This is a genomic window from Enterobacter sp. A103 (assembly GCF_034427535.1).
Classification (GTDB): Bacteria; Pseudomonadota; Gammaproteobacteria; order Enterobacterales; family Enterobacteriaceae; genus Enterobacter; species Enterobacter asburiae_B.
In genome coordinates this window covers 1-115343 of the sequence record NZ_JAXQPQ010000005.1, presented here as the reverse complement: position 1 = coordinate 115343, position 115343 = coordinate 1, and the positions used below count along the sequence as shown (strand labels likewise).

The 115343-nt window shown below is 55.0% G+C and carries 106 protein-coding genes, 2 tRNA genes and 1 rRNA gene (1 of these 109 running past the window's edge); 54 read left to right on the top strand and 55 right to left on the bottom strand.

Going from position 1 to position 115343, the window contains the following annotated elements:
• The 9 genes from nlpI to SPH27_RS15180 form a co-directional block, all read right to left on the bottom strand.
• Positions 1 to 309: the start of a lipoprotein NlpI gene (gene nlpI, locus SPH27_RS15220; RefSeq protein WP_023309331.1), read on the bottom strand. Its footprint begins 576 nt before the window's first position; the window shows 309 of its 885 coding nt (coding positions 1–309); the start codon lies at positions 307 to 309; its stop codon lies beyond the left edge, outside the window.
• Between the two features lie 108 nt (positions 310 to 417).
• Positions 418 to 2556 (bottom strand): polyribonucleotide nucleotidyltransferase, encoded by a 2139-nt coding sequence (gene pnp / locus SPH27_RS15215; protein WP_024906369.1) that lies wholly within the window; start codon positions 2554 to 2556, stop codon positions 418 to 420.
• A 242-nt stretch (positions 2557 to 2798) separates the two neighbouring features.
• On the bottom strand, positions 2799 to 3068 hold the full coding sequence (rpsO, locus tag SPH27_RS15210; RefSeq protein ID WP_003861789.1) for a 30S ribosomal protein S15: 270 nt from the start codon (positions 3066 to 3068) through the stop codon (positions 2799 to 2801).
• Positions 3069 to 3222: 154 nt separating this feature from the next.
• Positions 3223 to 4173: a tRNA pseudouridine(55) synthase TruB gene (gene truB, locus SPH27_RS15205; protein ID WP_094934463.1), complete on the bottom strand. Its 951-nt coding sequence runs from the start codon at positions 4171 to 4173 to the stop codon at positions 3223 to 3225.
• Complete coding sequence (rbfA, locus tag SPH27_RS15200) at positions 4173 to 4577, bottom strand: 30S ribosome-binding factor RbfA (RefSeq protein WP_003024988.1); 405 nt, start codon at positions 4575 to 4577, stop codon at positions 4173 to 4175. Before rbfA ends, truB begins: the two co-directional genes overlap by 1 nt.
• Positions 4578 to 4666: 89 nt before the next feature.
• A complete protein-coding gene (gene infB / locus SPH27_RS15195) occupies positions 4667 to 7354 on the bottom strand; it encodes a translation initiation factor IF-2 (RefSeq protein ID WP_029739629.1) in 2688 nt (895 codons plus the stop codon).
• Positions 7355 to 7378: 24 nt separating this feature from the next.
• Positions 7379 to 8881, bottom strand: a complete 1503-nt coding sequence (gene nusA / locus SPH27_RS15190) for a transcription termination factor NusA (protein ID WP_029739628.1) — start codon at positions 8879 to 8881, stop codon at positions 7379 to 7381.
• Positions 8882 to 8909: 28 nt separating this feature from the next.
• Entirely contained in the window at positions 8910 to 9362 is a 453-nt protein-coding gene (gene rimP, locus SPH27_RS15185) for a ribosome maturation factor RimP (protein WP_014833432.1), read from the bottom strand.
• A gap of 207 nt (positions 9363 to 9569) precedes the next feature.
• Positions 9570 to 9646, bottom strand: a tRNA-Met gene (locus SPH27_RS15180).
• A 287-nt stretch (positions 9647 to 9933) separates the two neighbouring features.
• Between SPH27_RS15180 and argG the strand changes: the two genes are divergently transcribed.
• Positions 9934 to 11280, top strand: coding sequence for an argininosuccinate synthase (gene argG, locus SPH27_RS15175; protein ID WP_024906366.1), 1347 nt, complete (start codon positions 9934 to 9936; stop codon positions 11278 to 11280).
• Between the two features lie 193 nt (positions 11281 to 11473).
• Here the strand turns inward: argG and SPH27_RS15170 are convergent.
• The 6 genes from SPH27_RS15170 to rlmE form a co-directional block, all read right to left on the bottom strand.
• A tRNA-Leu gene (locus SPH27_RS15170) sits at positions 11474 to 11560 on the bottom strand.
• Between the two features lie 9 nt (positions 11561 to 11569).
• A complete protein-coding gene (gene secG / locus SPH27_RS15165) occupies positions 11570 to 11902 on the bottom strand; it encodes a preprotein translocase subunit SecG (protein WP_023333590.1) in 333 nt (110 codons plus the stop codon).
• Between the two features lie 223 nt (positions 11903 to 12125).
• Positions 12126 to 13463, bottom strand: a complete 1338-nt coding sequence (glmM, locus tag SPH27_RS15160) for a phosphoglucosamine mutase (protein WP_023309339.1) — start codon at positions 13461 to 13463, stop codon at positions 12126 to 12128.
• Complete coding sequence (folP, locus tag SPH27_RS15155; protein WP_182071511.1) at positions 13456 to 14304, bottom strand: dihydropteroate synthase; 849 nt, start codon at positions 14302 to 14304, stop codon at positions 13456 to 13458. The genes glmM and folP overlap by 8 nt, the downstream gene beginning before the upstream one ends.
• A gap of 98 nt (positions 14305 to 14402) precedes the next feature.
• Positions 14403 to 16337: an ATP-dependent zinc metalloprotease FtsH gene (gene ftsH / locus SPH27_RS15150; RefSeq protein ID WP_029739626.1), complete on the bottom strand. Its 1935-nt coding sequence runs from the start codon at positions 16335 to 16337 to the stop codon at positions 14403 to 14405.
• Positions 16338 to 16439: 102 nt separating this feature from the next.
• Entirely contained in the window at positions 16440 to 17066 is a 627-nt protein-coding gene (gene rlmE, locus SPH27_RS15145; protein WP_003861812.1) for a 23S rRNA (uridine(2552)-2'-O)-methyltransferase RlmE, read from the bottom strand.
• Between the two features lie 127 nt (positions 17067 to 17193).
• On the opposite strand from rlmE, the gene yhbY reads away from it, so the two are divergent.
• The gene (gene yhbY, locus SPH27_RS15140; protein WP_003861814.1) at positions 17194 to 17487 is read left to right on the top strand and encodes a ribosome assembly RNA-binding protein YhbY; all 294 of its coding nucleotides are present in this window, start codon (positions 17194 to 17196) and stop codon (positions 17485 to 17487) included.
• Positions 17488 to 17638: 151 nt separating this feature from the next.
• Here yhbY and greA read toward each other — a convergent pair whose 3' ends face one another.
• Positions 17639 to 18115, bottom strand: a complete 477-nt coding sequence (gene greA / locus SPH27_RS15135; protein WP_014171793.1) for a transcription elongation factor GreA — start codon at positions 18113 to 18115, stop codon at positions 17639 to 17641.
• A 228-nt stretch (positions 18116 to 18343) separates the two neighbouring features.
• On the opposite strand from greA, the gene dacB reads away from it, so the two are divergent.
• Genes dacB through pmrB form a run of 3 tightly spaced genes read left to right on the top strand, consistent with a single transcriptional unit; the run spans position 18344 to position 21482 of the window.
• Entirely contained in the window at positions 18344 to 19777 is a 1434-nt protein-coding gene (dacB, locus tag SPH27_RS15130; protein WP_133550434.1) for a serine-type D-Ala-D-Ala carboxypeptidase, read from the top strand.
• A 2-nt stretch (positions 19778 to 19779) separates the two neighbouring features.
• On the top strand, positions 19780 to 20442 hold the full coding sequence (gene pmrA / locus SPH27_RS15125; RefSeq protein WP_033146744.1) for a two-component system response regulator PmrA: 663 nt from the start codon (positions 19780 to 19782) through the stop codon (positions 20440 to 20442).
• Positions 20439 to 21482, top strand: coding sequence for a two-component system sensor histidine kinase PmrB (gene pmrB, locus SPH27_RS15120; RefSeq protein ID WP_048981187.1), 1044 nt, complete (start codon positions 20439 to 20441; stop codon positions 21480 to 21482). Before pmrA ends, pmrB begins: the two co-directional genes overlap by 4 nt.
• Positions 21483 to 21516: 34 nt before the next feature.
• On the opposite strand, the gene cgtA is transcribed toward pmrB, so the two are convergent.
• From cgtA to rplU, 4 genes are all read right to left on the bottom strand, one after another.
• Complete coding sequence (gene cgtA / locus SPH27_RS15115) at positions 21517 to 22692, bottom strand: Obg family GTPase CgtA (RefSeq protein ID WP_039260419.1); 1176 nt, start codon at positions 22690 to 22692, stop codon at positions 21517 to 21519.
• A gap of 15 nt (positions 22693 to 22707) precedes the next feature.
• Positions 22708 to 23673 (bottom strand): DMT family transporter, encoded by a 966-nt coding sequence (locus tag SPH27_RS15110; RefSeq protein WP_039260417.1) that lies wholly within the window; start codon positions 23671 to 23673, stop codon positions 22708 to 22710.
• Between the two features lie 96 nt (positions 23674 to 23769).
• Complete coding sequence (gene rpmA, locus SPH27_RS15105; protein ID WP_004385076.1) at positions 23770 to 24027, bottom strand: 50S ribosomal protein L27; 258 nt, start codon at positions 24025 to 24027, stop codon at positions 23770 to 23772.
• A gap of 19 nt (positions 24028 to 24046) precedes the next feature.
• Positions 24047 to 24358: a 50S ribosomal protein L21 gene (gene rplU / locus SPH27_RS15100; protein WP_003025032.1), complete on the bottom strand. Its 312-nt coding sequence runs from the start codon at positions 24356 to 24358 to the stop codon at positions 24047 to 24049.
• A gap of 257 nt (positions 24359 to 24615) precedes the next feature.
• Here rplU and ispB point away from each other — a divergent pair, with 257 nt between their 5' ends.
• Both ispB and sfsB read left to right on the top strand, forming a co-directional pair.
• Complete coding sequence (gene ispB / locus SPH27_RS15095) at positions 24616 to 25587, top strand: octaprenyl diphosphate synthase (RefSeq protein WP_024906360.1); 972 nt, start codon at positions 24616 to 24618, stop codon at positions 25585 to 25587.
• Positions 25588 to 25816: 229 nt separating this feature from the next.
• Entirely contained in the window at positions 25817 to 26104 is a 288-nt protein-coding gene (gene sfsB, locus SPH27_RS15090) for a DNA-binding transcriptional regulator SfsB (RefSeq protein WP_087823146.1), read from the top strand.
• A gap of 60 nt (positions 26105 to 26164) precedes the next feature.
• Here sfsB and murA read toward each other — a convergent pair whose 3' ends face one another.
• The 7 genes from murA to mlaF form a co-directional block, all read right to left on the bottom strand.
• Positions 26165 to 27424 (bottom strand): UDP-N-acetylglucosamine 1-carboxyvinyltransferase, encoded by a 1260-nt coding sequence (gene murA / locus SPH27_RS15085; protein ID WP_023309349.1) that lies wholly within the window; start codon positions 27422 to 27424, stop codon positions 26165 to 26167.
• A gap of 50 nt (positions 27425 to 27474) precedes the next feature.
• Complete coding sequence (gene ibaG, locus SPH27_RS15080; RefSeq protein ID WP_008501458.1) at positions 27475 to 27729, bottom strand: BolA family iron metabolism protein IbaG; 255 nt, start codon at positions 27727 to 27729, stop codon at positions 27475 to 27477.
• A gap of 126 nt (positions 27730 to 27855) precedes the next feature.
• On the bottom strand, positions 27856 to 28149 hold the full coding sequence (gene mlaB / locus SPH27_RS15075; protein ID WP_182071510.1) for a lipid asymmetry maintenance protein MlaB: 294 nt from the start codon (positions 28147 to 28149) through the stop codon (positions 27856 to 27858).
• On the bottom strand, positions 28149 to 28784 hold the full coding sequence (gene mlaC / locus SPH27_RS15070) for a phospholipid-binding protein MlaC (RefSeq protein ID WP_033146748.1): 636 nt from the start codon (positions 28782 to 28784) through the stop codon (positions 28149 to 28151). The genes mlaB and mlaC overlap by 1 nt, the downstream gene beginning before the upstream one ends.
• Before the next feature lie 18 nt (positions 28785 to 28802).
• A complete protein-coding gene (gene mlaD, locus SPH27_RS15065; protein ID WP_033147081.1) occupies positions 28803 to 29351 on the bottom strand; it encodes an outer membrane lipid asymmetry maintenance protein MlaD in 549 nt (182 codons plus the stop codon).
• Between the two features lie 4 nt (positions 29352 to 29355).
• A complete protein-coding gene (gene mlaE, locus SPH27_RS15060) occupies positions 29356 to 30138 on the bottom strand; it encodes a lipid asymmetry maintenance ABC transporter permease subunit MlaE (RefSeq protein WP_010436044.1) in 783 nt (260 codons plus the stop codon).
• A 7-nt stretch (positions 30139 to 30145) separates the two neighbouring features.
• Positions 30146 to 30958, bottom strand: a complete 813-nt coding sequence (gene mlaF, locus SPH27_RS15055; protein WP_024906354.1) for a phospholipid ABC transporter ATP-binding protein MlaF — start codon at positions 30956 to 30958, stop codon at positions 30146 to 30148.
• Between the two features lie 227 nt (positions 30959 to 31185).
• Between mlaF and SPH27_RS15050 the strand changes: the two genes are divergently transcribed.
• The 11 genes from SPH27_RS15050 (at position 31186) to npr (ending at position 39105) form a co-directional block, all read left to right on the top strand.
• A complete protein-coding gene (locus SPH27_RS15050) occupies positions 31186 to 32163 on the top strand; it encodes a calcium/sodium antiporter (RefSeq protein ID WP_039260412.1) in 978 nt (325 codons plus the stop codon).
• A 13-nt stretch (positions 32164 to 32176) separates the two neighbouring features.
• Positions 32177 to 33163: an arabinose-5-phosphate isomerase KdsD gene (kdsD, locus tag SPH27_RS15045; protein ID WP_032659705.1), complete on the top strand. Its 987-nt coding sequence runs from the start codon at positions 32177 to 32179 to the stop codon at positions 33161 to 33163.
• Between the two features lie 14 nt (positions 33164 to 33177).
• Entirely contained in the window at positions 33178 to 33744 is a 567-nt protein-coding gene (gene kdsC / locus SPH27_RS15040; RefSeq protein WP_023309356.1) for a 3-deoxy-manno-octulosonate-8-phosphatase KdsC, read from the top strand.
• Entirely contained in the window at positions 33741 to 34316 is a 576-nt protein-coding gene (gene lptC / locus SPH27_RS15035) for an LPS export ABC transporter periplasmic protein LptC (protein WP_182071509.1), read from the top strand. The genes kdsC and lptC overlap by 4 nt, the downstream gene beginning before the upstream one ends.
• Positions 34285 to 34839 carry a lipopolysaccharide ABC transporter substrate-binding protein LptA gene (gene lptA / locus SPH27_RS15030; protein WP_033146750.1) on the top strand — a complete coding sequence of 185 codons (555 nt, stop codon included), beginning with the start codon at positions 34285 to 34287 and terminating at the stop codon, positions 34837 to 34839. The genes lptC and lptA overlap by 32 nt, the downstream gene beginning before the upstream one ends.
• Positions 34840 to 34845: 6 nt before the next feature.
• Positions 34846 to 35571, top strand: a complete 726-nt coding sequence (gene lptB / locus SPH27_RS15025; protein WP_033146751.1) for an LPS export ABC transporter ATP-binding protein — start codon at positions 34846 to 34848, stop codon at positions 35569 to 35571.
• 47 nt (positions 35572 to 35618) lie between these two features.
• Complete coding sequence (gene rpoN / locus SPH27_RS15020) at positions 35619 to 37052, top strand: RNA polymerase factor sigma-54 (protein ID WP_047060252.1); 1434 nt, start codon at positions 35619 to 35621, stop codon at positions 37050 to 37052.
• A 22-nt stretch (positions 37053 to 37074) separates the two neighbouring features.
• On the top strand, positions 37075 to 37362 hold the full coding sequence (gene hpf / locus SPH27_RS15015) for a ribosome hibernation promoting factor (RefSeq protein WP_008501444.1): 288 nt from the start codon (positions 37075 to 37077) through the stop codon (positions 37360 to 37362).
• A gap of 82 nt (positions 37363 to 37444) precedes the next feature.
• Positions 37445 to 37936: a PTS IIA-like nitrogen regulatory protein PtsN gene (ptsN, locus tag SPH27_RS15010; RefSeq protein WP_008501443.1), complete on the top strand. Its 492-nt coding sequence runs from the start codon at positions 37445 to 37447 to the stop codon at positions 37934 to 37936.
• A 45-nt stretch (positions 37937 to 37981) separates the two neighbouring features.
• The gene (rapZ, locus tag SPH27_RS15005; RefSeq protein WP_014885397.1) at positions 37982 to 38836 is read left to right on the top strand and encodes an RNase adapter RapZ; all 855 of its coding nucleotides are present in this window, start codon (positions 37982 to 37984) and stop codon (positions 38834 to 38836) included.
• A complete protein-coding gene (gene npr, locus SPH27_RS15000; RefSeq protein ID WP_003861872.1) occupies positions 38833 to 39105 on the top strand; it encodes a PTS phosphocarrier protein NPr in 273 nt (90 codons plus the stop codon). Before rapZ ends, npr begins: the two co-directional genes overlap by 4 nt.
• Positions 39106 to 39144: 39 nt before the next feature.
• On the opposite strand, the gene mtgA is transcribed toward npr, so the two are convergent.
• From mtgA to lptF, 5 genes are all read right to left on the bottom strand, one after another.
• Positions 39145 to 39870 carry a monofunctional biosynthetic peptidoglycan transglycosylase gene (gene mtgA / locus SPH27_RS14995; RefSeq protein WP_182071508.1) on the bottom strand — a complete coding sequence of 242 codons (726 nt, stop codon included), beginning with the start codon at positions 39868 to 39870 and terminating at the stop codon, positions 39145 to 39147.
• A complete protein-coding gene (gene elbB / locus SPH27_RS14990) occupies positions 39867 to 40520 on the bottom strand; it encodes an isoprenoid biosynthesis glyoxalase ElbB (protein ID WP_182071536.1) in 654 nt (217 codons plus the stop codon). Before elbB ends, mtgA begins: the two co-directional genes overlap by 4 nt.
• 232 nt (positions 40521 to 40752) lie before the next feature.
• Positions 40753 to 43086: an aerobic respiration two-component sensor histidine kinase ArcB gene (arcB, locus tag SPH27_RS14985; protein WP_087823142.1), complete on the bottom strand. Its 2334-nt coding sequence runs from the start codon at positions 43084 to 43086 to the stop codon at positions 40753 to 40755.
• A gap of 135 nt (positions 43087 to 43221) precedes the next feature.
• The gene (gene lptG / locus SPH27_RS14980; protein WP_024906346.1) at positions 43222 to 44304 is read right to left on the bottom strand and encodes an LPS export ABC transporter permease LptG; all 1083 of its coding nucleotides are present in this window, start codon (positions 44302 to 44304) and stop codon (positions 43222 to 43224) included.
• Complete coding sequence (gene lptF, locus SPH27_RS14975) at positions 44304 to 45404, bottom strand: LPS export ABC transporter permease LptF (RefSeq protein ID WP_024906345.1); 1101 nt, start codon at positions 45402 to 45404, stop codon at positions 44304 to 44306. Before lptF ends, lptG begins: the two co-directional genes overlap by 1 nt.
• Before the next feature lie 266 nt (positions 45405 to 45670).
• On the opposite strand from lptF, the gene pepA reads away from it, so the two are divergent.
• From pepA to ahr, 5 genes are all read left to right on the top strand, one after another.
• Positions 45671 to 47182 (top strand): leucyl aminopeptidase, encoded by a 1512-nt coding sequence (gene pepA, locus SPH27_RS14970; protein WP_023309366.1) that lies wholly within the window; start codon positions 45671 to 45673, stop codon positions 47180 to 47182.
• A gap of 86 nt (positions 47183 to 47268) precedes the next feature.
• The gene (gene holC, locus SPH27_RS14965; RefSeq protein WP_008502815.1) at positions 47269 to 47712 is read left to right on the top strand and encodes a DNA polymerase III subunit chi; all 444 of its coding nucleotides are present in this window, start codon (positions 47269 to 47271) and stop codon (positions 47710 to 47712) included.
• On the top strand, positions 47712 to 50567 hold the full coding sequence (locus SPH27_RS14960; protein WP_023309367.1) for a valine--tRNA ligase: 2856 nt from the start codon (positions 47712 to 47714) through the stop codon (positions 50565 to 50567). The genes holC and SPH27_RS14960 overlap by 1 nt, the downstream gene beginning before the upstream one ends.
• Before the next feature lie 123 nt (positions 50568 to 50690).
• Complete coding sequence (locus SPH27_RS14955; RefSeq protein ID WP_059445460.1) at positions 50691 to 51194, top strand: GNAT family N-acetyltransferase; 504 nt, start codon at positions 50691 to 50693, stop codon at positions 51192 to 51194.
• A gap of 83 nt (positions 51195 to 51277) precedes the next feature.
• On the top strand, positions 51278 to 52297 hold the full coding sequence (gene ahr, locus SPH27_RS14950) for an NADPH-dependent aldehyde reductase Ahr (protein WP_033146757.1): 1020 nt from the start codon (positions 51278 to 51280) through the stop codon (positions 52295 to 52297).
• 92 nt (positions 52298 to 52389) lie between these two features.
• Here ahr and SPH27_RS14945 read toward each other — a convergent pair whose 3' ends face one another.
• Positions 52390 to 54036 (bottom strand): dihydroxyacetone kinase subunit DhaK, encoded by a 1647-nt coding sequence (locus tag SPH27_RS14945; RefSeq protein WP_182071506.1) that lies wholly within the window; start codon positions 54034 to 54036, stop codon positions 52390 to 52392.
• 138 nt (positions 54037 to 54174) lie between these two features.
• Between SPH27_RS14945 and SPH27_RS14940 the strand changes: the two genes are divergently transcribed.
• On the top strand, positions 54175 to 55677 hold the full coding sequence (locus tag SPH27_RS14940; RefSeq protein ID WP_023309371.1) for a helicase HerA-like C-terminal domain-containing protein: 1503 nt from the start codon (positions 54175 to 54177) through the stop codon (positions 55675 to 55677).
• On the opposite strand, the gene SPH27_RS14935 is transcribed toward SPH27_RS14940, so the two are convergent.
• Positions 55657 to 56598: a TIGR01212 family radical SAM protein gene (locus SPH27_RS14935; protein ID WP_182071505.1), complete on the bottom strand. Its 942-nt coding sequence runs from the start codon at positions 56596 to 56598 to the stop codon at positions 55657 to 55659. The genes SPH27_RS14940 and SPH27_RS14935 overlap by 21 nt on opposite strands.
• 686 nt (positions 56599 to 57284) lie before the next feature.
• Here SPH27_RS14935 and gltB point away from each other — a divergent pair.
• Both gltB and gltD read left to right on the top strand, forming a co-directional pair.
• Positions 57285 to 61745, top strand: a complete 4461-nt coding sequence (gltB, locus tag SPH27_RS14930) for a glutamate synthase large subunit (protein ID WP_064673375.1) — start codon at positions 57285 to 57287, stop codon at positions 61743 to 61745.
• A gap of 9 nt (positions 61746 to 61754) precedes the next feature.
• The gene (gltD, locus tag SPH27_RS14925) at positions 61755 to 63173 is read left to right on the top strand and encodes a glutamate synthase subunit GltD (RefSeq protein WP_121424788.1); all 1419 of its coding nucleotides are present in this window, start codon (positions 61755 to 61757) and stop codon (positions 63171 to 63173) included.
• Positions 63174 to 63201: 28 nt separating this feature from the next.
• Here gltD and sspB read toward each other — a convergent pair whose 3' ends face one another.
• The 5 genes from sspB to zapE form a co-directional block, all read right to left on the bottom strand.
• Positions 63202 to 63699 (bottom strand): ClpXP protease specificity-enhancing factor, encoded by a 498-nt coding sequence (gene sspB / locus SPH27_RS14920; RefSeq protein ID WP_029740078.1) that lies wholly within the window; start codon positions 63697 to 63699, stop codon positions 63202 to 63204.
• 5 nt (positions 63700 to 63704) lie between these two features.
• Positions 63705 to 64343 carry a stringent starvation protein SspA gene (gene sspA, locus SPH27_RS14915; protein WP_023333624.1) on the bottom strand — a complete coding sequence of 213 codons (639 nt, stop codon included), beginning with the start codon at positions 64341 to 64343 and terminating at the stop codon, positions 63705 to 63707.
• A gap of 308 nt (positions 64344 to 64651) precedes the next feature.
• Positions 64652 to 65044, bottom strand: a complete 393-nt coding sequence (rpsI, locus tag SPH27_RS14910) for a 30S ribosomal protein S9 (RefSeq protein ID WP_003860436.1) — start codon at positions 65042 to 65044, stop codon at positions 64652 to 64654.
• 15 nt (positions 65045 to 65059) lie between these two features.
• The gene (gene rplM / locus SPH27_RS14905) at positions 65060 to 65488 is read right to left on the bottom strand and encodes a 50S ribosomal protein L13 (protein ID WP_006178824.1); all 429 of its coding nucleotides are present in this window, start codon (positions 65486 to 65488) and stop codon (positions 65060 to 65062) included.
• Positions 65489 to 65776: 288 nt separating this feature from the next.
• On the bottom strand, positions 65777 to 66901 hold the full coding sequence (zapE, locus tag SPH27_RS14900) for a cell division protein ZapE (protein ID WP_181593943.1): 1125 nt from the start codon (positions 66899 to 66901) through the stop codon (positions 65777 to 65779).
• A gap of 189 nt (positions 66902 to 67090) precedes the next feature.
• Between zapE and zapG the strand changes: the two genes are divergently transcribed.
• The 3 genes from zapG to degS all read left to right on the top strand — a co-directional run bounded on the left by zapG (position 67091) and on the right by degS (position 70186).
• On the top strand, positions 67091 to 67489 hold the full coding sequence (zapG, locus tag SPH27_RS14895; protein ID WP_008502832.1) for a Z-ring associated protein ZapG: 399 nt from the start codon (positions 67091 to 67093) through the stop codon (positions 67487 to 67489).
• A gap of 170 nt (positions 67490 to 67659) precedes the next feature.
• Entirely contained in the window at positions 67660 to 69027 is a 1368-nt protein-coding gene (gene degQ / locus SPH27_RS14890; RefSeq protein WP_182071504.1) for a serine endoprotease DegQ, read from the top strand.
• Between the two features lie 91 nt (positions 69028 to 69118).
• On the top strand, positions 69119 to 70186 hold the full coding sequence (degS, locus tag SPH27_RS14885) for an outer membrane-stress sensor serine endopeptidase DegS (RefSeq protein WP_023309386.1): 1068 nt from the start codon (positions 69119 to 69121) through the stop codon (positions 70184 to 70186).
• 57 nt (positions 70187 to 70243) lie between these two features.
• Here the strand turns inward: degS and mdh are convergent, their stop codons facing one another.
• The gene (mdh, locus tag SPH27_RS14880) at positions 70244 to 71182 is read right to left on the bottom strand and encodes a malate dehydrogenase (RefSeq protein ID WP_023309387.1); all 939 of its coding nucleotides are present in this window, start codon (positions 71180 to 71182) and stop codon (positions 70244 to 70246) included.
• 397 nt (positions 71183 to 71579) lie between these two features.
• Here mdh and argR point away from each other — a divergent pair, with 397 nt between their 5' ends.
• The 3 genes from argR (at position 71580) to yhcN (SPH27_RS14865) (ending at position 73066) form a co-directional block, all read left to right on the top strand.
• Positions 71580 to 72050, top strand: a complete 471-nt coding sequence (argR, locus tag SPH27_RS14875) for a transcriptional regulator ArgR (RefSeq protein ID WP_023309388.1) — start codon at positions 71580 to 71582, stop codon at positions 72048 to 72050.
• A 375-nt stretch (positions 72051 to 72425) separates the two neighbouring features.
• Entirely contained in the window at positions 72426 to 72689 is a 264-nt protein-coding gene (gene yhcN, locus SPH27_RS14870; RefSeq protein ID WP_023309389.1) for a peroxide/acid stress response protein YhcN, read from the top strand.
• A 110-nt stretch (positions 72690 to 72799) separates the two neighbouring features.
• Positions 72800 to 73066 (top strand): peroxide/acid stress response protein YhcN, encoded by a 267-nt coding sequence (gene yhcN / locus SPH27_RS14865; protein ID WP_182071503.1) that lies wholly within the window; start codon positions 72800 to 72802, stop codon positions 73064 to 73066.
• Between the two features lie 61 nt (positions 73067 to 73127).
• Here yhcN (SPH27_RS14865) and SPH27_RS14860 read toward each other — a convergent pair whose 3' ends face one another.
• The 5 genes from SPH27_RS14860 to aaeX form a co-directional block, all read right to left on the bottom strand.
• Entirely contained in the window at positions 73128 to 73400 is a 273-nt protein-coding gene (locus SPH27_RS14860) for a barstar family protein (protein ID WP_023309391.1), read from the bottom strand.
• A gap of 45 nt (positions 73401 to 73445) precedes the next feature.
• Complete coding sequence (locus tag SPH27_RS14855) at positions 73446 to 74900, bottom strand: NAD-dependent succinate-semialdehyde dehydrogenase (protein WP_182071502.1); 1455 nt, start codon at positions 74898 to 74900, stop codon at positions 73446 to 73448.
• 90 nt (positions 74901 to 74990) lie between these two features.
• Positions 74991 to 76958, bottom strand: a complete 1968-nt coding sequence (gene aaeB, locus SPH27_RS14850; protein ID WP_112778135.1) for a p-hydroxybenzoic acid efflux pump subunit AaeB — start codon at positions 76956 to 76958, stop codon at positions 74991 to 74993.
• Between the two features lie 5 nt (positions 76959 to 76963).
• Positions 76964 to 77896 carry a p-hydroxybenzoic acid efflux pump subunit AaeA gene (gene aaeA / locus SPH27_RS14845; protein ID WP_023309394.1) on the bottom strand — a complete coding sequence of 311 codons (933 nt, stop codon included), beginning with the start codon at positions 77894 to 77896 and terminating at the stop codon, positions 76964 to 76966.
• Between the two features lie 7 nt (positions 77897 to 77903).
• The gene (gene aaeX, locus SPH27_RS14840; protein ID WP_003860416.1) at positions 77904 to 78107 is read right to left on the bottom strand and encodes a p-hydroxybenzoic acid efflux pump operon protein AaeX; all 204 of its coding nucleotides are present in this window, start codon (positions 78105 to 78107) and stop codon (positions 77904 to 77906) included.
• 179 nt (positions 78108 to 78286) lie between these two features.
• On the opposite strand from aaeX, the gene aaeR reads away from it, so the two are divergent.
• The gene (aaeR, locus tag SPH27_RS14835; protein ID WP_182071501.1) at positions 78287 to 79213 is read left to right on the top strand and encodes an HTH-type transcriptional activator AaeR; all 927 of its coding nucleotides are present in this window, start codon (positions 78287 to 78289) and stop codon (positions 79211 to 79213) included.
• A 76-nt stretch (positions 79214 to 79289) separates the two neighbouring features.
• Here the strand turns inward: aaeR and tldD are convergent, their stop codons facing one another.
• The 8 genes from tldD to csrD all read right to left on the bottom strand — a co-directional run bounded on the left by tldD (position 79290) and on the right by csrD (position 91561).
• Complete coding sequence (gene tldD / locus SPH27_RS14830; protein ID WP_029740073.1) at positions 79290 to 80735, bottom strand: metalloprotease TldD; 1446 nt, start codon at positions 80733 to 80735, stop codon at positions 79290 to 79292.
• An 84-nt stretch (positions 80736 to 80819) separates the two neighbouring features.
• Positions 80820 to 84623 (bottom strand): AsmA2 domain-containing protein YhdP, encoded by a 3804-nt coding sequence (yhdP, locus tag SPH27_RS14825; protein WP_182071500.1) that lies wholly within the window; start codon positions 84621 to 84623, stop codon positions 80820 to 80822.
• Between the two features lie 42 nt (positions 84624 to 84665).
• Positions 84666 to 86135, bottom strand: a complete 1470-nt coding sequence (gene rng, locus SPH27_RS14820; protein ID WP_322435701.1) for a ribonuclease G — start codon at positions 86133 to 86135, stop codon at positions 84666 to 84668.
• Entirely contained in the window at positions 86125 to 86718 is a 594-nt protein-coding gene (locus SPH27_RS14815) for a Maf family protein (RefSeq protein ID WP_023309398.1), read from the bottom strand. The genes rng and SPH27_RS14815 overlap by 11 nt, the downstream gene beginning before the upstream one ends.
• A gap of 9 nt (positions 86719 to 86727) precedes the next feature.
• A complete protein-coding gene (mreD, locus tag SPH27_RS14810) occupies positions 86728 to 87216 on the bottom strand; it encodes a rod shape-determining protein MreD (RefSeq protein WP_023309399.1) in 489 nt (162 codons plus the stop codon).
• Entirely contained in the window at positions 87216 to 88232 is a 1017-nt protein-coding gene (gene mreC, locus SPH27_RS14805) for a rod shape-determining protein MreC (protein ID WP_023309400.1), read from the bottom strand. The genes mreD and mreC overlap by 1 nt, the downstream gene beginning before the upstream one ends.
• 62 nt (positions 88233 to 88294) lie before the next feature.
• Positions 88295 to 89338 carry a rod shape-determining protein MreB gene (mreB, locus tag SPH27_RS14800; RefSeq protein ID WP_000913396.1) on the bottom strand — a complete coding sequence of 348 codons (1044 nt, stop codon included), beginning with the start codon at positions 89336 to 89338 and terminating at the stop codon, positions 88295 to 88297.
• A 282-nt stretch (positions 89339 to 89620) separates the two neighbouring features.
• On the bottom strand, positions 89621 to 91561 hold the full coding sequence (csrD, locus tag SPH27_RS14795; RefSeq protein ID WP_033146768.1) for an RNase E specificity factor CsrD: 1941 nt from the start codon (positions 91559 to 91561) through the stop codon (positions 89621 to 89623).
• Between the two features lie 182 nt (positions 91562 to 91743).
• Between csrD and SPH27_RS14790 the strand changes: the two genes are divergently transcribed.
• From SPH27_RS14790 to SPH27_RS14725, 14 genes are all read left to right on the top strand, one after another.
• Positions 91744 to 92718 carry an MDR family oxidoreductase gene (locus tag SPH27_RS14790; protein WP_032659658.1) on the top strand — a complete coding sequence of 325 codons (975 nt, stop codon included), beginning with the start codon at positions 91744 to 91746 and terminating at the stop codon, positions 92716 to 92718.
• 77 nt (positions 92719 to 92795) lie between these two features.
• Positions 92796 to 93797, top strand: a complete 1002-nt coding sequence (msrP, locus tag SPH27_RS14785; protein WP_032659657.1) for a protein-methionine-sulfoxide reductase catalytic subunit MsrP — start codon at positions 92796 to 92798, stop codon at positions 93795 to 93797.
• A complete protein-coding gene (gene msrQ / locus SPH27_RS14780) occupies positions 93798 to 94397 on the top strand; it encodes a protein-methionine-sulfoxide reductase heme-binding subunit MsrQ (protein ID WP_032659655.1) in 600 nt (199 codons plus the stop codon).
• 234 nt (positions 94398 to 94631) lie between these two features.
• Positions 94632 to 95084 carry a type II 3-dehydroquinate dehydratase gene (aroQ, locus tag SPH27_RS14775; protein WP_182071499.1) on the top strand — a complete coding sequence of 151 codons (453 nt, stop codon included), beginning with the start codon at positions 94632 to 94634 and terminating at the stop codon, positions 95082 to 95084.
• 21 nt (positions 95085 to 95105) lie between these two features.
• Positions 95106 to 95567, top strand: a complete 462-nt coding sequence (gene accB / locus SPH27_RS14770) for an acetyl-CoA carboxylase biotin carboxyl carrier protein (RefSeq protein ID WP_010436174.1) — start codon at positions 95106 to 95108, stop codon at positions 95565 to 95567.
• A 10-nt stretch (positions 95568 to 95577) separates the two neighbouring features.
• Positions 95578 to 96927, top strand: coding sequence for an acetyl-CoA carboxylase biotin carboxylase subunit (accC, locus tag SPH27_RS14765; RefSeq protein ID WP_023333644.1), 1350 nt, complete (start codon positions 95578 to 95580; stop codon positions 96925 to 96927).
• A gap of 108 nt (positions 96928 to 97035) precedes the next feature.
• Positions 97036 to 97278 carry a YhdT family protein gene (locus SPH27_RS14760; RefSeq protein WP_006178860.1) on the top strand — a complete coding sequence of 81 codons (243 nt, stop codon included), beginning with the start codon at positions 97036 to 97038 and terminating at the stop codon, positions 97276 to 97278.
• Positions 97268 to 98719, top strand: coding sequence for a sodium/pantothenate symporter (gene panF, locus SPH27_RS14755; protein ID WP_033146770.1), 1452 nt, complete (start codon positions 97268 to 97270; stop codon positions 98717 to 98719). Before SPH27_RS14760 ends, panF begins: the two co-directional genes overlap by 11 nt.
• Before the next feature lie 11 nt (positions 98720 to 98730).
• Positions 98731 to 99612: a 50S ribosomal protein L11 methyltransferase gene (gene prmA, locus SPH27_RS14750; protein ID WP_039260393.1), complete on the top strand. Its 882-nt coding sequence runs from the start codon at positions 98731 to 98733 to the stop codon at positions 99610 to 99612.
• Positions 99613 to 99740: 128 nt separating this feature from the next.
• Positions 99741 to 100481 carry a carbonic anhydrase gene (locus SPH27_RS14745; RefSeq protein ID WP_033146772.1) on the top strand — a complete coding sequence of 247 codons (741 nt, stop codon included), beginning with the start codon at positions 99741 to 99743 and terminating at the stop codon, positions 100479 to 100481.
• A 330-nt stretch (positions 100482 to 100811) separates the two neighbouring features.
• Positions 100812 to 101777, top strand: coding sequence for a tRNA dihydrouridine synthase DusB (gene dusB, locus SPH27_RS14740; protein ID WP_023309409.1), 966 nt, complete (start codon positions 100812 to 100814; stop codon positions 101775 to 101777).
• Positions 101778 to 101800: 23 nt separating this feature from the next.
• Positions 101801 to 102097 carry a DNA-binding transcriptional regulator Fis gene (fis, locus tag SPH27_RS14735; protein ID WP_000462905.1) on the top strand — a complete coding sequence of 99 codons (297 nt, stop codon included), beginning with the start codon at positions 101801 to 101803 and terminating at the stop codon, positions 102095 to 102097.
• Between the two features lie 177 nt (positions 102098 to 102274).
• Complete coding sequence (locus tag SPH27_RS14730) at positions 102275 to 102439, top strand: DUF2556 family protein (RefSeq protein ID WP_023309432.1); 165 nt, start codon at positions 102275 to 102277, stop codon at positions 102437 to 102439.
• A 140-nt stretch (positions 102440 to 102579) separates the two neighbouring features.
• Positions 102580 to 104661, top strand: a complete 2082-nt coding sequence (locus SPH27_RS14725) for a putative bifunctional diguanylate cyclase/phosphodiesterase (protein ID WP_182071498.1) — start codon at positions 102580 to 102582, stop codon at positions 104659 to 104661.
• Here the strand turns inward: SPH27_RS14725 and envR are convergent.
• Complete coding sequence (gene envR / locus SPH27_RS14720; protein WP_182071497.1) at positions 104577 to 105296, bottom strand: acrEF/envCD operon transcriptional regulator; 720 nt, start codon at positions 105294 to 105296, stop codon at positions 104577 to 104579. The genes SPH27_RS14725 and envR overlap by 85 nt on opposite strands.
• A 385-nt stretch (positions 105297 to 105681) precedes the next feature.
• Here envR and SPH27_RS14715 point away from each other — a divergent pair, with 385 nt between their 5' ends.
• From SPH27_RS14715 to SPH27_RS14685, 7 genes are all read left to right on the top strand, one after another.
• Positions 105682 to 106821: an efflux RND transporter periplasmic adaptor subunit gene (locus tag SPH27_RS14715; RefSeq protein WP_045888036.1), complete on the top strand. Its 1140-nt coding sequence runs from the start codon at positions 105682 to 105684 to the stop codon at positions 106819 to 106821.
• Positions 106822 to 106832: 11 nt separating this feature from the next.
• On the top strand, positions 106833 to 109946 hold the full coding sequence (locus tag SPH27_RS14710; protein WP_182071496.1) for an efflux RND transporter permease subunit: 3114 nt from the start codon (positions 106833 to 106835) through the stop codon (positions 109944 to 109946).
• Between the two features lie 303 nt (positions 109947 to 110249).
• On the top strand, positions 110250 to 110471 hold the full coding sequence (locus SPH27_RS14705) for a lipoprotein (protein WP_008502867.1): 222 nt from the start codon (positions 110250 to 110252) through the stop codon (positions 110469 to 110471).
• A gap of 473 nt (positions 110472 to 110944) precedes the next feature.
• Positions 110945 to 111970, top strand: a complete 1026-nt coding sequence (locus tag SPH27_RS14700; protein ID WP_182071495.1) for an amino acid ABC transporter substrate-binding protein — start codon at positions 110945 to 110947, stop codon at positions 111968 to 111970.
• Positions 111971 to 112037: 67 nt separating this feature from the next.
• A complete protein-coding gene (locus SPH27_RS14695) occupies positions 112038 to 113219 on the top strand; it encodes an amino acid ABC transporter permease (protein ID WP_048975679.1) in 1182 nt (393 codons plus the stop codon).
• Positions 113220 to 113228: 9 nt separating this feature from the next.
• Positions 113229 to 114332, top strand: a complete 1104-nt coding sequence (locus SPH27_RS14690; RefSeq protein WP_182071494.1) for an amino acid ABC transporter permease — start codon at positions 113229 to 113231, stop codon at positions 114330 to 114332.
• A gap of 7 nt (positions 114333 to 114339) precedes the next feature.
• Positions 114340 to 115098, top strand: a complete 759-nt coding sequence (locus SPH27_RS14685) for an amino acid ABC transporter ATP-binding protein (RefSeq protein ID WP_023309440.1) — start codon at positions 114340 to 114342, stop codon at positions 115096 to 115098.
• A gap of 104 nt (positions 115099 to 115202) precedes the next feature.
• Here SPH27_RS14685 and rrf read toward each other — a convergent pair.
• A 5S ribosomal RNA gene (gene rrf / locus SPH27_RS14680) occupies positions 115203 to 115318 on the bottom strand.
• Between the last annotated feature and the right edge of the window lie 25 nt (positions 115319 to 115343).

Below are 115343 nucleotides of genomic sequence, written 5' to 3'. Positions count from 1 at the left end.
GCCTAAGTAATTGAATACTTCAGGCATATCAGGTCGGATAGCCAGCGCTTGTGAAAAATCATTTCGCGCCAATGCCCTCAGACCGAGACTATCATACAACACTCCGCGCTCATATAAAAGCTGTGCGCGTTCTTCATCGGTTAAAGCCCGACTGGCAAGTATTTGTTCCATGCGTGCCAGAATCACTTCCTGCTGCAAAGTCGGTTGCAATGGCACTGCGAGGACTTCGCTCTTACGCCAGGCAGAGTTGCTGCATCCTGCCAGCGTTAAAGCTGTCGCAACGAAACACCAGCGCAAAAAAGGCTTCATTTCCCACTCCCGAAGACAACTATTGGATGAACGTCCTGTCCCCCGGCGGCTTAACAAGGCGTCCTGCCTGATAATAGGCCCTCCGCAAAGCGGAGGGCAAATGGCAACTTACTCGCCTTGCTGTTCTGCTGCCTGTGCTTCTGGCGCAGCAGCTGGCTGAGACTGCTCGGTTGCTTCTTTAATGCTCAGACGGATACGGCCCTGGCGATCAACTTCCAGAACTTTCACCGGTACTTCCTGACCCATCTGCAGGTAATCGGTCACTTTCTCAACGCGCTTGTCAGCGATCTGAGAGATGTGAACCAGACCTTCTTTACCGCCACCGATGGCAACGAACGCGCCAAAGTCAACGATACGGGTCACTTTACCTGCGTAGACGCGGCCCACTTCGATCTCTGCCGTGATTTCTTCGATGCGACGGATCGCGAATTTCGCTTTCTCGCCGTCGGTTGCTGCGATCTTCACAGTACCGTCATCTTCGATTTCGATCGTGGTGCCAGTCTCTTCGGTCAGCGCACGGATTACGGAACCGCCCTTACCGATAACATCTTTGATCTTGTCTGGGTTGATCTTGATGGTGTGGATACGTGGAGCGAATTGAGAAATGTCGCCACGCGGCGCGTTAATCGCCTGTTCCATCACGCCCAGGATGTGCAGACGCGCACCTTTAGCCTGGTTCAGAGCAACCTGCATGATCTCTTTGGTGATACCTTCAATTTTGATATCCATCTGCAGCGCAGAGATACCTTCGCGGGAACCCGCTACTTTGAAGTCCATATCGCCCAGGTGGTCTTCGTCACCCAGAATGTCAGACAGAACAACGAAGTTGTCGCCTTCTTTCACCAGGCCCATTGCGATACCCGCAACGGCGGCTTTGATCGGCACGCCTGCATCCATCAGCGCCAGAGAAGCACCACACACGGAAGCCATGGAAGAAGAACCGTTGGATTCGGTGATCTCAGAAACCACACGAACGGTGTACGGGAACTTGTCAGCTTCTGGCATTACTGCCAGCACGCCGCGCTTCGCCAGACGACCGTGACCAATTTCACGACGCTTCGGCGAGCCAACCATACCGGTTTCGCCTACGGAGTACGGAGGGAAGTTGTAGTGGAACAGGAAGCTGTCAGTGCGCTCGCCCATCAGTTCGTCGATGATCTGTGCGTCACGTGCAGTACCCAGGGTCGCGGTTACCAGCGCCTGCGTTTCGCCACGGGTGAACAGCGCGGAACCATGAGTACGTGGCAGAACGCCAGTACGCACATCCAGACCACGGATCATGTCTTTTTCGCGGCCATCGATACGCGGCTCGCCTGCCAGTACACGGCTACGAACAACGTTTTTCTCGATTGCGTGCAGGATGTCGCTCAGTTCGTTAGCGTCCAGCGTTTCGTCTTCAGCAACCAGCGTCGCAATAGTTTCAGACTTGATCACGTCAACCTGAGCGTAACGCTCCTGTTTGTCAGTGATGCGGTATGCATCGCTCAGACGAGATTCTGCCAGAGCTGCAACGCGTGCGTTCAGCGCATCGTTTGCTGCTTCTGGCTGCCAGTCCCAACGTGGTTTACCGGCTTCTTTCACCAGGTCGTTGATGTTCTGGATAACGATCTGCTGCTGGTCGTGGCCAAATACCACAGCGCCCAGCATCTGGTCTTCGCTCAGCAGTTCAGCTTCGGATTCAACCATCAGCACAGCCGCTTCAGTACCCGCAACAACCAGGTCCAGCTTACTTTCTTTCAGCTCTTCCTGGGTTGGGTTCAGTACGTACTGGTCGTTGATGTAGCCAACGCGCGCGGCACCGATTGGGCCATTAAATGGAATACCAGACAGTGACAGGGCAGCGGATGCGCCGATCATGGCAACGATGTCCGGGTTAACCTGTGGGTTAACGGAAACAACGGTCGCGATAACCTGTACTTCGTTAACGAAGCCTTCCGGGAACAGCGGACGAACCGGGCGGTCAATCAGACGCGCAATCAGGGTTTCGCCTTCGCTTGGACGGCCTTCACGACGGAAGAAACCACCCGGGATTTTACCGGCAGCGTAGGTACGCTCCTGGTAGTTAACGGTCAGCGGGAAGAAGTCCTGACCTGGTTTAGCTTTTTTCTGGCCAACAACGGTAACGAATACCGCAGTGTCATCCATGCTTACCATAACGGCAGCAGTAGCCTGACGTGCCATCATGCCGGTTTCCAGCGTGACGGTATGTTGACCATACTGGAATTTACGAACGATCGGATTCAGCAAAGTTCTGTCCTTTCTTAAATGTTTGACAGCACACCACCGGTGTGCTGTCGATTTAACCCGACCTTCTTCGCATCCTCGCGACTAATGACAACCAACACCCCCATGGGTGAAGCCTCTCATTAGCCGCGCGAACCTCTGCAATGAAGATCATTTATAGCAACAATACAATAGTTTCCAGTGAATTGCTGCCGTCTGGTTGAAAAAAGGGGCCATCAGGCCCCCTTTTCTGAAACTCGCAAGAATTAGCGACGCAGACCCAGACGCTCGATCAGCGCGGTGTAGCGTGCAACATCTTTACGTTTCAGGTAGTCGAGCAGTTTACGACGCTGAGAAACCATACGCAGCAGACCACGACGGCTGTGGTGATCTTTTTTGTGCTCTGCAAAGTGACCCTGCAGGTGGTTAATCTGTGCAGTCAGCAGTGCAACCTGAACTTCGGTAGAACCGCTGTCGTTAGTACCACGACCAAACTCAGAAACGATTTTAGCTTTAGCTTCAACGCTTAGAGACATTTTCAAACTCCAAAGTATAAAGAATGTAAGGATGCCGATCTCTAATTCAGCAATCCCATGTACGCCCCGCAGATTGTTAAACAATTTACCAGGCGTTAAGCGGCGATATTCTACTCGTCTCCCCTGCTTATCGCAAGGTGAGCCGTTACCACCGTCACGCGTCGACCGGATATTCGACGACCAGACGACGCGGCGCAACGCGCCCTTCGCCATCCATTTCGCCCATACCGATGAATTTCCCTTCGTCACCTTCGGTCACGCGTACCAGTCCTTCCAGCGGCGCTTGTGCCGTACGAACCGGGTTGCCGTTCTTAAAGTAAACGGACGATGTTAAAGGAAGATTAACAACCGGGAAGTCCGCTGCCGGACTGTCCATCGGCATCAGCAAAGGATCCAGCAAATCTGCCGGCGCAATCCCCTGCGCTTCCGCCTGTTCTACCAGCTCGCGCAGATATTCCAGGGTCACCATCCGCTCCACCGGGTACTTGCTCACCGCCAGGCGGCGCAGGTAAATCACATGCGCGCCGCAGCCCAGCTTTTCACCGAGGTCGTCGATGATAGTGCGAATATAGGTCCCTTTCGAACAGTGTACTTCCAGCTCCAGCTCATCACCTTCGTGGCGAATAAACAGCAGCTCATACACGGTTATCGGACGGGCTTCACGCGGAACGTCAATGCCCTGGCGCGCATATTCGTAGAGCTTCTTGCCCTGATATTTCAGCGCCGAATACATCGACGGCACCTGCATCGTGTCTCCACGGAAGCTCTCCAGCGCAGCATCAAGCTGTTCCGCGCTGAACGTCACCGGACGCTCTTCCACCACCTGGCCATCCGCGTCGGAGGTATCCGTGCGCTGGCCCAGTTTAGCGATAACGCGGTAGCGCTTATCGGAGTCGAGCAGGTACTGGGAAAACTTTGTCGCCTCTCCCAGGCAGACCGGCAGCATGCCTGTTGCCAGCGGATCGAGCGCGCCGGTGTGGCCCGCACGGTTGGCGTTATAAATACGCTTAACTTTCTGCAGCACGTCGTTGCTGGAAGCGCCCTGGGGTTTATCCAGCAGCAGCACACCATGCACGTCGCGACCACGACGACGAGGACGACTCATTAGTCCTCCTTGCTGTCGTCCGCCGGGTTAACACGACGCTCGTCGTCATGTTTAACCACGCTGGTCACCAGGTTGGACATACGCATACCTTCAACCAGCGAGTTGTCGTAGAAGAAGGTCAGCTCAGGCACGATGCGCAGGCGCATCGCTTTGCCGAGCAGGGAGCGGATGAAACCAGAGGCTTCCTGCAGCGCTTTAATGCCGTTTTTCACTGCCGCTTCGTCCTGATCGTTCAGGAAGGTGACGAACACTTTTGCATAGGCCAAATCGCGGGACATTTCGACACCGGAAACGGTGGTCATCATGCCGACGCGCGGGTCTTTAATTTCACGTTGCAGAATGAGCGCGATCTCTTTCTGCATTTCCTGCGCTACGCGCTGAGGGCGACCAAATTCTTTCGCCATAATAAATTCTCCAGACAAAAAAGGGGCTAAAAGCCCCTTTTAAAATTATTGCCGGGTGGCGCGAGGCGATCCCGGCTTACAATCGGTAATTAAGCGATGGTACGCTGAATTTCGATGATCTCGAACACTTCGATCATATCGCCAACGCGAACGTCGTTGTAGTTCTTCACGCCGATACCACATTCCATGCCGTTACGGACTTCGTTAACGTCATCTTTGAAGCGGCGCAGGGATTCCAGCTCGCCTTCGTAGATAACCACGTTGTCACGCAGTACGCGGATTGGGTTGTGACGCTTGATGTTACCTTCGGTAACCATACAGCCCGCGATCGCACCGAATTTCGGTGATTTGAACACGTCACGTACTTCAGCCAGACCGATGATCTGCTGTTTCAGCTCAGGAGACAGCATGCCGCTCATCGCTGCTTTCACTTCGTCGATCAGGTTATAGATGACGGAGTAGTAACGCAGATCCAGGCTTTCGGCTTCAATTACTTTACGCGCAGATGCATCCGCACGAACGTTGAAGCCAACCAGGATAGCGTTGGAGGCAGCAGCCAGGGTCGCGTCAGTTTCGGTGATACCACCTACGCCAGAACCGATGATCTTCACTTTCACTTCGTCGGTAGACAGTTTCAGCAAGGAGTCGGAGATCGCTTCCACAGAACCCTGAACGTCAGCTTTCAGAACGATGTTCACTTCGTGAACTTCGCCCTCGGTCATGTTGGCAAACATGTTCTCGAGTTTAGATTTCTGCTGACGAGCCAGTTTAACTTCACGGAATTTGCCCTGACGATACAGCGCAACTTCACGCGCTTTCTTCTCGTCACGCACAACGGTCACTTCGTCACCGGCAGCCGGAACACCGGACAGACCCAGGATTTCCACTGGAATGGACGGACCCGCTTCCAGAACTTCCTGACCCAGTTCGTTACGCATCGCACGAACGCGGCCGTATTCGAAGCCACACAGAACGATGTCGCCCTTGTTCAGGGTACCTTCGCGTACCAGAACGGTTGCAACCGGACCACGACCTTTATCCAGGAAGGATTCGATTACCGCGCCGCTCGCCATACCATTACGGATCGCTTTCAGCTCCAGTACTTCAGCCTGCAGCAGGATCGCGTTCAGCAGGTCGTCGATACCGGTACCCGCTTTCGCAGATACTGGGATGAACTGCGCTTCACCGCCCCACTCTTCCGGCATAACGCCGTACTGAGACAGTTCGTTCTTCACGCGGTCCAGATCGGCTTCTGGCTTATCGATTTTGTTGACTGCAACAACCAGAGGCACCTGCGCCGCTTTCGCGTGCTGGATAGCTTCGATGGTCTGTGGCATCACGCCGTCGTCTGCGGCAACAACCAGTACAACGATATCCGTTGCCTGAGCACCACGAGCACGCATTGAGGTAAACGCTGCGTGGCCTGGGGTATCCAGGAAGGTGATCATACCGTTTTCGGTTTCTACATGGTAAGCACCGATGTGCTGGGTAATACCACCCGCTTCACCAGAGGCAACCTTAGTAGAACGAATGTAGTCAAGCAGAGAGGTTTTACCGTGGTCAACGTGACCCATGATGGTCACAACCGGTGCACGCGGTTCAGCCGCAGCGCCAGTATCACGGTCGCTCATTACTGCTTCTTCCAGCTCGTTTTCACGACGCAGGATAACTTTGTGGCCCATCTCTTCAGCAACCAGCTGTGCGGTTTCCTGATCGATGACCTGGTTGATGGTCGCCATGGCGCCCAGTTTCATCATCGCTTTGATGACCTGAGAGCCTTTAACCGCCATCTTGTTCGCCAGATCGCCAACGGTGATGGTTTCGCCAATCACGACGTCACGGTTAACGGCCTGAGCAGGCTTCTGGAAGCTCTGCTGCAGAGCGGAACCTTTACGCTTACCGCCTTTACCGCCGCGAACAGCAGCGCGTGCTTCTTCACGGTCAGCTTTGGATTCAGCGTGTTTGTTGCCTTTTTTCGCCGGACGCGCTGCTTTTGCATTACGGCCACGGCCACGACCGCCTTCAACTTCACGGTCGTTATCATCTTCAGCCTGACGCGCATGCTGAGAAGTGGTCACGTGATAGTCGCTGGTGTCTTCAGTCGGCTCAACGGTATTCACACCATTCTTCTCGTTTTCTTCTGCCATACGGCGCGCTTCTTCGGCGACGCGGCGAGCTTCTTCTTCCAGCTTACGGCGGGCTTCTTCTTCCGCTTTACGCTTCAGCTCGGCAGCTTCATTTTCACGGCGGGCTTTTTCAGCCTGGGCGGTTTTGGTCATTTCGTCTGTCTGTTGATTGCTCACTTTGTCTTTTTCCGCAGCGTCACGCTTCACTTTATCACTTGCGTCGCGTTTCGCTTTTTCTGCGGCCTCACGTTCAGCTTTTAATTCTGCTTCACGTTTGGCGGTTGCTTCCGCCTCACGCTGAGCTTGTTCTTCCGCTTCACGCTGTGCCTGCTCTTCCGCGGCAAGGCGTTCTGCCTCTTGCGGATCACGTTTTACAAAGGTGCGCGTCTTGCGGACTTCAATTTGGACCGATTTGCTTTTGCCACCGGTACCAGGGATGTTTAACGTGCTACGCGTTTTGCGCTGCAGCGTTAACTTGTCAGGCGTAGAACCGTGTTCACGGTTCAGGTGCGTTAACAAGGTTTGTTTTTCTTGCGCGGTCACCGAGTCATCAGCGGACTTCGGGATCCCTGCATCAGCAAATTGCTGTACCAGGCGGTCCACGGAGGTCTGAATCTCAGCAGCCAGCGATTTTACAGTTACATCAGTCATGCTGTTCCTTCCTGCTACAGTTTATTACGCTTCGTCGCCGAACCAGCAAATATTACGTGCGGCCATGATGAGCTCGCCGGCTTTCTCGTCGGTTAAACCTTCGATATCAGCCAGGTCATCAACGCCTTGCTCAGCGAGATCTTCCAGCGTACAAACACCACGGGCAGCCAGCTTGAACGCAATCGCACGATCAAGACCTTCCAGATTCAGCAGGTCATCAGCCGGCTTCTTATCGCCAAGGCTTTCTTCCTGAGCCAGTGCCAGGGTGGTCAGTGCGTTTTTAGCGCGTTCACGCAGGGCTTCAACGGTTGGTTCATCCAGACCGTCAATTTCCAGCAGCTCTTTCATTGGCACATAGGCCAGTTCTTCCAGCGTAGAGAAACCTTCTTCAACCAGAACAGTGGCGAAGTCTTCGTCAATATCCAGGTATTTAGTGAAGGTATCGATCGCCGCATGGGCTTCAGCCTGATGCTTAGCCTGCAGGTCATCAACGGTCATTACGTTGAGTTCCCAGCCACTCAGCTGTGACGCCAGGCGTACGTTCTGACCGTTACGGCCGATTGCCTGCGCCAGGTTGCCCGCTTCAACAGCGATATCCATGGTGTGTTTGTCTTCGTCAACAACGATAGACGCCACATCAGCTGGAGCCATTGCGTTGATCACGAACTGCGCCGGGTTGTCATCCCACAGAACGATATCAATACGTTCGCCGCCCAGCTCAGTCGAAACTGCCTGAACGCGCGCACCGCGCATACCGACGCAAGCACCGACCGGGTCGATACGCTTGTCATTGGTTTTCACCGCAATTTTCGCACGGGAGCCCGGATCGCGAGCCGCCGCTTTAATCTCGATAACTTCTTCACCGATTTCCGGCACTTCAATACGGAACAGTTCTACCAGCATTTCTGGTTTAGAACGGGTCACGAACAGCTGTGCACCACGCGCTTCAGGGCGAACGGCGTACAGAACACCGCGAATACGGTCGCCTGGACGGAAGTTTTCACGCGGCAGCATATCTTCACGCAGGATCACGGCTTCAGCGTTACCCGGCAACCCTTCGGATTTGATCTCCAGGGAGATGTTGTCGCGGTTCACTTTTTTCACCACGCCGGTGATGATCTCGCCTTCCTGATCGCGGAACTGATCGACAACCAGCGCACGCTCGGCTTCGCGCACTTTCTGCACGATAACCTGTTTAGCGGTCTGAGTCGTGATACGGTCGAAGGTCACAGATTCAATCTGATCTTCTACGTACTCGCCCACGTTCAGACTTTCGTCTTCAAAACGGGCAGCTTCCAGCGTGATCTCTTTGGTCGGCTGGGTCACTTCTTCAACGATTACCCAACGACGGAATGTATCGAAGTCACCGCTTTTACGATCGATTTCTACGCGAACATCGATCTCTTGTTCGTATTTTTTCTTGGTTGCTGTAGCCAGTGCACTTTCCAGCGCTTCGAAAATCTTCTCACGCGGCAGTGATTTCTCGTTGGAGACGGCTTCAACAACAGCCAAAATTTCTTTGTTCATCGCGGGCTTTTCACCTCAATCCAGACTGTTAAAAGTGGGGAACCAGGTTCGCCTTCTGGATATTACTCAGCGCGAACACTTCATCTTTGCCTTCGACTGTCACCGTGATCATTTCACCATCAACGGCTTTGATAATTCCCTGCCATTTACGGCGGTTCTGTACGGCCATACGCAGAACGAGAGCCACTTCTTCACCGGTAAAGCGCACATAGTGCTCGGCCGTGAACATCGGGCGATCGAGGCCAGGTGAGGAAACTTCCAGGTTGTACGCAACGGTAATCGGGTCTTCAACATCAAGAACCGCACTCACCTGGTGGCTGACATCAGCACAATCATCAACATTGATGCCATCTTCACTATCAATATAGATGCGCAGCGTCGATGTACGGCCGCGAACGAATTCGATGCCGACCAGTTCGTAGCCCAGTGCTTCGACCGGTGCAGTAATCATCTCTGTTAATTTTTGCTCTAATGTGGACAAGCCCACCCCCAAGACATAAAAAAAGGGCGTAAAGCCCAGTTATTCTGTAGTCAGATAACAAAAAACCCCGATAAATCGGGGCTTTAGATAACTGAACCCTATAGCCACAACTGTGGCCTGGAGCACTTTCCGAAAGAATTTTTTCAAATCCAGCTACGAAGGCTCTAAGTCTTCACAGTATATTTGAAAAAGAACTTTATGGGAAAGTGGTTGCGGGGGCCGGATTTGAACCGACGACCTTCGGGTTATGAGCCCGACGAGCTACCAGGCTGCTCCACCCCGCGCCTGAAACGTGGCAAATTCTACGCGTTTTGGACAGAATTTGCAAATAATGCTGGGATTTGGTACCGAAGACGGGACGTAAAATCGGCGTTTAGTATATTGATAGTTGACCCCACCTGTCAACCCAACTTCCGCCAGATCGATTAGACCAAAATTTTTACAAAAAACGCACGACTCTCTTCCGGTCTTCGCCAAAAGATGATTAAATGAATACTCACTTATTTTGCATAAAAATGCACAAGAGAGCGAAAGCGGTCTCTAATCAGTCAATCAAGCAGGGTTTTATTCTATGACGACGATTCTCAAGCATCTTCCGGTAGGACAACGTATTGGCATCGCTTTCTCAGGCGGCCTGGATACCAGCGCTGCACTGCTGTGGATGCGCCAGAAGGGAGCGGTTCCGTACGCCTATACTGCGAACCTGGGTCAGCCGGATGAGGACGACTACGATGCCATTCCTCGTCGCGCTAAAGAGTATGGTGCAGAGAACGCGCGCCTGATTGACTGCCGCAAGCAACTGGTCGCTGAAGGTATCGCGGCTATTCAGTGCGGTGCGTTCCATAACACCACCGGCGGCCTGACCTATTTCAACACCACCCCTCTGGGCCGTGCGGTCACCGGCACTATGCTGGTTGCGGCGATGAAAGAAGACGGCGTGAACATCTGGGGTGACGGTAGCACCTATAAAGGTAACGATATTGAACGTTTCTATCGTTATGGCCTGCTGACCAACGCCGAACTGCAGATCTACAAGCCGTGGCTGGATACCGACTTCATCGACGAGCTGGGTGGCCGTCATGAAATGTCCGAGTTTATGATCGCCTGCGGCTTCGACTATAAGATGTCAGTCGAGAAGGCCTACTCCACCGACTCCAACATGCTGGGTGCGACGCACGAAGCGAAAGACCTGGAATTCCTGAACTCCAGCGTGAAGATCGTTAACCCGATCATGGGCGTGAAGTTCTGGGACGAGAACGTCAAAATCCAGGCTGAAGAAGTGACCGTGCGTTTCGAACGCGGCCATCCGGTTGCGCTGAACGGTAAAACCTTCTCTGATGATGTTGAACTAATGCTGGAAGCTAACCGTATTGGTGGTCGTCACGGTCTGGGCATGAGCGATCAGATTGAAAACCGCATCATCGAAGCGAAAAGCCGTGGCATCTATGAAGCCCCGGGAATGGCGCTGCTGCACATCGCTTACGAGCGTCTGCTGACCGGCATTCACAACGAAGACACCATTGAGCAGTATCACTCTCATGGCCGTCAGCTGGGTAAACTGCTGTATCAGGGCCGCTGGTTCGATCCACAGGCGCTGATGCTGCGTGATGCGCTGCAGCGTTGGGTGGCAAGCGCGATCACCGGTGAAGTGACGCTGGAGCTGCGTCGCGGCAACGACTACTCCATCCTGAACACCGTGTCTGACAACCTGACCTATAAAGCAGAGCGTCTGACCATGGAGAAAGGTGAATCCGTGTTCTCACCGGACGATCGTATTGGTCAGCTGACCATGCGTAACCTGGACATCACCGATACCCGCGAGAAGCTGTTCAACTATGTTGAGAATGGCCTGCTCTCCGCCAGTTCAGGTAACGGTCTGCCGCAGGTTGAAAACCTGGAGCACAGCGATAAGAAGTAATCGCTGACGTAACGTGCAAAAGGCGCCCACAGGGCGCCTTTTTTATTTTGATTTTCGTAGGCCCGGTAAGCGCAGCGCCACCGGGCAACATGGCGAGTGGCGCATGCGCTTACCCGCCCTACAAAAGATCGGAGATCTCGCAGTCTACAGACGAAAAAAAAAGACGTCTTTCGACGTCTTTCTTCTGGAATATTGGTACCGAGGATGGGACTCGAACCCACAAGCCCGTTAGGGCACTACCACCTCAAGGTAGCGTGTCTACCAATTCCACCACCTCGGTACAGAATACTTAGTGCGGGATATCGCTGGTTGGCTTAGCCGGTGCAGCTGGCTGAGTCTGCTCAGTTTTCGCTGGCGCGCTCAGATTTTCCCACTCGCTTCCTTTGCTGGTCTTGTTGCTGTTGATATTGCCAAGCACCAGACTGATGATGAAGAACAGCGTAGCCAGAATCGCCGTTGTGCGGGTCATGAAGTTCGCAGAACCACTTGAACCGAACAGCGTACCGGAAGCGCCTGCTCCGAAGGAGGCTCCCATATCAGCGCCTTTACCTTGCTGCAGCATGATCAGCGCTACGAGAGCGATGGCTACAATAAGGAAAATAACTAAAAGAGCTTCGTACATAATCAACCTGTTCCTTGCGGATTTGCCGCATACCAATGCTTCGACCAATTAGCAGGATTTTTGTTTCCCACTGAAGCGGGTGTGAATACTAACCAAAGCGAATGACCTTCGCAAGGGCATTTTTGACGCATTGTATCAACTGCGGAAAAAAACAGCAAAAAGCCATTAATTGCTTAAAACAAAGGCGACAAAAGCCGCCTTTTTATACATTTAGCGTGCACAATTATGCAGCTTTCACAGCATCCGCAATACGATGTGCAAATTCGGTTACCTGCGCTTCGTCTTCACCTTCCACCATCACGCGGATCAGCGGTTCAGTACCGGACTTACGCAGCAGCACGCGGCCACGATTGCCCAGGGCCGCTTCAACGTCAGCCATCACCGCTTTAACGTTCTCATTTTCCAGCGGATCGCCTTTACCTGCAGTGAAGCGTACATTTACCAGGATCTGTGGGAACATTTTCATTCCGCTGCACAGATCGTGCAGGCTCATATGGTTGCGCGCCATTGCGGCAACCACCTGCAGCGCAGCCACGATACCGTCACCGGTTGTGGTTTTATCGAGCAGGATCACGTGACCCGAGTTTTCTGCGCCGATGCGCCAGCCCTTCTCCTGCAATTTTTCCAGCACATAGCGGTCACCCACTTTCGCGCGGACAAACGGAATACCGAGCTGTTTCAGCGCCAGTTCCAGGCCCATGTTACTCATCAGCGTGCCCACCGCACCGCCGCGCAGCTGGCCCTGACGCAGGCCCTCACGGGCAATGATGTAGAGGATCTGATCGCCGTCTACCTTGTTACCTTCGTGGTCGACCATGATCACGCGGTCACCGTCGCCGTCCAGCGCAATGCCCAGGTCGGCTTTCTCTGCCAGAACACGCGCCTGCAGGGCACGAACATCAGTTGCCCCCACCTGCTCGTTAATGTTCAGACCATCCGGCTCGCAGCCAATGGTGATGACTTTCGCACCCAGTTCGCGGAAGACATTCGGGGCGATGTGATAGGTCGCGCCATTAGCACAGTCCACCACAATTTTGAGGTGAGCCAGGCTCAGCTCATTCGGGAAGGTACCTTTACAGAATTCGATATAACGGCCCGCCGCATCAACGATACGGTTCGCTTTACCCAGCTCTGCGGAATCTACACAGGTGATCTCTTTTTCCATTTCGGCTTCAATGGCTTCTTCCACGTCATCCGGGAGCTTGGTGCCGTCAATGGAGAAGAATTTAATGCCGTTGTCGTAGAACGGGTTGTGAGAAGCTGAGATGACAATCCCCGCTTCCGCACGGAAAGTGCGCGTCAGATACGCGACAGCAGGCGTTGGCATTGGGCCCGTAAAGGACGCGGACAGTCCAGCCGCCGCCAGACCCGCCTCCAGCGCAGACTCCAGCATATAGCCGGAAATACGGGTGTCTTTACCGATAATGATCTTACGGGAACCATGACGCGCCAGCACTTTGCCAGCAGCCCAGCCGAGCTTCAGGACAAAATCAGGGGTGATGGGAGCATCGCCTACACGCCCACGGATACCATCGGTGCCAAAATACTTACGATTACTCATAGCGTTTGTTTTCCTTCGCTGCCAGTGTGGCTTCCACCACACGCATGGCTTCTACTGTTTCTTTGACGTCATGGACACGAATAATGTGCGCGCCCTGCATCGCCGCAATCACCGCGCAGGACAGGCTGCCGCTCAGGCGTTCGCTCGGCCCCACGTTCAGCAACTGCCCAATCATCGACTTTCTCGACATCCCCACCAGCAGCGGCAGGTCAAAGTGATGGAATTCCGATAAGCGCGCAAGCAACGCATAATTGTGGGAGAGATTTTTACCGAAACCGAACCCCGGGTCGAGCAGCAATTTCTCTTTTGGGATACCTGCACGTTCACAGCGCGCAATATGCTCAATAAAGAAGCGATTCACGGCGGCAAAGACATCATCATACTTCGGTGCTTCCTGCATGGTTTTCGGTTGGCCCTGCATGTGCATCAGGCATACCGGTAACCCGGTCTCTGCCGCGGCTTCTAGTGCGCCAGGTTCAGTGAGTGAACGGATATCATTGATAATATGAGCGCCCACTCTCGCCACTTCACGAATCACTTCGGGTTTAGAGGTATCAACGGAGATCCATACTTCAAACCGCTGCGCGATAGCTTCAACCACCGGCACCACGCGCGCCAGCTCTTCTTCCACAGACACGTCAGCCGCACCAGGACGCGTCGATTCGCCGCCCACGTCAATAATGGTGGCACCCGCATTAATCATTAGATTCGCGTGTTTAACCGCCTCGATAAGCGTGTTATGCGTGCCGCCGTCAGAGAAGGAGTCAGGGGTAACATTCAGGATCCCCATCACATGGGGATGTGAAAGATCGAGATGCGAGTCCTGAGCGAATAATTTCATGGCGAAATCCCTGGTATCTATATCGTTAAACAGAAATGAAAAACCCCGGAGCAAGCTCCAGGGTTTGAGGTACAGACAAACGCTTCAACAGCAGTGACTTACTTATCGCCCAACTGTTCTGACATGGTGTTGCCCGGGTTTGGCGTACGCGGTTCATCAACCGGACGCGGCGCACGCGGGGTGCCATTGTTGTCAGAATTATTGGAAGCGCCTGGGTCTTCCCAGCCCGCTGGCGGACGCACTTCACGGCGCGCCATCAGGTCGTCAATCTGCGGTGCATCGATGGTCTCATATTTCATGAGCGCATCTTTCATCGAATGCAGGATGTCCATATTGTCGGTCAGGATCTGGCGTGCACGTGCGTAGTTACGCTCTACCAGAGATTTTACTTCCTGGTCGATGATACGAGCCGTCTCATCGGACATATGTTTCGCTTTAGCCACAGAACGGCCGAGGAATACTTCACCCTCTTCCTCTGCATACAGCAGCGGACCGAGTTTGTCGGAGAAGCCCCACTGCGTCACCATGTTACGCGCCAGGTTTGTCGCAACTTTAATGTCGTTGGACGCACCGGTAGAAACATGTTCCACACCGTAGATAATCTCTTCTGCCAGTCGACCGCCGTACAGGGTCGAAATCTGGCTTTCCAGCTTCTGGCGGCTGGCGCTGATCGCGTCGCCTTCAGGCAGGAAGAAGGTCACACCCAGCGCACGACCGCGCGGAATAATCGTCACTTTATGCACCGGATCGTGTTCCGGCACGAGGCGACCAATAATCGCGTGACCCGCTTCGTGGTATGCCGTGGACTCTTTCTGCGCTTCCGTCATCACCATGGAGCGACGTTCCGCACCCATCATGATTTTGTCTTTCGCTTTCTCAAACTCCACCATCGACACGACGCGCTTGTTACCGCGAGCGGCAAACAGAGCAGCTTCGTTGACCAGGTTCGCCAGGTCAGCACCGGAGAAGCCCGGGGTACCGCGCGCAATGATTGCCGCGTCGATATCTGGCGCCAGCGGTACGCGACGCATGTGAACTTTCAGAATCTGTTCACGACCGCGAACGTCCGGCAGACCCACAACAACCTGACGGTCGAAACGGCCTGGACGCAGCAGCGCGGGGTCAAGTACGTCCGGACGGTTAGTCGCCGCGATAACGATGATACCTTCGTTACCTTCGAAGCCGTCCATCTCAACCAGCATCTGGTTCAGCGTCTGTTCACGTTCATCGTGACCACCGCCCAGACCTGCGCCACGCTGGCGGCCCACGGCGTCGATTTCATCGATGAAGATAATGCACGGTGCTGCCTTTTTGGCCTGCTCAAACATGTCACGCACACGAGATGCACCGACACCCACGAACATTTCAACGAAGTCAGAACCTGAAATAGTAAAGAACGGCACCTTCGCTTCGCCCGCGATGGCTTTCGCCAGCAGGGTTTTACCGGTACCCGGAGGGCCAACCATCAGCACGCCTTTCGGGATCTTACCGCCCAGCTTCTGGAAACGGCTCGGTTCACGCAGGTACTCAACCAGTTCACCCACCTCTTCTTTCGCTTCGTCACAACCGGCGACGTCAGCGAAGGTAGTCTTGATCTGGTCTTCCGTCAGCATACGCGCCTTGCTCTTACCGAACGACATGGCACCTTTGCCACCGCCGCCCTGCATCTGGCGCATAAAGAAGATCCAGACGCCGATAAGAAGCAGCATCGGGAACCAGGAAATGAAGATAGAAGCCAGCAGGCTTGGTTCTTCTGGCGGCTCACCTACCACCTTGACGTTTTTGGTCAGAAGGTTATCAAGCAGCTTAGGATCGTTCACCGGGATGTAAGTCGTGTAACGGTTACTATCTTTCTTGGTAACGTTGATCTCACGTCCGTTGATACGCGCTTCGCGAACCTGGTCCTGATTGACCTCCTGCAGGAAGGTAGAATAATCCACCTTGCGGCCATTCGACTCGCTGGGCCCAAAGCTCTGGAATACTGACATCAGCACAACGGCAATGACCAGCCAGAGTATTAGGTTTTTCGCCATGTCACTCAAGGGATTAACCTCATATTACAACTGTGTTAAAAACAGCGTCAGGATACTCTATATCCAGTTTCATTCAAACTTTCGCCTGAAATCTACCGGTTATCATTTTCGCCCGGTCGCTACAATATACACTTCTCGGGAACGGGCCCGGGAAGAGTCCGGCTTACGAACTTTAACCTTCGCAAACAGGGAGCGAATTTCCTTAAGATACTCCTCGAAACCTTCGCCCTGAAACACCTTCACAACAAAACTACCACCAGGCGCTAGTACATCACGACACATTTCTAACGCTAGCTCCACCAGATACATGGCGCGGGGGATATCCACCGCCGGTGTTCCGCACATATTTGGTGCCATATCAGACATGACAACCTGGACCTTACTGTCACCTACACGATCAAGTAACGCTTTCAGCACTAATTCATCACGAAAGTCGCCCTGAAGGAAGTCGACACCGACGATGGGATCCATTGGTAAAAGATCGCACGCGATGATTCGGCCCGTTCCGCCGATCTGCGTTACCGCATACTGGGACCATCCGCCAGGTGCCGCACCGAGGTCAACAACCGTCATCCCCGGCTTAAAAAGTTTGTCACTTTGCTGTATTTCATCAAGTTTAAACCAGGCACGGGAACGCAACCCCTTTTTCTGTGCCTGTTGAACATATTTATCGCTAAAGTGTTCCTGAAGCCAGCGGCTGGAGCTGGCAGAACGCTTTTTACCTGTCATTTAACATTTCCGTCCTGGTTCATCGTTACCTGCCTGTGACGTAAATTTCTACGCAGCTATTTGGCGATATAAGGGAGATGGCGGTAGAATGAACCGTTTTCAATCCCAACGTAAGCAAAAATATACGATGAATCTGAGTACTAAACAAAAACAGCACCTTAAAGGTCTGGCACATCCGCTCAAGCCTGTAGTGATGCTTGGCAACAATGGTTTGACCGAAGGGGTGCTTGCCGAGATTGAACAAGCGCTGGAACACCACGAGCTGATCAAGGTGAAAATCGCCTCTGAAGACAGAGACACTAAAAACCTGATCGTGGAAGCCATCGTGCGCGAAACCGGCGCCTGTAATGTACAGGTCATCGGTAAAACGCTGGTGCTCTACCGCCCATCTAAAGAGCGTAAAATCTCGCTGCCACGCTAAGGATATCCTGAATCAAACACATTTTCTGTGTGAAACGAGGGATTTCTGTCAGCAGGCGAGCAAAATGCCATGCTCCTTGAGTTGATAAAAGGCCGCTATGCGGCCTTTTTCTTTTCTTTACAATGTATCAACATCTTAGTAGAGAAGCGAATTACAGGTATTCAACCTTAATAATTTCGTATTCCACTTCACCGCCAGGGGTGCGAATGGTGACAACATCGTCCTGCTCTTTGCCAATCAGGCCGCGAGCAATCGGGGAGTTCACTGAAATCAGGTTCTGTTTGAAGTCTGCTTCATCATCACCCACGATGCGATAGGTCTGCTCTTCGTCGTTGTCCAGGTTCAGCACGGTCACGGTAGAACCAAAGATCACACGCCCGTTGTTAGGCATTTTGGTGATATCGATAACCTGTGCATTGGACAGTTTTGCTTCGATATCTTTAATACGCCCTTCACAGAAGCCCTGCTGCTCACGCGCGGCGTGGTATTCAGCGTTCTCTTTCAGGTCGCCATGCTCGCGCGCATCCGCGATAGCGGCGATGATTTCAGGACGACGCACGGATTTCAGGAAATCCAGCTCTTCGCGCAGTTTTTCGGCACCACGTAAGGTCATCGGAATAGCTTGCATTTGTTATACCTCTTAAACATTCCTGTTGGGAGCAGTGTTCCCTGCTCCTGCCCCCCTAAGCGGGCAAGAAGCAAAAAGAAAACCGACCCGGGAGCAATGCCCCAGGTCAGCAGCAATTTTTCAATTTGATATGTATTTTACCGCGAAGTTCACTATGGGTCATCGTTTACTTTGCAGTGCCATGCACCGTAGTATGACGGTTTGTTTTCGGGTTGTTAGCGCGAGATTATGCGATTTTCCAGATTTATCATCGGATTGACTACCAGTATAACGTTCACCGCCCAGGCCGCGAATGTTGATGAGTACATTAATCAGCTCCCCGCAGGCGCGAACCTTGCCCTGATGGTGCAGAAGGTTGGCGCACAGGCTCCCGAGATTGACTATCACAGTCAACAGATGGCGCTGCCTGCCAGTACCCAAAAGGTGATCACTGCCCTCGCCGCCCTGCTCCAGCTCGGGCCTGACTTCCGTTTTACGACCACACTCGAGACCAAAGGTAACGTCGAGGGTGGCGCACTGAAAGGCGATCTTATCGCCCGTTTTGGCGGCGATCCGACCTTTAAGCGCCAGGATATCCGCAATATGGTTGCGGTACTGAAAAAATCTGGCGTGCAGAAAATTGATGGCAATGTACTGATCGACACGTCCATCTTTGCCAGCCACGATAAAGCCCCAGGCTGGCCGTGGAACGACATGACCCAATGTTTTAGCGCCCCGCCCGCCGCCGCAATCGTTGACCGTAACTGCTTCTCGGTTTCGCTTTACAGCGCGCCAAAGCCAGACGATTTAGCGTTTATCCGCATAGCGTCCTACTACCCGGTCACAATGTTTAGCCAGGTCCGCACGCTGGCGAAAGGCTCCCCGGATGCGCAATATTGTGAGCTGGACGTCGTGCCGGGCGACCTTAACCGCTTCACGCTTACCGGCTGCCTGACGCAGCGCGCCGATCCGCTGCCGCTGGCCTTTGCGATACAGGATGGTGCAAGCTATGCGGGTGCCATTCTGAAAGATGAACTGAAACAAGCGGGCATTACATACAGCGGCACGCTGCTTCGCCAGACGCAGGTCAATCAGCCCGGCACGGTCATCGCCAGCAAACAGTCTCCTCCGCTGCACGATTTACTGCGAATCATGCTGAAAAAGTCGGACAACATGATTGCCGATACCGTGTTCCGCATGATTGGCCACGCGCGTTTCGGCGTGCCGGGAACCTGGCGCGCGGGTTCAGACGCCGTTCGTCAGATCCTGCGCCAGCAGGCCGGGATCGAGCTGGGTAATACCATCGCCGTCGATGGCTCAGGATTATCGCGTCATAATTTGATCTCTCCGGCCACGATGATGCAGGTGCTTCAGTACATTGCACAGCATGACACTGAGCTAAACTTTATTTCAATGCTGCCGCTGGCCGGGCATGACGGTTCGCTGCAGTACCGTGCCGGGCTTCACGCTGCCGGCGTGGATGGCAAAGTATCCGCTAAAACTGGCTCACTGCAGGGGGTTTACAACCTTGCAGGCTTCATCACTACCGCCAGCGGACAACGCATGGCATTCGTGCAGTATCTTTCCGGCTATGCCGTCGAACCGACCGACCAGCGCAATCGTCGTATTCCGCTTGTTCGCTTCGAAAGCAGGCTTTATAAGGACATCTACCAGAATAACTAGCGATGAAACTACTCATAGTTGAAGACGATCTGTTATTGCAGGAAGGGCTGGCGCTGGGGCTGGCTAATGAAGGGTATGCCCTCGACTGCGCTGGCACCGCAGCGGAGGCGGACGCCCTGATCCAGAGCGGCGAATACAGTCTGGTGATCCTCGATTTGGGCTTGCCTGATAAAGACGGCGCCACGCTGCTCAGCCAGTGGCGACGCCGCGGTATCGCCAACCCGGTGTTGATCCTGACGGCACGCGATGCCATTGAAGATCGCATCACCGGCCTCGATGCAGGCGCAGATGATTACCTGGTGAAGCCTTTTGCGCTTGCGGAGCTGCAGGCGCGTGTGCGGGCGTTGATTCGCCGCTATCAGGGCCATAGTGATAACTTACTGACCGACGGCGATATTACGCTGAATCTGCAAACCCAGCAGGTACTGCGCCGGGACCAGGCGGTAGAGGTGACGCCAAAAGAGTTCGCCCTGCTTACGCGTCTGATCATGCGCAGCGGACAAACGGTGCACAGAGAGACGCTCCAGCAGGATATCTACTCCTGGCAGGACGATCCTGGGTCAAATACCCTGGAAGTTCACATCCATAACCTGCGTCGCAAGCTCGGCAAGGACAGAATCAAAACCGTCCGTGGCGTTGGCTATCGCCTTGAGAGCCAGAAATGAACAGCATGCGTCGGCGTTTAATGGTGCTGCTGGCGGTCATTCTCTTATTTTTCCAGCTGATAAGCGTCATCTGGCTGTGGCATGAAAGCCGCGAGCAGATCGGTTTTCTGGTGAATGAAACGCTGTCGGCAAAAGCCCGTAATAACCATGTCGAAAAAGAGATCCGCGAAGCGATTGCTTCCCTTCTCGTCCCTTCTCTGGTGATGGTAGGCTTTACGCTGTTTTTCTCTTTCTGGGCAGTCACCTGGATAACCCGACCGCTGAATAAACTGCGTGACAGCCTGGCTAACCGTTCGGCAGATAACTTAACTCCGCTTCCTATGTATTCCGACATGGAAGAAATCGGCGCGGTGACAACCTCCCTGAACCAGCTGCTCGCCCGGCTGGACAATACCATTCAGCAGGAGCGTCTCTTCACCGCTGACGCCGCGCACGAGCTTCGAACGCCCCTTGCTGGTATCCGGCTCCATCTGGAGCTTATGGCGCAGTCAGGCGCACCACAGGCCGCGACGTTAATTAGCCGTATCGATCAGCTCATGCATACCGTTGAGCAACTGCTGATGCTGGCCCGTGCCGGACAGGCAATGGCCAGCGGACACTACGAAACCGTGAGCTGGACGGAAAATATCATTGAACCTCTCGGCCTGGGCCATGAAGCCAAAGAGCATACGGTGATTTGGCCCGCTAAAAGCGCGCTCACGGTTCAGGGAGACGCCGTGCTCCTGCGTCTGATGCTGCGCAACCTGCTGGAGAATGCCGGGCGCTACAGCCCGGCAGGGACAACGATTACAGTGACATTAACCGGGGTCGACGGGGGGACGCAGATCGGCGTGATCGATCAGGGGCCCGGTATTGATGACGCGCACCGACAGTCAATTACCGAGCCATTCCGCCGTCTTGACCAGCGCTACGGTGGCAGCGGTCTGGGGCTGAGTATCGTGCAGCGCATCGTGCAGCTCCACCACGGCAGGCTGACGCTTGAGAATGGCGCTGAAGGTGGTTTGATCGCCAGCTGCTGGCTACCCGCAACGCTGGAATAAAAAAAGCCCCCATAATGGGGGCTCTCGACAGATATTAGTGCTTGTAGATGAACTCGACGCCTTCTTCATCGTCTTCATCCCAGTCATCGTCCCAGTCTTCATCATCCTCTTCCGCTTCCAGCTCTTCGAGCTGCTGGCGGTGGTAGTCATCCCACATGAATTCGACTTTTTCAGGCTGTTTCGCTTCTTCTGCCTGAACAACTGGGTTCTCAATGATGAAGGTCATCACATCCCAGCACAGATCTTTCACGCCAACCTGGCTTGCCGCAGAGATCAGGTAGTATTTATCTTCCCAGCCCATCGCTTCAGCAATCGCTTTAGCTTTCGCTTCCGCTTCGGCTTTGTCCATCAGGTCGATCTTGTTGAAGACCAGCCAGCGTGGTTTATTCGCCAGTTTTTCGCTGTATTTTTCCAGCTCACCGATGATGATGCGGGCGTTTTCTACCGGATCGGAACCGTCGATAGGATCGATATCGATAAGGTGCAGCAGCACGCGGCAACGCTCAAGGTGTTTCAGGAAGCGAATACCCAGACCCGCGCCTTCCGCAGCGCCTTCAATCAGACCCGGAATATCGGCAACCACAAAGCTCTTCTCGTTATCCATACGGACAACGCCCAGGCTTGGTACCAGCGTGGTAAACGGATAGTCCGCCACTTTTGGTTTCGCCGCAGAAACGGCGCGAATGAACGTCGATTTACCGGCGTTTGGCATACCCAGCATGCCCACGTCTGCCAGAAGCATCAGCTCCAGCTGCAGATCGCGCTTATCGCCCGGCGTACCCATCGTTTTCTGACGCGGAGTACGGTTAACGGAGGATTTGAAACGGCTGTTACCCAGACCGTGCCAGCCGCCTTTCGCCACCATCAGGCGCTGACCGTGTTTGGTCATGTCACCCATGGTTTCACCGGTCCCCTGGTCAATCACACGCGTACCGACCGGAACCTTAATGGTGACGTCTTTACCGCGTTTCCCGGTACAGTCACGACTCTGGCCGTTCTGGCCACGTTCAGCGCGGAAGGATTTTTCGAAACGGTAGTCGATCAGCGTGTTGAGGTTCTCATCCGCCTCCAGCCACACGTCACCACCATCCCCACCGTCGCCGCCGTCAGGACCGCCACGTGGGATATACTTTTCACGGCGGAAGCTCACGCAACCATTGCCGCCATCACCAGCCACGACCAGGATCGTCGCTTCATCAACAAACTTCATTTTACTCTCCGTAACTCATTCGCCTGAGCGGGGGACTACTACAACCGCTTCATTTTTGCGCCAACGTCCCCAAAGACGATGACCAATGGCGGAATACATCGCGCCCGCAACCACGACAAACGCACCGAGATAACCCAACAGGTTGAGCATCGGTCTGACGAAGACATCGGGCCAGGCCATTGATAACAAATCTGAAAATAACAGCGTAAACAGCGGAGTAAGCGTAATTAACGCGCTCACCTGTGCCGCCTGCCAGCGCGCCATCGCTTCGGCCAGCGCGCCATAACCGACCAGCGTGTTCAGCCCACAAAAAATGAGGCACGCCAGTTGCCAGTCGCTAAGCTGGGAAATCACACCCGGCTTTGCTAATGGCAGCAATGCTATTGTACACAAAGTGTACAATAAAAAGAGGATCTGCTGTGAGGCAAGACGACGCAATAACACCTTTTGCGCGACGCCATAGCTCACCCAGACCGTTGCCGCCCCCACGCCGAAAATTACACCCCATGTGTAATCCGTCAGGCGGGTGAAAATCTCAATCAGACTGGTGTTGAAGAACATCACCAGACCGCACAGCAGCATGCTCGCCCCGATAATCTGCGTACCGCGCATCTTTTCCTTGAGGATAAAGACGCTGGCGACCATCATGCCCACCGGTGAAAGCTGACCTATCACCTGCGACGCCGTGGGGCTGAGATATTGCAGGGAAGAGCTGAACAGGATGAAGTTACCGAACAGACCGCCCGTCGCGATAGCCAGTAATACCAGCCAGCGCGGTTTGCGGAAGAGCCGCAAGGGTGGAAGCTTACCTTTGACAGCCAGAATGGCCCCGAGGCCGATGCTTGCCATCAGAAAGCGATAAAAGACCACCGTAGGCGGCTCCATCACTTCTAGTACCTGCTTCATTGCAATTGGCAGCGCACCCCAGCACATTGCGGTAGTGAGCGCCAAAAGAATACCAATGCCGGCCTGCTGCTTCATGCCCGTTTTCCCTACAGAAAAAATTACCGGGTTTCCAATGTAAAAAGCCCCGCAACAGGTTGCGGGGCTTTAATCCGTTACCGGACCGAGAAAACCTTACTCAGCAACGATGCTGATGTATTTACGGTTGTTCGGGCCTTTAACTTCAAATTTCACTTTACCGTCTGCTTTAGCAAACAGAGTGTGGTCACGACCGCAACCTACGTTGTTGCCAGCGTGGAATTTGGTACCACGTTGACGAACGATGATGCTACCCGCCAGAACGGATTCGCCACCGAAACGCTTAACGCCAAGGCGTTTAGCTTCTGAATCGCGACCGTTACGTGTGGAGCCGCCAGCCTTTTTATGTGCCATTTAAATCTCTCCTCAGGTCTTAGGCGCTGATGCCAGTAATTTTCACATCAGTGAACCACTGACGGTGGCCCTGCTGCTTACGGTAGTGCTTACGACGACGAAACTTAACGATTTTAACTTTCTCGCCACGACCGTGTGCAACAACTTCAGCTTTGATAACGCCGCCATCAACGAAAGGAACGCCGATTTTGACTTCTTCACCGTTTGCGATCATCAGAACTTCTGCGAACTCAACAGATTCGCCAGTTGCGATGTCCAGCTTTTCCAGGCGAACGGTCTGACCTTCGCTTACTCGGTGTTGTTTACCACCACTTTGGAAAACCGCGTACATATAAACTCCGCTTCCGCGCACGTCCTCGTATGAATCAGAGTGCGCTATAAATATTCACAATAGGGCGCGAATATTACGCAAAACGCGAGCCTTTGACAAGTGCTACCGTCAATACATGAAGAAAAAAAACACAACACGTACGGTAACGTTTATCTGTGCCGTTTTTTCAGTACAATCAGCACTACTATTGATAAACCGAAACCCTTCGTTACCCCATTGAAGATGGGATCAACAGGATAAAAAGCCCGGCTTTTGCGATGAATTTAGAAAAAATCAACGAGTTAACCGCGCAAGATATGGCGGGTGTGAATGCAGCAATCCTGGAGCAACTCAACTCTGACGTTCAGCTGATCAATCAGTTGGGCTATTACATCGTCAGCGGCGGCGGTAAACGCATTCGTCCGATGATTGCCATTCTGGCTGCCAGAGCCGTTGGCTATCAGGGAAATGCTCACATCACTATCGCAGCGCTCATCGAATTTATTCACACGGCGACGCTTCTGCATGACGATGTTGTGGATGAATCGGATATGCGTCGTGGCAAAGCCACGGCAAACGCCGCTTTCGGAAACGCAGCCAGCGTCCTGGTGGGGGATTTTATCTATACCCGCGCCTTCCAGATGATGACCAGCCTGGGCTCCCTGAAAGTGCTGGAAGTGATGTCCGAAGCCGTAAACGTCATTGCTGAAGGCGAAGTGCTGCAGCTGATGAACGTCAACGACCCTGATATCACCGAAGAAAACTACATGCGCGTCATCTACAGCAAAACGGCGCGCCTGTTTGAAGCGGCTGCCCAGTGTTCCGGCATTCTGGCCGACTGTACTGAAGCCCAGGAAAAAGGCCTGCAGGACTATGGCCGCTATCTGGGTACGGCCTTCCAGCTGATTGATGATTTGCTGGACTACAGTGCGGACGGCGAGACGCTCGGTAAAAACGTGGGCGATGACCTGAACGAAGGTAAACCCACCCTGCCGCTGCTTCATGCTATGCGCAACGGAACAGCCGACCAGGCGAAAATGATCCGTGAAGCGATTGAGCAGGGAAATGGCCGCCATCTTCTGGAACCTGTACTGGAAACTATGGCTATCTGCGGATCGCTGGAATGGACGCGTCAGCGCGCGGAAGAAGAAGCCGACAAAGCCATCGAAGCGCTTCAGGTCATTCCAGACAGCCCGTGGCGCGAGGCACTGATTGGTCTTGCCCACATCGCCGTTCAGCGCGACCGTTAATCCTCTTGTTTCTCCCCGCAGCGATAGCGGGGAGATTCCAGTACACACCTGTAAATTCCGTGTTCATGTAAATTCATCGGTTTAGAGACCGCATGAATAAAGCCGTGTCTTATTCTGAATATCCCTTCAAGTAACGCGAACTTTTTAGAACAAGAAGTTGAAATGGGTATAGTAACCGCGTCGTTTCAGAAGAAACGGCGTAGGTGAATCCGAACTTAAGGACGGCGTTATGGATACGAAATTTATCGACTGGCACACGGCTGATATTATTGCCGCGCTGCGCAAAAGAGGCACTTCACTGGCAGCAGAGTCCCGCCGCCATGGACTGAGTTCTTCCACTCTGGCAAACGCCCTCACCCGCCCCTGGCCCAAGGGAGAATTAATTATCGCGACGGCGCTGGATACGCATCCGTGGGTAATTTGGCCTTCGCGCTACCACGATCCTATTACCCATGAATTTATCGACAGATCGCGCATGATTCGCCAGAGAAAGTTAAAAAGAGAACCGCAGGAATAACGCATTTTTGACAGGAACAGCAACCCCCCGGTCATTGCTGGCAGGGGGCTGCCGGAACGATTACTCGCCCTTCACACGCTCGATATTGGCACCCAGCGCGCGCAGTTTATCTTCGATACGTTCATAACCACGATCGATGTGATAGATACGATCCACGATCGTTGTACCTTCCGCGATACAACCCGCCAGCACCAGGCTTGCAGACGCACGCAGATCGGTTGCCATCACCTGAGCACCTGACAGTTTCTCAACGCCGTGGCAAATCACGGTATTACTTTCGATCTCAGCATGCGCGCCCATACGGATCAGCTCCGGTACGTGCATAAAGCGGTTCTCGAAAATGGTTTCTGTGATGAAGCCAGTGCCTTCGGCAACCAGGTTCAACAGGGTGAACTGCGCCTGCATGTCCGTAGGGAACGCCGGATGCGGTGCCGTACGCACATTGACCGCTTTTGGACGCTGGCCGTGCATATCGAGGCTGATCCAGTCTTCACCGATTTCGATATCCGCACCCGCATCGCGCAGTTTCGCCAGCACCGCATCCAGGGTATCTGGCTGCGCGTTGCGACAAACAATCTTACCGCCAGAAATCGCCGCAGCGACCAGGAAGGTGCCGGTTTCGATACGGTCCGGCAGAACGCGATAGACACCGCCGCCCAGACGCTCAACGCCCTCGATGGTGATACGATCGGTACCCTGACCGGAAATCTTTGCCCCCAGCGCCACGAGGAAGTTGGCGGTATCCACAATCTCCGGTTCGCGCGCGGCATTTTCGATGATGGTGGTACCTTCTGCCAGCGTCGCCGCAGACATAATGGTGACCGTTGCGCCCACGCTCACTTTGTCCATGACGATGTGCGCGCCTTTCAGACGACCATTAACGGACGCTTTAACGTAACCTTCTTCCAGCTTGATCTCGGCGCCCAGCTTCTCCAGACCAAAGATGTGCAGGTCAACCGGACGCGCACCGATGGCGCAACCGCCCGGCAGAGAGACCTGACCCTGACCAAAACGCGCCACCAGCGGGCCAAGCGCCCAGATGGATGCACGCATGGTTTTCACCAGATCGTAAGGGGCTGAGAAGTTGTTCACCTTGCTGGCGTCAATCCAGACGGAACCGTTACGCTCGACTTTCGTGCCCAGCTGGGTGAGCAGCTTCATGGTGGTGTCGATATCTTTCAGCTTCGGTACGTTCTGAATTTCTACCGGCTCTTCAGCCAGCAGCGCAGCAAAGAGGATTGGCAGCGCGGCGTTTTTAGCGCCAGAAATTGTGACTTCGCCCTGGAGACGCGTTGGCCCCTGTACACGAAATTTATCCATTGTGTGCTCTCTTATAAATTCAACCGTGCTGCGGGCCTGTCGCCCTCAGCTCAAAAACCGTTTAGTTTGCGATCGCGTGCCCACTCTTGCGGGGTGAACGCTTTAATCGACAGGGCGTGGATGCGGTTATCCGCAATATATTCCATCAGCGGCGCGTACACAGCCTGCTGTTTCTTCACGCGGCTCATACCGTCGAACATCTCACCCACAGCAATAACCTGGAAGTGACTGCCATCGCCAGTGACGTGGGCTTCCTGAAGGGAGAGTGCATTCATCAGCACTGTCTGGATTTCATGATTTTCCATGGGCTCTTAATCATCTGATAGTGAAAACAAGCCCAACATCTTAGAGCAAAGTGGCGTTGTCTTAAACAAGCAAAAAGCCCCGACGATGAAACAGTCAGGGCTTTCGGAAGTAACGCACTGAAAATATTAACGAGGCAGTACGTCCTGAGGGAGATTGTAGAGCTGCGCAAGGGTCACGACATTATCGCTCGCGCCGTGAAGCGTGACGCTTGTCCCCTGCTTTTTCCCCACGGCAATCAGATGGGCAAGCAGCGCAACACCTGCCGTATCCACCCGCTTGACGTCGGTTAAGTCGATAAGCGTCACGCCCTGCATCGCTTCGTGACGTTTGTCCCACAGTGGGTTCAGCAGATCCTGATCCAGTTCACCGGACAGCTTTAATGTCTCGCCTTCACGCGACCAGCTGAGTTGCTGTGACATTACTTCTTCTCGTCCAGGGTAATTTTCTGGCGAGAGATAGACTGCAGCTGAGCGGTCAGGCCATCAATGCCTTTGGTGCGCAGCAGGTCGCTCCATTCGTTCTGTTTGGTGGTGATCATGCTTACCCCTTCGGCAATCATGTCATACGCCTGCCAGTGACCGGTCTGGCTGTTTTTACGCCACTGGAAATCCAGACGAACCGGCGGACGACCGTTAGGATCGATGATCGTCACACGGATAGGGACGATGGTCGCATCGCCCAGCGGCTGCTCAGGCGCAATCTGATAGGTCTGGCCGTGGTACATCGCCAGCGCCTGGCCATAAGCCTGTTTCAGGTATTCACGGAACGCGGCAAAGTAGGCATCACGCTGCGCAGGGGTCGCGTCTTTGTAATAACGTCCCAGCACCAGCGCACCCGCATATTTAATCTGCACGTACGGCAGAAGCTCCTGGTCAACGACGTCACGCAGATAATCAGGATTAGCACGAATTTTAGGCTGTTCGTTTTTAAGACGGTCGAAGGTCTTCTTCGCCGCTTCGTCCATCAGTTTGTACGGGTTACTCTGATCCGCAGCGTGGGCGGCGGTAAGAGGGGCGATGACCAGCATGGCAACCATTAACAGTCGTTTAAACATGAATGACTTCTCCTGATATTAATTCGCAGCACCTGGCGTCGGTGCGACGTCGGTATGATCTTCGCTCTGCGCAGGGGCAGCGTCGGATTTTTTCTCATCCCCTTTACTGTTGTAAAGGAACTGACCAATCATATCCTCCAGAACCATCGCGGATTTCGTATCCTGAATGACGCTACCGTCTTTAAGGATAGTCGTTCCCAGCTCGGGATCTTCAAAGCCTACGTTAAGCGCCAGATATTGTTCGCCCAGCAGGCCGGAAGTACGGATAGAAAGGGAACTGGTGTCCGGGATATGGTTGTAACGCTCTTCGATATCCATCGCGACGCGGGGCAGATAGGTTTTCTCATCCAGCGTAATGTCAGATACGCGTCCGATCACCACGCCGCCGATGCGGACCGGTGAACGCGCCTTCAGCCCACCGATGTTATCGAAGGTGGCATAGATGCGGTACGTCGGCTCGGTGCGTACAGACGTGATATCCGCCGCTCTCAGGCAGATAAACAGCGCGGCCAGCAGCGCCAGCAGCAGGAATACACCGACCCAAATTTCATTTTTTCTCGTTTGCATGAACTCAATTCCCAAACATCAGTGCGGTGAGCACAAAATCCAGACCCAGTACGGCCAGCGACGAATGTACGACTGTACGTGTAGTTGCGCGGCTAATGCCCGCCGACGTCGGGATGGCATCGTAACCATTGAACAATGCAATCCAGGTGACCGTAATGGCAAATACCACGCTTTTAATCAGGCAATTAACCAGATCCATTCGCAGGTCGATGGCGTCCTGCATCGCGGACCAGAAGAAACCGGCATCAATGCCTTTCCAGTGCACGCCAACCAGCGAACCGCCCCAGATACCCACGGCGACAAACAGAATAGTCAGTAACGGTAAAGAGATCACCCCAGCCCAGAAACGCGGCGAGATCACGCGACGCAGCGGATCGACCGCCATCATCTCCATGCTGGAGAGCTGCTCGGTCGCACGCATCAGGCCAATTTCAGCCGTTAATGCCGACCCCGCGCGCCCGGCGAACAACAGCGCCGCCACAACCGGCCCCAGCTCGCGCAGCAGCGAGAGCGCCACCAGCATCCCGAGGCTGGTTTCCGCACTGTAGGTTGTCAGAACCAGATAGCCCTGCAGCCCAAGCACCATACCGATAAACAGACCGGAGACAATGATAATGAGCATCGACAGCACGCCGACATTATAAAGCTGCCGCACCAGCAGCGGTGCGTGCTTACGGAATTCCGGCTTGCCGACCAGCGCGTTGAATAACATCAATCCGGCACGCCCGAACGTCCTGATGGTTTTTATGCCACGGTGTCCGAGAGCGGCCAACGCATTTAACAGCATGAGTGGCTTAACTCCCTATTCCCAGTAAATCGTCACGATAGTCGCCCGCCGGGTAGCGGAACGGCACAGGGCCATCGGCAATACCGTCAAGGAACTGCCGCACACGCGGATCGCAATTTTCCTGCAGCGCCTGAGCGCTACCGTGTGCGACGATCTTTTTGTCCGCCACAATATAGGCGTAATCGGCAATGCTCAATACTTCCGGTACATCGTGAGATACCACAATGCAGGTGACGCCAAGCGCGCTGTTCAGTTCAGAGATGAGCTTCACCAGCACGCCCATCGTGATGGGATCCTGTCCAACAAACGGTTCGTCGAACATGATTAAATCAGGTTCTAATGCAATGGCGCGTGCCAGCGCGGCGCGGCGCGCCATCCCGCCGGACAGCTCCGAAGGCATCAGCTTTGCGGCGCCCCGCAAACCGACGGCTTCGAGCTTCATCATCACCGTGCTTTTCAGCAGTTCAGGCGGCAGGCTGGTATGCTCACGCAGCGGATAGGCCACGTTATCAAAGACATTCATGTCGGTGAACAAGGCTCCCGACTGAAAGAGCATGCTCATGCGTTTGCGGACAGTATACAGACGCGAGCGTGACATCTCCGGGATGTTTTCGCCATCAAAGAGGATTTCACCGCTATCAGGTGGGATCTGCCCACCAATAAGGCGCAGCAGGGTCGTTTTACCGATCCCGGACGGCCCCATGATGGCAGTGATTTTGCCACGCGGTACGGTCAACGAAATATCATCAAATATCAATCTGTTGGCGCGAGAAAAACTCACGCCGCGAACATCGACTAAATTCGCCATCGTTTGGCTCATTTATGGTTCCTTTATTACCCTGCTCACGTTAAGGCATGACGCCTGAATCAGCCCTCAACTCCGCATTTTTACAGAATAATAGCCGTTGAGGTTAGCGAAAGCTGGCATTTGTTTTACTTTTCCGGCGCATAAAGTCAAAATTAGGAATTCGTTACGCCTCAGACTGTATGCAGTCCAGCCATTCCCGTGCGATGGACCGACGAGTATACCTGAAGAAAGGACTTTTGATGCTTTTAGCAACAGCACTGTTAATAATTGGTTTACTTTTGGTGGTCTACAGTGCTGACCGTTTAGTGTTTGCTGCATCTATCCTGTGTCGCCTGACGGGCGTACCGCCTGTCGTCATCGGGATGACCGTGGTGAGTGTTGGAACGTCACTTCCTGAAATCATCGTCTCTGTCTCGGCATCGCTGCATGGTCAGTTAGACCTGGCAGTAGGTACCGCGATTGGCTCCAACATCGTCAATATACTCTTGATTTTGGGCCTGGCCGCACTGCTCCATCCATTTCGCGTGCATTCTGATGTTCTGCGCCGTGAATTGCCGCTAATGTTAATCGTAAGCCTGCTGGCAGGCTGCGTATTTTACGATGGTGTGCTGAGCTACAGCGACGGCATTTTCCTGCTGGCGCTGGCCGTCATCTGGCTGCTGTATAGTGTTAAAATCGCCCGCCAGGCTGAGAAGCAGGGTCAGGATAGCCTCACGCGGGAGCAGGTCGCCGAACTGCCGCGAGAAGGCACGCTGCCTGTTGCCCTGCTCTGGCTTGGCGTTGCGCTGATCATCATGCCGATGGCAACGCGCATGGTCGTGGATAACGCGACCGTGCTGGCGAACTATTTCGCCATCAGTGAACTGACCATTGGCCTGACGGTGATTGCCATCGGCACCAGCCTGCCGGAGCTGGCCACGGCCATTGCGGGGGCACGTAAAGGTGAGGATGACATTGCCATTGGTAATATCATCGGTTCCAACATATTTAATATCGCCATTGTGATGGGCCTGCCGGCCCTGATAACGCCAGGGCCCTTTAATCCCCTGGCGTTCTCACGCGACTACGGCGTGATGTTATTGGTCAGCGTGATATTTGCCCTGCTCTGCTGGCGGCGGCAACGACAGATCGGCAAAGGCGCAGGCGCGCTGCTGACGGGTGGATTTATCGTATGGATGGCGATGCTGTACTGGCTCTCGCCTCTTCTCTCTGGGTAAACGGAAACGCATTATGTCGCAAATAGAATTGCAGCCGGGTTTTGACTTTCAGAAAGCAGGCAAAGAGGTTCTGGAGATTGAACGTGAAGGTCTGGCGCAGTTAGATCGGTACATTAATCAGGATTTTAGTCTGGCATGTGAAAAGATGTTCTACTGTGCCGGCAAAGTCGTGGTGATGGGGATGGGTAAGTCCGGCCACATTGGACGCAAAATGGCGGCAACGTTTGCCAGCACCGGAACCTCTTCCTTCTTTGTACATCCGGGGGAAGCCGCGCACGGTGACCTGGGTATGGTCACGCCGCAGGATATCGTCATCGCGCTGTCCAACTCCGGGGAGTCCAATGAAATTCTGGCGCTGATCCCGGTACTGAAGCGACTGCAGGTGCCGCTTATTTGCATGACCAGCCGTCCGGAAAGCAGCATGGCGCGGGCGGCCGATATTCACCTGTGCGTGAAAGTGCCCAAGGAGGCCTGTCCGCTCGGCCTGGCGCCGACGTCCAGCACCACCGCCGCGCTGGTAATGGGTGATGCGCTTGCCGTCGCGCTGCTCGAAGCCCGCGGTTTTACGCCGGAAGATTTCGCGCTTTCCCACCCGGGCGGCGCGCTGGGGCGCAAGCTTCTGCTTCGGGTAAACGATATTATGCACACCGGGGATGAGATCCCTCACGTCAGTAAAGAAGCCTCCCTGCGTGATGCGCTGCTGGAAATCACCCGTAAGAATTTGGGTATGACGGTCGTGTGCGACGATCTGATGAAAATTCAGGGGATCTTCACCGATGGCGACCTGCGCCGCGTGTTCGACATGGGTGTAGATGTCCGCACGCTCGGCATTGCCGATGTGATGACGCCGGGCGGTATCCGCGTCCGTCCGGGTACGCTGGCCGTGGATGTGCTGAACCTGATGCAGTCCCGCCACATTACCTCAGTGATGGTTGCCGATGGCGACCAGTTGCTGGGTGTGGTACATATGCATGATCTGCTGCGCGCAGGCGTAGTGTAATGAAGGATAAAACAATGAGTAATGCGGGTGCATCCCTTGCAACCTGTTATGGACCGGTCAGTACCCAGATGATGGCAAAGGCGGAAAACATTCGTCTGCTCATCCTGGACGTGGATGGCGTACTTTCCGATGGCCTGATTTACATGGGCAATAATGGTGAAGAGCTGAAAGCGTTTAACGTTCGCGACGGCTACGGTATCCGCTGCGCGCTCACCTCGGGTATTGAGGTGGCTATCATCACCGGGCGAAAAGCTAAACTGGTAGAAGACCGCTGTGAAACCTTAGGAATTACCCATCTGTATCAGGGTCAATCCGATAAGATGGCGGCGTTTAAGGATTTACTGGGTAAACTGGCTATCGCGCCGGAAAACGTAGCCTACGTCGGGGACGATCTGATTGACTGGCCCGTGATGGCTGAAGTCGGGCTGAGCATCGCCGTTGCCGATGCGCATCCGCTGCTGATCCCGCGCGCTGACTACGTTACCCACATCAACGGGGGCCGTGGTGCCGTACGTGAAGTCTGCGATCTGCTTTTGCTGGCGCAGGGCAAGCTTGATGAGGCCAAAGGGCAATCGATATGAGTAAAACCAGACGCTGGATTATCATTTTGCTTTCGCTTGTCGCACTGGTATTGATTGGCGTGAACCTTGCCGATCGCGACGATATGCAAACGGAAGTGGTCAACAATAACGATCCAACCTATAAAAGCGATCACAGCGACACCGTGGTCTACAGCCCGGAAGGCGCGCTGAACTATCGCCTGATTGCCCAGCATGTTGAATATTTTTCAGATGACGGTATTTCGTGGTTTACCCAACCTGTCATGACCACATTTGATAAGGACAAAGTGCCGACGTGGTCAATTAAGTCAGATCGGGCAAAACTGACAAATGACCGTATGCTTTATCTGTATGGCCACGTTGAAGTCAACGCCCTGACCGCTGACTCGCAACTGCGAAAAATTACGACGGATAATGCCCAAATTAACCTGGTAACCCAGGACGTGACCTCGCAGGATCTGGTCACACTGTATGGCACAACATTTAATTCCAGCGGTTTGAGAATGCGCGGGAACTTACGCAGCAAGAACGCCGAGCTGATTGAAAAGGTTAGAACCTCCTATGAAATTCAAAACAAACAAACTCAGCCTTAAAGTAATTATCGCCAGCGCGATGCTGGCGACCAGTCTCCCCGCGCTTGCTGTAACGGGCGATACCGACCAACCGATCCATATCGAGTCTGATACCCAGTCTCTCGATATGCAGGGCAACGTCGTCACCTTCACGGGTAACGTCGTCATGACTCAGGGCACCATCAAAATTAACGCCGACAAAGTGGTCGTGACCCGTCCGGGTGGCGAGCAGGGCAAAGAGATCATTGATGGTTACGGCAACCCGGCCACCTTCTACCAGATGCAGGATAACGGCAAGCCGGTGAAAGGCCGCGCCTCGCATATGCACTATGAGCTGGCGAAGGACCTGGTCATCCTGACCGGAAACGCGTATCTGGAACAGCTGGACAGCAACATTACCGGCGACCAGATCACCTATCTGGTGAAAGAGCAAAAAATGCAGGCCTCCAGCGAGAAAGGCAAACGCGTCACGACTGTCCTGGTTCCGTCGCAGCTGCAGGACAAAGGCAAAGGCCAGGCCCCGGCACAGAAGAAGAGTAACTAATTCGTTATGGCAACATTAACTGCAAAAAATCTCGCGAAGGCCTACAAGGGCCGCCGTGTCGTAGAAGATGTCAGTCTGACCGTCAACTCCGGCGAAATCGTGGGGCTGCTTGGCCCTAACGGTGCGGGTAAAACCACCACTTTCTACATGGTCGTTGGCATTGTGCCACGCGATGCCGGCAACATTATCATTGACGATGAAGACATCAGCCTTCTGCCGCTGCACGCGCGCGCGCGTCGCGGGATCGGCTACCTGCCGCAGGAAGCCTCCATTTTCCGTCGTCTTAGCGTTTACGATAACCTGATGGCGGTCCTGGAAATTCGTAACGATCTGACCAGCGAACAGCGTCAGGATCGTGCCAACGAGTTGATGGAAGAGTTCCACATTGAGCATCTGCGCGACAGCCTCGGTCAGGCACTCTCCGGGGGTGAACGCCGTCGTGTTGAGATTGCACGTGCGCTGGCCGCAAACCCGAAATTTATCCTTCTGGATGAACCGTTTGCCGGCGTTGACCCGATCTCGGTTATCGACATTAAACGCATCATTGAACACCTGCGTGACAGCGGGCTTGGCGTACTGATCACCGACCACAACGTCCGTGAAACGCTGGCCGTGTGTGAACGCGCGTATATTGTCAGCCAGGGCAATCTGATCGCCCACGGTACGCCGCAGCAGATCCTCGAAGACGATCATGTTAAGCGCGTCTATCTTGGGGAAGACTTCAGACTCTGATAGGGTAGAGGTAACGTAACGCCGAACCGGAGAAAAACGCTCTGAACATGAAGCAAGGTTTGCAATTAAGGCTCAGCCAACAACTGGCAATGACGCCGCAGCTACAGCAGGCAATTCGCCTGTTGCAACTGTCCACGTTAGAACTTCAGCAGGAGCTCCAGCAGGCGCTGGACAGCAACCCCCTGCTGGAACAAACCGATCTTCATGACGAGGTAGATACTCAGCAGTCACAGGATACAGAAGCGCTCGACACCGCGGATGCACTCGAACAAAAAGAGATGCCCGACGAGCTACCGCTGGATGCCAGCTGGGATGAAATCTACACCGCCGGAACCCCTTCCGGTACGCGTGCAGACTACCAGGATGATGAGCTACCGGTCTATCAGGGAGAAACCACCCAGTCGCTGCAGGATTACCTGATGTGGCAGGTGGAACTTACCCCCTTCTCCGATACCGACCGCGCGATTGCTACCTCAATTGTCGATGCCGTTGACGACACCGGCTATTTGACCGTCACGCTGGACGATATCCTGGAAAGCATGGGCGACGAAGAGATTGAACTTGAGGAGATCGAAGCCGTTCTGAAGCGCATCCAGCGTTTCGATCCGGTAGGCGTGGCCGCAAAAGATCTGCGCGACTGCCTGCTGATCCAGCTTTCTCAGTTCAGCAAAGAGACGCCATGGCTCGACGAGGCGCGCTTAATCATCAGCGATCATCTGGATCTGTTGGCCAACCACGATTTCCGCAGCCTGATGCGCGTCACGCGCCTGAAGGAAGAGGTGCTGAAAGAAGCGGTGAATCTGATCCAGTCACTCGATCCCCGCCCGGGACAGTCGATCCAAACCAGCGAGCCCGAGTACGTGATCCCGGATGTGCTGGTCAGAAAACACAATGACCGCTGGGTCGTTGAACTGAACTCAGACAGCATCCCTCGCCTGCAAATCAACCAGCAGTATGCCTCCATGTGCACCAGCGCGCGTAACGACTCCGACAATCAATATATTCGTAGCAATCTTCAGGAAGCGCGATGGCTGATCAAAAGTCTGGAGAGCCGAAATGATACGCTGCTGCGCGTCAGCCGCTGTATTGTCGAACAGCAGCAGGCGTTCTTTGAGCAGGGCGAAGAGTATATGAAACCGATGGTACTGGCGGATATCGCCCAGGCCGTCGAGATGCATGAATCAACCATTTCCCGTGTCACCACGCAGAAGTATCTGCACAGTCCACGCGGTATATTTGAGCTTAAGTATTTCTTCTCCAGCCATGTGAATACCGAGGGCGGCGGCGAAGCGTCGTCAACGGCCATTCGTGCCCTGGTGAAGAAGTTGATCGCCGCGGAAAACCCCGCGAAGCCACTAAGCGACAGTAAGTTAACCACCATGCTGTCCGATCAGGGTATTATGGTGGCACGTCGTACTGTTGCGAAGTATCGAGAGTCTTTATCCATTCCGCCGTCGAACCAGCGTAAACAGCTGGTCTGACACAACCGATAAGGAAGACACTATGCAGCTCAACATCACTGGACAAAACGTCGAAATTACTGAGGCTTTACGCGACTTCGTGAACGCGAAGTTTGCAAAACTCGAGCAGTATTTCGAAAGGATCAATCAGGTCTATATTGTGTTGAAAGTGGAGAAAGTGACTCATATCTCGGATGCCACCCTGCATGTTAACGGGGGTGAACTGCATGCCAGTGCGGAAGGGCAAGACATGTACGCTGCTATCGACGGCTTGATTGATAAGCTTGCACGACAGCTCAATAAACATAAAGATAAACTGAAACAACACTAATTGTCCGGGCAGTTAACGGGTGCAGGACGGCCTGTTGTGAAACACAACAGGCCATTTGTACAGTTAGCGCTTAGGTGAAATTATGATGAACAACGATTCCGCTCTTCAACTGAGCAATGTCCTTAACCAGGAATGTACCCGCAGTGCGGTTCACTGCCAGAGCAAAAAACGTGCGCTGGAGATCATCAGTGAACTGGCTGCCAAACAGCTGGGCCTGCCGCCGCAGGTGGTGTTCGAAGCGATTCTGACCCGTGAAAAAATGGGCAGTACCGGTATCGGCAACGGCATCGCGATCCCGCACGGCAAACTGGAAGAGGATACCCTGCGTGCCGTTGGTGTGTTTGTGCAGCTTGAAACACCCATCGCCTTCGATGCCATTGATAACCAGCCCGTCGATCTCCTCTTCGCGCTGCTGGTACCTGCCGACCAGACGAAAACCCATCTGCATACGCTGTCGCTGGTCGCAAAACGTCTGGCCGATAAAACCATTTGCCGTCGACTGCGCTCGGCCCAAAGTGATGAAGAGCTCTATCAAATTATCACTGAAGCAGAAGGCAATCAGGATGATGCATAACCAGGAGATGGCCTTCACATCTGTTGTCCTGAGGAGAAACGGAACATGGTGCTGATGATTGTCAGTGGCCGTTCAGGGTCGGGGAAATCCGTTGCTCTGCGCGCCCTGGAAGACATGGGTTTTTACTGCGTCGATAACCTGCCGGTCGTGTTGTTACCCGATCTGGCCCGCACGCTGGCGGAGAGACAAACCTCTGCCGCCGTCAGTATCGACGTTCGTAACATGCCTGAATCGCCAGAGATCTTCGAACAGGCCATGAGCAACCTGCCTGACGCGTTCTCGCCTCAGCTGCTGTTCCTCGATGCAGACCGCAATACGCTGATCCGCCGCTACAGCGATACCCGTCGTTTGCACCCGCTATCCAGCAAGAACCTCTCTCTGGAGAGCGCTATCGATGAAGAGAGCGACCTGCTGGAGCCGCTGCGTTCTCGTGCCGACCTGATTGTCGACACCTCTGAGATGTCCGTTCACGAGCTGGCGGAAATGCTGCGTACCCGGCTGTTGGGTAAACGCGAGCGCGAACTGACGATGGTGTTCGAATCCTTCGGCTTTAAGCACGGTATTCCGATTGATGCGGATTACGTTTTCGACGTGCGCTTCCTGCCGAACCCGCACTGGGATCCAAAACTGCGTCCAATGACCGGTCTGGATAAGCCGGTGGCGGCGTTCCTCGACCGGCACACAGAAGTACACAATTTTATCTACCAGACGCGAAGCTACCTTGAGCTATGGTTACCTATGCTGGAGACAAACAATCGTAGCTACCTGACGGTGGCGATTGGTTGTACCGGCGGTAAACATCGTTCGGTTTACATCGCCGAACAGCTGGCCGACTATTTCCGCTCGCGCGGTAAGAACGTTCAGTCCCGTCATCGCACGCTGGAAAAACGTAAAACATGACCGTAAAACAAACCGTTGAGATCACCAACAAGCTGGGTATGCATGCACGCCCGGCGATGAAGTTGTTTGAGCTGATGCAGGGTTTCGATGCAGAGGTTCTGCTGCGGAATGACGAAGGCACCGAAGCGGAAGCGAACAGCGTGATCGCGCTGCTGATGCTGGATTCCGCCAAAGGGCGCCAGATTGAAGTAGAAGCCACCGGCCCTCAGGAAGAGGAAGCGCTGGCGGCGGTGATTGCCCTGTTTAACGCAGGGTTCGACGAAGATTAAGGTCTGCTATTCAGGCGGGTAGCGCTGCGCTTATCCGCTCTACATAAGATTATTACGCTGCATAAACCCCTCTCCGCCCAGCTGATTCATCTGGCGCATAATCCACGCCTGACGGGTTCGCACGTACCCTGATGGGGCACTGGCCTTAAAGCGGATAGGGTTCGGTAACACAGCGGCCAATAGCGCTGCTTCTGACATGTTCAGACGGCTGGCTGGCTTATTGAAATACCGCTGTGCGGCAGCTTCCACGCCAAATATACCGTCGCCAAACTCAGCGACGTTGAGATAGACGGTCAGAATGCGTTTTTTGCTCCAGACCGTTTCCATCCCCAGGGTCAACCCTGCTTCCAGCCCTTTTCGCAACCAGCTTCGACCATCCCACAGAAACAGATTTTTGGCCGTCTGCTGCGACAAGGTTGATGCCCCGCGCACGCGGTTTTCATGGCGTTCGTTATGGGCTAACGCCTTCTCAATGGCCGCCACGTCGAACCCCCAGTGCTCCGGGAATTTCTGGTCCTCCGCCGCGATGACCGCCAGCCCCATGAACGGGGAGATCTCGTCCATGCTCACCCAGTCAGAGTGGGCAACGTAGCTGAAATCGCCACTGAACCACGCGCTAAGCTGGCGCTCAACCATAACGGCAGAGAACGGAACCGGCATAATGCTGAATAAAGCCAGCCCGCCTCCCCAGAATACCGCCAGCACAAGTACGATGCGCAAGAGAAAACGTTTCACCCCTGCACCTGCGGCAAATTTACGCCTCATTCAGTCAGCACCAGCACGCGAGCCACCAGCTTTTCAATACCTGAGGCCGCCTCAGCGATATTATTCGCCAGCATATAAGCCGGCGTGGTGACAATTTTGTTATCTTCATCAACCACAATGTCATCAACCGGGCACGGAACGTGTTCGCCCCCCATTTCCTCGACGATCTCTGCGGTATCAATATCCGTCCCGATAGTCAGGCGCAGCGGGAAATCAAAAATACTGGGCAGCATTGCCGGCGCGATGCAGATAAAGCCCTGCGGTTTTCCTGCCGCGTGCATGGCCTGCGACAGCGCTTTAAGATGAGGATCAACCTGACACTCCGCGCCCTGCGCAGCAAAGGTACTGAGATTTTTGGCCGCGCCAAACCCACCCGGCACAATGAGCGCATCAAGCTCTGTAGGGTCTGCCTGAATAAGAGGATGGATATCACCTCGCGCAATACGCGCGGCTTCAATCAGTACATTGCGGGTTTCTGCCATCGGCTCGCCGGTCAGATGATTAATCACATCCGCCTGATTTTTGTCCGGCGCAAAACAAATAACCTCTGCTCCCTGCTTAGCCAGGGCCAGCAGCGTGATTACGGCTTCATGTATTTCAGAACCATCGTAAACACCGCATCCGCTCAGCACGACACCAATCTTTTTCATCATGACAATCCTTTTCTGCAACTTGCTGAAGCACATTAATAATTTTGATTAAAACGCTATGCTTCACACATTTCACTGATTCATGTAACAAACCATTTAAGATTTGCTATCTTATCTGCGTGCGGCCTAAATTTTTCAGGCAGCGCCCTTTCGAAAATAACTTTAAAAAACAGGCGCAGCCACGATTTCCCTGGTGTTGGCGCAGTATTCGCGCACCCCGGTTAATCCGGGGTCATTTTTTTCTGGCGTCTACCCAGGCTTTAAGCACCGCCACATCGTTTTGCCACTCTTGTTTCATCTCTTCAACCCAATCACCCACGTTATCTTCCCATGCGGGTAAATCAGGCGACTGAATCTGTTGACCCAGTTGCTGCAGATGGCGTAAACCGACCGAGCCGGCGGCGCCTTTAATTTTATGTCCTTCTTCGACGATGCCCTTCTGGTCACGAGCCGTCAGGTTTGATTCCAGCACGCTCAGATAGCCCGGCATCATTTTTTCGAACACCGCCAGACCATCGGTAATCAGTTTCGGACCCACCAGATCGATGTACTGCTCCAGCATTGCGGTATCGAGTATCATTTGGGCTTTTGCGCTATCAACAGACGTCATGGTGCTCTCCTCTTCATCACGGGTATCCCAGAACTTCTTAATCATGGCGGTCAGAGCAGGCACCGCCAGCGGCTTGCTGAGTACATCGTCCATACCGGCATCGAGATACTCTTTTTTATCTTTCAGCACGTTCGCCGTCAGCGCCACCAGCGGCGGCAGCTCGTCGGCCGCGTACTGACGCGTCAGCTCACGCGAGATATCCAGCCCGGTCATATCCGGCAGCTGGATATCGAGCAGAACAAGATCGTATTCGCCCGGTTTAAACATCTCCAGCGCGGCCTTACCTGTCATGGCGACATCCACGCTGTTGCCCAGTTTTTCCAGCACCGAGCGCGCCACAATCACGTTCAGCTCAATGTCTTCCACCAGCAGGACGTGCAGCGCGGGCAGCGGCATATCGTCGTTTTCAAAGGTGTCTTCAACCTCTTCCGCCACCGCCGGCGCATGGACCGTCAGCGTGAAGGTTGATCCTTTGCCCGGCTGGCTGACAACGGTGATATCGCCACCCATGCTCTTCGCCAGCCGTTTAGAGACCGCCAGGCCAATGCCCGTTCCTGTCGCCGGTTTCCCACCGTTGCTGTCCTTCACCTGGTAGTACATCGCGAAAATTTTGTCCTGCTCCTCCTGCGGAATACCCATCCCGGAGTCTTCCACCTCGAAGTGCAGCATATCGCCTTCGTCATAGCGGATGCGCACCGCCACCTGCCCCTTCTGGGTAAATTTCACCGCGTTGCTGATAAGGTTCCACAGGATCTGGCGCAGACGCGTGCCGTCAGTCACCACTTTATGCGGCAGCGGCAGGGTTGGCTCCATGACAAAGCTCAGTCCCTTCTGCTGCGCCTGCAGGCCGGACAGGTTTTCGAGGTCGGCAAGGAAGCTGGTGAAATCAACCGGCTGATTATCAAGCTGAACTTTACGGCGCTCCATCTTATCCATATCAATAATATCGTTGAAGATATTACCCAGCGTGACCGCGGATACATGGATAGTCTTGAGGTATTTTTCCTGCTCTGCGGTCAGGTCGGTATCCAGCAGAATACGGCTCAGCCCGACAATCCCATTAAGCGGCGTACGCAGCTCGTGGCTGATGGTGGAGATAAAGGTAGTCTTGTCGCGGCTGGCGCGCTCCAGGGCATCCTGGTAGCGCTTACGTTCGGTGATATCGCGGCCAAAGCCCATCAGGCCGTGGCGTTTCCCCACGCGGTCATAGTAGGGCACCTTACGGATCTCAAAGCAGGCTTTGCGTCCATCCGGGTAATCCAGCCACTGTTCATAGGTCAGCGAGACGTTATGGCGGAACACTTTTTCGTCCGTCTCCATGACCTTGGCCGCTGCCTCTTCAGAGTAAACGTCCTGCGGCTTCAGGTTAATCAGCTGCTTTTCGCTTTTCCCGGTGAGCAGCTCCATCGCCCGGTTACAGCCGGAAAACTCTTTATCTTCATTACGGTAAAACACCAGATCCGGCGAAGCATCGAGGAACGACCGCAGGAAAGAGGATTGCTGCTCAAGCTGGATCTGCGTGACCTCGCGCTCTTTCATTTCGATTTTCAGCTGCTCCAGCGTGGCCTGACGCTCGGCTTCCGCCTTCTCACGATCGGAAATCTCCTGATTCAGCTGCGCAATGTTGTCTTTAAGCTGGACGTTGAGCTTCAGGTCGCGCTCGCGCATCTCTTCCAGTTTATCGACCAGTTTTGACAGACGCTGACGGGACTCTTCCAGCTGTTCAACCACCACGGAAAGGAAATAGACCGCCCAGGGCGTAATGAGCAAGCCAAAGAAGATGGAGCGGATGACGTCGATACTCTCGACCTGACCATGCAGAACCATGGTGACGGCCATTTGCACGACAATGGCCAGAACGACCAGCGCCAGCGCAAGCAGCATGGAGAAACGCACCAGCCCAAGCTTCATCATCAGGTCGACGTAATACTGGGCAAGCATTCGAATTTGCTTCATAGAGGATCCCTTCACGACTTTATCGCTCAATAATACTCAAATTCAGGGCGAGGCGTTGAAGGTTGTGAGAAAAAGTGCGGGGTGAAACAGGAGATTAGCCTCGCTCCCGGTTAACCGGAAGCGAGGAGAGGTCAATCAGGAGCGTTTCAACAGCAGCCAGAGGCTGATCAGGAGGAAACTGGCGCTTGGCAGCAGCGCACCAATTATCGGCGGAATGCCATAAACCAGCGTCAACGGACCGAAGATCTGATCGAGCACGTAGAACACAAAGCCGAAACTGATACCGGTCACGACGCGCACGCCCATCGGCACGCTGCGTAACGGGCCGAAGATAAACGACAGCGCCATCAGCATCATCACCGCCACGGACATCGGCTGGAAGATCTTGCTCCACATGTTGAGCTGATAACGTCCTGCGTCCTGCCCGCTCGACTTCAGGTATTTCACATAGTTGTGCAAACCGCTGATGGAGAGCGCGTCAGGATCCAGCGCCACAACACCGAGCTTATCGGGCGTCAGGTTGGTTTTCCACGTACCGGTTACCGTCTGAGAACCCGTAATCTGTTTCGGATCGGTCAGGTTAGATTCATCAACCTGGGACAAACGCCACTGTTTATGTTCGGCGTCAAATTTCGCCGAAGAGGCGTGGCGGACTGACTCCAGACGGCGCTGGTCATCGAAAGCGTAAATGCTCACCCCACCCAGTTCATCATTCCCCTTCACCCGTTCGATGTAGACGAAGTTTTTACCGTCTTTCGCCCATAAACCTTGTTGGGTCGAGAGCAGCGAGCCGCCGTACATGGCCTGCGCACGGTAGTTACGCGCCATCTGTTCGCCCTGCGGCGCGACCCACTCGCCAATCGCCATGGTCAACAGCACCAGTGGGATCGCGGTTTTCATGACCGACAGCGCAACCTGCATGCGGGTAAAGCCCGAGGCCTGCATAACGACCAACTCACTGCGCTGCGCCAGCATCCCCAGCCCCAGCAGCGCGCCCAGCAGGGCCGCCATCGGGAAGAAGATCTGTACATCTTTCGGCACGCTGAGCAGGGTATACATCCCCGCGCCCATCGCGTCATAGCTCCCCTGGCCGGCTTTTTTCAGCTGATCGACAAATTTGATAATGCCGGAGAGCGACACCAGCATGAACAACGTCATCATGATGGTGGTAAAAATGGTTTTACCGATATAGCGATCAAGAACGCCAAACGCCTGCATTAGATGGCTCCTTTACGCGAGAATCGGGCACGTATGCGGCGCACAGGCACCGTATCCCACAGGTTTAATCCCAGCGCCAGTAAGATGTACAGGCTGTTGACGAACCATGTCCAGACCATAGGGTCCAGCTTACCCTTCGCGCCGTTAGAACGAATAGAGGTTTGCAGCAGGAAATAGATCAGGTAAAGCAGCATCGCCGGCAGCATAGAGAGCACGCGGCCCTGGCGCGGGTTCACCACGCTCAGCGGAACGACAATCAGCGCCATCATAAACACGGTGAAGACAAGCGTAATACGCCAGTGGAACTCAGCACGCGCTCTGTCGGTATCGGTATTCCACAGGGTACGCATGTCCATTTGCTCGGTATCCGTTGGATCGAGTGCCACCGCCTGATGGCCGATAATGGCCTGATAGTTCTGGAAATCCGTAATACGGAAGTCGCGCAGCATGGCGGTGCCTTCGAAACGGGTGCCTTTGTTCAGCGTCACGATCTGAGAACCATCTTTGCGCTGAGCAAGCTGACCGGAGTCTGCAACCACCACGGAAGGACGCGCGTTACCTTTGGGACGTAACTGCGCCAGGAATACGTCGTTGAATTTACTGCCGTCAACGCTCTCAATAAACAGCACGGAGTTGCCGTCGGTCGCCTGCTGGAACTGCCCCTGGGCTAAGGCTGCCATGCCGGGGTTGGCTTTCGCTTCGGCCAGCACTTCGTCCTGATGACGGGAAGACATGGGACCCGCCCACATCACATTCACCGCCGCGACAATACCCGTGAACAGCGCCAGTATCATGGCCGCTTTCACCAGTACCGCTTTGCTCAGGCCACAGGCATGCATCACCGTGATTTCACTCTCGGTGTAGAGTTTCCCAAGCGTCATGAGCAGGCCAAGGAAAAGACTTAGCGGCAGGATGAGCTGCGCCATTTCCGGGATCCCTAAGCCAAGCAGGGAAAGCACCAGATTTGTTGGAATTTCGCCGTCAACGGCCGCACCGAGGATCTTAACCAGCTTCTGACAGAAAAAAATCAGCAGCAGGATGAAGAGGATCGCCAGTTGGCTTTTGAGCGTCTCCCGCACCAGATATCTTATGATTATCACTTTAAATACGCCCGTAAAAACCCGTCTCTTTGCTGGAAAATCGCTTGTTTCATGGCTTAAACGTCATTTATTCTCTTGAGTCGTCGAAATCATCGCTAAGATTAAAACATCCGGCGGATTCACGCTTCAGGACTTTTTCTGACGTGTCGAAACCGTAGTAACGTAAGATTAACACGAAGTCACCACAACAGCGGACATGAGTTACGAAAGGTTTCAATTCTATCCGTAGCTGCCGCCGTTGTCTTTAAGATTCAGGAGCGTAGTGCATGGAGTTCAGTGTAAAAAGCGGTAGCCCGGAGAAACAGCGGAGTGCCTGCATCGTTGTGGGCGTCTTTGAACCACGCCGACTCTCCCCGATCGCCGAGCAACTCGATAAAATCAGTGACGGCTATATTAGCGCCCTGCTGCGCCGTGGCGAACTGGAAGGCAAACCTGGGCAGACGCTGTTACTGCACCATGTTCCGAACGTACTGTCAGAACGTATTCTGCTGATTGGCTGCGGCAAAGAACGCGAGCTGGATGAACGTCAGTATAAGCAGGTGATTCAGAAAACAATCAATACGCTGAATGATACTGGCTCAATGGAAGCCGTATGCTTCCTGACGGAGCTGCACGTTAAAGGGCGTAACACCTACTGGAAAGTGCGTCAGGCGGTTGAAACGGCAAAAGAGAGCCTGTACAGCTTCGATCAGCTGAAGACCAATAAAAGCGAGCCGCGTCGTCCGCTGCGTAAAATGGTCTTTAACGTGCCAACCCGTCGCGAGCTGACCAGCGGCGAACGCGCGATCCAGCACGGTCTGGCGATCGCGGCCGGCATTAAAGCGGCCAAAGATCTCGGCAACATGCCGCCTAACATCTGTAACGCGGCGTACCTGGCCTCTCAGGCGCGTCAGCTGGCCGACGCCTACAGCAAAAACGTCATTACCCGCGTCATCGGCGAACAGCAGATGAAAGAGCTGGGGATGCACTCTTACCTGGCTGTCGGTAACGGCTCGCAGAACGAATCCCTGATGTCCGTCATCGAGTACAAAGGCAATCCGTCCGAAGACGCGCGCCCGATTGTGCTCGTCGGTAAAGGCCTGACCTTCGATTCCGGCGGTATCTCCATCAAGCCTGCCGAAGGCATGGATGAGATGAAGTACGACATGTGCGGTGCGGCGGCGGTTTACGGCGTGATGCGCATGGTCGCGGAACTGCAGTTGCCTATCAACGTGATCGGCGTACTGGCGGGCTGCGAAAACATGCCTGGCGGGCGCGCCTATCGTCCGGGTGACGTTCTGACCACCATGTCCGGCCAGACCGTTGAAGTGCTGAACACCGACGCCGAAGGGCGTCTGGTGCTGTGTGACGTGCTGACCTACGTTGAGCGCTTCGAGCCGGAAGCGGTGATTGACGTCGCTACCCTCACCGGAGCCTGCGTGATTGCGCTGGGCCACCATATCACCGGCCTGATGTCGAACCACAACCCGCTGGCGCATGAGCTTATCGGTGCCTCAGAGCAGGCCGGGGACCGCGCATGGCGTCTGCCGCTGGGTGACGAGTATCAGGATCAGCTGGAGTCTAACTTTGCGGATATGGCGAACATTGGCGGACGTCCTGGCGGGGCGATCACCGCGGGCTGCTTCCTGGCACGCTTCACCCGCAAGTACAACTGGGCACACCTGGATATCGCGGGCACCGCATGGCGCTCCGGTAAAGCCAAAGGCGCAACCGGTCGTCCAGTGGCCCTGCTGTCGCAGTTCCTGCTGAACCGCGCAGGTTTTAACGGCGACGAGTAAGTCTAAACGGCAGTAAACCGTAGGCCGGGTAAGGCGAAGCTGCCGCCCGGCTTAAGCATTTAAAGTGAGCACAAGAAGCCCCATATATGAAGAATGCAACGTTCTACCTTCTGGACAACGACACCCATCAGGATGGCCTCAGCGCCGTAGAACAGCTGGTGTGTGAAATTGCCGCAGAACGTTGGCGCGCAGGTAAACGCGTTCTGATTGCCTGTGAAGATGAACAGCAGGCGATTCGCCTGGATGAAGCGCTGTGGGCGCGCCCGCCGGAGAGTTTTGTGCCGCACAACCTGTCGGGCGAAGGCCCGCGCGGTGGAGCACCGGTTGAAATTGCCTGGCCGCAAAAGCGCAACAGCAGCGCGCGCGATATTCTGATTAGCCTGCGGATAGATTTTGCAGATTTTGCCACCGCTTTCACAGAAGTGGTAGACTTTGTCCCTTACGAAGAATCTTTGAAACAACTGGCGCGCGAACGCTATAAAGCGTACCGCCTGGCTGGTTTTAACCTGAATACGGCAACCTGGAAATAATGGAAAAGACATATAACCCACGCGATATCGAACAGCCGCTTTACGAGCACTGGGAACAGCAGGGCTATTTCAAGCCTAACGGCGACGAAAGCAAAGAGTCCTTCTGCATCATGATCCCGCCGCCGAACGTCACCGGCAGTTTGCATATGGGTCATGCTTTCCAGCAGACCATCATGGACACCATGATCCGCTACCAGCGCATGCAGGGTAAAAACACCCTGTGGCAGGCGGGGACTGACCACGCGGGTATCGCGACCCAGATGGTGGTTGAGCGTAAAATTGCCGCTGAAGAAGGAAAAACCCGCCACGACTACGGTCGCGATGCGTTCATCGACAAAATCTGGCAGTGGAAGGCGGAATCCGGCGGCACCATTACCCGTCAGATGCGCCGTCTCGGCAACTCCGTGGACTGGGAGCGCGAGCGCTTCACCATGGACGAAGGCCTGTCCAACGCCGTTAAAGAAGTCTTCGTCCGCCTGTACAAAGAAGACCTGATTTACCGCGGCAAACGCCTGGTAAACTGGGATCCAAAACTGCGCACCGCCATCTCTGACCTGGAAGTGGAAAACCGCGAGTCTAAAGGCTCCATGTGGCACATCCGCTATCCGCTGGCCGATGGCGCAAAAACCGCCGACGGAAAAGATTACCTGGTGGTTGCAACGACCCGTCCGGAAACCCTGCTGGGCGATACCGGCGTGGCCGTTAACCCGGAAGATCCGCGTTATAAAGATCTGATCGGCAAATTCGTGGTGCTGCCGCTGGTAAACCGCCGTATTCCGATTGTGGGCGACGAACACGCCGACATGGAAAAAGGCACCGGCTGCGTAAAAATCACCCCTGCGCACGACTTCAACGACTATGAAGTCGGCCGTCGTCACGCCCTGCCGATGATCAACATTCTGACCTTCGACGGTGATATCCGCGAAAGCGCAGAAGTGTACGACACCAAAGGCAACGAATCCGACGTTTACTCCAGCGACATCCCGGCTGAGTTCCAGAAGCTGGAGCGTTTTGCCGCACGTAAAGCCATCGTGGCTGCCGTTGACGCGCTCGGCCTGCTGGAAGAGATCAAACCTCACGATCTGACCGTGCCGTACGGCGACCGTGGCGGCGTGGTTATCGAGCCAATGCTGACCGACCAGTGGTACGTGCGTGCCGACGTGCTGGCGAAACCGGCTGTGGAAGCGGTTGAAAACGGCAGCATTCAGTTCGTGCCGAAGCAGTACGAAAACATGTACTTCTCCTGGATGCGCGACATTCAGGACTGGTGTATCTCTCGTCAGCTGTGGTGGGGTCACCGTATTCCGGCGTGGTACGACAACGAAGGCAACGTTTACGTTGGCCGTAGCGAAGACGAAGTGCGTCAGGAAAACAACCTGAGCGCGGACGTTGCGCTGCGTCAGGACGAAGACGTGCTGGACACCTGGTTCTCCTCCGCGCTGTGGACCTTCTCCACCCTCGGCTGGCCAGAAAACACCGACGCGCTGCGTCAGTTCCACCCAACCAGCGTGATGGTGTCCGGCTTCGACATTATCTTCTTCTGGATTGCCCGCATGATCATGATGACCATGCACTTCATCAAAGACGAAGACGGCAAGCCGCAGGTTCCGTTCCATACCGTCTACATGACCGGTCTGATCCGCGACGACGAAGGCCAGAAAATGTCCAAGTCCAAGGGTAACGTTATTGACCCGCTGGACATGGTTGACGGTATCTCTCTGGAAGATCTGCTGGAAAAACGTACCGGCAACATGATGCAGCCGCAGCTGGCTGAGAAAATCCGCAAGCGCACCGAGAAGCAGTTCCCGAACGGGATCGAGTCTCACGGTACCGACGCCCTGCGCTTCACCCTGGCGGCACTGGCCTCAACCGGTCGTGACATCAACTGGGACATGAAGCGTCTGGAAGGTTACCGTAACTTCTGTAACAAACTGTGGAACGCCAGCCGCTTCGTGCTGATGAATACCGAAGATCAGGATTGCGGCTTCAACGGCGGCGAGATGACGCTGTCTCTGGCAGACCGCTGGATCCTGGCGGAATTCAACCAGACGGTGAAAGCGTTCCGCGAGGCGCTGGACAGCTACCGCTTCGATATCGCGGCGGGCATCCTGTATGAATTCACCTGGAACCAGTTCTGCGACTGGTATCTGGAGCTGGCGAAGCCGGTGATGAACGGCGGCACTGAGGCGGAGCTGCGCGGCACGCGCAATACGCTGATTACCGTTCTGGAAGGTCTGCTGCGCCTGGCGCATCCGGTCATTCCATTCATCACCGAAACCATCTGGCAGCGCGTGAAGGTGATTGCGGGCATCAACGCCGATACCATCATGCTGCAGCCGTTCCCGGAATTCGATGCGGCCAAGGTTGATGAAGCGGCGTCCGCGGATACCGAGTGGCTGAAACAGGCGATCGTTGCGGTACGTAACATCCGTGCTGAAATGAACATCGCCCCTGGCAAACCGCTGGAGCTGCTGCTTCGTGGCTGCAGCGAGGCGGCCGTTCGTCGCGTCACCGAGAACAACACTTTCCTGAAAACCATGGCGCGTCTGGAAAGCATCACCGTGCTGCCTGCGGATGACAAAGGTCCGGTTTCCGTGACCAAAATCATCGACGGTGCCGAGCTGCTGATCCCGATGGCGGGCCTGATCGACAAAGACGCCGAGCTGGCTCGTCTGGCGAAAGAAGTGGCGAAAGTCGACGTGGAAATTGGCAAAATCGAAAGCAAGCTGGCGAACGAAGGCTTTGTGGCCCGCGCGCCGGAAGCAGTCATCGCGAAAGAGCGCGAGCGTCTGGTTGCTTTCGCCGATGCGAAGACCAAACTGATCGAGCAGCAGGCGGTTATCGCAGCCCTGTAATGCTTTTACCCCTTACGCTTCAGGGCGTAAGGGGTATCCTTCCTGAAAACTCCTCGCTTGCACTCCCCTTTCTGCGGTGCTATTAACAGCAGTTATGTGTCAATTTTTGTAATGAGTAATGCTATGAGCGTGATTACCCCCGTCGCGACGACGATGCGCCGGATCGCTGAGCAGGATAACCCGGCTATCGCCGCCGTTATCCGCACCGTTTCTGCCGAATATGGCCTGACGGCTGACAAAGGCTACACGGTTGCAGACCCGAACCTGGACGAGCTTTACCAGCTCTACAGCCAGCCAGGGCATGCCTACTGGGTAATCGAGCAGAACGGTCAGGTGGTGGGCGGCGGCGGCGTGGCGCCCCTCAGCTGCAGCGAGCCGGATATCTGTGAGCTGCAGAAAATGTATTTCCTGCCAACGGCGCGCGGGCAAGGACTGGCAAAAAAGCTGGCGCTGATTGCGCTAGACCACGCGCGCAAGCAGGGTTTTACCCGCTGCTACCTTGAAACAACCGCTTTCCTCAAAGAGGCCATCGGCCTGTATGAACATCTGGGCTTTGAGCATATCGATGCGCCGCTGGGCTGTACCGGCCACGTTGATTGCGAAGTCAGAATGCTGAAAAGTCTGTAAGTTTCGTTCCTGCCCTCTTCTGTTAAGCGGCTGTAAACTGAATGCTCTACACTCTCAGTTCACACCACAACGGGGGAAACACGATGTCGAAGATAAAAAGCTACGCCGCACCGCAGGCGGGTGCAGAACTTGAGCTGTACGAGTACGATGCGGGCGAACTAAAAGCAGAAGACGTCGAAGTACAGGTTGATTACTGCGGGATCTGCCACTCGGATCTCTCGATGATCGACAACGAATGGGGCTTCTCGAGCTATCCGCTGGTTGCCGGGCACGAAGTCATTGGCCGCGTCGTGGCGCTCGGTAGTGCCGCACAGGACAAAGGGCTGAAGGTAGGCCAGCGCGTGGGCATTGGCTGGACGGCACGCAGCTGTGGTCACTGTGACGCCTGTATCAGCGGCAATCAGATCAACTGCCTCGAGGGCGCCGTTCCCACCATTCTGAACAAAGGCGGTTTTGCCGACAAACTGCGCGCCGACTGGCAATGGGTGATCCCGCTGCCGGACAGCATTGATATCGAATCCGCCGGTCCGCTGCTGTGCGGCGGTATCACCGTCTTCAAACCCCTGCTGATGCACCATATCACCGCCACCAGCCGCGTGGGCGTCATCGGTATTGGCGGTCTGGGCCATATCGCCATCAAGCTGCTGCACGCAATGGGCTGTGAAGTCACGGCGTTTAGCTCGAACCCGGCGAAAGAGAAAGAAGTGCTGGCGATGGGTGCGGATAAAGTCGTTAACAGCCGCGATCCTGATGCGCTGAACGCGCTGGCTGGGCAGTTTGACCTGATCATCAACACCGTTAACGTCGATCTCAACTGGCAGCCGTACTTTGAGGCGCTGGCCTACGGCGGTAACTTCCACACCGTAGGTGCCGTGATGAAGCCGCTGCCGGTTCCGGCGTTTACCCTGATCGGCGGGGATCGCAGCGTGTCAGGCTCCGCGACCGGTACGCCGTTTGAGTTGCGCAAGCTGATGAAGTTTGCCGGACGCACCAAAGTGGCGCCGACCACCGAACTGTATCCGATGTCGAAAATCAACGAAGCGATCCAGCACGTGCGTGACGGCAAAGCCCGCTACCGCGTGGTGTTGAAAGCGGATTTTTGATGTGACATAGGCGGGGAATGTGCGGCCTGATGCCCTCACCCCAACCCTCTCCCACAGGGAGAGGGCGCACACACTAAAAACGGTAACGGTCGTTACCGTTTTGCATCTACCATGGCCTTAAACACCTCAGCCACCGCAACCGCACCGGGATCCATTACCCCATCCAGATTCTCTTTATTCACATACGACGAGCGCCCCGCACCGGCTTTCGCCATTTTCGCCGTTGCTTCGGCACCGTGCTGTGCTGCCTTCGCCGCTGCCTGAAGATCGCCATTCTTCAATGCTTCAAGCGCCGGTTGCAGCGCGTCGATCAGGGTACGATCGCCGAGATCTGCCCCACCGTACTGCTTCATCTGCGCCAGCCCGCTGAGCAATGCCTCGGGCAGCGGCTGACCATCGTGAAGCTTTTGCCCGGCCGCGGTGAAGAAGATCGACATCAGCACCCCGCTCGATCCGCCCATCACCGTCGCCAGCCGCTCGCCCACCAGCAACAGCAGCGTCGATACGTTATCAAGCGGGAGCTTGCGATCCTCCAGACGCTGCGCAATATCCCGCGCCCCTTGCGCAAAAGTGGAGCCGGTATCGCCGTCGCCCACTTTGGCATCCAGCGCGTTCAGTCGGTTTTCCAGCTGGAGCAGCGTTTTCGTCACCGAGGAGACATACTCGCCCACCCGCAGATTGTCCGACGGAGTGTATTCCACGCGATCGTGAATGACGGTATGCGCCACGGTGCGCAGTGGCGCAAACGCCACGGGCTTCTGCCAGCCCAGCGTTTCGACCTCGGCGTGAATCGCCTTTTCAAAGAAGTCATTGAGCTTCAGCAGCGTGAGCGAAAAGCCCTTCATGTCCAGCGCGCTCACCAGCGGCGCGGGGCCTATCAGGTACGCAATCTCCTCTTTCAGCGCCGAATGCGCCAGCTCTTTGGTCAGCAGCGCCATCTCCAGCGCCGATACGCCGCCGAGATTGTTAATCAATACCGCAAACCGCCCTTCTCCCGCCTGCGCGCGTAACGGCGTCACCAGCGTGTCGATAATGGCTTTACTGTTCTGCGTATCCACGACGGAAGCACCGGGCTCGCCGTGAATGCCCAGCCCCAGCTCGACATGGCCCTGCTTAATGCGCCCCTCTTCCTCGTCGCTGCCCGGCAGGTTGCACGTTTGCATCGCAACGCCCAGGCTCCAGAGGTTATCGCAGGCCTGTTGCGCAATATCCCGCACCTCACTCAACGATTTCCCGTGCTCCGCCGCATAGCCCGCAATCTTATGCACCAGTGCCGTACCGGCAATACCGCGCGGCTGTTTGTTATCCGGCAGCGCGATATCGTCCGCCACGATCGCCATCTCCACCTTCAGGCCGTAGCGTTTGGCCTTTTCTGCCGCCAGACCAAAGTTCAGGCGATCGCCGGTGTAGTTTTTGACGATCAGCAGACAGCCGCGATCGCCCGTGACCGCCACAATGGCGTTCAGCACCGCATCCACGCTCGGCGAGGCAAACAGATCGCCACACACTGCCGCCGTCAGCATCCCTTTGCCAACAAACCCGGCGTGCGCGGGTTCGTGGCCTGAGCCGCCGCCGGAGATCACCGCCACGCGGCTTTTGTCCCAGTCGCCGCGTGCGACGATCCTGATGGCCGGATCGATATCAAGTTTGACGAGATTTGCGTGTGGCGCAGAAAGCAGTATGCCTTCAATGGCATCGTTGACCAGCTGTTTGCGATCGTTAAAGAAGAATCTGGACATCGTTTCCCACTATTTTTGTGAACCGTATGCAAAAGCATAGTCCGCGCTGGACAATGCGCCGCAAAGTCAGGAATTTACTCAACCAAATTGCGGCCAGATTGCCTATACTCCCCCCAGGACAAAGAGAGGAAGCGCATCATGAGTACACCATTGTTAATTGCCAGGACGCTGGAAAAAGAGCTGTATTTACTGCCCGCGATGGCGAACCGCCACGGTCTGATCACCGGAGCGACCGGGACGGGGAAAACCGTCACCCTGCAAAAGCTGGCGGAGTCGCTTTCGGAGATTGGCGTACCGGTCTTTATGGCTGACGTGAAAGGCGATTTAACCGGTGTGGCTCAGGAAGGAACGGCCTCTGAAAAACTGCTCGAACGGCTGAAGAATATTGGCATTACGGACTGGACGCCGCATAACAATCCGGTAGTAGTGTGGGATATCTTTGGTGAGAAAGGCCACCCGGTGCGCGCCACCGTCTCCGATCTCGGCCCGCTGCTGCTGGCCCGTCTGCTTAATCTCAACGACGTGCAGTCCGGCGTGCTGAATATTATCTTCCGCATTGCCGACGATCAGGGGCTGCTGCTGCTTGATTTCAAAGATCTGCGCGCCATTACTCAGTACATCGGCGATAACGCCAAATCCTTCCAGAACCAGTACGGCAATATCAGCAGCGCCTCGGTGGGTGCCATTCAACGCGGGTTACTGACGCTGGAGCAACAGGGCGCAGAGCACTTCTTCGGCGAGCCGATGCTGGATATCAAAGACTGGATGCGCACCGACAGCAGCGGCAAAGGCATCATCAACATTCTGAGCTCCGAGAAGCTCTACCAGATGCCAAAGCTCTACGCCGCCAGCCTGCTGTGGATGCTCTCCGAACTGTACGAACAGTTACCCGAAGCGGGCGATCTGGAAAAACCGAAGCTGGTCTTCTTCTTTGACGAAGCGCACCTGCTGTTTAACGACGCGCCGCAGGTATTGCTGGATAAGATTGAACAGGTCATTCGCCTGATCCGCTCCAAAGGCGTTGGCGTCTGGTTTGTCTCGCAAAACCCGTCGGACATTCCGGATAACGTTCTCGGCCAGCTCGGTAACCGCGTGCAGCACGCCCTGCGCGCCTTTACGCCGAAGGATCAGAAAGCGGTGAAAGCCGCCGCGCAAACCATGCGCGCCAATCCAGCCTTTGATACCGAAGCGGCGATTCAGGCGTTAGGCACCGGTGAAGCGCTGATCTCGTTCCTGGATGCGAAGGGCAGCCCGTCCGTGGTGGAACGCGCCATGGTGATCGCGCCCTGCTCGCGCATGGGGCCCGTTACCGACGATGAACGTAACGGCCTGATTAACCACTCTCCGGTTTACGGGAAATACGAAGACGAGGTGGATCGCGAGTCCGCGTTCGAGATGCTGCAAAAAGGGGTGCAGGCGACAACGGAGTCGCAGGATGCGCCTGCCGCTAAAGGACAGTCCGTCGCCGTGGATGACGGTATTCTCGGGGGGCTCAAAGACATCCTGTTCGGCAGCACCGGGCCGCGCGGCGGCAAGCGCGACGGCGTGGTACAGACCATGGCGAAAAGCGCGGCGCGGCAGGTCACCAATCAGATAGTGCGCGGCATGCTGGGAAGTCTGTTAGGTGGCCGTCGCCGGTAGACGGGGAACCCACGGGCGGCCAAGCGCTGAACCCTGCACACCGTTCTCCTGCAGATAGCGGTCGATTTCCACCATCCCCGTCCAGCGGTTCTCACACCATAGCGGTGCCAGAAGCGTTGGACGGCGGGCGCTGGCCGAGATGCGATGGTAGACAATTTCCGGCGGGGTGTGGCGAATCATCTCCCCCGCCGTCACCGTATAGTCCTCAAGCTCAATACCGCTTAACCGTCCGGCTTCCCAGGCTTTCGCCATAATGCTGCCCGTAACGATATGCAGCGGGTGCAGCTTAATGCCGTCCACGCCGGTCTCAACCACCTTTTCCAGCGTCTCCAGGCCGTGCTGCTGCCCTTCACCCGGCAAGCCGACAATCAGATGCGAGCAGACCTTCAGCCCGCGCTCTCGGGCCAGGCGCGTGGTGCGCTGGTAGCAGGCGAAATCATGGCCACGGTTAATACGGTGCAGGGTTTTGTCGTGCGCGGTCTGCAAGCCCAGCTCCAGCCAGATCTCGTAGCCTTGTTCTTTGTACTCGCTGAGCAGGTCCAGCACCGCGTCCGGTACGCAGTCCGGGCGCGTCCCCACGCACAGCCCAACGATGTTAGCCTGGCTGACGGCCTGCTGATACATAGAGCTCAGCACCTGCACCTCCGCCCACGTGCTGGTGTAGGCCTGAAAATAGGCCAGATATTGCTTCGCGCGGTTCACCAGGCTCGCCTGATGGGCAAGCTGTTCAGCGATAGATTTATGCTGCTGGGCTTCGTCAGCAAAGGACGCAACGTTACAGAAGGTGCAGCCGCCGCGCCCGATGGTGCCATCGCGATTCGGGCAGCTAAACCCGCCGTGCAGCGTCAGCTTATGAACCTTTTGCCCGTACCGCTGCAAAAGATCCCCACCAAACATATTGACTAATTTCTGTAACTGCATAATCTGATAGACCGTCCCGGAGAAAGGGGACAAGCCTGCCACTTTTAGCCTCTGTCGGCGATGACCTGGATCAATCGTCCCGGACGGCCTTTATCTATATGAATAAATACTCAGGATTACTGCAATTTCATTCACGCCATTCGTGATTACTTTTCCTTATGTTCTGATTGTTTTTTTCATTTATAGCGCCACCACTGAAAAACAGTGGGTTTATGCGGGTTTGCATCCGATACCAGATTATTATTCTGCTATAAAACTGCTATTCAGCACGCTGCATTGATAATACCGCTTTCATATAGTGAGTCAGATCACACTCCGCTGCGTCCTGCCAGGCATACATTCAATGTAAAAATAGTTAAATAACATTTACTTTCAAAGACATAAACGCTCTTTAGCACATTTTTGTATAAATAAGATTGCCATTTGACCTGTGTACCAATTCCCGATAAGTTGGAAATCCGCTGGAAGCTTTCTGGATGAGCGGCCTGCTCATCATATTTATGCAGTAATTGAGATTCCCTCTGAAGCAAGTCCTCAAACTTGTTTACCTGCGCGAAAGGATGAAAAAGAGGGCGAATGCGAGGTCCGCGTATGAAACGCAAACCCCGTCGCCACGCTCTTTCTGTGCCTGTGCGCCACGGTAAAGTTCAGTGGGAAGCCCGACGAGCCTGGGGAGGTTCACTGATATGTTGTACGATAAATCCCTTGAGAAGGATAACTGTGGTTTCGGCCTGATCGCCCACATAGAAGGCGAACCTAGCCACAAGGTAGTGCGTACTGCTATTCACGCACTGGCCCGAATGCAGCACCGTGGCGCTATTCTTGCCGATGGTAAAACCGGCGACGGTTGCGGCCTGCTGCTGCAAAAACCGGATCGTTTCTTCCGCATCGTGGCGGAAGAGCGCGGCTGGCGTTTAGCCAAAAACTACGCTGTCGGCATGCTGTTCCTGAATCAGGATCCTGAAAAGGCTGCCGCCTCACGCCGCATCGTCGAAGAAGAACTTCAGCGTGAAACCCTGTCGATTGTCGGCTGGCGCAATGTGCCAACCAACGAAGGGGTGCTCGGTGAAATCGCCCTCTCCTCGCTGCCTCGTATTGAACAAATTTTCGTCAACGCGCCTGCGGGCTGGCGTCCGCGTGATATGGAACGCCGTCTGTTTATCGCCCGCCGCCGCATTGAAAAACGTCTCCAGGACGATAAAGAATTCTACGTCTGTAGCCTCTCTAACCTGGTGAACATCTATAAGGGTCTGTGTATGCCGGCTGACCTGCCGCGCTTCTACCTGGACCTGGCGGACCTGCGTCTGGAATCGGCCATTTGCCTGTTCCACCAGCGCTTCTCCACCAACACCGTTCCACGCTGGCCGCTGGCTCAGCCGTTCCGCTACCTGGCGCACAACGGCGAGATCAACACTATCACCGGTAACCGCCAGTGGGCCCGCGCCCGTACCTATAAATTCCAGACGCCACTGATCCCCGATCTGCACGATGCCGCGCCGTTCGTGAACGAAACCGGCTCTGACTCCAGCTCCATGGATAACATGCTGGAACTGCTGCTGGCGGGCGGGATGGACATCGTGCGCGCCATGCGTCTGCTCGTGCCACCGGCCTGGCAGAACAACCCGGATATGGACCCTGAGCTGCGCGCGTTCTTCGACTTTAACTCCATGCACATGGAGCCGTGGGACGGCCCGGCGGGCATCGTCATGTCCGACGGCCGCTTCGCCGCCTGTAACCTGGACCGTAACGGTCTGCGTCCGGCGCGCTACGTCATCACCAAAGACAAGCTCATCACCTGCGCCTCTGAAGTCGGCATCTGGGATTACCAGCCTGACGAAGTGGTCGAGAAGGGCCGCGTCGGTCCGGGCGAGCTGATGGTTATCGACACCCGCGGTGGGCGCATTCTGCACTCTGCCGAAACCGATCACGATCTGAAAAGCCGCCATCCGTACAAAGAGTGGATGGAGAAGAACGTCCGTCGCCTCGTGCCGTTCGAAGATTTATCGGATGAAGAAGTGGGTCGCCGCGAACTGGACGACGATACGCTTGCAAGCTTCCAGAAACAGTTTAACTACAGCGCAGAAGAGCTGGACTCCGTTATTCGCGTGCTCGGTGAAAACGGCCAGGAAGCGGTCGGCTCCATGGGTGATGACACCCCGTTTGCCGTACTCTCCAGCCAGCCGCGCATCATTTACGACTACTTCCGCCAGCAGTTTGCGCAGGTGACCAACCCGCCGATCGACCCGCTGCGCGAAGCGCACGTGATGTCGCTGGCTACCAGCATCGGTCGCGAGATGAACGTCTTCTGCGAAGCCGAAGGCCAGGCGCACCGTCTGACCTTTAAATCACCGATCCTGCTGTACTCCGATTTCAAACAGCTCACCACCATGAAAGAGGAGCACTACCGCGCCGACACGCTCGATATTACCTTCGACGTGACCGAAGCGAGCCTCGAAGAGACGGTGAATGCGCTGTGTGACAAAGCCGAACAGATGGTGCGTAACGGTACCGTTCTGCTGGTGCTGTCCGACCGCAATATCGCGAAAAACCGTCTGCCGGTACCTGCCCCGATGGCAGTCGGCGCTATCCAGACGCGTCTGGTTGACAAGAGCCTGCGCTGCGACGCCAACATCATTGTTGAAACCGCAAGCGCCCGCGACCCGCACCACTTTGCCGTGCTGTTAGGCTTCGGCGCGACGGCGATCTACCCGTACCTGGCCTACGAAACGCTGGCACGCCTGGTGGATACCCGCGCGATCGATAAAGATTACCGCGCGGTGATGCTGAACTACCGTAACGGCATCAACAAAGGCCTGTACAAGATCATGTCCAAAATGGGCATCTCGACCATTGCCTCCTACCGCTGTTCGAAGCTGTTTGAAGCGGTCGGCCTGCATGACGAGGTCGCCAACCTCTGCTTCCAGGGCGTGGTCAGCCGCATCGGCGGCGCCGGTTTTGCTGACTTCCAGCAGGACCTGGTGAACCTGTCCAAACGCGCATGGCTGGCACGTAAGCCGCTGGATCAGGGCGGTCTGCTGAAATACGTTCACGGCGGCGAGTATCATGCCTACAACCCGGACGTGGTGCGCACGCTGCAGCAGGCGGTTCAGAGCGGTGAATACAGCGATTACCAGCAGTACGCTGAGCTGGTAAACAACCGTCCGGCGGCAACGCTGCGCGACCTCATTGCCCTGAACCCGGGTGATGAAGCGGTCAGCATTGACGAGGTTGAGCCTGCATCCGAGCTGTTCAAACGCTTTGATACCGCGGCGATGTCCATCGGCGCGCTGAGCCCGGAAGCCCACGAAGCGCTGGCGGAAGCCATGAACAGCATCGGCGGCAACTCCAACTCCGGCGAAGGCGGTGAAGATCCGGCGCGTTACGGCACCAACAAAGTGTCCCGTATCAAGCAGGTGGCATCCGGTCGCTTTGGCGTAACGCCTGCGTACCTGGTCAACGCCGACGTGATCCAGATTAAAGTCGCTCAGGGTGCTAAACCGGGCGAAGGCGGTCAGCTGCCGGGTGATAAAGTTACCCCGTACATCGCCAAACTGCGCTATTCCGTGCCGGGCGTGACGCTGATCTCCCCGCCGCCGCACCACGATATCTACTCTATCGAGGACTTAGCGCAGCTGATTTTCGACCTGAAGCAGGTCAACCCGAAGGCGATGATCTCCGTGAAGCTGGTTTCCGAACCGGGCGTCGGCACCATCGCGACCGGCGTGGCGAAAGCCTATGCGGACCTCATCACCATCGCCGGCTATGACGGCGGTACCGGCGCCAGCCCGCTCTCCTCCGTGAAATATGCGGGCTGTCCGTGGGAACTTGGCCTGGTGGAAACCCAGCAGGCGCTGGTGGCGAACGGCCTGCGTCACAAGATCCGTCTGCAGGTGGACGGTGGCCTGAAAACGGGCCTCGACATCATTAAAGCGGCGATCCTCGGCGCGGAAAGCTTCGGCTTCGGTACCGGCCCAATGGTTGCGCTCGGCTGTAAATACCTGCGTATTTGCCACCTGAACAACTGCGCAACCGGCGTGGCTACCCAGGACGAGAAGCTGCGTAAGAACCACTATCACGGTCTGCCGTTCAAAGTGACCAACTACTTTGACTTCATCGCCCGCGAAACCCGCGAGCTGATGGCGCAGCTGGGCGTGAAGCGTCTGGTGGACCTGATTGGCCGCACTGACCTGCTGAAAGAGCTGGAAGGCTTCACCGCGAAGCAGCAGAAGCTGGAGCTGAGCAAGCTGCTGGAAACCGCGCAGCCGCACCCTGGCAAAGCGGTCTACTGCACCGAGAACAACCCGCCGTTCGATAACGGCGTGCTGAACGCGCAGCTGTTGCAGCAGGCGAAACCGTACGTGGACGACAAGCAGAGCAAAACGTTCTGGTTCGATATCCGCAACACCGACCGCTCCGTGGGCGCCTCCCTCTCCGGTTATATCGCGCAGACGCACGGTGACCAGGGGCTGGCAGCGGATCCGATTACCGCGCACTTCAGCGGTACCGCGGGTCAGAGCTTCGGCGTATGGAACGCAGGCGGCGTTGAGCTGTACCTGACCGGCGATGCCAACGACTACGTCGGTAAAGGCATGGCGGGCGGTCTGCTGGCGGTGCGTCCTCCGGTTGGCTCAGCCTTCCGCAGCCATGAAGCCAGCATCATCGGTAACACCTGCCTGTACGGCGCGACCGGCGGTCGTCTGTTTGCAGCAGGCCGTGCGGGCGAGCGTTTTGCGGTGCGTAACTCCGGTGCTATCACCGTGGTGGAAGGCATTGGCGATAACGGTTGTGAATACATGACGGGCGGGATTGTTTGCGTTCTGGGTAAAACCGGCGTGAACTTCGGCGCGGGCATGACGGGCGGTTTTGCGTATGTCCTGGATGAAGACGGTGAGTTCCGCAAACGCGTGAACCCGGAGCTGGTGGAAGTGCTGGACGTTGATACGCTGGCTATCCATGAAGAACACCTGCGCGGTTTGATTACCGAACACGTGCAGCATACCGGTTCTTCGCGCGGCGAAGAGATCCTGGCGAACTGGCCAGCGTTCTCTGCGAAATTCGCGCTGGTTAAGCCGAAGTCCAGCGATGTTAAAGCCCTGTTGGGTCACCGTAGTCGTAGCGCAGCAGAGCTGCGCGTGCAGGCGCAGTAAGGAATTCAGATGAGCCAGAACGTATACCAGTTTATCGACCTGCAGCGTGTTGATCCGCCAAAGAAACCGCTGAAGATCCGCAAAATTGAATTTGTTGAAATCTACGAGCCGTTTTCAGAAGGCCAGGCCAAGGCACAGGCAGACCGCTGCCTGTCCTGCGGGAACCCTTACTGCGAATGGAAATGTCCGGTACATAACTACATCCCGAACTGGCTGAAGCTGGCTAACGAAGGACGTATTTTTGAAGCCGCCGAGCTGTCTCACCAGACCAACACCCTGCCGGAAGTGTGCGGCCGCGTGTGTCCTCAGGACCGTCTGTGCGAAGGTTCCTGTACGCTGAACGACGAGTTCGGCGCGGTGACAATCGGCAACATCGAGCGCTATATCAACGATAAAGCCTTCGAGATGGGCTGGCGTCCGGATATGACCGGCGTGAAGCAAACCGACAAGCGCGTGGCAATCATCGGCGCGGGCCCGGCGGGCCTGGCCTGTGCGGACGTGCTGACCCGCAACGGCGTGAAGGCGGTGGTCTTTGACCGCCATCCGGAAATCGGCGGTCTGCTGACCTTCGGTATCCCTGCCTTCAAGCTGGAAAAAGAGGTCATGACCCGTCGCCGTGAAATCTTCACCGGCATGGGCATTGAGTTCAAACTGAACGTGGAAGTGGGCCGCGACGTGCAGCTCGACGACCTGCTGAAGGATTACGACGCCGTGTTCCTCGGCGTGGGCACCTATCAGTCCATGCGCGGCGGTCTGGAGAACGAAGATGCGCCGGGCGTGTTTGACGCGCTGCCGTTCCTGATTGCCAACACCAAGCAGATCATGGGCTACGGCGAAACCGCCGATGAGCCGTTCGTCAGCATGGAAGGCAAACGCGTGGTGGTGCTGGGCGGCGGTGATACCGCGATGGACTGCGTGCGTACCTCCATTCGTCAGAATGCGGCACACGTGATCTGCGCCTATCGTCGTGATGAAGAGAACATGCCGGGCTCTAAACGCGAAGTGAAAAACGCGCGTGAAGAGGGCGTCGAGTTCCAGTTCAACATCCAGCCTCTGGGTATTGAAGTGAATGCCAACGGTAAAGTGAGCGGCGTGAAGATGGCGCGCACGGAGATGGGCGCACCGGATGCGAAAGGCCGTCGTCGCGCCGAGATCGTCGCCGGTTCTGAACACGTGATCCCGGCCGATGCCGTGGTGATGGCGTTCGGTTTCCGTCCTCACAGCATGGAATGGCTGGCGAAGCACAGCGTTGAGCTGGATTCGCAGGGCCGCGTGATTGCGCCAGAAGGCAGCGATAACGCGTTCCAGACCAGCAACCCGAAAATCTTCGCCGGTGGCGACATCGTTCGCGGCTCTGACCTGGTGGTCACGGCGATTGCCGAAGGCCGTAAAGCGGCTGACGGGATCCTGAACTTCCTGGAAGTGTAAAAAAAAACAGGCCCTATTGGGCCTGTTTTTATTTCACGACGCGAAGAGCCGGACGACCACCGCGCGGAGGCGGATCGTCATCAGGGTCATTGTCGTCATGACGATCGGGTTTATCGCCATCAATAAGTGACATCACCGTGTCGCTTTCGCGCTCATCGGATGCGTTGTCATCATTCAGGCTGGCAACATCTTCATCATACGCCGCTTCCGGCTCGAACATGGTACCCGCACCGTTTTCACGCGCGTAGATAGCCAGCACGGCTGCCAGCGGCACGGAAACCTGACGCGGCACGCCGCCGAAACGCGCGTTGAAGCGCACTTCATCGTTTGCCAGCTCCAGGTTACCCACCGCACGCGGCGCAATGTTCAGTACGATTTGTCCGTCACGCGCGTATTCCATTGGAACCAGCACGCCCGGCAACGTCACATCCACAACCAGGTGCGGCGTGAGCTGGTTATCCAGCAGCCATTCATAGAAGGCGCGCAGCAGATACGGACGGCGTGGGGTAAGTTGTGACATTTCCACAGTCATTAGCCTCGGCCGAGACGCATTTCACGTTCCGGTTCAGTTAAAGATGCCAGGAAAGAGTCGCGTTCAAATACGCGAGTCATGTAGCCCTTCAGCTCTTTCGCGCCAGGACCGCTGAACTCTACGCCCAGGGTTGGCAGACGCCACAGCAGCGGTGCCAGGTAGCAATCCACCAGGCTGAACTCATCGCTCAGGAAGAATGGTTTCTGACCAAACACAGGGGCGATTGCCAGCAGCTCTTCACGCAGCTGCTTACGCGCAGCGTCGGCTTCAGAAGCGGAACCGCTGACGATAACGTTCATCAGCGAGTACCAGTCTTTTTCGATACGCTGCATGTACAGGCGGCTTTCACCACGCGCGACAGGGTAAACAGGCATCAGTGGCGGATGCGGGAAACGCTCATCCAGATATTCCATAATGATACGGGATTCCCACAGGGTCAGCTCGCGATCCACCAGCGTCGGTACACTTTGGCTCGGGTTGAGATCGATCAGATCCTGAGGCGGGTTATCCTTTTCCACATGCTCGATCTCAAAACTGACACCCTTCTCGGCCAGCACGATACGAACCTGATGGCTATAAATGTCAGTAGGACCAGAAAACAGCGTCATTACCGAACGTTTGTTGGCAGCGACAGCCATGAAAACCTCCAGGTATATTCAGAATTTTTACTGCTACCAGCCCAACAGGGGCCAGCCAGATGTTGTATCGCCCATCCCAGAGAAAACACATTGTTCAAGAAACGAACAAAAATCGAGTATTCACCGATATTTGGGCAGAAAATTGGATGATAGTTTACCAGATTTTGATGGCTTTGTGGTGAGGGGATTCTGGAAATGTGGAAAAAGAGAAGATATATGCATGGATATTGTGGATAACCTGCGCATTATCCATAAAAAAACCCGCCGAAGCGGGTTTTTCGCCAATCGTTCTGCGTAAGCAGAATGGATTAACGTTTGGAGAACTGTGGACGACGACGTGCTTTACGCAGACCCACTTTCTTACGTTCAACCTGACGCGCGTCACGAGTAACGAAGCCAGCTTTACGCAGTTCAGAACGCAGGGATTCGTCGTACTCCATCAGAGCGCGGGTGATACCGTGACGGATCGCACCTGCCTGACCGGAGATACCACCACCTTTAACGGTGATGTACAGATCCAGTTTTTCTACCATATCAACCAGTTCCAGCGGCTGGCGAACTACCATGCGGGCAGTTTCGCGACCGAAGTATTGTTCCAGAGAACGCTGGTTGATTACGATTTTACCACTGCCCGGTTTGATGAAAACGCGAGCTGCGGAACTTTTGCGGCGACCAGTGCCGTAGTATTGATTTTCAGCCATTGCCTATAATCCCGATTAGATGTCAAGAACTTGCGGTTGCTGTGCCGCGTGGTTGTGCTCGTTGCCTGCGTAAACTTTCAGTTTACGGAACATAGCACGACCCAGCGGGCCTTTTGGCAGCATGCCTTTAACCGCGATTTCAATCACACGCTCAGGACGGCGGGCAATCATCTCTTCAAAGGTCGCTTCTTTGATACCACCGATGTGGCCGGTGTGGTGATAGTACACTTTGTCAGTACGCTTGTTGCCGGTTACAGCAACTTTATCAGCGTTCAGAACGATGATGTAATCACCGGTATCAACGTGCGGAGTGTATTCCGCTTTATGCTTACCGCGCAGGCGACGAGCCAGTTCAGTAGCCAGACGGCCCAGAGTTTTACCGGTCGCGTCAACAACATACCAGTCGCGCTGTACGGTTTCTGGTTTAGCTGTAAAAGTTTTCATTAAAAGCTTACCCAAATAAATAAGTTACACGTTGGTGAACACCCAAACGTTTAGTCAGTTGAGGCTCACACGACAAAGTCCGGCAAACCTACCCCTTCGAATAGCACATGCCGACACATAGAAAGTTTTGGGAAAAAAACCTTCTCGTAACGTGGGGTCGCAAGATTATAGAGAAGTTGAGGTCAAAGATCGACCCTTAAATGCGTTTTGGAATGGGTTTTTCGGGGGTGAGTGATGTGCGGTCTGGTGCCCTCACCCCCAGCCCCTCTCCACGGGAGAGGGTGGCATTTATGGCATATGCTCCAGCTTCAGGTATTCCTCGCTTTGCATCTCCTGCAGGCGCGACAGGCAGCGCTGGAACTCAAACTTCAGCCGCTCGCCCTGGTAAATCTCATATAAAGGTACCTCGGCGCTGACCACCAGCTTGACGTGGCGCTCATAAAACTCGTCCACCAGCGCAATAAAGCGCCGTGCTTCGCTCTCCATCAGCCGCGTCATCACCGGCACGTCCAGCACCATCACGGTGTGGAACAGACGCGAAAGCGCAATGTAGTCGTGCTGGCTGCGGGCATCCACGCAGAGCGTCGTAAAGGAGACCGCCAGCGTTTGGTTTTCGACGCCGAGTGTGGGCAGCGGGCGATGGTTAATCTCGAGTTCCGGGGCGTGCTCGCGTTTTGCTCCCGCCAGCGCCAGCCAGAGTGTATCCATCTCGCGGGTGGTATCGGCATTTAACGGCGAAAGCCACAGGTGAGCCTGGGTCAATGTGCGCAGACGATAATCAACACCGGCATCGACGTTCATGATGTCGCAGTGCTGCTTGATGGCATCGATGGCGGGCAGGAAGCGTGCCCGCTGCAGGCCGTTACGATAGAGCTCATCCGGCGGGATATTCGACGTGGCCACCAGCGTGATCCCGCGGGCAAATAGCGCTTTCATCAGGCCGCCTAGCAGCATGGCATCGGTGATGTCAGACACAAAAAATTCATCGAAGCAGAGCACGTCCGTTTCCGCCTTGAACCTGTCGGCCACAATCTCCAGCGGATCGCTTTTGCCCTGCAGTGCGGTCAGCTCTTCATGCACCCGCAGCATAAAACGATGGAAGTGCAGACGCTGCTTACGTGCGCCAGGCAGGCTCATATAAAACAGGTCCATCAGCCAGGTTTTTCCGCGACCAACCCCGCCCCACATATATAAACCGCGCACCGGCGCGTGAGCCTGTGGCGCTTTTTTACCGAGCAACCGCCCAAATGCCGCCTTTAGCCCACCGTTCTGTTCGACTTCAGCGGGTTTTGCCGTGAGCTCCTGGTAAATCATCTCCAGGCGGTTTACCGCCTCACGTTGAACGTCATCAGGCTGATGAGTGCCCTCGTTAAGGGCCAGTTGATATCGCGATGCAGGGGACAGGTTTTGCATAATCTTATTGTTATTCCTTCAATTAACGCTCACCAGCAGACGTGACTGATGAAAAAAAGGCCGTTCTACACTACGCGATGATACGTCAGGATTCCACTTCTGCAGAAATAGCGGTTATAGTGGCATTATCAGGCACAGGCAGGAGCCGAGCCAACACCCTACGGAACAACAAGACAACGGGAGAAGTTCATGACCTGGGAATATGCGCTAATCGGTTTAGTCGTCGGCATCGTCATTGGTGCTGTGGCCATGCGTTTCGGTAATCGCAAATTGCGTCAGCAGCAGTCACTGCAGTACGAACTGGAAAAGAACAAAGCCGAGCTGGAAGAGTATCGCGAAGAGCTGGTCAGCCATTTTGCCCGTAGCGCCGAGCTGCTGGACAACATGGCAACCGACTATCGTCAGCTGTACCAACATATGGCAAAAAGCTCCAGCAGCCTGCTGCCGGAAATGACCGCGGAAACCAACCCGTTCCGCAACCGTCTGGCTGACTCTGAAGCCGGTAACGATCAGGCGCCCGTTCAGATGCCTCGCGACTATTCCGATGGCGCGTCCGGCCTGCTGCGCGGCGGTGTAAAACGCGATTAATCGCACAACCTGAATATATTTTACGGGCGCAGCGATTGCGCCCGTCCTTTCCTGATGACCCCAGCTATCATTTAGTTAAACACCTCATTGTTCAGCGGTTTAAAATTCAATAACATCAACGTGTTTTAGGGCCGTTTTTCCTTTATTCCAGGTTACGAGAGTCAACATCGATGAAGAAAAAAAACCAGCTGTTGAGCGCTATCGCGTTAAGTGTCGGGTTATCTCTCTCGGCGTCCGTCCCTGTATTTGCCGCCATTCCCTCCCAGGTGCCTGGCCAGGCGGCCATTCCAAGCCTCGCGCCTATGCTGGAAAAAGTGTTGCCGGCGGTCGTCAGCGTTCAGGTTGAGGGCACCGCAGTACAAAGCCAACGCGTCCCTGAAGAACTGAAAAAATATTTTGGCGATCAGTCTCCCGACCAGCAGGCTCAGCCTTTTGAAGGCCTGGGTTCTGGCGTCATTATTGATGCGGCAAAAGGCTATATCCTGACCAACAACCATGTCATCAGCCAGGCCGATAAGATCAGCGTCCAGCTGAACGATGGCCGTGAATTTGATGCCAAACTGATCGGCGGCGATGACCAGAGCGACATCGCGCTGCTGCAGGTGCAAAATCCGAGCAACCTGACCCAGATTGCCATCGCGGATTCCGACAAACTGCGCGTCGGCGATTTTGCCGTCGCCGTAGGCAACCCCTTTGGCTTAGGTCAGACCGCCACCTCCGGGATCGTCTCGGCGCTCGGGCGCAGCGGCCTCAATCTGGAAGGGCTGGAAAACTTTATCCAGACCGATGCCTCAATCAACCGTGGTAACTCCGGCGGAGCATTGCTCAACCTTAACGGCGAGCTGATTGGGATTAACACGGCGATTCTGGCCCCGGGCGGCGGCAGCATCGGGATCGGTTTTGCTATCCCCAGCAATATGGCCAAAACCCTGGCGCAGCAGCTGATCCAGTTCGGTGAAATCAAACGCGGGCTGCTGGGTATTAAAGGTATGGAGATGAGCGCGGATATCGCAAAAGCGTTCAATATCAACGTACAGCGCGGGGCGTTTGTCAGTGAAGTGCTGCCAAACTCCGGCTCGGCAAAAGCGGGCGTGAAATCGGGAGATGTGATCGTCAGCCTGAACGACAAACCGCTGAATAGCTTTGCAGAACTGCGTTCGCGGATTGCCACAACGGAACCAGGCGCCAAAGTGAAGCTGGGCCTGATACGTGACGGTAAGCCGCTTGACGTTGAAGTGACGCTGGATAAGAGCACCTCTTCCTCGGCCAGCGCGGAGCTTATCGCCCCGGCGCTACAGGGGGCTACGTTGAGCGACGGGCAGCTGAAGGACGGTACGAAAGGTATTAGCATCGACACCGTCGAGAAGAGCAGCCCTGCCGCACAGGCCGGATTGCATCAGGATGACGTGATTATCGGTGTAAACCGCAACCGCGTGCAGTCTATTGCCGAACTGCGCAAGGTGCTGGAAAGCAAACCAGCGGTTATTGCCCTGCAGGTCATGCGTGGCAATGAGTCCATCTATATTCTGTTGCGCTAAGCATTTGCGACCCGGACATCACCGCTGCGTGTGATGTCCGGATAACTCATGTTATGCTGCAAATCGTTCCTTTTTTAACGACACGCGCATCATGCTTTTAAAGCTCTTACGTTCTACTGTCATCGGTTTGATTGTCGCTGGCCTGCTGCTGCTGGCGCTGCCGTCTTTACGTCAGTTCAATAAACTGTCGGCTCCCCAGTTCGATAGCACGGATGAAACGCCGGCCACCTATAACCAGGCCGTCCGCCGTGCCGCACCTGCCGTGGTTAACGTCTATAACCGTGGTCTGAATACCTCAGCCCATAACCAGCTGGAGATCCGTACCCTCGGCTCCGGCGTGATCATGGACGAGCGCGGCTACATTATTACCAACAAGCACGTGATTAACGATGCCGACCAGATCATCGTCGCCCTGCAGGATGGCCGCGTGTTTGAGGCGTTACTCGTTGGCTCTGACAGTCTGACCGACCTGGCCGTTCTGAAAATTAATGCCACGGGCGGTTTGCCGGTCATCCCGATCAACCGTAAACGTACCCCGCATATTGGTGACGTCGTATTGGCTATCGGTAACCCTTACAACCTGGGCCAGACCATCACCCAGGGGATTATCAGCGCGACCGGTCGTATCGGTTTGAACCCCTCCGGGCGGCAGAACTTCCTGCAAACCGATGCCTCCATCAACCACGGTAACTCCGGCGGGGCGCTGGTCAACTCGCTGGGCGAGCTGATGGGTATAAATACCCTCTCGTTCGATAAAAGTAACGACGGTGAGACGCCGGAAGGAATCGGCTTTGCCATTCCGTTCCAGCTGGCGACCAAAATTATGGATAAACTGATCCGCGACGGACGCGTGATCCGCGGCTATATCGGTATCGGCGGGCGCGAAATTGCGCCGATGCATACCCAGGGCGGCGGTATCGATCAGATTCAGGGCATCGTGGTTAACGAGGTGGCACCGGGTGGTCCGGCGGCTAACGCGGGAATTCAGGTAAACGATGTCATTGTGTCGGTCAACGGCACGCCAGCGGTCTCTGCGCTGGAGACGATGGATCAGGTTGCAGAAATTCGCCCGGGTTCTATCATCCCTGTTGAGGTCATGCGCAACGATAAGAAACTGACGCTGCACGTGACGATTCAGGAATACCCGGCCACTAACTGACAGGCATAAAAAAACGGAGCGATAAGCTCCGTTTTTTTTACCGGGAGACGGTTCGTTTTACTTGTTAACGAACTCTTCGCCCAGGGTGATATCTTTCTTCAGCGTATCCAGCATGCCTTCCATCGCGTGTTGTTCAAACGCGCTCAGCGTACCAATGGATTTACGCTCTTCGATACCGTTTTTACCCAGCAGCAGCGGCTGAGAGAAGAAGCGAGCGTGTTCGCCATCGCCTTCAACGTAAGCGCATTCAACAACGCCTTTCTCGCCCTGCAGAGCGCGAACCAGTGACAGACCAAAACGCGCAGCCGCCTGGCCCATAGACAGGGTTGCAGAACCGCCACCCGCCTTCGCTTCCACCACTTCGGTGCCCGCGTTCTGGATGCGTTTAGTCAGGTCAGCCACTTCCTGCTCGGTGAAGCTCACGCCTGGGATCTGCGACAGCAGAGGCAGGATGGTGACGCCAGAGTGACCGCCGATTACCGGTACTTCCACTTCTGTTGGCTGCTTGCCTTTCAGCTCAGCAACAAAGGTGTTGGAACGGATGATATCCAGCGTGGTTACGCCGAACAGTTTGTTTTTGTCGTAAACACCCGCTTTCTTCAGCACTTCTGCCGCGATAGCCACGGTGGTGTTCACCGGGTTAGTGATGATCCCGATGCATGCTTTCGGGCAGATTTCTGCAATCTGCTGCACCAGGTTTTTCACGATGCCCGCGTTGACGTTGAACAGGTCTGAACGATCCATGCCTGGCTTACGCGCCACGCCTGCAGAAATCAGCACCACGTCGGCACCCTGCAGCGCAGGACGTGCATCTTCACCGGAGAAGCCTTTGATTTTTACAGCAGTCGGGATGTGGCTCAGGTCAACCGCCACACCTGGGGTTACCGGAGCAATATCGTACAGGGAGAGTTCTGAGCCTGAAGGCAGTTGGGTTTTCAGTAGTAGGGCAAGCGCCTGGCCGATACCACCAGCAGCGCCGAGGACTGCGACTTTCATCCTAAACTCCTTATTATGGTTAACTTAAGTATCTGTAAATCCGTTGCGGCGACCATAATTCAGCAAGTAAATAATTACAATTTTCGTAGCTAAAGAATTTGAGGTCACGCGACTTTATCTCTCACCAGAAGACTATCTGACGACAGAGGGCAACGCATTAAGAGGTGGTTACAATACACCCTGCCCCGCCACCAAAACAACATCATTTTGATAACATTTAATTTACTTTTAAGCTTATTTGCGCGGCGTGACCCAGGCATGTTTTCTGATAACGAAATCTGATAAAATCACTCCCTTTCATAACATTATTTCAGCCTAGCGCTGAGTAGATAATTTGCATAAAAATTCATCCACATGCATAATAATGTTGTTTCTATCGTCATATTCCGGGTGACTTATGCGAAGCTCGTCTAAGCAAGAAGAATTAGTAAAGGCGTTTAAGGCGCTACTCAAAGAAGAGAAATTCAGTTCTCAGGGAGAAATTGTTCAGGCGCTGCAGGAACAAGGCTTCGATAACATCAACCAGTCGAAAGTCTCCCGCATGTTAACGAAATTTGGCGCGGTGCGTACGCGTAACGCCAAGATGGAGATGGTCTATTGCCTGCCGGCAGAACTTGGCGTGCCGACCACCTCCAGCCCGCTCAAAAACCTGGTTCTGGATATCGATCATAACGACGCCGTCGTGGTGATCCACACAAGCCCGGGTGCCGCGCAGCTCATTGCCCGCATGCTGGACTCGCTGGGTAAAACGGAAGGTATCCTCGGGACTATCGCCGGTGATGACACCATCTTTACCACACCGGCTAGCGGTTTCTCCGTGAAAGATCTCCACGAAGCCATTCTGGTACTGTTCGAACAGGAACTCTAATCCCCTCTCCCCGTAGCGCCGCTGCGGGGATCGTTCTGCTTCTGCTGCGTTTCCCCCTTTTTTCTACTGCCCTTCACTTTGACAAATAGTGCTTTTTACCACCTATTAACATTCATCTGGTGAATGCTAAATCAAAAAATCGCACAAAAAATCAAAAGCTGATATCCATATGATTTTATTAGATATAACCAACTAAAATGAACAAAAAACGCCCAATATTATGCGATTTGGTTATAAAAAACAGACTGGTTAACACGTAATAACAATAGAAACCATTAGTCTGGTATTAATTTTTACCGTTATTAGTGTATACTTGATTTTGTGATGAGGGTCACGAAACAAGACCCCACTAAAAAATTCGACGAGGTAAAAATCATGAAAATCAAATCAACTGTAGCGGCGCTCAGCGTCCTGTCCGTCCTGTCATTCGGTGCTTTCGCAGCTGACTCTATCAATGCTGACCAGGCGCAATCCCGTCAGGCCATCGGTACGGTTTCTGTCGGTGCGGTCGGTACATCGCCAATGGACATGCATGAGATGCTGAACAAAAAAGCGGAAGAACAGGGTGCGTCATCCTATCGCATCATCGAAGCGCGTTCCGGTGACCACTGGCACGCCACCGCTGAGCTGTACAAATAAGTTTTAGTAATAACTGAAGACGTAAATCTCCACTCAACGGCACCAGGCATAAAAATAGCGGTTCAACCCTTCTCGCCGTTGAGTAAAAACCCTATTCAGGAGTAAAGACTATGAAAACCAAATTGATCATCGCAACCCTCGGTCTGGCATCCGTTCTCTCTTTCGGCGCGAGCGCAACCGTACAGCAGGTAAATGCCGACCAGGCACAAAATCTACAGCGTATGGGCAGCGTCTCCGTAACGTCTGTCACCGGTTCACCGATGGATATTCGTCACGAACTTGCCGCCAAAGCTGAAAAAGCAGGCGCCAGCAGCTATCGCGTCACCGAACTGAATCAGGGTGACCACTGGCATGCAACGGCAGAACTGTATAAATAAACCCTCGTCGTATCTCATCATACGACTTGCCCCTGGCCTTATGGTCAGGGGCTTTTTTCATTCAATGCCGCGCGTTAAAGCGCAGCTGCCCTTCAAGCTCTTCTTCCGCTTCATCGAACAGCAAGATCAGCGCGCCAAAACGTCTTCGCAGCTTATCGGGCAAATGGATGAACTCAATTTCCAGCGGTAGCGGCAACTGACTGCCGGTGACCACGTCCCACAGCGTATCCAGATTCGTCACGCTTTCCCGTTCAAGATCAAACGCCCGGATAAATTCACGGTAGAAGTCTTCCTGACTGTCGATCTCGTCAAAATCAAACGTATAGGTTTTCATTGCCAGCCACCCAGTCCAGGCGAGCGGCAGATGCCGCCCTGTCTATTATAATCCCCCAATATGCAGGGTTTTAACTTCCAGATACTCTTCCAGCCCCAGCACGGAGCCCTCTCGTCCAAGGCCTGACTCTTTTACGCCGCCAAAGGGCCCAAGCTCCGTGGAGACGGCGCACTCGTTGATGCCGATCATCCCGCTCTCGATGGCCTGTGAAACGCGGAAGACCCGTGAGAGATTCTGGGTGTAGAAGTAAGCCGCCAGCCCATAGGGCGTGTTGTTGGCGCGTTGGATGACTTCATCTTCCGAGGTGAAACGGAAGCACGCCGCCACCGGGCCAAACGTCTCTTCTTCTGCCAGCTTCATGCCTTCATGGCAGTCGCCCAGCACGGTTGGCATCCAGAAATTTCCGCCAAGCGGATGAGGCTTACCCCCAGCCAGTACGGTTGCGCCCCGGACAACGGCGTCGTCGACATGCTCACGCACCTTGTTGACCGCCGAAGGTTCAATCAGCGGCCCGACGACCACCCCCTCCTCAAGACCATTACCTACCTTCAGCGCATTCACCGCATCGGCGAGTTTATTCACAAATTTGTCGTAGACGGTTTCCTGAATATAAAAACGGTTCACGCTGACGCAGACCTGCCCGGCATTGCGGAACTTGTTGGCGATCGCGCCCTTAACCGCTGCGTCGATGTCCGCATCCTCAAAAACGATATACGGGGCATTTCCCCCCAGCTCCATCGAGACTTTTTTCATGGTTTCTGCGGCGTTACGCACCAGCGTTTTGCCGACGGAGGTTGAGCCGGTAAAGGAGATTTTACGCACGTCGCGGCTTGCCATGATCGCATCGCTGATTTCATGCGTATTCCCGGCGACGGCGTTGAGAACACCGTCGGGCACACCGGCCTGTTTCGCCAGCGTAAGCAGCGCAAACGCGCTGAGCGGCGTGTTGTTGGCCGGTTTAATGACCCCGGTGCATCCTGCTGCCAGCGCCGGGCCTAACTTGCGGGTGAGCATGGCCATCGGGAAGTTCCACGGCGTAATCGCCGCGACCACGCCAATAGGTTCACGGGTCGCCAGAATGCGTGAGCCGGGTTTTATCGGCGGAATAATTTCACCGTTCGCGCGCTTGGCCTCTTCGGCAAACCACTGGATAAAGCTGGCGGCGTACTCGACTTCTCCCTCCGCTTCTTTCAGGGGTTTGCCCTGTTCTGTGGTCATCAACCGCCCGAGCCAGCTTTTATTCTCAATAATCAGTTCGTACCAGCGGTAGAGAATCGCCGAGCGTTCTTTCGCGGTTTTGGCACGCCATGCCGGGAAGGCCTGGGTAGCCGCTGCAATAGCGTCTTCGGTTTGCGCTTTACCCGCTTTTGCGACTTTAGCAATGACCTCGCCGGTCGCGGGATTCAGCACATCAAAGGTTGTATCCAGCGTTTTCCAGATTCCGTTGACCAGATAACCGGTCTGAAAAAGGATGTGGTCCTGAAGCGCCTGGGTCGTCATGTGTTCTCCCTTTCTGAAATGTAAGAACGTGCTGGAATAAGTATAGCCACAAAAAAACCGACGCTTTTGGCGTCGGTTTTTTTACTTCAGTCAGTTATCCGTGAGGGCATTCTGGTAGCGATGCAGCATAAACACCAGCCGTCCTACCGGCTCGGTCACCTGAGGCGGCGCCTCCCAGTGCTTGAGCTTTTCCTGATAGGTATCGAGCTCTTCAAGCAGCTGCGTAAAGTAGCGACGCCGTTTGTCATCGCTGCTGGCAGAAAGCACGTGATCGGCGGTACGACGCAGCTGGCGGTGGTATGCCGACAAATCATCGTTGATCGGCACGGGCGCGTTACGCAAACGCTGGTGCGCAATGATCATGGTTAACGCCAGGCGGAACTTCGCGATATCGCCCGGGAACTTGTTCAGCAGCAAAAACAGCTGCTGGTAGAGCGCGGGCAGGTGGTTCTCTTTACGGCGCGCGGTATTGGTTGTCAAAGACGACACGGCAGCCGACACGAACTGGTTCAGCAGCACGCGGCCCGTTCTTGCCTGCGAGTTATCCCGCACCAGCAGTATCACCATCATGGCCAGGAAGCAGCCCACCAGCTGGCCTAACGCGCTGTCGAGGAACTGGCTGAAATGGAAGGTCATCGGGTTATCGAGCACGATGATGTTAATCGTACTCGCCAGCGCCCCCAGCGATCCCAGACGCCGCTTTTGCACTTCAATGCCGATAAAGAACGCCATTACCGCCAGGCTAATACAGAGCAGCAGCATGCTCTGTTGCGTCGACGGGATGATGACCAGGAAATAGAGCGCGCCTATCGGCAACGCGGCAATCGTGCCGTAAAGGAAATCAATGGCGACCATACGCGGGTTAGGCAGACGCATCGCCAGTGCGGTCACAACGGCAATCATCACCATCGCGCCGCTGCCGGACGTCCAGCCCGTCCACAGCCAGAACAGCGTGCCGAGCATGCAGGCAAGCGTCGTACGCCAGAAATTGACCATGGCGTGATGGCGCTCGGCGGATTCCGCCTTGATCACCACTTCACCCTGCAACACCTCTTCTTCCGCCGCGCTGATTTTGGTGTTACCGATCACGCCGCGCTTCAGAAGCAGATAGCGCGTCGCGGCGCCGACCCAGGTGTAGATGGTTACCGGCGTGTCGCGCTCCCCGGTCCAGGCAATCACCCGGCGCATGCGCTTAAGCTGCTTATGCACGTCCTGTACGGTTTCCACCGGCTCGGCAAACAGTTCGCGGAACGTATCGGTGACAACTTCCGGCCGGGTGTTCTGAATCAGATAGGTTTCACAGGCCTGGGTAATCAGCGTCAGAGAGACGGTGTTGAGGGCTTTCAGGCGACGATTCGCGCGGGCCCAGCGCGACGACTCCATATTAAGGTTGCTGCGCATTCCTTCCAGCGCCTGCGTACGACGTACCAGCCCGCTCCAGGCTTTATCCACCTCTTCGCTGTCGCCATGCTTAATGCACAGCTGCATCAGCTGATACTGGGCAACAATCAGCGCGTCGAGCTCACGGTCGACTTCCTGCTTGATGGAGCGCGGGGAGAAAAGCAGGTCAGCGACGATCGCGCTGACAATACCAATCACAATCTCGCTGCAGCGCTCAACCGCAAACTGCGGGGCGAGCAGCGGTTCACTTTGGATAGTGATGACAATAATCAGCGCGGTATAGCCCGCCAGTCCCCAGGCGTAGGAGTTCTCCACTTTCACCAGAGACGAGAGCCAGGTGCAGAAACCCGCCCAGATACAGCACACCATCAGCATCAGCAGCGGGGTGCGGATCATCAAAATAATAATGGTCAGCGCCGCGAAACAGCCGATAAACGTCCCGATGATACGCAGCATCCCGCGATAGCGGATCGCGCCAGAATAGGGCTCACCGCCCGCGGCAAAGGCCGGGCCCGCTGCAACAATCGCAGCCGTCAGCACTGCCCAGCGAGGGGTTTCAAGCTGGAAGTGAAAGCCAACAAACAGCGCCAGCACGATGGCGCACGCCAGCTTCACGGCGAAGCGAATGTGCTGGCTGGCGATGGAAAAGATACCCATGGCGATTAACCAAACTCGCGAAGGCGGTGGGCAATTTTACGGAAGAACGAGTCCTGGCTGGCATCCCGGTCCTTTTCACCGGTGATCACCACCGTCGCCGTGGTACCCGCAGGCCACAGATTTCCCTGCTGTTCATCCAGATGAATACGTACCGGCACGCGCTGGGCCAGACGCACCCACTCCAGGTTGGAATCGACCGTCGCCATCCCTTTGGCATCGTTAGAGCTGCTGGAGTTAGTCACCCCTGCGGCAACGCTGTCGACGGTGCCTTTAAAGACGCGGTTGCTGCCGAGCGGCGTAATTTCAGCCCGATAACCCGGGCGCACGCCTTCCAGCTTGGTCTCTTCCATATAGGCGAGCACGTAGAAGGAGTTCTGTTTAACCAGCGCCACGGCGGTAGAGCCACGGGTAATGAATTCCCCGGCATAGACGTTGAGGTTGGTCACCCAGCCATCGGATGGCGCGCGGATCACGGTGCGCTCGAGATCGAGCTTCGCCAGATCGCGCGTTGCCTGCGCTTTCGCCAGCTGGTGCAGCACGGTTTGCAGCACGTTGTTGGACTGGTCAATCTCTTCGCGGGACATTGCCTGAACGCCCAGCTGATTACGACGGCCTGCCTCGCGGCGTTTCTCCGCAGCCAGCGCCTGGTAATAGGCCACGTCCGCTTCCGCCTCTTCCAGCGCTTTCTGGTAACGAGGCTGGTCGATGGTGAACAGGACCTGATCTTTTTTCACCAGCTGGTTATCGTGGACGTTGACCGCCGTGATAAGGCCGGCCACGTCAGGGGCTATTGCCACCACATCGGCGCTGAAGCGTGCATCACGCGTCCACGGTGATTCGGTGTAATAAACCCAGGCGCGGAAAATAGCGATGAAGGCGAGGATAACCAGCGCCATTGTGATGGCAGTGCGGGAGATTTTTCTTGTTAGCGTTTTCACATCAACCTCAGACAAACATGCGCGATATCAGGTAAAACAGGCAGCAATACAGCGCGGTATTGAACAATGCAGGGTGCCAGACGAAATCGTAGATCCCGGTAGGGACCAGCACCTTGCGCACCAGCCAGAAGATCGCCAGTGATAAAAGAAGCTCGAAAAATATCGGTGGGAACGACAGACCGAACACCACGATAACGGGAAACAGACTCATGTTGACCTTGATAAGAGAGAGTGCAGGCTTCAGAATTTTTTAGCGCACGCCACCGCAGGAGAGCAAGAAACGCCGGGCGAGAATGGCGCAGCCGTTATGTAATAAATAATATATTAACGTAACTGTTATGCTGTTACCTATAATATGTGATCTAAATCACTTTTAAGCCAGAGTGAACAATGGAACGTTTAAAACGCATGTCGGTCTTCGCCAAAGTGGTTGAGCTGGGCTCGTTTACCGCCGCTGCCCGCCAGCTTCAGATGAGCGTCTCATCCATCAGCCAGACGGTGTCCAAACTGGAAGATGAGCTTCAGGTCAAGCTGCTCAACCGCAGTACCCGCAGCATTGGGCTGACGGAAGCGGGTAAAATTTACTATCAGGGCTGTCGCCGCATGCTGCTTGAAGTGCAGGATGTTCACGAACAGCTCTATGCCTTCAACAACACCCCTATCGGCACGCTGCGCATCGGGTGTTCTTCAACTATGGCACAAAATGTTCTCGCTGCCATGACGGCGGATATGCTGAAAGAGTACCCCGGTCTTACGGTCAATCTGGTGACGGGTATCCCGGCGCCGGATCTGATTGCCGACGGGCTGGACGTGGTGATCCGCGTCGGCGCGTTGCAGGATTCCAGCCTGTTCTCGCGACGGCTGGGCAGCATGCCGATGGTCGTCTGCGCCTCGAAAAGCTATCTGGCGCAGTACGGCGTTCCGGAGAAACCCGCCGATCTCTCCAACCACTCGTGGCTGGAGTACAGCGTGCGGCCCGATAATGAATTTGAGCTGATCGCTCCGGAAGGGATCTCCACCAGGCTGCTGCCGGAAGGACGGTTTGTCACTAACGATCCGATGACGATTTCACGCTGGCTGGTGGCCGGCGCCGGGATCGCCTACGTGCCGTTAATGTGGGTGATCAACGAGATCAACAGCGGCGTGCTGGAGATCCTCTTCCCGCGCTATCAGTCCGATCCGCGTCCGGTGTACGCCCTGTATACCGAAAAAGACAAACTCCCGCTCAAGGTCCAGGTGTGTATTAACTATCTGACCGAGTATTTTGTGGACGTGGCGGAGCTGTTTCAGGGGATGCGGGGGAGAAGGAAAGAGTAGGTCTTTTCCAAAAGGACGAGGGAGAAAAGACAGCGTGGAGCAGTCCCCTCTCCCCTTTGGGGAGAGGGTCAGGAAATTACGCCGTGCCGCCCACCGTCAGGTTGTCCACCTTCAGCGTTGGCTGGCCCACGCCAACCGGCAGGCTCTGGCCCTCTTTACCGCAGACGCCCACGCCGTTATCCAGCTTCAGATCGTTACCGACCATAGAGATCTGCTGCATGGCTTCAATACCGGAGCCAATCAGCGTCGCCCCCTTCACCGCTTTGGTCACTTTGCCTTTCTCGATCAGATACGCTTCTGACGTGGAGAAAACAAACTTACCGGAGGTGATGTCCACCTGGCCGCCGCCAAAGTTTGGCGCAAAGATACCGTAATCAACGGATTCGATAATCTCCTGCGGCGTGGATTTGCCCGGCAGCATGTACGTGTTAGTCATGCGTGGCATCGGCAGGTGCGCGTAAGATTCACGGCGTCCGTTGCCCGTCGGCGCGACGCCCATCAGGCGCGCGTTGAGTTTGTCCTGCATGTAGCCTTTCAGCACGCCGTTTTCGATCAGCACATTGTACTGGCCTGGCGTACCTTCATCGTCGATAGCCACCGAGCCGCGACGATCGCGCATGGTGCCGTCATCCACCACGGTGCACAGCTCAGAGGAGACAAGCTGCCCGATCTGACCGCTGAACACGGACGTCCCGCGACGGTTAAAGTCGCCTTCCAGGCCGTGGCCTACGGCTTCGTGTAACAGCACGCCCGGCCAGCCGGCGCCCAGCACCACCGGGAATGAGCCCGCCGGCGCCGCGACGGCATTCAGATTCACCAGCGCCATGCGCACGGCTTCTTTCGCCCACGCGTCGGCGCGTGCTTCACCATCAACGTCGCCCAGGAACCAGTCATAGCCGAAACGACCGCCGCCGCCGCTTGAGCCGCGTTCGCGTTTGCCGTCGTCATCGACCTGCACGCTGATAGAGAGGCGCACCAGCGGGCGAACGTCTGCCGCAAGGGTACCGTCCGTTGCCGCAACCAGAATCAACTCATACACGCCGCTCAGGCTGGCTGAAACTTCCTGCACGCGTTTATCCGCCGCGCGGGCGACTTTGTCCACGCGACGCAGGATATCCAGCTTCTCTTCACGGCTCATGCTCTGCAGCGGATCGATGCTGGTATAAAGCGCTGAGTGCTGCACTTCGCCCAGGGTTTTCACGCGACCATCGCCGGTATCACGCACAATGGTACGTGCGGCCTGCGCGCTCTGCTCGAGTGCGGTGAGGCTAATCTGATCGGCATAGGCAAAACCGGTTTTCTCGCCGCTGACGGCACGGACGCCGACGCCCTGGTCAATGTTGTAGGAGCCATCTTTGATGATGCTGTCTTCTAAAACCCAGGATTCGTGATAGCTCGACTGGAAATAAAGGTCGCCGTAGTCGAGACGGCGTTCGGTCAGTTGACCAAGAATGGAGAACAGGTCCTGATGGCTCAGGCCGTTCGCTGCGAGCAAATGTTCACTTACCAGGTTCAGACTCATCGTATTGCTACTCGTTCGTTGCCGCCCGTGGCGGTATAAAGATCGTATTTATTGAGAGTGAGGCAATTACCTGCCCACGTCAAATCATTGCTGTGCATCTTTGCGCGGCTGGCGCAGCACCTCGTTAATCTGCGGTTTATCTACCGGACCGGTAATGCGGTAGCGCAGAATGGAGACCTTGCTCCACAGCGGCCCCAGCACTTTGCTGGCGGCAAACACCGCCGCACCGACAATCGGGTTCACCACAAAGGCCGCCGCCACGCCCACGCTCGCGGAAATTTCCGGCGCCACCACGGCTTCCATATCCAGCTCGCGACGCACGAGGTTAACGGAGCCTTTCATGGCGATATCCGCTTCCAGGCCATCCACCAGCGTGTCGTCCGTATGCAGAACGCCGTCCTTGATCCACGCCGTGCTGCGGATGGAATCGTAGTAGAAACCTTCGCTGAAGGTATCGCTGAAATCGAAGCGCAGCTTGCGCAGCAGCGCATCAAAACTCAGCAGGCGCAGGATCTGCCCGGCGCGCCCCGTGCTCACGTCGGCAATTTCACCTTTGCCGAAGCGGGTTTTCAGAATGCCGTTCAGCGAGGCCTCATCCGGCTTCCACGGGGCGTCACGCCAGTGAAGATCGTAATCGACGTCAAACGACGAGCCGCGCAGCGGCGTGCTGATTCCAAAGAAATTGGCTGCCGCATCCAGCTTGTTGCCTTTAATGTCGCCCTTCAGGGACGTTCGCTGCTCGCCCGGGTTGTTCACCCATTCCCCTGCGGCCGTCATGCGGCCAAAACCGGTATCAACCAGGCCGCCGGAGAGCGTAAGCGTGTTGGCCTGAATAGTGAAATCACCGTCAATACGGCCGTATTTCTGCCCCCACAGCCAGCACTCCGCGCAGCGCAGCTGGAGATCGGGCCAGCCGCTAAAATCGACGCGGGAGACATTACTCAGCGGCGAGGCTTCTGCCGGTTTATCTTTCCCGCTCGCGGCGCTTGCCGGGTTGTAGTAGAGGTAGCGGATCGCCGCCTGCCACGGCGCGTGATTGCGCATGGTCAGCGTGCCGTTGATCTCCCTTCCCTGGGCCTCCACCTTCGTGCCGTTAGCGCCAGGCTGTGAAACCAGGCTCAGGTTGTTCCACTGCTGCCCACCCAGCATCAGTGACGGCGTGCGTACGGTAATGGCTTGCGGGAACTGGGCGGTTTCATCAACGTTTTGCCCAACGCCTTTCTGGAACAGCGCCAGCCACTCTGCACCGTCCATCGGCGGGAGATTCAGCTCAATGCCCGACTGCTCCGGCAGAGGCGGCGTGGAGCGGCTATCCGTTGTCCAGATGGCTTTGTCGAGGGTGAGCTTGCGGTTAAGCAGCCAGCGGCTGTTGAAGTGGTTTGTCCCGCCCGCGCTTCCGGTCAACGCGAAGCTGTTCAGGTTGCCATCGACGTTCAGCTTTACCGGCAGCGGCTGTCCGGCCTGTTTATCCAGCGGCGCAGGCAGCTGGCTCTGAAGGTTTTTCAGATCGCCCGTGATGTCGACCTTATACTGAGCACCCGCGTGATATGGCAGGTCGATTGCCACTTTACCCTGCCAGGCGACTGCGCCCTGCACTGACGCCTCAATGGGTTTCGGCAGGACCTCCATGCGCGCTGGCTGCCAGTTACCGTCCAGATTGACGGCTACCTGATAAGCCTTTTCACCCTCGGTGGTCGTGAAGTCGATATTAACGGGCTGATTAAACCAGCTGGCCGTAAGCGGCTCGCTCTTCAGGTTTCCGTTGTCAAAGCTGAACTGCCCGCTGAGATTTTTCAGCGTGCTCTCAAGGGGTTTGATGAACAGGCTGTTGTTCTTAAGGCGGACGTCGCCTTTGGCGGTGGTCATCTCGCCGTCCAGCGGGATATCAAGATGTAAGCGAGCATTCACATCGCCATCAAGCTGTAGCTGCTGGAGCGTCGCCGCCAGCGAATCTTTCAGGGGCGTCTCCTCAAAGTACGGCCCCACCGCTTTGCCCGGGCCATTGATGTCGGCATCAATCAGCAGCTTCTCTTTGGAGTAATCCGGGATGTTGGCCGTCAGGTTGCTGGCCGTCACGCCGCCCAGCGCCACGCTGTCGGACTTCATCCATAGTCCGTCATTGAGGAAGTTGAGCTCGATATCCAGGTCTTTCAGCGCGGGCCAGCCGGGCTGGAACGCAAATGTCGCGTTATGCAGCGGCACCAGCACCTGGAACTGGCCTTCATTATGTTTGTACGGGAAAAGATGCGGGTTACCGCCGTACACCAGCGTGGCATTGTCCGCCTGACCGCCCTGAATCGCGCCGCTGAGATAGTCCACCAGGGCTTTTCCCATCAGGTTTTCCGGGAAGTAGCGCCAGGCCTGAGAGCCGTCATCGGTGCTGATCCCGGCCAGAATGCCCAGCCACGACTCGTCACCTACAGGCTGCAGATAGCGGAAATCGCCGCGCGCGTGCACCGCTTTGGCTTTCACATCGATATGGCGACCATCAAGCTGGAAGCCCTTGTCGTTACGGAGCCAGTTAAGCACCGCGCTGCCCTGTTCGATTTCCAGCGGCGCGCGGAAGACCGTCTCGTAAGGCATTTTGGCATCGTGCATATCAACCGTTAGCCTGCCGTTTTCCACGCTGCCTTCCAGCTTGCCGCTAAAGTGTTCCGCCCCCGGCAGCAGCTTCCACTGCTTCCAGGCAAGATCTTTCCATGTTGCCTGGAAGCGGGTTTTTTCCGTCGCCTGGAGCGGGATATCCAGCGCCAGAGCGTCTATTTTCCCGCTCGGCTGCGTTGCCAGCCAGATCTCGCCCAGATCCGGAGAGAGTTTTGCCGCCATCGAGCGCAAGCCTTCAATGGCAGCCAAATCGAGGTTGCTGGCGCGGATGCGCAGCTCGTCGCTGCGTTTACTGGCCGTGCCGCCGACGTCCTGCTCCGGCATCCAGGCCAGCGTCAGCGCACCGCGCGGCCACGGCTTGCCGTCCATGGTGATGCGCGTATCCGGAATGGCAAACTGCCAGCCCTCTTTTTCCTGGGTCACGTGCGCGGTGAGGTTATCGACGGAAAGCTGATGCTGCTGTTTTTCGCCTTTCCAGCTGGCGCCCCCCTGCTTGAGCCAGATATCGCCGCTGGCAAATTCACCTTTGGTCAGGGTCAGCCAGCCTTCAAGGCTGAAACGGGCAGTCTCCAGCTGCATATTTTGCTGGAGCCAGTCGCCCAGCCACGGCTTTACGTCCACATCGTCGGCCTGCAGCCAGACTTTGCCGTTGTTTAACAGACCGTCATCGTCCCGCAGATCCATGCGCACCTGCATCACGCCGTGCTGGCCGTTCAGGCTTGAGAGATTGACCTGCCCCTCGGCGCGGTGACGTTCTTTACCGTTGAGCCAGGTCAGCTGAGGGATCGCCAGTTCGGCGCGCTGGCCGGAAAGGGTAATGAAGCTCACTTCGCTGTCGCGGAGATCGAAATGATCGAACTGACGGAGGAAAAGATCGCTAAAGCGGTTGGCTTCAAGACCCTGACCGCTATCGCCACCGGACAGCGGCGTATTGGTCAGGAACTGGAGTTGATAAAAGGTGAGATCGCGAAACTGCCAGCGCAGATGAAGCAGGCTTTGCCAGACGTCCAGCGCCAGGGTTACGCGTTTGATTTTCAGGTGACCGCCATCTTTCAGGCTGGCGTTGATATCCCGGACATCGAGCGTCGGGCCAAAATTCTGCCAGTTAGCGCTAATCTGGCTTACGTTCACCGGCACGCCGGTGGTGGACTCAATTTTAGCCAGCAGCTGCGGACGCCAGCTGTCCAGATGCGGTAATACGAGGCGTAGCCCGCTCACGAGCAACGCGACAATCACGACCAGCGTTGCCCCTGTAAGCAATAAAATCCCCGGCAATCGCCTCACGCATCTCTCCTTGTCAGCTTTCGTCACGCAGCGTACTGCGTCTTACATCATCACGACGTCAAACTGCTCCTGGTTATAGAGCGGTTCAATTTGTACTTTTACCTGTTTGCCGACAAAGATTTCCACTTCCGCCAGCGCGTGCGACTCTTCGCCTTTCAGCGCTTCAGCCACCGCAGGGGAAGCATAGACCAGAAAACGATCGGAGTCGTAGGCATGATGGACACGAACGATTTCACGCATAATTTCGTAGCAGACGGTCTCAACCGTCTTTACCGTTCCGCGCCCATGGCAGGTTGGGCATTCATTACACAGCACATGCTCAACGCTCTCGCGGGTACGCTTACGCGTCATTTCCACCAGCCCCAGCTGCGAGAAGCCGTTAATGCTGGTTTTCACGCGATCTTTGCTCAGCACCTGCTCAAGCGAGTGCAGCACGCGACGACGATGGTCTTCATTACTCATATCGATGAAGTCGATGATGATAATGCCGCCCAGATTGCGCAGACGAAGCTGCCGCGCAATGGCCTGCGTGGCTTCGATGTTAGTGTTGAAGATGGTGTCATCCAGGTTGCGATGGCCGACGAACGCGCCGGTGTTGATATCGACGGTGGTCATCGCTTCGGTCTGATCGATGATCAGATAGCCGCCTGACTTCAGCTCAACCTTACGCTCCAGCGCGCGCTGGATCTCGTTTTCGACATCATAGAGATCGAAAATCGGCTGACGCCCTGAATAATGCTCCAGCAGGCCAGGCATCTCCGGGATGTACTCAGCGGTAAATTCCAGCAGCGCTTCATAGGTCAGGCGCGAGTCCACGCGGATGCGGTCGAGCTGGGCATCGGCAAAGTCGCGCAGAACGCGCTGAGCAAGGGCCAGCTCACCGTAGAGCTGGTAGCGGGTCTGGTTGCGTTTTTTACGCTCCATCACCTTGGTCCAGACGCGCTTCAGGTAAGCCGCATCCGACGCCAGGTCTTCTTCGCTGATCCCTTCCGCAGCGGTACGGATGATAAACCCGCCCTGTTCATCGCAGTAGGCGCTGACCACTTTCTTCAGACGCTCGCGCTCGGTTTCGCTCTCAATACGTTGCGAAACGCCCACGTGCGACGCGCCGGGCATAAAGACCAGATAGCGGGAAGGTAAGGTGATGTCGGTGGTCAGACGGGCGCCTTTGGTACCGAGGGGGTCTTTCACCACCTGCACCATCAGATCCTGTCCCTGACGCACCAGTTCAGAAATATCGCGCACGGCAAACTGCTTTTGCTCTTCGCCCGCGACGCACTCAGTGTGCGGCATGATATCGGAGGCATGTAAAAATGCCGCCTTATCCAGTCCAATATCTACAAAAGCCGCCTGCATACCCGGTAGTACACGACTGACACGACCTTTGTAGATATTGCCTACTATTCCGCGCCGCGCTTCACGCTCAATATGAATTTCCTGAAGAATGCCACCATCAATATAGGCCACACGGGTTTCCGATGGCGTTACGTTTACCAACAATTCAGCCGTCATAATTATCCCTTCCCTCACGCAGTGAGTTAAAATTGCTCAGCAACTCATACGTTTCCACCAGCGGTAAGCCGACTACGGCGTGATAGCTGCCATTAATCTTCCTGACAAAACAGCCACCCAGCCCCTGAATACCGTATGCACCTGCTTTATCCATTGGTTCACCGCTGGCAATATAAGCGGCGATGTCGTCGTCGGTAAGTACTCTGAACGTCACTTCGGTCACTACCAGGCAATCCAGCACGTGCTGGCGGTCAGCCAGGGCGACGGCCGTCATCACCTGATGCGTTTGTCCGGACATTTTGTGCAGCATGCGCGCCGCATGATCGGCGTCGCGCGGTTTCTCAAGCACTTCACCGTTCAGAATAACGATGGTATCTGCTCCCAGCACGGGAAGATCGCGTGGCACACTGGCCACGCCCGCCTGCGCTTTCTCGCGCGCCAGGCGAGACACGTACTGTTGAGCGCTTTCGCCCTCAGCACGTTTTTCTTCAATGCCGGTAACGATGCGTTCAAAAGAGACGCCTAGCTGCGTCAGGAGTTCCTGACGGCGCGGGGAGCCGGAAGCGAGATACAAAGACGTCATAGAAACCTTTTATTGCACAGCAAACTGCTGGCGAACCTTACGCATCAGCAGGAATAACCAAGGCCAGAGCACACCGTTTACTACACTACTCCAGAACACTTCCGGTCGGAAAGAGACGTTGATCACTAAAAACTCTGCCCAGAAAACAACGATATCCGCAGCGAGCGACAATAGCATCACCACCAGGGCCTGTTGCCAGAGCGCAAGGTTACGAAAGAGCTGGAATTTGAGTGCGACGAGGTACGCAATAATGCTCATGGACAAGGCGCGCACGCCAAGCGTAGAGCCGCTAATGAGATCCAGTATGGCACCCATCACGAAACCTGTGCCGACATTTACGCGATGCGGCAGGGCAAGGATCCAGTAGAGTAAAATGAGTAATACCCAGTTTGGCCGGAAAACGAGAATGTCATCCGGCCAGGGCATCACTTGCAGTAACAGTGCAATGAGAAACGAGAGCCAGATGACCCAGCGTCCCTGGCTACGATAGCTTGCCACTACTGCCCTCCCGAAGAGAGTTTAGGCGGTGGCGGCGCATCCGGCAGCGGCTGCGTTAACCCTGTTGCCGGCGCCGGAACTGGCGCAGGCGGCCCCATGGAATCCGCAGGCGGGAGAACCTGCGGCATCATCTGCATCAGGCGCTCGTTCGCCACGCGATGCACCTCTTCAGGCGTCATCGGATTAGCACCGTTACGATCGGCGCCCCACAGCAGCAGCAGATAGCGCAGACGCTGCAACCCGGCGGTTGGACGGGCCTGAATCACGGTATAGGCACGTTGGGTATCCAGCTTGACCGAAGAGACCACCGCAACCGGATAGCCTTCAGGGAAGCGTCCACCCAGGCCGGACGTCACCAGCACGTCACCCACGCGGATATCCGTGTTAGCCGGCAGGTGTTCCAGCTGCAGGTCGTCCGTACAGCCGTTACCGGCCGCAATCACGCGGATGTCGTTGCGCAGAACCTGGATCGGCAGCGCATGCGTGGCATCGCAAATCAGCAGCACGCGGCTGGTCAGTTTAGCCACGGCAACAACCTGGCCCACAACGCCTTTATCGCTGATAACAGGCTGACCTTCATACACCCCGTTCACGCTCCCTTTGTCGATCACAACCTGATCGCTGTAGGGGTCGTTCACGGTGGAGATCACCTGCGTGACCATTTTCTGCTCATCCTGACGCAGCGGCGAGCCGAGCAGCTCACGCAGACGCGCGTTTTCCTGCTTGTATTGCCCCAGCATCAGCAGTTCGCTGTTTTTGAGCAGCAGTTCCTGACGTAATGCCCGGTTTTCGAGTTCGAGTTGGTCGCGCGAAGACAGCGTTTGAGAAACGGAGTCGAGCAGTTCACGGGGACCATTTGAAACAAAGTAGAAAGGACTGACGGCGGTATCCATGTACGTTCTGATCTGGCTGAACGTACCGAGGCGGCTATCGGCAATAATGACCCCAAGCGCAACCAGAACCGCCAGAATAAGGCGAAACTGTAGCGATGGGCCACGGCTAAAAATTGGCTTCATAGGCTATGCGTATTCTCGCGTCAGAGAGAAAGGGTAGCAAATTGCTACCCTCTCAAACTCGACTACTCTTCGCTGAACAAATCGCCGCCGTGCATGTCGATCATTTCCAGCGCCTTGCCACCACCACGGGCGACGCAAGTCAGTGGATCTTCTGCAACTACGACAGGAATACCTGTCTCTTCCATTAACAGGCGGTCGAGGTTACGCAGCAGCGCACCACCACCGGTCAGAACCATACCGCGCTCGGAGATATCGGACGCCAGCTCTGGTGGGCACTGTTCCAGCGCAACCATTACCGCGCTCACGATGCCCGTCAGTGGTTCCTGCAGAGCTTCCAGAATTTCGTTGGAGTTCAGGGTGAAACCGCGTGGAACACCTTCAGCCAGGTTACGGCCACGTACTTCGATCTCACGCACTTCATCGCCCGGATACGCAGAGCCGATTTCGTGTTTGATACGCTCTGCGGTGGCTTCACCGATCAGAGAGCCGTAGTTACGGCGCACATAATTAATGATGGCTTCATCGAAGCGGTCACCACCGATACGTACGGAAGAGGAGTACACCACGCCGTTCAGAGAGATAACGGCCACTTCAGTGGTACCACCACCGATATCCACAACCATAGAACCGGTAGCTTCGGAAACAGGCAGACCCGCACCAATGGCTGCAGCCATTGGCTCTTCAATCAGGAACACTTCACGTGCACCTGCACCCTGGGCAGATTCACGGATTGCGCGACGCTCTACCTGGGTTGCACCAACCGGCACACACACCAGAACACGCGGGCTTGGACGCATGAAGCTGTTGCTGTGAACCTGCTTGATGAAGTGCTGAAGCATTTTTTCAGTCACGAAGAAGTCGGCGATAACGCCGTCTTTCATTGGGCGAATGGCGGCGATGTTGCCAGGGGTACGACCCAGCATCTGCTTCGCGTCATGACCCACTGCAGCCACGCTTTTCGGCGAGCCTGCACGATCCTGACGAATGGCCACAACGGAAGGCTCATTCAATACGATGCCTTGTCCTTTTACATAAATAAGGGTATTCGCGGTACCCAGGTCAATGGACAGGTCATTGGAAAACATGCCACGAAATTTTTTCAACATACTAAGGGATAATCCTGAAAGCTGGGGCGGAAAACAAAATCCGCTTACTTTACCAACCACACGCAGCAGCGACAAGGCGCAAAAATCATCTGCAACGGTGAAAATTTGTGCAGTACGTTTCCTGATGTTACAAAATCATCCCCTGATTCCCTCAGGGCTGAGTAAACAGTAGCGTTCCCCACTGACGTTTGTAACCCGTTACAGGTCGTTCACTGGCTTTTTGCTCGACATACTCAAAGCTACAGGCGCGATATTCTACGTGAAAACAGCGTAAACGGCAGGTCAAACAGAGTATCTTTGCAAATATTTTTTCACGTTGGTGTCAAGCGGTTGAGAGGCAGCAAAAAAATCCCCCTGACCACCCATCACGCCGCGCGCTGTTAACATCTGCCATTCGCTTCTGGAGCGCACGCCCGTGGCGAATACTTGTGTTCGCGTACCCTTGCACGCTTCTACCAGACTCTGTACCAGCAGCTGGTTTTCCGTACGCTTCTCAATATTCCTTACCAGCCCCGGATGTAGCTTTAATAACTCCACATCCAGTTCCTTGATCCAGCTGGTGCTGACCAGCGTTAAACCTGCCTGCGTCACAGCGATACGTGCACCGAGCGCATTGATCAAACGTACCACCGGACGTAACCGGCTGATGTGTTGACCTACATCGGCCTCAGCAAGTTCAAAAATAATGTGTTTACGTTGCGATTTTTCGCATTGCATTAGCGTATCACGTAGCCAGCGCTGAAAACGTGGGCGTATTAACGACTCCACGGTGACCTGTAACGCCAGGTTTTCTTCAGGCCAGAAGGATAAAAACGGAATCAGCCGGGTAATTTGCTGGCGGTCATACTCTTCGGACAGCCCAAATTGCAGCACCATCGGCAGATATTCCGCAGAGATGACCTCTTCGGTACCGTCAAAAATACGACACATCAGTTCACGGTGATGAACGTTGCCGTTTTTCATGACCGCGGGTTTTTGATAAATACGTGGCCCGCCGCGGCTGAGCATTTGCTCAATCAGCGTGCGCCAGCGCACGTTGCCGCGCCCTTTTTCCGGCAGCGAGTCATCATAAACCGCCCATCCGTTGGCTCCCTGCAACACGGCGTTGCGGGTAGCGGCTTCCGCGTGCTCCATCACCTGTTCAGTCGATTGTCCACCACGCCAGGCGCAGATCCCCATGTGGACCATATCGTCCCTGTCGAGCATTTTGCTCTGCGGCAGCGCATCTACCGCCTTCAGCAGCTGGCTGGCGATGCTTTCGGATTCCTTCAGCGTACGGTGAGGCAACAGCACGGCAAAGTCGCTGCGGTGATAGCGGGCCAGCAGCGCGCCCGGGTAGCGCATAATAAAGGTGGAGAGCAGGTTGATCAGCGTAAAGAGGTTTTCTTCCGCGGCTCGCTGTCCCCAGGTGTCGCGCAGGAGATCGAAATCGGGCAGGCGAATCATCATCACCACCCCGTGTGTCCCCACTTTTTCTGAATCGTCGAGCAGCGTGGCGAGCTGATTATCAAAGAAAAGACGGTTGTTAAGGCCAGTTTTATTATCCTGCGCCGCATAAGAGCGGATCAGCGTATCCATACGGCTGCGCTGATCGCTGGCAAACTGGATTTCGGAGAGCAGGGTATCGAGCGCGCTGCTGGCGCGTGACGGCCACTCGTGAACAGAGCCACGCACCTGCGGGCCGCGTTCACCGTTCAGGATACGTACGGATCGCATCTCCAGCAGCTCCTGACCAGAGAGCTGGCGGCGCAGCCAGCGGACCGCGAGAAAGATCAGCAGGACGATAAACGCAACGGCGACGGTGAGCGGCGCGGTGGTCATCATGGAACGGAAATAGCTGGCCATAGGATCGAGGTAGACCATGTGTATGGTCATCCCCGGATTTTTAAGGGAATGCACCGTCACTTCCCGATACTGGCTTACCACGCCCGCGGGGCGATAGCTTCCCGGTCGTTCGTGGCTTAAAACACGATGCTTTCCCTGCAGAATGTCGATCTGAACGATATCAACAGGTACCATCAACTCATCAAGCTCACGGGAGAGCGCCGGTAGGGGCGTCGTCAGCAGACGCGTATCAATCACCGAGGCAACAGACTGTACCCGGTTGACCAGCTTGTCCTGAATGGCGGTGTAAAAACTCAGGGAACAGCCCAGAAGCGTGACAAAAATGGTAAGCCCCGTCAGCAAGGTGATAAAAGCTGAGAACTTCGTCGTTAATCGCATCCTTGAGATTACTCCGTGGGTTGATGGGGTAGCGAGTAAGCGCTAACTTGCATTTCAAATGCGGCATACTACCAAATCGGGCGTATCTGGCAATTTATTGCGTTAAATCGGCACTGCGTTTCCCTGAGCGAGTATAGTCTTCAGAAATTATTTTCCAATCATCTGAGTCGTGAGGACCCCGTATGCAGGCTTTGATCTTAGAACAGCAGGACGGCAAAACGCTTGCCTCAGTGCAGGCGGTTGAAGAGAGTCGCCTGCCGGAAGGCGACGTAACCGTCGACATCGACTGGTCCAGTTTAAATTATAAAGATGCGCTGGCTATTACCGGTAAGGGTAAAATCATCCGAAATTTCCCTATGGTGCCGGGGATCGATTTCGCTGGCCGGGTTCATACCAGCGAGGATCCGCGCTTCCATCCAGGCCAGCATGTGCTGCTCACCGGCTGGGGCGTGGGTGAAAATCACTGGGGCGGGCTGGCAACGCAGGCGCGCGTGAAGGGCGACTGGCTGGTGCCTGTGCCGAAAGGCATGGATGGCCGCAAGGCAATGATCGTCGGCACGGCAGGCTTTACCGCCATGCTGTGCGTGATGGCGCTGGAAGATGCGGGTATTCGCCCTGAGTCAGGGGAAATTGTCGTCACCGGCGCGAGCGGCGGCGTGGGCAGCACGGCAGTCACGCTGCTCCACAAGCTGGGCTATCAGGTCGCTGCGGTTTCCGGCCGAGAAAGCACCCATGACTATCTGCGCCAGCTCGGCGCCAGCCGCATTCTCAGCCGCGACGAATTTGCCGAAACCCGTCCGCTGGAAAAACAGGTCTGGGCAGGGGCGGTGGATACCGTCGGTGATAAGGTGCTGGCAAAAGTCCTGGCGCAGATGAACTACGGCGGCTGCGTGGCAGCCTGCGGTCTGGCGGGCGGATTTGCCCTGCCAACCACCGTGATGCCATTTATTCTGCGTAACGTACGCCTGCAGGGTGTGGATTCCGTAATGACCCCGCCGGCCCGTCGTCATGAAGCCTGGGAACGGCTGGTGCGCGATCTGCCGGAATCTTTCTATACCCAGAGCGCAACGGAGATAACCCTCAGCCAGGCGCCGGAATACGCCAGTAAGATCATGGACAACCAGTTCCACGGCCGCGCGCTGGTGAAAATCGCCTAATCTTCAAATTTTCGTGACATATTCGCGCGAATCCCTCTCCTCCGTCATGCTTAGAAAAACGCATGACGGAGGATGCCATGAAAAACCGAAAACTGACGGAAGCCGACGTAACGTCTGAGTCTGTCTTTATGTTACAGCGCCGCCAGATCCTGAAAATGCTTGGCATCAGCGCCACAGCCCTGACGCTCTCTCCCGCGGCACACGCCGACCTGCTCGACTGGTTTAAAGGCAACGATCGGCCAAAGGCCCCATCCGGCGCCCCGCTCACCTTTACGAAACCGGCCGAATGGCAAAACAAGCTGACGCTCACGCCGGAAGATAAAGTTACCGGCTACAACAACTTCTACGAATTTGGTCTCGATAAGGCCGATCCTGCCGCCAACGCGGGGAGCCTCAAAACCGATCCGTGGACGCTGAAAATTGATGGCGAAGTGGCGAAACCCCTGACGCTGGATCACCACGATCTTACTACCCGTTTCCCGCTCGAAGAGCGTATCTACCGCATGCGCTGCGTGGAGGCCTGGTCGATGGTTGTGCCCTGGGTCGGTTTCCCGCTGCATAAACTGCTGGCGATGGTTGAACCCACCAGCAATGCAAAATATGTCGCTTTCCAGACGCGCTATGCGCCGGACGAGATGCCCGGGCAGAAAGATCGGTTCATCGGCGGCGGGCTTGAGTATCCGTATGTGGAAGGGCTACGCCTCGACGAAGCTATGCACCCCCTCACCCTGCTGACCGTTGGCGTTTATGGCAAAGCGCTTCCGCCGCAGAACGGCGCCCCCATCCGTTTAACCGTACCGTGGAAATATGGCTTCAAAGGGATTAAATCTATCGTCAGCATTAAGCTTACCCGCGAACGTCCGCCAACCACCTGGAATCTGGCGGCCCCGGACGAATACGGTTTCTTCGCCAACGTGAACCCGCACGTGGATCATCCGCGCTGGTCGCAGGCAACCGAGCGGTTTATCGGTTCCGGCGGTGCGCTGGACGTAAAGCGCCAGCCGACGCTGCTGTTTAACGGCTATGCGGATGAAGTGGCCTCGCTTTACCGTGGCCTCAACTTACGGGAGAACTTCTAAGTGCGTTTAACGGCAAAACAGATTACCTGGCTGAAAGTGCTGCTGCACCTGGCCGGGCTGCTTCCTTTTATATGGCTGTTCTGGGCCGCCAGCCAGGGGCTCTTTAGCGCAGATCCTGCAAAGGATATCCAGCATTTTACCGGTCGGATGGCTCTGAAATTTTTGCTGGCCACCTTGCTCGTCTCGCCGCTGGCGCGCTACGCTAAACAGCCCTTATTGATACGCACCCGTCGGCTGTTAGGGCTATGGTGTTTTGCCTGGGCGACGCTGCACCTCACCAGCTACGCCCTGCTGGAACTGGGAATTAACAATCTGGCGCTGCTTGGCCGCGAACTGGTGACACGTCCGTATCTGACGCTGGGTATCGTGAGCTGGGTGGTTTTACTGGCGTTAGCGCTGACATCCACGCAATATGCGCAGCGAAAACTGGGCAGGCGCTGGCAGCTTCTGCATAACTTCGTCTATCTTGTCGCGATCCTCGCTCCCATTCATTACCTGTGGTCGGTGAAGATCCTCTCGCCGCAGCCAATCCTTTATGCACTGGCGGCCGTGGCGCTTTTGGCATGGCGTTACAAGAAGTTCCGCCAGTGGTTGCGATAGTTCGCGAAACTGTGCGTTTTCCCGCAGATTACCCGTCAACCGCAAATCTTTTTCGGATAGCGGTTGATAATCTTCCCTGATAAGACCAGTATTTAGCTGCTAAATGCTACGAAATCGTTATAATGTGCGACCTTGGTTCGCCTGACAGCGGTTTTAAGCCTCTGAAAAGGTGACATTTGCGTTTCGAAGGTATATTTTGTTTTTTACCCGAAAATCGCAGGAGATAGCGGCATAATGACTGATAAATTCCATATCTTAGTTTTGAACGGACCGAACCTGAACATGCTCGGCACCCGTGAGCCAGAGAAGTACGGCACGCTAACATTGAGTGAAATTGTTAACCGTCTGGGAACGGAAGCAGCGTCACTGAATGTGGATTTGGATCATTTTCAGTCGAATGCGGAGTACGCACTCATCGACCGTATTCATCAGGCTAAAGACAATATGGACTATATCCTGATCAATCCGGCCGCGTTTACGCACACCAGTGTTGCTATCCGCGACGCACTGCTTGCGGTGAGTATCCCGTTTATCGAGATCCACCTGAGTAATGTGCACGCCCGAGAGCCGTTCCGTCACCATTCGTATCTGTCGGATATCGCTGCTGGCGTTATCTGTGGACTGGGCGCAGACGGCTATTCATACGCTTTACAGACAGCGGTAAAACGCTTGTCACAATCACACTAAACAAGAGTACGGAACCCACTCATGGATATTCGTAAGATTAAAAAACTGATCGAGCTGGTTGAAGAATCAGGCATCTCCGAACTGGAAATTTCTGAAGGCGAAGAGTCTGTACGCATCAGCCGTGCAGCCCCAGCCGCTAGCTTCCCGGTAATGCAGCAAGCTTATGCTGCGCCAGTGCAGCAGCCTGCGCTCTCCGCAGCCGTTGCGCCAGCAGCTGAAGCCGCACCTGCCGCTGCAGCAGAAATCAGTGGTCACATCGTACGTTCCCCAATGGTTGGTACTTTCTACCGCACCCCGAGCCCGGACGCGAAGGCGTTCATCGAAGTGGGTCAGAAAGTCAACGTAGGCGATACCCTGTGCATCGTTGAAGCGATGAAAATGATGAACCAGATCGAAGCAGACAAATCAGGTACTGTTAAAGCGATTCTGGTCGAAAGTGGTCAGCCGGTTGAATTTGACGAGCCGCTGGTCGTCATCGAGTAACGAGGCGTACATGCTGGATAAAATTGTTATCGCCAACCGCGGCGAGATCGCACTGCGTATTCTTCGTGCCTGTAAAGAACTGGGCATCAAGACCGTCGCTGTGCACTCAAGCGCGGATCGCGATTTAAAACACGTATTGCTGGCGGATGAGACGGTCTGTATTGGCCCGGCTCCGTCCGTAAAAAGCTATCTGAACATCCCGGCTATCATCAGCGCCGCTGAAATCACCGGCGCGGTGGCAATTCATCCGGGTTACGGCTTCCTCTCTGAGAACGCCAACTTTGCTGAGCAGGTTGAACGCTCTGGCTTCATCTTCATCGGCCCGAAAGCCGACACCATCCGCCTGATGGGCGACAAAGTGTCTGCAATCACCGCGATGAAAAAAGCCGGTGTTCCAACCGTACCAGGCTCTGACGGCCCTCTGACCGACGACATGGATGCTAACCGTGCTCATGCTAAACGCATTGGCTACCCGGTTATCATCAAGGCGTCCGGCGGCGGCGGCGGTCGCGGTATGCGCGTTGTGCGTAGCGATGCTGAACTGGCGCAGTCCATCTCCATGACCAAAGCAGAAGCGAAAGCCGCTTTCAGCAATGACATGGTGTACATGGAAAAATACCTGGAAAACCCACGCCACATCGAAATTCAGGTGCTGGCTGACGGTCAGGGTAACGCGATCTATCTGGCAGAACGTGACTGCTCCATGCAGCGTCGTCACCAGAAAGTGGTCGAAGAAGCGCCAGCACCGGGCATTACTCCGGAACTGCGTCGCTACATCGGCGAGCGTTGCTCCAAAGCGTGTGTCGATATCGGCTATCGCGGTGCAGGTACCTTTGAGTTCCTGTTCGAGAACGGCGAGTTCTATTTCATCGAAATGAACACCCGTATTCAGGTTGAACACCCGGTTACCGAAATGATCACCGGCGTTGACCTGATCAAAGAACAGCTGCGTATCGCTGCAGGCCAGCCGCTGTCCATCAAGCAGGAAGAAGTTGTGGTGAAAGGCCATGCGGTAGAGTGCCGTATCAACGCCGAAGACCCGAACACCTTCCTGCCAAGCCCGGGTAAAATCACGCGTTTCCACGCGCCGGGTGGCTTTGGTGTGCGCTGGGAGTCTCATATCTACGCCGGTTACACCGTACCGCCGTACTATGACTCAATGATCGGCAAGCTTATCTGCTACGGCGAAAACCGTGACGTGGCGATTGCCCGCATGAAAAACGCCCTGCAGGAGCTGATCATCGACGGTATCAAAACCAACGTTGATCTGCAGATGCGTATCATGAGCGACGAGCACTTCCAGAATGGTGGAACTAACATCCACTATCTGGAGAAAAAACTCGGTCTGAACGAGAAGTAAGAGACCTGTGTTGCTAAAAGGCCGGATTATCCGGCCTTTTTTATTTCTGGGGCCTGGAAAGCCTCATCATGTACAATCCCCGCTTTCTTCATCCACAAGGGACAAAAAATGGACAAACGTTTTGTTCAGGCCCATAAAGAAGCGCGCTGGGCGCTGTGGCTGACCCTTCTCTATCTCGCAGCATGGTTAGTAACTGCTTACTTACCTGACTCCGCTATTGGCATCACCGGCCTCCCGCACTGGTTCGAAATGGCGTGTCTGCTGGTCCCGCTGGTCTTCATCCTGCTGTGCTGGGCAATGGTGAAATTCATCTATCGCGATATTCCGCTGGAGGACGATGATGCAGCTTGAAGTCATTCTGCCGCTTATCGCTTACTTGTTAGTGGTGTTTGGTTTATCCGTTTACGCCATGCGTAAAAGAACGACGGGCACCTTCCTGAACGAGTATTTTCTGGGTAGCCGCTCGATGGGCGGCGTCGTACTGGCCATGACGCTGACCGCGACCTACATCAGCGCCAGTTCGTTTATCGGCGGACCCGGAGCAGCCTATAAATACGGGTTAGGCTGGGTGCTGCTGGCGATGATCCAGCTTCCTGCCGTCTGGCTCTCTCTGGGCATACTGGGTAAAAAATTTGCCATTCTGGCGCGCCGTTATAATGCCGTGACGCTCAACGATATGCTGTTTGCCCGCTATCAGAGCCGTTTACTGGTATGGCTGGCCAGCTTAAGCCTGCTGGTGGCCTTTATTGGCGCAATGACGGTACAGTTTATCGGCGGGGCACGCCTGCTGGAAACGGCGGCGGGTATTCCCTACGAGACAGGCTTGATCATCTTCGGAGTCAGCATTGCGCTGTATACCGCGTTTGGCGGATTCCGCGCCAGCGTGCTGAACGATACGATGCAGGGCATGGTTATGCTTATCGGCACTATCGTCCTGCTGGTCGGCATTGTGCACGCCGCGGGCGGCCTGAGCCATGCGGTTGAAACGCTCGAGGCGATCGATCCAAAACTGGTTTCGCCGCAGGGCGCGGATGACATCCTTTCTCCAACCTTTATGACCTCGTTCTGGGTGTTGGTGTGCTTTGGGGTGATTGGCCTGCCGCATACCGCCGTGCGCTGTATCTCTTACAAAGACAGCAAAGCCGTGCACAGAGGTATCATTATCGGCACTATCGTTGTCGCAATCCTGATGTTTGGTATGCACCTGGCGGGCGCGTTAGGTCGGGCAGTTATTCCTGACCTTACCGTACCCGATCTGGTTATCCCAACCCTGATGGTTAAAGTGCTGCCGCCATTTGCCGCCGGGATCTTCCTCGCCGCACCGATGGCCGCCATTATGTCGACCATCAACGCTCAGCTGCTGCAAAGTTCCGCTACGATCATAAAAGATCTCTATCTGAACCTGCGTCCTGAGCAGGCAGAGAATGAACGGCGCCTGAAGCGCATGTCGGCCGTTATTACTCTGGCGTTAGGGGCATTGCTGCTGTTAGCCGCGTGGCGCCCGCCGGAGATGATCATCTGGCTGAACCTGCTGGCATTTGGTGGGCTTGAAGCGGTATTCCTGTGGCCGCTGGTGTTAGGACTCTACTGGGAGCGCGCGAATGCCGCCGGTGCGCTGAGCGCGATGATTGTCGGCGGCGTACTTTACGCCGTCCTCGCAACGTTTAAGATTCAGTACCTGGGCTTCCATCCGATTGTGCCTTCGTTACTGCTAAGTTTACTGGCGTTTGTGGTGGGGAACCGTTTCGGTCAACCCGTCCCACAACCCGCTATGATTTCTACTGATAAATAAAGAGTTTTGCCATGCCGTGGATCCAACTAAAACTGAACACAACCGGCGCTAACGCCGAAGAGCTGAGCGATGCGCTGATGGAGGCCGGTTCGGTCTCTATCACCTTCCAGGACACGCATGACACGCCGGTCTTTGAGCCGCTGCCGGGCGAAACCCGCCTGTGGGGTGATACCGACGTTATTGGCCTGTTTGATGCCGAAACCGATATGAAAGAGGTTGTCGCGATTCTGGAGAATCATCCTCTGCTGGGCGCGGGTTTCGTGCATAAAATCGAACAGCTGGAAGATAAAGACTGGGAACGCGAGTGGATGGATAACTTCCACCCGATGCAGTTCGGCAAACGTCTGTGGATCTGTCCGAGCTGGCGCGATGTCCCTGATGAAAGCGCAGTGAACGTGATGCTCGACCCGGGCCTGGCGTTTGGTACCGGTACTCACCCAACCACATCTCTGTGCCTGCAGTGGCTGGATGGTCTGGATCTGGACGGTAAGACAGTGATCGACTTCGGCTGTGGATCCGGGATCCTCGCGATTGCAGCCCTGAAGCTGGGCGCGGCAAAAGCCATCGGGATCGATATCGATCCGCAGGCGATTCAGGCCAGCCGCGATAATGCCGAGCGTAACGGCGTCTCCGATCGTCTGGAGCTGTATCTGCCGGATGCTCAGCCAGAAGCCATGAAAGCCGATGTGGTGGTCGCAAACATTCTGGCGGGCCCACTGCGCGAACTGGCTCCGTTAATCAGCGTGCTGCCCGTTGAGGGCGGTCTGCTGGGGCTTTCCGGTATCCTGGCAAGCCAGGCCGACAGCGTGTGTGAAGCCTACGCCGATCTCTTTGCCCTCGACCCGGTGGTGGAAAAAGAAGAGTGGTGCCGCATCACCGGGCGTAAAAAATAAGAATCTGGCGTGGTCATCTGACCACGCCTCTCACCCTCTGATAATCCTCTCTCCCCCGTTCATTCTTCGGTAAAATAACCCTACAAATCATGTTGATTTGTATTACAAAAATTCACCGGAAGAATATGATGACACACGTTACAGGCAAGGCAGCGCTGCTGGCGCTGAGCATGATTTCGGCTTCAGCATTTGCATCACACTGGAGCTATGAAGGGGAAGGTTCACCGCAACACTGGGGCGAGATGGACGAGGCATACAAGACCTGTCAAAGCGGTATGAACCAGTCTCCTGTTAATATTGATTCGACCACTAACGCCCATCTCTCCCCGCTACAAACCCACTACGTTGATGGCCCTGTTACACTGACGAACAATGGCCATACCATTCAGGCAGGTGAACAGGCGAACACCCGCGATACCCTTACTCTCGATAAGCAAACCTGGACGTTACAGCAGTTCCATTTCCACGCGCCGAGCGAAAACACCGTACATGGCAAGAGGTACGCGATGGAAATGCATCTGGTTCATAAAAATGCCAGTGGGGAACTGACGGTGGTGGCGGTCATGTTTGATAAAGGGGCCGCAAACCCGGAGCTTGAAAAACTGTGGCGCGTTATGCCTCAGCAGGCCGAGCAGAACGTCTCCATCAAACAGGATCTCAACCTGAACAAACTGCTGCCAAAAAATAAAACGTACTGGCGCTTTAGCGGTTCACTGACCACTCCACCGTGTTCAGAAGGCGTTACCTGGATTGTACTTAAACAGCCCCTGACGGTTTCTGCAGAACAACTTGCCAGATTCACCCGGACAATGCATCACGATAATAACCGTCCGGTACAGTCGCTGCATGGGCGCGTCGTGGTCGAATAACACGCATTTTTCGCATGACGATCATGTTCTAAAATGCGACGCAGATCGCAAAGAAGAAGGGAAATCTGCTGTTAAAAACAGCAGATTATCCCGCTTCAGCGACGCATTTATTCAGAAATGATGAGAAGTTACGGGAAATTGTAAGCGCCCATAAAATAACCATTATCATATAACTTAATGATTTAAATAATGAATAATTTTTAACGGGAAGATTGGGCGGCGATTCCTTGATCTACAACAGTGGATTGTTCAAAGTTTGGCCTTTCATCTCGTGCAAAAAATGCGTAATATACGCCGCCTTGCAGTCACAGTATGGTCATTTCTTAACTCATGCGCATCGGACACCACCAGCTTAGAAATCGCCTGATCGCAGCCCCAATGGCAGGTATTACAGACCGGCCGTTCAGGACGCTGTGCTATGAGATGGGAGCCGGTTTAACCGTATCCGAGATGATGTCGTCTAACCCGCAGGTTTGGGAAAGCGATAAATCCCGCCTTCGGATGGTGCACGTTGATGAACCAGGTATCCGCACCGTGCAAATTGCCGGAAGCGTGCCTGAAGAGATGGCAGATGCCGCGCGGATTAACGTGGAAAGTGGTGCCCAGATTATTGATATCAATATGGGGTGCCCGGCCAAAAAGGTGAATCGCAAGCTTGCAGGTTCAGCCCTTCTGCAATACCCCGACCAGGTGAAAGCTATCCTGACGGCGGTTGTCAGCGCGGTGGACGTTCCTGTTACGTTGAAGATTCGCACGGGTTGGTCGCCGGAACACCGTAACTGTGTAGAGATTGCCCAACTGGCCGAAGACTGTGGCATTCAGGCCCTGACCATCCATGGACGCACTCGCGCCTGTTTGTTCAACGGTGAAGCTGAATACGACAGCATTCGGGCAGTTAAGCAGAAAGTTTCCATTCCGATTATCGCGAATGGCGACATAACTGACCCGCTTAAAGCCAGGGCTGTACTCGACTATACGGGAGCTGATGCTCTGATGATAGGACGTGCAGCTCAGGGAAGACCCTGGATCTTCCGGGAAATCCAGCATTATCTGGACACTGGGGAGCTGCTTGCCCCGCTGCCTTTGGCAGAGGTTAAGCGCTTGCTTTGTTCGCATGTTCGGGAACTGCATGACCACTACGGTCAGGCAAAAGGGTACCGAATTGCGCGTAAACACGTCTCCTGGTATCTCCAGGAGCACGCTCCAGATGACCAGTTTCGGCGCACATTCAACGCCATAGAGGATGCCAGCGTACAGCTGGAGGCGTTGGAGGCATACTTCGAAAATCTTGCGTAATGAAATAAAGAGCTGACAGAACTATGTTCGAACAACGCGTAAATTCTGACGTACTGACCGTTTCTACCGTTAACTCTCAGGACCAGGTAACTCAAAAACCCCTGCGTGACTCGGTTAAACAGGCACTGAAGAACTATTTTGCTCAACTGAATGGTCAGGATGTTAATGACCTGTATGAGCTGGTACTGGCTGAAGTTGAACAGCCACTGTTGGACATGGTGATGCAATACACCCGCGGTAACCAAACCCGCGCTGCGCTGATGATGGGTATCAACCGTGGTACTCTGCGTAAGAAACTGAAAAAATACGGCATGAACTGATACTAATCAGTTAAATGCTTGTTTAAAAAGGCGCTCTTCGGCATGGGGAAGCGCCTTTTTTATTACCTGCGCTTCTCCGTCAACGCATTGTAAACCTTCGCCTCTCCTGCTTTTCAACCCCAGTTTTTCGTGTATATTTCCCCCACCTTACTGGCGATTTTCTCGCGGAATGACACAATGATTCGTAAATACTGGTGGCTGGTTGTCTTTGCAATCTCCGTTCTCATTTTCGATACACTCCTGATGCAGTGGATTGAACTGATGAGCACCGAAACCGATAAGTGTCGCAATATGAACTCCGTCAATCCGCTGAAACTCGTGAACTGCTCAGAGCTCGACTAACCGCCCGATTGCGCAAATCACCCCCGTTATTACCCACTAAAAACGGGGATTTAAATCCCTTTGAGCCATTACCTGACGGTGATAATGTCTCGCCCTTCTCAACCGCTCTAGCGTAACCCCACACTCGAGTAGAACCGTCCATGCTGGTCAGCCAATACAACCATATCCTTGTCGTCCTCTCCTTTGTTGTTGCCATTCTTGCTGCATATACCGCGCTGAACATGGCTGCACGCGTCGCCGGGAGTGAGGGCGTCGCTGCCCGCGTCTGGCTGGCTGGCGGCGGTATTGCTATGGGGATTGGCGTGTGGGCCATGCATTTTATCGGCATGCTGGCGATGGACCTCTCCATGAGCATGAGCTACAACGCCACCCTGACGGTGCTATCCATGGTCATCGCCGTGGGTTCGTCGCTGTTTGCGCTATGGCTTGTGAGCTGCGAGCAACTACGCCTGCGCCGACTGCTGCCCGGCGCGCTGGTAATGGGAAGCGGTATTGTGGCCATGCATTACACCGGCATGGCGGCGCTGGAGGTGATGCCCGGGATAATCTGGGACAAGGTCTGGGTGGCCATTTCGGTCGTGATTGCGCTTGCCGCTTCACTCGCGGCATTATGGCTGACCTTCCGCCTGCGTCGCGAAGCCGCGCAGGTCGTGCTGATGCGCATGGGTGCCGCCATCACGATGGGAATTGCCATTGCCGGCATGCACTATGCCGGGATGAAAGCGGCGCAGTTTCCGATGTCCACAATGGTTCACCATAAGGGGATTAACGGGAGCTGGCTGGCGGTGCTGGTCAGCGTCGTCGCGCTCTCTATTCTTGGGATCACCCTGCTGGTGTCGATGCTGGATGCCCGCCTTCAGGCACGCACCGCCCTTCTGGCCTCGTCGCTGGCAGAAGCTAACCGGGAACTCGCTCAGCTGGCGCTACACGATACCCTGACGCGTCTGCCCAACCGTATCCTGCTGGAAGACAGACTCGATCAGGCCATCAGCAAAGCCGATCGTGAAGGGAATCACTTTGCCCTGATGTTCATGGATCTTGACGGCTTTAAAGCTATCAATGACGCCTACGGCCATGATGTCGGTGACAGGCTGCTGGTCGCCGTTACGCAGCGTCTGTTGCTTCTCCTGAAAGGCCAGTTCACCCTTGCACGCATCGGCGGTGATGAATTTGTTCTGCTGGCAGAGGGAGAAGGTCCGGACGACGCGGCATCGCTGGCGAATTCGCTGGTGCGCGCGATCGATAGCCCCTTCAATCTCAGCCCCTATGAACTGGTGGTGACCCTCAGCATTGGTATCGCGCTGTACCCTCACGACGGCAAAACCGAGCGTGAGCTGATGTTTAACGCCGACGCGGCGATGTATCACACGAAGCATATGGGCCGTAACGGTTACCACTTTTTCCAGCCCTCCATGAACACCCTGGCGCAGACCCATCTCCAGTTAATGAACGATCTGTGGATGGCGATCGATCGCAATGAGCTGCGCCTGCTGTATCAGCCAAAATTTCACGCCCCGGCGGGCCCGGTCCTCGGATTCGAGGCGCTGTTGCGCTGGCAGCATCCTAAGCAGGGGTTACTGACGCCGGACCTTTTTCTGCCGCTGGCGGAAAAAACGGGGCTGATCGTCCCGATTGGCAACTGGGTGATTAATGAAGCCTGTCGCCAGCTGCGGGAATGGCATCTCCAGGGACATCAAAGCTGGTCAATGGCGGTAAACCTGTCGACACTGCAGTTTGAACAACCTTCGCTGGTTAAAACGGTTCTCGACTGCCTGGCACTTCATCAGGTGCCACCGGAAATGTTGATCCTCGAAGTGACGGAAACCACGGCGATGAGCAACCCGGATGAGAGCGTACGCGTGCTGACAGAGCTGACGAATGCGGGGGTAAAGGCCTCCATTGATGACTTTGGCACCGGATATTCGAGCCTGCTGTACCTCAAGCGCTTACCGGCCTGTGAATTGAAAATCGACAGGGCGTTTGTGCAAGAGCTCAGCGGCGAGAGCGAGGATGCCACTATTGTCTCTGCGATTGTGGCTCTCGCTAAAACACTTAACCTGAAAGTTGTGGCTGAAGGTGTGGAAACCGAAGCGCAGCAAGCCTTTTTAACCGAGCTGGGCTGTAACACCCTTCAGGGTTATCTGTTAGGTAAACCCGTCAGCGCGCAGACCATAGAAGCACTTTGTGCCCGAGGGGAAATGTTACCCGGCGCTGAGCAATAAGCACCCTCATCTGGCAACACGCGAATAACCGGGAGTGTCGCCAGTATGCTATCGACCAGAGCGGGAGCCTGCTGATAAAGATTAAAACTGTCGTTATTCATTAACCAGTTTTTAATTATTCCGCTAAAAAAACCGTGGAATACAATCAAGGTGAGATCAACATTCACCTGTGGCGAAATGATGTTTCGCGAAATACAGGCCTCCAGCGTGGCGCGTAGCGTGTCATCGTTGAATCCGATACGCTTTCTGATTTCGCGCTCAGAAATCATATCACTGCTAAATTCACACTTATGATACAGAATTTGTAAAAGCGCACATTGCCGGGGTTCATGGGCAATATACTGCAGCGCGGTAATAAATTGCTCACGAAGTTTTAACAATGGATCGTCACTATCGGAAAGGGAAAGCCTGTCGTGAATCATGTCGCGAAGCGGTAATTGCTGTTCCCAGATGGCATTAAATATTTCAGATTTACTGGTGAAGTGCCAGTAGATTGCGCCGCGCGTCACCTTAGCAGCATCAGCGATATCCGTCAGCGTCGTGCTGGCTACGCCCCGCATCGCAAACTGTTCGATAGCCGCCTCAATCAGCTGCTGCCGGGTTTGTTGAGCCTCTTCTTTCTTTTTACGCGCCATAGGCAACTACTCGTTACTCACAAGGTTTAAAAATAATATTGCGTTCATGCAAATGTAAGTATTCACTAAAAGCCGTTTTAATTTTGCACAAAAAAAGTCACCCCTCTTAATTTATAATCAATATAAATATATCGCTCCAATTAAATTGGCGGAGTGAATAATTAAAAACATTAAACTCATTTACCTGATTAACATGCCTGAAGTATATCCCTGAATGGACCCAGTCTGATTCTGATTTTTTCTACAAGCATGGTCATTCGCACTTATAAATTAAAAAACATTAAATACCCTCATTATTATACGCAGCTACATTTTATTTTTATCCCTCTGCCCCTGCTACCGATTCGCGGCATATATCGGTGAATGGGTATTTAAAGGAACAGTAATGACGAATCATTTCAGACGTTTGCCCTTATCCGGTTTCATTGTCTGCGCGGTACTGCTCACTGGATGCGATGGTCAGGAAAATCAACAGCAACACCAGCAGGCGCCTCAGGTCAGCGTGCATATTGTGAAAAGCGCACCTCTGGCGGTCACCACTGAACTCCCGGGCAGAACAGATGCATTTCGCGTTGCGGAGGTTCGTCCTCAGGTTAGCGGCATTATCCTGCGCCGTAACTTTGCGGAGGGTAGCGATGTAAAAGCGGGCGAGTCACTTTACCAGATTGATCCTGCGCCCTATCAGGCAGCCTATGACAGCGCGAAAGGCGAACTGGCGAAGGCTCAGGCGGCGGCCAATATTGCGCACCTGACGGTGAAACGTTATCTCCCGCTGGTAGGCACCCAGTATGTCAGTAAGCAGGAGTATGACCAGGCCGTGGCGACGGCTCAGCAGGCAGATGCCAGCGTGGTTGCCGCAAAAGCGGGTGTTGAGAGCGCACGTATCAACCTTGCATACACCAAAGTGACCTCTCCGGTTGATGGTCGTATCGGGAAATCCAGCGTGACCGAAGGGGCGCTGGTGACGAACGGGCAAGCCGCAGCGCTGGCAACGGTCCAGCTGCTCGATCCGATTTATGTTGATGTCACCCAGTCCAGTAATGATTTTATGCGCCTGAAACAGACGAGCCTGCAAAAAGGTGATATCGCCAGCAACGTTGAGCTGCTGATGGAGAACGGGCAGCCCTACCCGCTAAAAGGCACATTGCAGTTCTCTGACGTCACGGTCGATGAAAGTACCGGCTCGATCACCCTGCGCGCCATTTTCCGGAACCCTCAGCATCTGTTGTTACCCGGCATGTTCGTTCGCGCCCGCATTGATGAAGGCACACAGCCGGATGCGATTCTGGTACCACAGCAAGGCGTGACCCGTACACCGCGAGGCGATGCAACCGTGCTGGTGGTGAACGATAAAAACCAGGTTGAGCCGCGAACCGTCGTGGCCCCTCAGGCAATTGGCGATCGCTGGCTGGTGACGGAAGGGCTGAAAAACGGTGACCGCGTGATAGTCAGCGGGCTACAGAAAGTCAGACCCGGCGTAACCGTCGTCGCCACGCCTGATATCACCACGACGCCAGCCGGTTAAGGGACGACGACATGGCTAATTTCTTTATTCAGAGACCGGTTTTCGCCTGGGTACTTGCCATCATTTTGATGATTGCAGGCGGGCTGGCTATTCTCAAACTTCCCGTCGCACAGTATCCGACCATTGCTCCTCCCGCCGTGGCGATATCCGCGACTTACCCGGGAGCGGACGCTCAAACGGTGCAGGATACCGTGACCCAGGTTATCGAACAGAACATGAACGGTATCGATAAGCTGATGTATATGTCCTCCACCAGCGATTCGGCGGGTAACGTCACCATCACCCTGACCTTCGAGTCAGGAACCGATCCGGACATCGCCCAGGTACAGGTGCAGAACAAGCTGCAGCTCGCCATGCCGCTGCTGCCGCAAGAGGTTCAGCAGCAAGGGATTGGCGTGGAGAAATCCAGCAGCAGCTTCCTGCTGGTCGCTGGCTTTGTTTCAGACAACAAAAATCTCACGCAGAATGACATCTCTGACTATGTCGCTTCGAACGTCAAAGATGCCATCAGCCGAACGTCTGGCGTCGGTGACGTTCAGCTGTTTGGCGCTCAGTATGCGATGCGCATCTGGCTCGACAGCAACGCGATGAACAAATACCAGCTGACGCCGCAGGATATTATCAACCAGCTGAAAACGCAGAACGACCAGATAGCGGCAGGCCAGCTGGGCGGAACGCCGTCCATTCCCGGGCAACAGCTGAATGCCTCAATCATCGCGCAAACCCGCCTGAAATCACCGGAAGAGTTTGGCCGCGTGACGCTCAAGGTGAATCAGGACGGCTCGATGGTTCATCTGAAGGACGTGGCTCGTATTGAGCTGGGTGGCGAAAACTACAACATGGTCACTAAAATCAACGGGCAGGCGGCAACCGGCCTGGGGATTAAGCTGGCAACCGGGGCAAATGCGCTGGACACCGCGGCAGCCATTAAGAGCAAGCTGGCGCAACTGCAGCAGTTCTTCCCGCAGGGGTTGAAAGTTGTCTATCCCTATGACACCACCCCTTTTGTGAAAATCTCCATTCACGAAGTGGTGAAGACCCTGTTTGAAGCAATCATTCTCGTCTTCCTGGTCATGTACCTGTTCCTGCAAAACCTGCGGGCGACGCTCATCCCGACTATCGCGGTGCCGGTCGTTCTGCTGGGTACCTTTGCGGTTCTGGCGGCATTCGGTTTCTCCATCAACACCCTGACGATGTTCGGTATGGTGCTGGCGATAGGTCTGCTGGTCGATGATGCTATCGTGGTCGTTGAGAACGTTGAACGCGTCATGGTCGAAGACAAACTGCCGCCGAAAGAGGCCACGCAGAAGTCGATGGAGCAGATCCAGGGTGCACTGGTGGGGATCGCCATGGTGCTCTCGGCGGTCTTTATTCCGATGGCCTTTTTTGGCGGCTCGACGGGGGCGATCTATCGTCAGTTCTCGCTGACTATCGTTTCCGCTATGGCGTTGTCCGTACTGGTTGCGCTAATCCTTACGCCCGCACTCTGCGCAACGTTGCTTAAGCCCGTATCCGGCGACCATCATGAGAAGAAAGGTGGCTTCTTCGGCTGGTTTAATGCGCTCTTTGATAAAAGCGTGGAGCACTACAGCAACAGCGTGAGCGGTATTTTGCGTAAGACAGGGCGCTATCTGGCGGTGTACGTCATTATCGTCGGTGGGATGGCGGTGCTCTTCCTGCGCTTGCCTACCTCCTTCCTGCCCGAAGAGGATCAGGGGGTGTTTATGACGATGGTTCAACTCCCGGCGGGTGCAACCCAGACGCGTACTCAGCAGGTCCTCGATCAGGTTCAGGATTACTATCTGAACAACGAAAAGGCGAACGTGGAATCCATCTTTACCGTAAACGGCTTTAGCTTTAGCGGCCAGGGTCAGAACGCCGGTATCGCCTTCGTCAGCCTGAAGCCCTGGGAGGAGCGCCCGGGGGCGGAAAACGGCGTCGAAGCCATTGTGAGCCGCGCGACAAAAGCCTTCAGTCAAATTACAGATGGCCTCGTGTTCCCGTTTAACCTGCCTGCAATTATCGAACTGGGTACCGCCACGGGCTTCGACTTTGAATTGATCGATCAGGCCAACCTGGGGCATACCCAGCTGACGCAGGCGCGTAACCAACTGCTCAGCATGGTGAATAAGCACCCTGACCTGCTGGTTCGCGTGCGCCCTAACGGTCTTGAAGATACGCCTCAGTTCAAGCTGGATGTCGATCAGGAGAAAGCGCAGGCGCTGGGCGTCAGCCTTTCTGACGTCAACCAGACGATTTCGACGGCCTTAGGTGGCAGCTATGTGAATGACTTTATCGATCATGGGCGCGTGAAAAAGGTCTACGTCCAGGCCGAGGCAAAATTCCGTATGTTGCCAGGAGATATTAATAACCTTTACGTGCGCAGCGCGAATGGGGAAATGGTCCCGTTCTCCGCCTTTAGCAACGCTCATTGGGTCTATGGTTCACCTCGTCTGGAGCGCTATAACGGGATGCCCTCTATGGAGATACTGGGTGAATCAGCCCCGGGTAAAAGTACCGGTGAGGCCATGGCTATGATGGAAAGCCTCGCGGCAAAACTGCCTTCCGGTATCGGCTATGACTGGACGGGGATGTCTTATCAGGAGCGGCTCTCGGGTAACCAGGCGCCTGCCCTGTACGCCATTTCACTGATCGTGGTGTTCCTGTGCCTGGCTGCGCTGTATGAAAGCTGGTCCATTCCGTTCTCCGTTATGCTGGTTGTGCCGCTTGGGGTCATTGGGGCTCTTCTCGCAGCGTCGCTGCGCGGGTTAAACAATGACGTCTATTTTCAGGTCGGCCTGCTGACGACGATTGGTTTATCGGCGAAAAACGCCATCCTGATCGTCGAATTTGCTAAAGACCTGATGGATAAAGAAGGCAAAGGCATTATTGAAGCCACGCTGGAAGCTTCCAGGATGCGCCTTCGACCGATCCTGATGACATCCCTGGCCTTTATTCTTGGCGTCATGCCGCTGGTGATCAGCACCGGGGCCGGGAGCGGCGCGCAAAACGCCGTCGGTACGGGCGTTATGGGGGGAATGCTTTCCGCAACGCTTCTGGCGATTTTCTTCGTGCCCGTTTTCTTTGTGGTTGTTCGGCGACGGTTTACTCACCATAAAGGTTAATGTTTCCCTGAAAAGGCACCTCTGGTGCCTTTTTATTTTTAACTTAAACAACCAATTAGGTTTTACATAAAGAAAGCATTAAGAATATGATGATTTGCATTAAGTAAAAACAGTCTCTTGCAACTCCATAATGTCTCCATTAATTCCTCCTGAAACCGACTTTTCTCCACGATTTTTACAAACTACATAATTTGAGATTATTCCTCGTGTAACGAGGACTTACCCCGGTGGTAAAATAACCTCCAGTTCGTTAATAGCCCTCCTGGCTTTATAGCGGATGAGAAATAATACTGAGGTAACATCATGAAAAGATTCATTTCCGTTGCACTTCTCGCTGCGCTGCTTGCTGGTTGCGCGCACGATTCTCCATGTGTACCGGTTTACGACGACCAGGGCCGACTGGTTCATACCAATACCTGTATGAAAGGCACCACCCAGGATAACTGGGAGACTGCGGGTGCTATCGCCGGCGGTGCTGCCGCAGTAGCGGGTTTAACACTGGGTATTGTTGCCCTCACGAAGTAACATCTGTTGAGAAAGCGCGGCTCTGGCCGCGCTTTTGCTTTTAATGAGTGCAATATTTTCAAATAAGTAAAAAAATAGCCCTGTAAATATTCACTAAATTAATATAAGCCTGAAGTCAGTCACAACTTTTTCGCATATTCATTCAAATTACTTATTCTATCGTGATGATTTTCACACATTAAGATTATTGAATACCCTGCCAATATTCACGCTGAAAACTATCTCTTCTTTTTCCTGACCCAACTCGCAACTTTTGCTCCGATTTGTGGCACAGGTTGTAATTTCGCACCGTTCTGGGGCGCTCATTTTATTTAAGCCTGTCTACACTCAGCATTAAGCGTTCACTCGTCTCTTATTTTGTCGAACGCAAAACTGGCATTACGTTTGCTTTATAAACGTTGGCCAAAGCCACAGACAGGTAAAGCGTTTAAAAACGCCTCTATAACGATAAATTTCGCCACACAGGATGCATTATGAAAAAGACGATGATAGCCAGCCTGGCCGCTGCAGGCATGTTGTTTGCCTTAGCCGGTCAAGCCCATGCGGGAACGACACTGGATGCCGTTAAAAAGAAAGGTTTTGTTCAATGTGGTATCAGTGACGGTTTGCCTGGCTTCTCTTATGCCGATGCGAACGGCAAATTTACCGGTATTGATGTGGATGTCTGCCGTGGCGTTGCAGCCGCCGTTTTTGGCGATGACAGCAAAGTAAAATATACCCCGCTGACGGCGAAAGAACGCTTTACGGCGCTGCAGTCCGGTGAGGTCGACATGCTCTCCCGTAATACCACCTGGACTTCCTCCCGTGATGCCGGCATGGGGATGTCATTTACGGGCGTGACCTATTATGACGGCATCGGCTTCCTGACCCACAATAAAGCGGGCCTGAAAAGCGCCAAGGAACTGGATGGCGCCACCGTTTGTATCCAGGCGGGCACCGATACCGAGCTGAACGTCGCGGATTATTTCAAAGCAAACAACATGAAATACACCCCTGTGACATTCGACCGCTCGGATGAATCGGCCAAAGCGCTGGAATCCGGCCGTTGCGACACGCTGGCCTCTGACCAGTCACAGCTGTATGCCTTACGCATTAAGCTGAGCAACCCGGCAGAGTGGATTGTCCTGCCTGAAGTCATCTCCAAAGAGCCTCTCGGCCCCGTCGTTCGTCGTGGTGATGAAGACTGGTTCTCCATTGTTCGCTGGACGCTGTTTGCCATGCTGAACGCAGAAGAGATGGGCATCAACTCTAAAAACGTTGATGAGAAAGCCGCTAAGCCATCCAACCCGGATATGGCACACCTGCTCGGTAAAGAAGGTGATTTCGGCAAGGATCTGAAGCTGGATAACAAGTGGGCTTACAACATCATCAAACAGGTGGGCAACTACTCTGAGATCTTTGAGCGCAACGTGGGATCGGAAAGCCCGCTGAAGATCAAACGCGGCCAGAACAATCTCTGGAACAACGGCGGTATTCAGTACGCACCACCAGTACGTTAAGTCATAGCTGTAACGGGCACTGCTCCGGCAGTGCCCACTCCAGAGTCATGGTTACTGAGGTTTCTTTATGTCCCATCGCCGCTCAGCCGTAAAAGGATCGCTATCCTTTTCTCATCCCGCGGTCCGCGCCTGGCTATTCCAGATTATTGCTATTGTTGCGGTTGTTCTCATCGCCGTGTATCTCATCCATAACACCATCACCAACCTGAATAACCGTGGCATTACCTCCGGTTTCGCGTTTTTAGACCGCAGCGCGGGGTTTGGTATTGTTCAGCACCTTATTGATTATCAGGAAGGTGACACGTACGGACGCGTGTTCGTGGTCGGTTTACTGAATACGCTGTTGGTATCGGCGCTTTGTATCGTCTTCGCGTCGGTACTGGGCTTCTTTATTGGTCTGGCGCGTCTTTCTGAAAACTGGCTCCTGCGGAAACTGTCGACCGTTTATATCGAGACGTTCCGCAATATCCCCCCGCTCCTGCAGATCTTCTTCTGGTATTTCGCCGTACTGCGTAACCTTCCCGGTCCCCGCCAGGCCGTCGACGCGTTTGAGCTGTTTTTCCTGAGTAACCGTGGGTTGTCCATTCCTTCTCCTCAGCCGGGTGAAGGGCTGTACGCTTTTATCGGCGCGATTGTGATAGTGCTTGCGCTCTCTGCGGGGGTATTCCGTTTTAACCGCAAGCATCAGATCAAAACCGGTCAGCTTCGTAGAACCTGGCCCACGGCAGTTGTCCTGATCGTTAGCCTCCCGCTAATTGCACACTGGCTGTTTGGGGCCGCTTTGCACTGGGATATTCCACATCTGCGGGGCTTTAACTTTCAGGGCGGAATGGTATTAATTCCCGAGCTGGCAGCCCTGACGCTGGCGCTGTCGATTTATACGTCCGCGTTTATCGCAGAGATTATCCGTGCAGGGATCCAGGCCGTTCCTTATGGGCAGCACGAGGCGGCGCGCTCGCTGGGATTACCCCATACCGTGACGCTTCGCCAGGTCATTATTCCGCAGGCTTTACGGGTCATCATTCCTCCCCTGACCAGCCAGTATCTCAATATTGTCAAAAACTCGTCGCTGGCCGCTGCGATTGGTTATCCGGATATGGTGTCACTCTTCGCCGGAACCGTGCTTAACCAGACCGGACAAGCCATTGAAACCATCGCCATCACGATGTCTGTCTATCTGATCATCAGCCTGGTGATTTCACTGCTGATGAACCTTTATAACCGCCGTATAGCACTGGTCGAGCGCTAAGGATCTATGATGACAAAAGCGATACTGTCGCACTCCTCGCGCCCTGACAACTCGACAGGTGGACGTTTCATTCTCTGGGCGCGTAAGAATCTTTTCTCCAGCTGGAGCAACAGCCTGCTGACGATTGTCTGCCTGTGGCTCATGTGGGAATTGATTCCTCCCCTGCTGAACTGGGCGTTTTTACAGGCCAACTGGGTCGGTTCAACCCGAGCTGACTGCACAAAAGCCGGCGCCTGCTGGGTATTTATTCATGAACGTTTCGGTCAGTTCATGTATGGATTGTATCCCCACGAACAGCGCTGGCGGATAAATCTGGCGCTGGTTATCGGCCTGCTCTCTGTCGCGGCTATGTTCTGGAAAAAGCTGCCTCAGCGTGGACGCTATATTGCTGCCTGGGCTGTAGTTTATCCGATTATTGTCTGGGTACTGTTGTATGGCGGTTTCCTGGGACTGGAACGCGTTGAAACACGCCAGTGGGGCGGGCTGACGCTGACGCTGATTATCGCTTCAGTGGGGATAGCCGGTGCTTTACCGTGGGGGATTTTACTGGCCCTGGGACGGCGTTCAAAAATGCCGATCGTCCGCGTGCTCTCCGTTATCTTCATTGAGTTCTGGCGCGGCGTACCGCTTATCACCGTTCTGTTTATGTCATCGGTCATGCTGCCGCTGTTTATGGCAGAGGGAACAACCATCGACAAGCTGATCCGTGCCCTGGTGGGGGTGATTCTCTTCCAGTCCGCCTATGTCGCTGAAGTTGTACGTGGTGGTCTGCAAGCGTTGCCTAAGGGCCAGTACGAAGCGGCGGAATCACTGGCTCTCGGTTACTGGAAAACGCAGGGACTGGTCATTCTTCCACAAGCACTCAAGCTGGTCATTCCGGGTCTGGTCAACACGATCATTGCCCTCTTCAAGGATACCAGCCTGGTGATCATTATCGGATTGTTCGATCTCTTTAGCAGCGTGCAACAGGCAACCGTTGACCCTGTCTGGCTGGGCATGTCCACCGAAGGATATGTCTTTGCTGCCCTGATCTACTGGATCTTTTGTTTTAGCATGTCGCGCTACAGCCAGCATCTGGAAAAGCGCTTTAACACCGGGCGTACACCGCACTGAGGAAATTATGAGCCAAATAACTATGACACCCGCCGACGCGATGATTACGCTGGAAAATGTGAATAAATGGTACGGACAATTTCATGTCCTGAGGGACATTAATCTTAAGGTAAAGCAGGGAGAACGCATCGTCCTTTGCGGCCCTTCGGGCTCCGGAAAATCCACAACCATTCGCTGTATTAATCATCTTGAAGAACATCAGCAAGGACGCATTGTGGTTGATGGTATCGAGCTGAATGAAGATATCCGCAATATCGAACGCGTACGTCAGGAAGTAGGAATGGTATTTCAGCACTTTAATCTGTTTCCGCACCTGACCGTTCTGCAGAACTGTACGCTTGCGCCGATTTGGGTACGAAAGATGCCGAAAAAGGAAGCGGAGGCGTTGGCAATGCACTACCTGGAACGCGTACGTATCGCAGAGCATGCCAATAAGTTCCCTGGCCAGATCTCGGGTGGCCAACAGCAGCGTGTGGCTATCGCCCGTTCGCTGTGTATGAAGCCGAAAATTATGCTGTTTGATGAACCGACATCTGCCCTCGATCCGGAAATGGTGAAAGAGGTTCTGGACACCATGATTGGGCTGGCACAATCCGGCATGACCATGCTTTGTGTTACACATGAGATGGGGTTTGCGCGAACCGTGGCCGACCGGGTGATCTTTATGGACCGTGGTGAGATTGTCGAACAGGCGCCGCCGGATGAGTTCTTTGCCCATCCGAAGTCAGAACGTACGCGAGCATTCCTGTCACAGGTAATTCATTAGTTGTTTGCTCTGCCGGGTGGAGGCTTCGCCTTACCCGGCCTACCTTTTTTCGCCCATAAACGCAAAAAGGCCATCCTTTCGGATGGCCTTTTCACTTATTTGATGTCTGGCAGTTCCCTACTCTCACATGGGGAGACCCCACACTACCATCGGCGCTACGGCGTTTCACTTCTGAGTTCGGCATGGGGTCAGGTGGGACCACCGCGCTAAAGCCGCCAGACAAATTCTTTTACTTCTTGCCGAAC

Coding starts and splice junctions, on each gene's coding strand:
- rpsO (WP_003861789.1), bottom strand. CDS start 3,068: ATGTCTCTAAGCGTTGAAGCTAAAGCTAAAATCGTTTCTGAGTTTGGT.
- truB (WP_094934463.1), bottom strand. CDS start 4,173: ATGAGTCGTCCTCGTCGTCGTGGTCGCGACGTGCATGGTGTGCTGCTG.
- rbfA (WP_003024988.1), bottom strand. CDS start 4,577: ATGGCGAAAGAATTTGGTCGCCCTCAGCGCGTAGCGCAGGAAATGCAG.
- infB (WP_029739629.1), bottom strand. CDS start 7,354: ATGACTGATGTAACTGTAAAATCGCTGGCTGCTGAGATTCAGACCTCC.
- nusA (WP_029739628.1), bottom strand. CDS start 8,881: ATGAACAAAGAAATTTTGGCTGTTGTTGAAGCCGTCTCCAACGAGAAA.
- argG (WP_024906366.1), top strand. CDS start 9,934: ATGACGACGATTCTCAAGCATCTTCCGGTAGGACAACGTATTGGCATC.
- secG (WP_023333590.1), bottom strand. CDS start 11,902: ATGTACGAAGCTCTTTTAGTTATTTTCCTTATTGTAGCCATCGCTCTC.
- glmM (WP_023309339.1), bottom strand. CDS start 13,463: ATGAGTAATCGTAAGTATTTTGGCACCGATGGTATCCGTGGGCGTGTA.
- folP (WP_182071511.1), bottom strand. CDS start 14,304: ATGAAATTATTCGCTCAGGACTCGCATCTCGATCTTTCACATCCCCAT.
- ftsH (WP_029739626.1), bottom strand. CDS start 16,337: ATGGCGAAAAACCTAATACTCTGGCTGGTCATTGCCGTTGTGCTGATG.
- rlmE (WP_003861812.1), bottom strand. CDS start 17,066: ATGACAGGTAAAAAGCGTTCTGCCAGCTCCAGCCGCTGGCTTCAGGAA.
- yhbY (WP_003861814.1), top strand. CDS start 17,194: ATGAATCTGAGTACTAAACAAAAACAGCACCTTAAAGGTCTGGCACAT.
- greA (WP_014171793.1), bottom strand. CDS start 18,115: ATGCAAGCTATTCCGATGACCTTACGTGGTGCCGAAAAACTGCGCGAA.
- dacB (WP_133550434.1), top strand. CDS start 18,344: ATGCGATTTTCCAGATTTATCATCGGATTGACTACCAGTATAACGTTC.
- pmrA (WP_033146744.1), top strand. CDS start 19,780: ATGAAACTACTCATAGTTGAAGACGATCTGTTATTGCAGGAAGGGCTG.
- pmrB (WP_048981187.1), top strand. CDS start 20,439: ATGAACAGCATGCGTCGGCGTTTAATGGTGCTGCTGGCGGTCATTCTC.
- cgtA (WP_039260419.1), bottom strand. CDS start 22,692: ATGAAGTTTGTTGATGAAGCGACGATCCTGGTCGTGGCTGGTGATGGC.
- SPH27_RS15110 (WP_039260417.1), bottom strand. CDS start 23,673: ATGAAGCAGCAGGCCGGCATTGGTATTCTTTTGGCGCTCACTACCGCA.
- rpmA (WP_004385076.1), bottom strand. CDS start 24,027: ATGGCACATAAAAAGGCTGGCGGCTCCACACGTAACGGTCGCGATTCA.
- rplU (WP_003025032.1), bottom strand. CDS start 24,358: ATGTACGCGGTTTTCCAAAGTGGTGGTAAACAACACCGAGTAAGCGAA.
- ispB (WP_024906360.1), top strand. CDS start 24,616: ATGAATTTAGAAAAAATCAACGAGTTAACCGCGCAAGATATGGCGGGT.
- sfsB (WP_087823146.1), top strand. CDS start 25,817: ATGGATACGAAATTTATCGACTGGCACACGGCTGATATTATTGCCGCG.
- murA (WP_023309349.1), bottom strand. CDS start 27,424: ATGGATAAATTTCGTGTACAGGGGCCAACGCGTCTCCAGGGCGAAGTC.
- ibaG (WP_008501458.1), bottom strand. CDS start 27,729: ATGGAAAATCATGAAATCCAGACAGTGCTGATGAATGCACTCTCCCTT.
- mlaB (WP_182071510.1), bottom strand. CDS start 28,149: ATGTCACAGCAACTCAGCTGGTCGCGTGAAGGCGAGACATTAAAGCTG.
- mlaC (WP_033146748.1), bottom strand. CDS start 28,784: ATGTTTAAACGACTGTTAATGGTTGCCATGCTGGTCATCGCCCCTCTT.
- mlaD (WP_033147081.1), bottom strand. CDS start 29,351: ATGCAAACGAGAAAAAATGAAATTTGGGTCGGTGTATTCCTGCTGCTG.
- mlaE (WP_010436044.1), bottom strand. CDS start 30,138: ATGCTGTTAAATGCGTTGGCCGCTCTCGGACACCGTGGCATAAAAACC.
- mlaF (WP_024906354.1), bottom strand. CDS start 30,958: ATGAGCCAAACGATGGCGAATTTAGTCGATGTTCGCGGCGTGAGTTTT.
- SPH27_RS15050 (WP_039260412.1), top strand. CDS start 31,186: ATGCTTTTAGCAACAGCACTGTTAATAATTGGTTTACTTTTGGTGGTC.
- kdsD (WP_032659705.1), top strand. CDS start 32,177: ATGTCGCAAATAGAATTGCAGCCGGGTTTTGACTTTCAGAAAGCAGGC.
- kdsC (WP_023309356.1), top strand. CDS start 33,178: ATGAGTAATGCGGGTGCATCCCTTGCAACCTGTTATGGACCGGTCAGT.
- lptC (WP_182071509.1), top strand. CDS start 33,741: ATGAGTAAAACCAGACGCTGGATTATCATTTTGCTTTCGCTTGTCGCA.
- lptA (WP_033146750.1), top strand. CDS start 34,285: ATGAAATTCAAAACAAACAAACTCAGCCTTAAAGTAATTATCGCCAGC.
- lptB (WP_033146751.1), top strand. CDS start 34,846: ATGGCAACATTAACTGCAAAAAATCTCGCGAAGGCCTACAAGGGCCGC.
- rpoN (WP_047060252.1), top strand. CDS start 35,619: ATGAAGCAAGGTTTGCAATTAAGGCTCAGCCAACAACTGGCAATGACG.
- hpf (WP_008501444.1), top strand. CDS start 37,075: ATGCAGCTCAACATCACTGGACAAAACGTCGAAATTACTGAGGCTTTA.
- ptsN (WP_008501443.1), top strand. CDS start 37,445: ATGATGAACAACGATTCCGCTCTTCAACTGAGCAATGTCCTTAACCAG.
- rapZ (WP_014885397.1), top strand. CDS start 37,982: ATGGTGCTGATGATTGTCAGTGGCCGTTCAGGGTCGGGGAAATCCGTT.
- npr (WP_003861872.1), top strand. CDS start 38,833: ATGACCGTAAAACAAACCGTTGAGATCACCAACAAGCTGGGTATGCAT.
- mtgA (WP_182071508.1), bottom strand. CDS start 39,870: ATGAGGCGTAAATTTGCCGCAGGTGCAGGGGTGAAACGTTTTCTCTTG.
- elbB (WP_182071536.1), bottom strand. CDS start 40,520: ATGAAAAAGATTGGTGTCGTGCTGAGCGGATGCGGTGTTTACGATGGT.
- arcB (WP_087823142.1), bottom strand. CDS start 43,086: ATGAAGCAAATTCGAATGCTTGCCCAGTATTACGTCGACCTGATGATG.
- lptG (WP_024906346.1), bottom strand. CDS start 44,304: ATGCAGGCGTTTGGCGTTCTTGATCGCTATATCGGTAAAACCATTTTT.
- pepA (WP_023309366.1), top strand. CDS start 45,671: ATGGAGTTCAGTGTAAAAAGCGGTAGCCCGGAGAAACAGCGGAGTGCC.
- holC (WP_008502815.1), top strand. CDS start 47,269: ATGAAGAATGCAACGTTCTACCTTCTGGACAACGACACCCATCAGGAT.
- SPH27_RS14960 (WP_023309367.1), top strand. CDS start 47,712: ATGGAAAAGACATATAACCCACGCGATATCGAACAGCCGCTTTACGAG.
- SPH27_RS14955 (WP_059445460.1), top strand. CDS start 50,691: ATGAGCGTGATTACCCCCGTCGCGACGACGATGCGCCGGATCGCTGAG.
- ahr (WP_033146757.1), top strand. CDS start 51,278: ATGTCGAAGATAAAAAGCTACGCCGCACCGCAGGCGGGTGCAGAACTT.
- SPH27_RS14945 (WP_182071506.1), bottom strand. CDS start 54,036: ATGTCCAGATTCTTCTTTAACGATCGCAAACAGCTGGTCAACGATGCC.
- SPH27_RS14940 (WP_023309371.1), top strand. CDS start 54,175: ATGAGTACACCATTGTTAATTGCCAGGACGCTGGAAAAAGAGCTGTAT.
- SPH27_RS14935 (WP_182071505.1), bottom strand. CDS start 56,598: ATGCAGTTACAGAAATTAGTCAATATGTTTGGTGGGGATCTTTTGCAG.
- gltB (WP_064673375.1), top strand. CDS start 57,285: ATGTTGTACGATAAATCCCTTGAGAAGGATAACTGTGGTTTCGGCCTG.
- gltD (WP_121424788.1), top strand. CDS start 61,755: ATGAGCCAGAACGTATACCAGTTTATCGACCTGCAGCGTGTTGATCCG.
- sspA (WP_023333624.1), bottom strand. CDS start 64,343: ATGGCTGTCGCTGCCAACAAACGTTCGGTAATGACGCTGTTTTCTGGT.
- rpsI (WP_003860436.1), bottom strand. CDS start 65,044: ATGGCTGAAAATCAATACTACGGCACTGGTCGCCGCAAAAGTTCCGCA.
- rplM (WP_006178824.1), bottom strand. CDS start 65,488: ATGAAAACTTTTACAGCTAAACCAGAAACCGTACAGCGCGACTGGTAT.
- zapE (WP_181593943.1), bottom strand. CDS start 66,901: ATGCAAAACCTGTCCCCTGCATCGCGATATCAACTGGCCCTTAACGAG.
- zapG (WP_008502832.1), top strand. CDS start 67,091: ATGACCTGGGAATATGCGCTAATCGGTTTAGTCGTCGGCATCGTCATT.
- degQ (WP_182071504.1), top strand. CDS start 67,660: ATGAAGAAAAAAAACCAGCTGTTGAGCGCTATCGCGTTAAGTGTCGGG.
- degS (WP_023309386.1), top strand. CDS start 69,119: ATGCTTTTAAAGCTCTTACGTTCTACTGTCATCGGTTTGATTGTCGCT.
- mdh (WP_023309387.1), bottom strand. CDS start 71,182: ATGAAAGTCGCAGTCCTCGGCGCTGCTGGTGGTATCGGCCAGGCGCTT.
- argR (WP_023309388.1), top strand. CDS start 71,580: ATGCGAAGCTCGTCTAAGCAAGAAGAATTAGTAAAGGCGTTTAAGGCG.
- yhcN (WP_023309389.1), top strand. CDS start 72,426: ATGAAAATCAAATCAACTGTAGCGGCGCTCAGCGTCCTGTCCGTCCTG.
- yhcN (WP_182071503.1), top strand. CDS start 72,800: ATGAAAACCAAATTGATCATCGCAACCCTCGGTCTGGCATCCGTTCTC.
- SPH27_RS14860 (WP_023309391.1), bottom strand. CDS start 73,400: ATGAAAACCTATACGTTTGATTTTGACGAGATCGACAGTCAGGAAGAC.
- SPH27_RS14855 (WP_182071502.1), bottom strand. CDS start 74,900: ATGACGACCCAGGCGCTTCAGGACCACATCCTTTTTCAGACCGGTTAT.
- aaeB (WP_112778135.1), bottom strand. CDS start 76,958: ATGGGTATCTTTTCCATCGCCAGCCAGCACATTCGCTTCGCCGTGAAG.
- aaeX (WP_003860416.1), bottom strand. CDS start 78,107: ATGAGTCTGTTTCCCGTTATCGTGGTGTTCGGTCTGTCGTTCCCACCG.
- aaeR (WP_182071501.1), top strand. CDS start 78,287: ATGGAACGTTTAAAACGCATGTCGGTCTTCGCCAAAGTGGTTGAGCTG.
- tldD (WP_029740073.1), bottom strand. CDS start 80,735: ATGAGTCTGAACCTGGTAAGTGAACATTTGCTCGCAGCGAACGGCCTG.
- rng (WP_322435701.1), bottom strand. CDS start 86,135: ATGACGGCTGAATTGTTGGTAAACGTAACGCCATCGGAAACCCGTGTG.
- SPH27_RS14815 (WP_023309398.1), bottom strand. CDS start 86,718: ATGACGTCTTTGTATCTCGCTTCCGGCTCCCCGCGCCGTCAGGAACTC.
- mreC (WP_023309400.1), bottom strand. CDS start 88,232: ATGAAGCCAATTTTTAGCCGTGGCCCATCGCTACAGTTTCGCCTTATT.
- mreB (WP_000913396.1), bottom strand. CDS start 89,338: ATGTTGAAAAAATTTCGTGGCATGTTTTCCAATGACCTGTCCATTGAC.
- csrD (WP_033146768.1), bottom strand. CDS start 91,561: ATGCGATTAACGACGAAGTTCTCAGCTTTTATCACCTTGCTGACGGGG.
- SPH27_RS14790 (WP_032659658.1), top strand. CDS start 91,744: ATGCAGGCTTTGATCTTAGAACAGCAGGACGGCAAAACGCTTGCCTCA.
- msrP (WP_032659657.1), top strand. CDS start 92,796: ATGAAAAACCGAAAACTGACGGAAGCCGACGTAACGTCTGAGTCTGTC.
- aroQ (WP_182071499.1), top strand. CDS start 94,632: ATGACTGATAAATTCCATATCTTAGTTTTGAACGGACCGAACCTGAAC.
- accB (WP_010436174.1), top strand. CDS start 95,106: ATGGATATTCGTAAGATTAAAAAACTGATCGAGCTGGTTGAAGAATCA.
- accC (WP_023333644.1), top strand. CDS start 95,578: ATGCTGGATAAAATTGTTATCGCCAACCGCGGCGAGATCGCACTGCGT.
- SPH27_RS14760 (WP_006178860.1), top strand. CDS start 97,036: ATGGACAAACGTTTTGTTCAGGCCCATAAAGAAGCGCGCTGGGCGCTG.
- panF (WP_033146770.1), top strand. CDS start 97,268: ATGCAGCTTGAAGTCATTCTGCCGCTTATCGCTTACTTGTTAGTGGTG.
- prmA (WP_039260393.1), top strand. CDS start 98,731: ATGCCGTGGATCCAACTAAAACTGAACACAACCGGCGCTAACGCCGAA.
- SPH27_RS14745 (WP_033146772.1), top strand. CDS start 99,741: ATGACACACGTTACAGGCAAGGCAGCGCTGCTGGCGCTGAGCATGATT.
- dusB (WP_023309409.1), top strand. CDS start 100,812: ATGCGCATCGGACACCACCAGCTTAGAAATCGCCTGATCGCAGCCCCA.
- fis (WP_000462905.1), top strand. CDS start 101,801: ATGTTCGAACAACGCGTAAATTCTGACGTACTGACCGTTTCTACCGTT.
- SPH27_RS14730 (WP_023309432.1), top strand. CDS start 102,275: ATGATTCGTAAATACTGGTGGCTGGTTGTCTTTGCAATCTCCGTTCTC.
- SPH27_RS14725 (WP_182071498.1), top strand. CDS start 102,580: ATGCTGGTCAGCCAATACAACCATATCCTTGTCGTCCTCTCCTTTGTT.
- envR (WP_182071497.1), bottom strand. CDS start 105,296: ATGGCGCGTAAAAAGAAAGAAGAGGCTCAACAAACCCGGCAGCAGCTG.
- SPH27_RS14715 (WP_045888036.1), top strand. CDS start 105,682: ATGACGAATCATTTCAGACGTTTGCCCTTATCCGGTTTCATTGTCTGC.
- SPH27_RS14710 (WP_182071496.1), top strand. CDS start 106,833: ATGGCTAATTTCTTTATTCAGAGACCGGTTTTCGCCTGGGTACTTGCC.
- SPH27_RS14705 (WP_008502867.1), top strand. CDS start 110,250: ATGAAAAGATTCATTTCCGTTGCACTTCTCGCTGCGCTGCTTGCTGGT.
- SPH27_RS14700 (WP_182071495.1), top strand. CDS start 110,945: ATGAAAAAGACGATGATAGCCAGCCTGGCCGCTGCAGGCATGTTGTTT.
- SPH27_RS14695 (WP_048975679.1), top strand. CDS start 112,038: ATGTCCCATCGCCGCTCAGCCGTAAAAGGATCGCTATCCTTTTCTCAT.
- SPH27_RS14690 (WP_182071494.1), top strand. CDS start 113,229: ATGACAAAAGCGATACTGTCGCACTCCTCGCGCCCTGACAACTCGACA.
- SPH27_RS14685 (WP_023309440.1), top strand. CDS start 114,340: ATGAGCCAAATAACTATGACACCCGCCGACGCGATGATTACGCTGGAA.